The sequence below is a fragment of the Mesorhizobium sp. WSM4848 genome (assembly GCF_055811375.1).
The window spans coordinates 1-99,473 of sequence record NZ_JBVVPX010000028.1 but is presented as its reverse complement, the minus strand read 5'-3'; the positions used below and the strand labels follow the sequence as shown (position 1 = coordinate 99,473).

Sequence of the window (99,473 nt, the reverse complement as noted above, 5' to 3'; positions counted from 1 at the left end):
TTCGACAAGCAGCGGCGCGCGGACGGGACCTTCGAACGGCACTACACCTGCGACCCCAAGGACTGAATGTTGACCGAAGGGAGCTGGGGAGGATCTCAAAATGATCATGTCAGTTGTTAAGTCCCTCGCGCCTGTGACGCTCGGCACCGTGCTGATCGCAATCAGTCCGGCTTCATTGTCGGCTTCTGACGCTCAGGACCTCGCGTTCGCTCACGCTGACATGCCAATCAAACAGCTGAATGACGTCTATTTGGATTGCGAACGGGGAGGCCGCCGGTGCGCTGGGGACGGAAGACGTGATGTACTGTTCGATGCGCGAGTTCCGACTAGGCGCGCGATAGCAGTTTGCGCATAATCAACGATGCATGGCCTTCTGCACCGTGCGACGCGGCCCTGCGATCGACCACTTCGAACCATGTTTGCGGTAAAAGGCCATTGCCCGGTCGTTTCCCTCGAGCACTTCGAGTGCGATGCTCGGGATGCCGGAATGGGCGGCAAAGACAGCGTGCAATATATTAGCGGCTAGCGCGGTGCTGTACTCGCTTTGATCGATGTGGAGCCGGTCAAGCATGACGTCGCCGGCTTCATTCATCTTAGCCATCGCGTAGCCGGCAATCGAGCCGTCTGGCCGTTCTGCCACGAACGACATTTTGTTGGTGTCTGTCAGTTCCGCCGCAATCCGCTGCAGCGTGTGATCTTCATCCGAAATCCGGGCCGCGGTCTCGGCACCCATGATTGGCGAGTACGTCCTGCGCCAAGACTCTCCAATGAGCAGCGATACCGACGGCACGTCCTGCTCAGTCATGGCTCTGATTTGCGTCATCGATAACGTCCCCTGCCGGTCAATTATAGCGTTGCCGGACGGGCCGCTCAAATTCGGAGCGGCGGCCTACCGCCGCTTCATCGCATGGGGGTCACGCCGTTCCCTACACCTACCATCAGGCATGGTCCGCAGGTCGACTCCTACCGATGAGCTAACGTCCGCTCTGGAGAAGCACCGCGAATGTCTGAACATGGCGCTAATTGCTCGTTCCCATCGACGAGACGAATGGCAACATTCCACCCGTCTCGGCCATTGGCGACAGCCAGCCGGTTGAGTTTTGACTCTAATGCCGCAGAATCTTGCTCAGGAAGGCGCGGCTGCGGTCGGTCTTGGGGTGCGAGAAGAATTCATCCGGCGTGCCGCTCTCGACGATGGCGCCGGCATCCATGAACACCACGCGCTGGGCGACCTTGCGGGCAAAGCCCATTTCGTGGGTCACCACCATCATGGTCATGCCTTCCTCGGCCACCGCGACCATGACGTCGAGCACTTCCGAGATCATCTCGGGGTCGAGCGCCGAGGTCGGCTCGTCGAACAGCATGATCTTGGGGCGCATGCCGAGGCAGCGGGCGATCGCCACGCGCTGCTGCTGACCGCCGGAGAGTTGCGCCGGATAGGCGTTGACCTTGTCGGCAAGGCCGACCTTGGCGAGCAGCTCGCGCCCGGCCTTCTCGGCCTCAGTGCGCGGAATCTTGCGGACATGGATCGGCGCCAGCGCGACGTTCTCGAGCGCCGTCTTGTGCGGATAGAGGTTGAACGACTGGAAGACGAAGCCGATCTCGGTGCGCAGCTGCGTCATGTTGGTGGCGGGGTCGCCGAGGCGCTGGCCGTCGACCACCAGGTCGCCGTCGCGGATCGTCTCCAGCCCGTTGATGCAGCGGATCAAGGTGCTCTTGCCCGAGCCGCTCGGGCCGCAGACGACGACCACCTCGCGCGGCTCGACGCTCAGCGTGATATCCTTCAGCACATTGAGCGCGCCGAACCATTTGTTGACGCCGCGAAACTCGATCATGCCGGTACCATTTTTGCTGAGGTTCAACGTCACAACTGCACCTCGCCATGGGCCGCACCCATGCGCTGCTCAAGCCGGCGGGCCAGCAGGATCAGCGGATAACAGACGACGAAATAGCCGAGGCCGACGAGGAAGAAGACCAGCAGGCCGTTCGGCACGCGTTGCACCACCAGCCAGCCGACGCGGGTGAGGTCGGTGAGCCCGATAGCCGAAACGACAGAGGAATCCTTGATCAGCAGCACATATTGCCCGACCAGCGGCGGCAGCACGATGCGCATCGCCTGCGGCAGCACCACCTGGCGCATGCGCTGCCAGCGCGACAGACCGGACGCCAGCGCCGCCTCGACCTGGCCGGTCGGCACCGAGCTGATGCCGGCGACGACGATTTCGCAGATGAAGCAGGCGGCCAGATTGGTCAGCGCGATGATGCCGGCAGTGAAGGCGTCGAGCTCGATGCCGAGTTCAGGCAGGATGAAGAAGATCAGGAAGATCTGCACCAGGAACGGCGTGCCGCGGATCAGGTCGACCCAGGCGCCGATCACGCCACTGATCAGCCGGTTGCCGCCGGTCCGCAGGATGCCGAGGCCAAAGCCGATCAGCGTGCCCAGCACCAGGCTGATCAGCGACAGCACCACGGTCATGCCGAGGCCGCGCAGGGCGAGGGGATAGCTGCCGGCTATGCTTTGCAGCTGCTGCCAGATCATGTCCGTGCCCCCGCGAGGCCGAGCCAGCGCCCGGACAGTGCCGCCAGTCCCTTCAGCCCGTAATAGAGCAGCAGGTAGAAGGCGGCGATGGTGATGAAACCTTCCGCCGGCATGAAGCGGTCGGAGGCGAGCAATTGCCCGGCGCGCGTCAGCTCGGCGACCGCGATCAGCGATAGCAACGCGGAATCCTTGACCAGCACGATCGCCTGGCCGAGCAGCGGCGGGATTGTCACCTTGAAGGCCTGCGGCAGGATGACCAGGCGCATGCGCTGGATGTAGGTCATGCCGGAGGCGACGCCAGCCTCGACCTGGCCGCGCGGGATCGACAGGATGCCGGCGCGGATGATCTCGGCGACATAGGCGCCGCTGTTCAGCGACAAAGCAAGGATGCCGACGACGAGCTCAGGCAGAATGATGCCGAGCCGCGGCAGGCCGAAATAGAGGAAATAAAGCTGCGCCAGCAAGGGCGTGGCGCGCACCGCGTCGATATAGGCCTTGGCCGGCACGCGAAACAGCCAGCCGCGCTGCAGGTTCATGGCGGCGAGCACGATGCCGACGGCGAGCGCCCCGGCAAAAGAAAGGACAGACAGCCACACGGTCGTGACGAGGCCCTGCCCGAACAGGGGCAGATATTCGACAATGGTGCGGAAGCTGAAATTTTCGAGCATCGCTGGGCGGTGAATGGTGAATAGGGATTAGCGAATAGCGAGTAGCGAGTAGCGAGTAGCGATTTACTACTCACTATTCACTATTCACTATTGGCTATTCACTCCACTCAGTGATCCTTCTTCCAATCGTCGGAATTGACCCAGTAGTCGAGGTTCTTCTGCAGGCGGCCGTCGAGGCTGACCTGATCGAGGAACAGGTTCATCCAGGTCAGCAGGTCCTGCTCGTCATAGCGCGTGGCGAAGGCCAGCGGCTCCTTCGACAGCATGTCCGGCATGACGGTGAAGCTGCCGGCCGGGTAGGCGGTCGACTGGCCCTTGACCGCCGAGACGTCGTTGACGCCGCAATCGGCCTGGCCGTTGTTGACGGCGTCAAGCAGCAGCGGGCCGCCGCCCTTGTAGCTCTTGATGTCGGCGTCGGGGAAGGCCTTCTTGGCCTCCTTCTCGCCGGTGGCGCCGAGCAGCACGGCGATCTTGGTGCCCTTGGCCTTGCAATCCTCGGTGGATTTGAACTTGCCGTCGGCCTTGGTGAAGACGGTGCTGCCGGTGTACATGTAAGGCTTGGTGAAGGCGACCTTCATCGCCCGCGCCAGCGTCGGCGTCATGTCGGCGACGAGAAGATCGGCCTTGCCCGACAGCAGCGCCGGGATCAGACCGTCCCAATCGAAATCCAAAAAGGTGATCTTGACGCCCATTTCCTTGGCCATCAGTTCGGCAAGCTCGACCGAACTGCCGGTGCGTTCGCCGGCAGCGCCGACCAGCGAGAAGGGTGGTCCCTGCGTCTGCACGGCAACGCGCAACTCGCCGCGCTTGGTGATCTCGTCGAGCGTTCCGGCACTGGCCGCGACAGTGAGGCCGGCGAGCGCAAGGCCTGCGATGAAAAGCTTGGCAATATTCATTAGGCATTCCTCCTTGTTGTCGTTTGTTATTTTCACTTTGTTGTTCCACCCCTTGGGGTGCTTTTTGAGCGGCATGAAAATCCTTCAGTCCCAGTCGATCGTTTCGGATACGCGTATACCGCGCCGGGCCAGTTCATCGAGAAAGCGGCCGTCGGGCACATGCAACAGCGGGTTGAGCAGGCCGGGCTCGGTGATTTCGCCCCGCGCCAGCATCTGCGCCACGATGCTGGCGGGATAACCGACGCCGAGGCTCATGCCGAACAGGCCGGAGGCCAGATCGCGCTCGATGACCAAGTCCGATGTTACCGTCTTGCGGCGGCCGCCTTGGGTGCCGGTAAAGACATTGCGCATCACGCAAAGGTCCTTCTCGTCGGCGCCATATTGCAGTTGCGGGCCGAGCAGCCGGCCGAGAAATTCACGTGGGCTGGCGCCAACACCGGGTACCTTGTCTTCGGAAAGGAAGCCAAGCTCCTTCAGCGGCGCCCAGAACGCCGACCAACCCGGCCAGCGCAACGAATAGCGGCCGGAGCGCTGCAGCCCCTTGGCGGCGGCAAGCATGCCGGCGTAGTGCGGCGCATCGCCATTGGGGAAGGCTTCCAGCCTGCCGAGCCCCGAGACCTCGATCTCGTGGATAAAGCGATTTTCATGTTGCTGGCCGGCCGGCACATCGACCCGCTTGCCGTTCTCGACCAGCACGCTGTCGCGGTTCTGGCTCATCAGAACCATGTCAAAATTCCAGCTCACCTTGTAGCATAGCGGCTTGGCCATCGCCTTCGGTTCGGGGATACCGCCGCAATAGGAATCGATCGCGGTGATGGCGTCGAACTGACGGGCGGCGCGCGCGTAGAGCACAAGGTCGATGCCGGGGTCGAGCCCGCATTCGGTCATGATCGAAACGCCGGCCGCTTCCGCCGCCGGTTCGAGGTCGGCGATCGTCTTGCCGTAATTGGTGGTGACCAGCGGCGTGCGCGTCGCGATCGCGGCCAGCACCGCCTCGCGCATCAGCGGCTGCGGCAACAGGTCGATTGCGGCGTCGACACCCGCCAGCACGTTCGCCAACACAGGGGCGATCGCGCCTTCGGGCACCACGAAACGCACGCGGGCAACGTCGGCCAGGCCGCCAAGCCGGGCTGGCCCATTCGGCGCAGTATCGACGCAGACGACCTCTTCGACATCGGCGCTGGCGACGAGATCGGCGATCGCCGCCCGGCCTTGCAGGCCGAGGCCGCCGAGAACCGCGATCTTCATGGTATTTCCTTTCGCCCAGTTTCGTCGCGCCCAGTTTCGTCGCGCTTGGTCTCGTCCGACCAGCAGCCTTCCGGCAGGCTGACCCATTTGTTGCAGGAGGCCATGACGACGAACGTCTCGCTGCGCACGACTTCGCCCGGCTCGCCGGCGCCGGGGATCAGCTCGCTGGTAACGCGATAGAGATCGGCGACATCGCCGGCCACCGTCACGTCGACGATGATGTCGAAGCGTCCGGTGACCACCGAGGCTGAGTTCACGAAAGGCAGTTCGGCGATGCGCTGCGCCAGTTCCCGGGCGCGGCCGCGCCCCTGCGCATTGATGCCGACGATCGCCGAGATCAATTCTGGGCGCTCGGTCAGGTTGAGCAGCCCGACGATCTTGAGCAGGTTGCGGTCAAGCAGGTTGCGCAGCCGCATGCGCACCGTCGGGACGGAGACGGCCATCTTCTCGGCGAGCCGATTGACGCCAAGCTGCGCATCCTGCGACAGCAGCTTGACCAGTCGCCGGTCGGTCTGATCGAGATGTTCCCGCAAACACTCAGGCTTTCATAAATGGAAAGAATTTATCGTATTTTCTTTCTGATATGAAAACAGCTTAGGGCGTATCTTTTTAAATCGCAAGAGCGTTCGGCCGCTGTCAACAAGGCCGCATCCCGGAAGACGGGAGGGCTTTGCCAGCCGCAGCCGACCGAGGGCATGCCGACTAACGCGGTTTCTCGATCCCAGGAATGCCGCCGATCCGCTCGGCGAGAAAATCGACCAGCAGCCGGACCCTGGCAATGCCGGCGCGCTCCGGGACGATCAGCATGCTCAGCGGAATGGGAGGCGGGGCGAAGTCGGGCAGGATCACTTCCAGCCGGCCGGCGGCGAGGAGATCGTCGACAAGCCAGTGATGGGCAGGTGCGATGCCGCGACCGGCGACGAGCGCTTCGCGTGCGGCAAGCCCATGGTCGACCCGAAATCGGCCGCCAATGGGCACCGCATGGCGTTCTCCGCCCGGTCCCTGCAGGGCGAGCGTGTCGCTTCCCGCGATGTTCGACATCCGGATGCCTTCGTGGCCAGGCAGATCCTGTGGGACGGCCGGTCTGCCCCGCGCCGCCAGATAGGCGGGCGACGCCACCAGCAAACGCCGGGACTGGCCGAGCGCCCGCAGTTTCATCGAGCTGTCGGTGAGCGGACCGAGGCGAAGCGCGATGTCGACGCCCTCCCGCACAAGGTCAATGCGCTCGTCGGTGAGGCTGAGATCGACCCCGATGTCGGGGTAGCGGTCCTGAAAGGCGAAGATCAGCCGGCTGATGTGCAAGACCCCGAGCGCCGCCGTGCAGGATATCCGGATCGTGCCGGCCGAAGCGCCGCGGGTGCCCCGTGCCTCGTCGCCGGCCTGCTCAACGAGGCGCAGGATCTGGACGCTGTCGGCATAGTAACGGCTGCCTTCATCGGTCATCGTGACACGCCGGGTGGTCCTGCTGAGCAAGGGCACCCCGACGGCGTCTTCGAGCTCACGCAAATGCCGAGTGACCGTCGACTGCCCAACTCCGAGCTCGCGCGCCACCGCCGACAGGCTACCGCGCTCGGCGACGCGAACGAAGGTGCGCATGCGCTCGAGGGTCACATCAGATCTATCCATTATTCGGCATAATCTTATGCATTGCTCAGATGTAGCGGATCACCCAGGGGCTGGCTACCTTCAGCGTTCATTGTCCTTCTTCGGAGTTGATCCATGAAAGTCCTGCTTGTTTTTGCTCATCCTGAACCGCGTTCGCTCAACGGCGCATTGCGTGACGTCGCCATCAGGGAACTCGAGGCCCAGGGCCACGAGGTGCTGATATCGGACCTCTATGCCGATGGCTGGAAAGCCGAGGTGGACCGTGCCGACTTTCCGTCGTGGCCTCCCGAAGCACGCTTCCTGCCGGCTGGGGCATCCAAAAAGGCTTTTGTGACCAACACGCTAACCGAAGATGTTAAAGCAGAGATCGACAAGCTGCTGTGGGCCGACACGCTGATCCTCCAGTTCCCGCTGTGGTGGTACGCCATGCCGGCGATCCTCAAGGGCTGGGTCGACCGGGTGTACGCCTACGGCTTCGCCTATGGTGTCGGCGAGCACAGCGACAAGCGATGGGGTGACCGCTTTGGCGAGGGAACGCTCGCCGGCAAGCGCGCGATGCTGATCGTGACCGCCGGCGGCTGGGAGGAGCATTATTCCGCCCGCGGCGTCAATGGCCCGATCGACGACCTGTTATTCCCGATCAATCACGGGATCCTTTACTATCCGGGCTACCACGTGCTGCCGCCGTTCGTCGTCTACAGAGTGGATCGTTTCGGCGAGGCCGATTTCGAGCCTGTCGCGGAGCGCCTGCGCGAAAGGATGCGGACGCTCGAGACAACCCGGCCGATTCCCTATCGGCAGCAGAATGGCGGCGACTACCACATCCCGAGCATGCAGCTCCGCTCTGTACTGGGCGACCCGGGCGCCACAGGCTTTGCGCTCCACGAGGATCGCGCAATCGCGAAATCGGCGACGCCGCGTTCGACTTTGCGGGACGTGGCCTGACGCAGCATCCCGAGAAGATCGGGCAAGGCGCCCGAAACCTACGGGATGAATCAGCGACCGGCCCGGAAGATCGCGACGGCAGCAGCCGTCAGTGCGGCATTGCCTGATGCCGTAGTGCCGTCCGGAAGCGCCTTGCCGTCTTCCAGCCCGACGCGCGTCGACCAGTTGCGCTCCGCCGCCCTGCGCACGAACGGCCATACCGTGGCGTCGGCGCCGTGCAGCAGGATGGCGCGACGCAGTCCGGCCCGGTCGAGCACGGCGGCGATGCCGTCGCAGGCTTCCAGCGCCTCGTCCAACTCCTGCTCGGAAATCTCGATCAGGATGCGCAGCACCTGGCTGCCATGGTCGAGGCGGACCAGGCGCTCTGCGTCAGCGACGGAGGCGAGTCCGGCCTCGATGCCGATGCCGCGCTGCCGCAGGCTTTGCATGACCTCGGGTGCGGCTTCCTCGCTCAGATTGACCGAGGCGTAGTCAGGCAATTCGGTCCAGCCGGTGATCGCGGCAAGCGTGCGCTCGTCATTATTCTCGATCCAGGCGCCGGTCGAGACGCCGATCAGCGTTCCCGGGCAGGCGCGGCGCAGCGTCAGCACGGTCCGGTCTATCGTCGCCGGCGCAAGGCTTTCGCGGCCATTTAGCCCGCGTGCATGAACATGCAGCTCGGCCGCACCGGCGGCCACGCAGGCGGCGCCGTCACGCGCCATGGTTTCGGGATCAAGCGGCAGCTGCGGATGGAAATCGGCGCTGCGCGCGCCATTGATGCAGGTCTGGACAATCATGGAGGTGGTGGTCCGGTTGAAGTCCGGCAGTCTAGCGCATGTTCGCGGACACAGGAATCGGGTGAGTGTCAGGAGAGTTGCTGCGGTGGAGGGATGTTCGCAGACGTTGGTGCTGCCCCTCATTGCCCTGCTGCAGCCTTACCTTAAAGCTTTCAGCGTAGCGCCATCTGCGAAGCTGCCGATCTCCCCCCTTGCGGGGGAGATGTCCGGCAGGACAGAGGGGGGAAGGAACAGCCTAAGGGCGTGGCAGGTCGGAGGGACAGCACCCCCTCTGCCTTGCCAGGCATCTCCCCCGCAAGGGGGGAGATTGGATGCCGCTTCGGCTTTCGCCAACCACCAACGCTGGAGACAGGGCAGATGAGGGCAGCGCCGACATTGGCCATTACCTCGAAAACTCGCTGCGCACGATGCCGTGGCGCTGGAGCTTGTCGTAGAAGGTCTTGCGCGGAATCCCCAGTGCTTCGATCGTGCGCCTGACGTCGCCTTCGTTGCGGTTAAGCGTCTCGCGGATGATGTCGGCCTCGTAGCGCTCCAGCCGCTCCGGCAGCTTCATGGCGGCGTCCGGCTGGGCTGGGGCAGGGGATGGCGCTCCAGCGTCTTCCTCCAGTCCAAGCACAAAGCGTTCGGCGAAATGCGCGAGCTCGCGTACATTGCCCGGCCAGTCATGGTGGCTCAGATGGCGGTGCACCGCGGCCGGCACCGCCGGCAGCGGACGCCGGAAGCGGGCGGCGGCGCGCTCGGCGAAGTAGAAGAACAGCAGGGCGACGTCGTCGCGGCGCTCGCGCAGCGGCGGAATGGAGATCGTCACCACGTTGAGCCGGTAATAGAGATCCTCGCGGAACGCGCCGCGCTGGCGCGGATCGCCGAGATCGACCTTGGCAGCGGCAACGACGCGCAGGTCGACCGGCCGCATTTCGTTGGTGCCGAGCGGGGTGACCTCGCGCATTTCCAGCACGCGCAGCATCTGCACCTGTGTCGAGACCGGCATGCTTTCGATCTCGTCGAGGAACAGCGTGCCGCCGCTGGCGTGCTCGATACGGCCGATCCGCTTCTTCTGCGCCCCGGTGAAGGCGCCGGCCTCGTGGCCGAACAATTCGCTCTCGATGACCGTTTCGGGCAGCGTGCCGCAGTTCAGCGCGACGAAATTGCCCTTGGCGCGGCGACTCCAGCGATGCAAAAGGCTGGCTACCACTTCCTTGCCGGAGCCGGTCTCGCCGGTCACCAGCACATCGACATCGGTGTCGGCGATCTGGCGCAGCGTGCGGCGCAGCCTTTCCATCGCCGGCGTCTGGCCGATCAGCGGCAGGCCGTCCTGCGCCTCTCCGGCCGCCTCGCGCAAGGCGCGGTTCTCCATCACCAGGTGGCGCTTTTCCGCGGCGCGGCGCACGCTCTGCACCAGCCGGTCGGCGGCGAAGGGCTTTGTGATGAAGTCGTAGGCGCCGTCCTTGATCGCCTTGACGGCAACCGCGATGTCGCCATGCCCGGTGACGAGGATGACCGGAATGTCCAGGTCCAGCCGCAGGACGCGGTCGAAAAGCTGCAAGCCGTCAATCTCAGGCATGCGGATATCCGACACGACCACGCCGGCAAAACCGGTGTCGAGCCTGGCCAGCGCTTCGGCCGCCACCGAAAAAGCCGAGACCGAAAAGCCGGCAAGCTCGAGCGTCTGCGCGGTGGCCTTGAGGAGATCGCTGTCGTCATCGACCAAGATGACCGGCGCTGCGTCGTCGTTCGTCATGCTGCCTTGGCCACTATGCTGCTTTCAAGAGATGGATGGTGAAGCGGGTGCCGCTGCCGTCGCTCGAAACCTCGATGCGTCCGCCGTAGTCGGCGACGATATCCTTCGAGATGACGAGACCAAGACCGAGGCCTTTTTCCTTGGATGTATTGAACGGCGTGAACAGCGATTTGAGAACCCCTGGCGGAATGCCGGGTCCGTTATCGGACACGCCGACCGTCACGCCGTCCGCGGTCTCCTCGACCGAAACCCGCACATGAGCGTCGTTGCGGCCGTCCAGCGCTTCAAGCGCGTTCTGGAAGAGGTTGATCAGCACCTGTTCGAGCCGGACCCGGTTGCCCATGACCTTGAGGCTCGGCGGTGGCAGGTCGATCGCCAGTGCGTCGAGCCGGCCGGCAAAGCGGCTTCTCAACAGCACGACGGCGCCCTCGATGACGCCGCGCAATTCGACAGGCTCGGCGGCGGTGCGGCCCTTGCGGGCAAAGGCTTTCAATTCTTCGGTGATGGTGCCGATGCGCTCGGTCAGTGCTGCGATGGCGCCGAGGTTTTCCTCGGCGGGCGCGGTCTGCTTCCTGTCGAGGAAGACGCGGGCGTTGTCGGCATAGGCGCGTATGGTGGCAACCGGCTGGTTGATCTCATGGGCGACGCCGGCGGCGACCTGGCCGAGGATGGCGAGGCGGTTGGCCTGGACCAGATCCTGCTGCACCACCTGCAGCTTGGCTTCCGTGCTGCGATGGTCTGATATCTCCGCCAGTAGCCGATCGCGGGCACGGCTCAGATCCTCGGTTCGTTCGACGACGCGGCGCTCGAGTTCGGTGCGGGCCGCCTGTTCGGCGGCGATCCGCATTTGTCCCGACTGCCGGCGCCACAACAGATACGCAGCAAGGCCGAGCAACGGGACCAAGACGCCGAGCGCAAGGAGCCGCATTTCACGGGCCGCGGCGGCGATCGGCGCCTCGGCCGGGACGAGATAATCGAGCCGCCAGGGGGTCGAAGCAACCGGGGCTGAAAGCCGGAGATATTCCGCGTCGCTGCCGCCGGGCGTCACCGCGTGGACGATGGATGTGTCCGGGCTGAGCGCCTGCGGGCGCGTGATCGGCAACGGCATCAGCGGTGCATCGCCGAACTGCTGGCTGTTCTGGATGGCGGCACGATCAGACGCGGCAAGCGGCGCCGTCGTCATGAAGCGCCATGACCGGACGCTGGTGATCAGGACGATACCACGCTCGTCGCTGACATAGGCCGGGCGGTTCACCTCGTGCCAGTCGGCCTCGAGCTGATCGAACTCCGCCTTGACGACGACGACGCCCAGCGGTGCGGCAGCATCGCCGACGCGGCGCGAGATATAGAGGCCTGGGCGTTTGCTGACATTGCCGAGCGCGAAATATTCGGCGGTTCCGGATTGCATCGCCGCGGAAAAATAGTCGCGGAACCGGTAGTCGTTGCCGACAAAGCTGATCGGCTCGCGCCAGTTGCTGGAGGCGATCGCCAGCCCGTCGGTGCCGATGACATAGAGCACCGAGGCCTTGGTGCCGGAGACCAGCCCTTCAAGCTTGCGGTTCAGCACATCGATTGCAGCAGCACTTTTCTGCGCCAGCGCGTCGCGCACCTGCTGGTCTTCCGACAAAAGCAGGGGCAGGGCGCGCGGGCTTTCCAGAACGGCGCGCAATAGCGCGACCTTCAGATTGGCGTCGGTGCGGCCCTGCGCCGCCAGTCCCCTGAGCTCCGTGGTGCGGCCATAGAGGCCGGCACCGTAAAGTGCGGCGGTGGCCGTCGCAAGGGCGATGGCCGCAAACAGCAGCCAGGCACGGCGCGCTCGCCTGCCGAGTTGCTCGGGCGTCGAAGGCAAGGCAGCGGCGGGGCGTTGCAGCATCGCCCATTTGTGCATGATTTCGCACAAAGCACAATTCGGCCATGCGAACATCCGCACTTTGTGAGGGCAAAGCCAAAAGTTTGAGTTCGAGGATACTCAACAAAATCAAATCGATAGCCTCTTAAGCGCAGTCTGGCACGGCAGTTGCAAACACGACTTCAGCGGTCGCGAGGCTGCTGGGGGTCAAATGCAATCGCTCCGGGAGGTCGAGCTTTCGATCGGAGCACAATGGAGGACGTCATGCAGACAGCATTCGCTGCCGCCGCGCCGCGCGGCAAACTTCCGTTCTACCGGCATCTCTATGTGCAGGTGTTGGCGGCGATCGCCGCCGGCGTGCTGCTCGGCCACTTCTATCCCGAAACCGGCGAAGCGATGAAGCCGTTCGGCGATGCCTTCATCAAGCTGGTGAAGATGGTGATCGCGCCGGTGATCTTCCTGACGGTGGCGACCGGCATCGCCGGCGTTTCCGACCTGCAGAAGGTGGGCCGCGTCGCCGGCAAGGCGATGATCTACTTCCTGGCATTCTCGACGCTGGCGCTTGTCGTCGGCCTCGTCGTCTCGAACGTCGTCCAGCCGGGCGCCGGCATGCATATCGATCCGGCCGCGCTCGATGCCACAAAGGTGGCGACCTACACCGAAAAAGCGCACGACACCAGCATCGTCGGTTTCCTGATGAACATCATCCCCGACACGATTACCGGCGCTTTCGCAAAGGGCGACATCCTGCAGGTGCTGTTCTTTTCGGTGCTGTTCGGGCTCGCTCTTGCCGCGGTCGGCGATCGCGGCCGCCCGGTCGTCGATTTCCTGCAGGCATTGACCACGCCGATCTTCCGCCTCGTCGCCATCCTGATGAAGGCCGCGCCGATCGGCGCTTTCGGCGCCATGGCATTCACCATCGGCAAATACGGCATCGGCTCGATCGCCAACCTCGCCATGCTGATCGGCACATTCTACCTGACATCGCTGCTGTTCGTGCTGGTGGTGCTGGGCGCGGTCGCCCGCTACAACGGCTTCTCGATCCTGGCGCTGATCCGCTACGTCAAGGAAGAGTTGCTGCTGGTGCTCGGCACCTCGTCCTCGGAAGCGGCACTGCCGGGCCTGATGGCCAAGATGGAGCGCGCCGGCTGCAACCGCTCGGTGGTCGGGCTGGTCGTTCCAACCGGCTATTCCTTCAACCTCGACGGCACCAATATCTACATGACGCTGGCCGCGCTGTTCATCGCCCAGGCGACCGACACGCCGCTCACCCTCGGCGACCAGATCCTGCTGCTCGCCGTCGCCATGCTGAGCTCCAAGGGCGCCGCCGGCATCACCGGCGCCGGCTTCATCACGCTGGCCGCGACGCTCTCGGTCGTGCCCGCAGTGCCGGTCGCCGGCATGGCGCTGATCCTCGGCGTCGACCGCTTCATGTCGGAATGCCGGGCGCTGACCAACTTCATCGGCAATGCGGTGGCGACCGTGGTCGTGGCGCGCTGGGAAGGGGAACTCGACCAGACCAGGTTCGCTGCCGCGATGGCAGGCGACTTGCCGGAGGAAGCCGATCTGTCGCTGCCGGGGCTGCAGGCCGCCTGAACCGTTCAGGTCTGCATGGTTATATCCCGAAGCCGGCTTGCCGCCGGCTTCGGGATAGAAGCCGCCAATCTCTAGCATCCGCAATTATCCGCAGGCCATGCCGCTGCGTGCTGCCTCAGATGTAACAGGGTTGTGAATCTTGTTCTTGGCGCGGGGCTTGTTCCAGCCGTATTTGAAGGCCAGTATCCGCAATGCCTTCAAGGTGCCCGTCCGCTTCGATCCCGACCTGATCGCGACCGAAGGCGAGACATTTCCGTCGGGCTCGGTTGCGACCGGCCGAAAACCGTCGGAGCTTTTTCTGCCGCCGACCCACGCTCTTGACCAAGGCGGCAGCCCTCGAAGGCGAGCCCGTCGCCTGATGGGAAGCCGCAGGCTTTTCCTCAGGGAACTCGTCGGACACTTGAAGAGGCGGCATGCCCGTGAGCGGGCTTTGCCGAAACCAAAGCAAGATGCGAGGTCAAATGCGATGCAGTCTGTCCCGAGGATTCCGGTATCCATCATCATTCCGAACTACAATTACGCGCGTTTCCTCAAACGCAGCATCGACAGCGCCCTGGAACAAGACTACGCGGATGTCGAAGTCATCGTCGTCGATGATGCATCGCAGGACAATTCCACGACAATCATGAAATCATATGGGGACAGGATCCTCGCCTGCCCGCGCGCGCAAAATGGCGGGCATGCCGCGGCGTTCAACACCGGCTTTGCGGCAAGCTCGGGCAAGATCGTCCTGTTCCTCGACGCCGACGATTTTCTTTATCCGACCGCCGTTTCCAGGATCGTCGACGCCTGGGATGCGGCAACGGCCCAGGTGCAGTCCAGGCTGCATATCGTCGACGAACGACAACGCATCAAGGACGTCTTTCCGCCGCCCGAACTGCCCTTCGACAGCGGCGATGTCATGCCGAAACTGCTGCACAAAGGCCGCTATCAGACGACTGTGACCAGCGGGCTGGCCTTTGATCGCACAACCCTCGAATCGATCATGCCTATACCGGAGGCGGAGTTCCGCCAGGGCGCCGATGGCTACCTTGCAACGCTGGCGCCCATGTACGGACACGTCCAGTCCATCGACGAATGCGTCGGCGCCTACCGGATCCACGGCGCCAACCATTCGGTGTTCGGTGAAAAGCTCGCCGAGCGGGCACGCTGGCGGGTAACCCACGATTTCCGCCGCATGCAGGCGCTGTCAGACCAGGCCTCCCGGATCGGCCTGACCATCGTGCCGTCGGAGGCTGTCCGCCACGATCCGGTCCATCTGGAAGAGCGGCTGGCGTCGCTGTGCGCAGACAAGCGCCAGCACCCCGTGGCCAATGATTCCCGGCTGGCGCTCGGGGCGGCGGGCGCCGTGGCCAGCCTCGAAATGACGGCGTCCCTGCGCCGGCGCGCCGTCCTTGCCGCCTGGTTCCTGTCGGTCGGGGTGTTGCCGCGGAAAATGGCGACCGCGGTGCTGTCTTGGAAGCTTGACGCCTCGTCGAGGCCGGCATTCCTCAGCCGTCTGTCCAAGACCATCCGCCACGCCATGGGGTAGCTTGCCTTAGTATGGCCCGCCATCTATCCGGCTCTGTTCGGCCACTCACTCGACCAGAACATGCGCCTCCCGCGCGGCGCCGACAAAGGCATCTCTTGCGGCTTCGGTTGTAACATCGCCGCTCATGGCCCGGCGGCATGCGCGCAGCGCTGAGCTGTGTTGCAGACTGCCGGCGTCGCGCCACTGGCCTGTCAGCAATTCGACGGCCTGTTGTGCGTTGGAAATATGTCGGATCGCTCCCGTGATGCCGACCGAAACCGCAACCGGCTTGGAAAACCATCCTTGGTTCATGGTGGAACCTTTGATGAGTTGAACCCACCAAAACGCATATCGTGGCGCAAGGTTTCATTCGCGCCTGTCACCATGGCGTGAAGGCGGCACTCCGCCGCCAGGAGTCGGCGGGCGTCCCGTTCCAACGCAACGAATGCAATGGCCTTGCGGTGCATGCCGACCCGGGTAGGGCAGGCACGCTTCTGCCCTAATGGGCCCGGCGCAGCCTGACCACAAGGCTGCGCGCCGCGAGCACCAGCACCGTGATGATGATCAGAATCACCGAGAGGGCTGCAATCGCCGGGTCGATGTTGTCGCGCAGGCCCATCCACATCAGTCTGGGCAGCGTGATGGCGTTGACCGAGGTGATGAACAGGGTGACACCGATCTCTTCCCAGGACAGCACGAAGGACAGCAGGGCGGCAGTGACGATGCCGAATTTGATGTTGGGCACGATGATGCGGGTGGCACGTTCCCACACCGTGGCGCCGAGACCGCGCGCGGCAAGGTCGATGCGCCGGTCGAGCTGGCTGAGCGACACCAGGATCAGCACCGTCGCGAACGGCACCGTCATCACCGCATGCGCCATGGCGACACCGAGCCAGGTGTCGTAGCCGAAGAACGAAGAGACGCCGGAGATCGAGGTCAGCAGGAAGTAGAGCGTGATCGCCGAGACCACCGGCGGCACCACCATCGGCAGCAGCACGAAGCCTACGAGCGCGGCCGTGAAGCGCGGCTGGAACATCCACACGCCGAGGCTGAAGCACAATGCCAGCACGGTGGAAAAGGCGCTGCTGACGACGCCGATCCTGATCGAGAGCAGGATCGAATTGATCCAGCGCGGATCCTCGATCAGCGCCCGGTAGTGACGCAGCGACAATTCGCCGGACGGCATCGCCAGCATGCGGGTCGGTGTCAGCGACACCGGGATGACGGCGAGCAGCGGCAACAGCAGGAACAGCGCCACCAGTGCGGCGAGGATCAGCGAGACGGGGCCCGGGCGGTAGGTCGGCATCAGATCAGCTGCTTCGGTCTGACATAGCGGAACAGCAGTGCCATCAGCGCGCCGACGAACAGCACCAGCACGACGCTGATCGCCGCCCCCAGGCCCCAGTCCGGGCTCTGGAAGATGCGCAGATAGATCAGCTCGGCGACCATCACGCTGCGGCCGCCGCCGAGGATCGCCGGCGTCACGAAGAAGCCGAGCGAAAAGACGAAGACGATGAGCGCCGAGCCGATGATGCCGGAGCGGGTCATTGGCACGAACACCGACCAGAAGGTGCGCATGCGGCTGGAGCCGAGCCCGCGCGCCGCCAGCAGCACGCGGTCGTCGAGGCTGCGCATCGAAGACGCCAGCGGAAACACGGCGAAGGGAATGAGGAAATGCGTCATGCCGACGATGACGCCGAATTCGTTGCGCACCAGCGTCAGCGGTTCCGAGATGAAGCCGATCGCCTGCAGCCAGGTGTTGAACAGGCCGCGATTGGAAAGCAGCGCCACCCAGCCGAAGGCGCGCGTCAGCACCGAGATCCAGAACGGCACCAGGATGCAGAACTCGGCGATCACCCGCTGCGCCGGCGTGCCGCGCACCCAGATCACGGTGATGGCGTAGGCGGCGGCAACCGAAACGATCGTGACGATTGCAGCGATGCGCAGCGTGCGGACAAACACCGACTGCACCAGCGGGTCGCTGAGCAGCGTGCCATATTGCCCGAACCCCGGCTCGGGCAGGGTGAAGCTCCAATTGACGACGCCGAAGAATGGCCAGGCGTAGGCGGCGCCAAGGAACAGCAGCAGCGGCGCCATCAACAGCGCCGCGCCCATCCTGTCGGAGAGATATGCTTTCATCTCGGCCCCGGTTATCCCGGTCTATCAGGCGGAGATGATCTTCGTGTATTCGTCGAGTGCGGCCCCGTAGTTCTTGGCGTACCACTCCATGTCGAGCGGGATCTGCTTCTTCATGTTTTCGGGGTCGACCGGGTTGATGCGCTTCTTGTCGGCGGGGATCAGCGCGTCGGTGGCCGGATTGGCCGGACCCTGGCCGAGCTTGTCGAACATGATCAGCTGCTTTTCCGGATCCTGGGCGCTGGCGATGAACTTCATCGCCGCGTCCTTGCCGCCGGGATTGCCCTTGAGCACGGCGAGCGCGCCGGGCGAGATCAGGCCCTGGTCCCAGATGAACTTGATCTTGCCGCCGGAATCCTGCTCGATCAGCGAGGCTCGGGTCGACCAGACGATGGCCATCGAAGCCTCGCCGTCGAGCAGCACGCTCTGGCTTTCGGCGCCGCCGCCCCAATAGGCAACGACATTCTCCTTGAAGGCGGCGATCTTGTCATGCGCGCGCTTGAGGTCGAGCGGGTAGAGCGAGGCCGGCGCGATGCCGTCGGCGAGCAGTGCCGCTTCCCAGCTCGACACGCCCCATTTGTAGAGCGAGCGCTTGCCGGGGAATTTCGTCACGTCGAAAAAGTCGGCCATGCCGGTCGGTGCCTGGCTGCCGAATTTCTCGGAATCGTAGGCGATGACATAGGAGAAGAAATAGGTCGAGGCGGCGTGCTCCCAGCCGAAGCCCTCGCGCATCTTCTTCTTGTCGACGATCGAGTAATCGATCGGCTCGAGCATGCCCTGCGCGCCGAGCGTGATGGCCGAGAACGGATCGACGTCGACAAGGTCCCAGGTCGGAGCGCCGCTCTTGAATTGTGCGGCGATCGCACCCTCGGTCGGACCGGAGCCGTCCATCTTGACGGTGATGCCGGTCTCCTTGGTGAAGGCCTGGCCATAGGCCGCGTCATAGGCGGTGATGGCGTCGCCGCCCCAATTGACCAGCACCAGTTCCTTGGCTTGCGCGAAGGCGCCGGTCGAGCGCAGCAGCATCGGCGTGCCGGCCAGCACGAGTGCGGCCAGCTGCGTGAACTGCCGGCGCGAGATCTCGCCGCGCACCGCCCTGGCGGACAGTGTCTCGATGGAGTGTTTCCTGGTTTCGCTCATCTCTGAATTGTTTGTCATGTCAGTTCCCCTTTTTTGTCGTTGATATTTCCCGAAAGCCAGCCTGGCGAATTCAGCTTCGCCACGCCGATCGTCATTGTCCTCCGTCCGGAAGGAGGAAACCTTTTTCCGCCGGCCATGTCAGCCATACGGAATTTCCCTTGCTGAGTGCCGAAGCGGCGACCTCGTTCGGCACCGAGACCGTCACCTTGGCACCTTGGCGCGTGGTGAGATCGAGCCGCGTCGCAGCGCCGAGATAGGTCGAGGCGACCGCAGTCGCGGCGATGCCGTTCTCGCCGGCTGTCGCTTCGGGCGCAATCGACATGTATTCGGGCCGGATCGCCAGGATGGCGTTGCTGCCGACGGCGCTTGCATTGCCGCGCAGGGTGATGGTGCGGTCTTCGCACAGGCCTGTGGCGCCGTTGTCGGCGTTGCGCACGCCCTTCAGCGGCAGCATGTTGATCTCGCCGAGGAACTCGGCGACGAAGCGGTTGGCCGGCCGGTCGTAGACCTCGTCCGGCGCGCCGACCTGCAGCAACTTGCCGTGGTTGAAGATGGCGACGCGCGACGATAGCGCCAGCGCCTCGCTCTGATCATGGGTCACGAAGACGAAGGTGGTGCCGGTTTCCTGGTGCAGCCGCTTCATCTCGGCCTGCATCTGGCCGCGCAAGCCCTTGTCGAGCGCCGAGAACGGCTCGTCGAGCAAAAGCACACCCGGCTCGAACACCAGTGCGCGGGCCAGCGCCACGCGCTGCTGCTGGCCGCCGGACAATTGCGACGGCAGTTTCTTCTCGTGGCCCTTCAGCCCGACCCGCTCGATCATCTCGCTGACGCGTCGCTTGATCTCGGCCGCCGGCTTCTTGCGCACCTTGAGCGGGAAGGCGATGTTGGCCTCGACGCTCATATGCGGGAACAGGGCGTAGCCTTGGAAAACCATGCCGGCGGCGCGCTGCTCGGCCGGCCGCTCGGTAATGTCGACGCCGTCACTGAACAGACGGCCGTTGGTCGGCTGCACGAAACCGGCAAGGATCATCAGGAAGGTGGTCTTGCCTGAACCCGACGGTCCGAGCAGGGTCAGGAACTCACCGCGACCGATATCGAGCGTCAGATCGTCCAGTGCACGGAACGAGCCGAAGCTCTTGCCGATCCCGATTGCCTTGATCTCTGCGGCACGGCCGGGTTGCTGCATCCTGCCTTGTCCCTCAATGCTGATTGAAATCGTAGGCAGGGCGGCGGCTCACCGCAACCGAATAGTTTTCGCCTGACCGGCAAATTTGATTCATCTGTTGTCGACGTGGGAGAGGCGAGCGGGACGCTCGAGCAGCCAATCTCCCCCCTTGTGGGGGAGATGTCCGGCAGGACAGAGGGCGCTGTCCCGCCAGCCTATCAACTATTTGGAGCTGCCCATCGCTGGTTTCAGAGTTGCTGCAAAAGTTAGCGTTCCTTCGCGCCCCCCTCTGCCCTGCCGGGCATCTCCCCCACGAGGGGGGAGATCGGCGCTCCATCGTCCCGCTCAATACGGATGGATCCTGTTCTCCGACAGTTTCGACCTCAGCCACCTCCCGAACGCCTCCAGCACCGGATGCGCCGCCTTGGCATGTTCGGAAACGAGAAAATACGACCGTGGCGAACTGATTGCGATGTCGAAGGGGCGCACCAGCCGGCCTTCGCTCAGCGCCCGGCGGCTGGTCAGTTCGTCACCTATGGCGATGCCCTGGCCGGCGATGGCGGCCGAAAAGACCAGGTTCATGTCGGAAAAGAAAATGCCGCCCTCGATGTCGGGATTCTCGACCTTCGACAGCGCCAGCCAGCGCGCCCAGTCCTCAGTGTCGCCGAGATGCAGGAGATTGGCGCGCAGCACGTCGGCCGGCTTGGAAAACCCACCGATCTTGTTGAGCAGCGTCGGGCTGCACAGCGGCGTGAACGAGATCTCGCACAACAGCTCGACCGCCCGGTTCGGCCAGTTGCCGACGCCGAAGGCGATGAAGGCGTCGGCGTCGGCATTGCTGACGTCGTCCAGCCGCCGCGGTGTCAGGATGCGCAGCGCGACATCGGGGTACATCTGCCGGAATTCGCCGATGTGCGTGCACAGGAACAGCGAGGCGAAGCCCGGCGTGCAACTGACGCTGAACGAGCCGCCGACGCCGGTGCCGGCATGGCGCGTTACCGCATCGCCGAGCACCGTCAGCGCTTTGCGCACGTCGCTGGCGTAGCGTTGGCCGCGCGGCGTCAGCGCCACGCCCTTGCCGATGCGCTCGAGCAGATCGAAGCCGAGGTCGCGTTCGAGTAGCCGCAATTGATGGCTGACCGCGCTGCGGGTCAGATGCAGTTCGTCGGCGGCGCGCCAGACGCTGCCGTGGCGGGCGAAGCTGTCGAGGGCGCGCAGCGCCTGAGTCGAGGGAATTCTCAAGAGGTGAACCGAATTTGCATGAGCCGGGAAAACATATCACTTTTTGGCGAGGCGCTTCACTGCTTTCTTTGACCGATGGAGGATCCGGTGACGAACTCGGCTCAAGCGACCGCGCTTGCCTGTCTGGACGACATTCAGCCGTCGCTGTCGGCATGGACGCGGACGATCTTCGATTTCGGCGAGACTGCCTGGCGCGAATACCAGTCGGCCGCCTGGTATGTCGAGCGTCTGTTGCACGAGGGCTTTTCGGTCGAGGAAGGCTCCGGCGGGATGCCGACCGCCTTTTGCGCCCACTGGACCAACGGCGCCGGGCCGACGATCGGCATGTATGCCGAGTATGACGCGGTGCCGGGCAATTGCCAGGACGCGGCGACCGTCAAGCGACCGCGTCCTGGTCTAGGCGCTCAGGCCGGCGGCCACACCGATCCGCATTCCGGCCTCGGCATTGCCAGCCTGGGCGGGCTTTTGGCGACCAAGGCGGCGATGCAGCGCCACGGCATATCGGGCTCGCTGCGCTTCACCGGCGAGCCGGCGGAAAAAGTGCGGGGGTCGAAGCCGATCCATGCCGCAAAAGGCTACTACGATGGCCTTGCCGGCATGATCTCCTTCCATCCTTTCTACATGCTGCCGCTCTGCAACACGGCGCGCTGGGACACGCATTGCGGCGCGGCCTATGCGATGATCTATCGCTTTGTCTGCGACGAACCCGAAAATTGGGTTCGCGCAAGCGATGGCGCTCCGATCCCGCAGGCGCATACGGCGGTCAGGGCGCCCGGCGCCAACGACGCGCTTGTCATGATGTACATGGCGTCCAAGGCGCTGCGTGATTCCATGCTGCCGCATCAGGGCGGCTGGTCGATCAGCGAGGCGATCCTGACTGCAGGGCAGGCGACCGCCGACAATCTGGCAGCGGGTCTGGCCGAGATCCAGTACATGATGCGCGTGCCGACGCTTGCGATGGCCGAGCAGGTCACCGCCGTGCTCGACCGCAATGCCGAAGCCGCCGCCAAGATGAGCGGCTGCCGCCATGAGCGGCACTGGGTGTCGAAGTCGCGGCCGGGGCTAGCCAATCATGCCATGGCGGGTATTGCCTACGATGCGCTGTCGACGGTCGGGCCGCCGCGCTGGGACGAGACGGCCAAGGCGATTGCCCGCGAAATCCAGGTCAATGCCGGCGGCGCGGCGACCGACGAGCCGTTTATCGCCGAGTTGGAGCAGCTGATTGCGCCTGGGGAGGCGGAGGCGTTGCTGCGCCGCGACTTGCCGCCGTCGCAGCTGAATTCCACCTCCGACGATTACACCGACATGTCGTGGCAGACGCCGACGGCGCGGTTCTACGTCGCCCGGCCGGCGCTGCGTCGCGAGAGTGGCCACGCCTACCCGTCCTGGGCGATGAATGCGCTGGGCGGCATTTCCGCTACCATCGATCCGATGGTTGCCTGCGCGTCGAAGACGATTGCGTTGGCAGCCCTTCGCCTGCTGGAAGACAAGGCCGCCCGCGACGCGGCGATGGACGAATTCGTCGCCCGCACCGGCGGCGGCATTGGTGGCAGCAACTGGCTGGCGCCGCTCTGCGACTACGAACCGCCGATCCATTTCCGCTGGCCGGAATATGTCACCACCCCGCGCGGACGGGGCTGGTGGATACCAAGCAACCCGCAAGCCGCGTGATCACTCGAAGCCAGGAGAAATCCCATGACCGTCCATGACCGCATCGCAGCAGAACCGTTTTCATTGCAGCGCCGCAATCCGGCCGGCGGCACCAAGCCATTGACCGCCTGGGGCTTTGCCAACGAGACCGACGCCCTGACCGACGTGCTGCTCGGCTCGCCGAATTTCCTGCGCCACCTCTCGACCAGCTCGCTGTCGCGCAAGCATCTGCGCGAGGCGCCGTGCAACGTCCAGATCGCGCAGGCGCAGCACAAGGACCTGGTCGCCGCTTACGAGCATTTCGGCGTCAACATCCACTGGCACGAGCCGACGCCGGAGTTGCCGATGCAGGTCTATTCGCGCGATTCCAGTGTCATGACGCCGTATGGCGCCTTCATCACCGCGATGTCCCAATGGTGGCGGCGCGGCGAGAACTATGCGGCGATCCGCACCTATGAGAAGCTCGGCATTCCGATCTACGACATGGTCACCGCGGGCACTTTCGAGGGCGGCGACTTCAACGTCATCGAGGACGGCGTGGTGCTGATCGGCTGTGGCGGCGCCCGCACCCAGGAGGAGGGCGCGCGCCAGGTCCAGGCCTGGTTCGACAAGGAGGGCTGGGAAACCCGCATCGCCTTCATCGACGAATATTATGTCCATATCGATCTGATGGTGGTGCCGATCGCCGAGAAACTGACCGCCGTCTGCCTCGGCTGCACCGAGCCGGGCATCGTCGACTGGCTGAAGGGCAAGGGCCACGAGATCATCGACGTGCCGTTCCAGGACACGATGGCGCTCGGCTGCAACTTCATGTCGCTGGGCAAGGATCGGGTGATCGCGCCGACCTCCAGCCAGACGCTGATCGGCCAGCTCAAGGCGCGCGGTTTCGAGGTGGCGGCGGTCGACATGAGCGAGATCTCGAAGACCGGCGGCGGCATCCACTGCATGGCGCAGGCGCTGAAGCGTGTGCCGGGCTGAAATCCCGAAAAACAGCCACAGAGTTCGGCGTTGAAGTTGAATATTAAGCGTTGGTGCCGCCCCTCATCGCCCTGCCGGGCACCCGGCAGCCAGATGAGGGGCGGCGCGACGTGGCGAGATTGCCCTGTCCCTAGCGCAAGCGAACCCCGAGCTAAAACGTAATCTTCACCGAAGCGGCGCTTCGGTTGGCCGGCCCGTGAAAGACGGCCTCGATGTTGTTGCCGTCGGGATCGAGCAGGAAGGCGGCATAGTAGCCGGGGTGGTAGTGCTGCCGCTCGCCCGGCGCGCCGTTGTCCACGCCGCCGGCGTCGAGGCCGGCCTTGTGGAAGGCGTCGACCATCGCACGGTCCTTGGCCTGGAAGGCAAGGTGGTGGCGGCCCGTCAGTTGTCCGCTGGCCGCCCGGCTGTCAATGCTGGAGACGAACAGCTCGTCGGCCCAAAAGTAATCCTCGGCGCTGCCGCCGATGGGAACATCGAGCACCTTGAAAACCGCCTCGTAAAAGCGTCGGCTTGCCTTGAGATCGCTGACCACCAGCTGGACGTGGTCGATGAGACGGCCGCGATGAAGTTCCATGCCTGATAGCTCCTGATCGCCAGGTTGGAAATCTAGCCCAGGACGGCGCACGGTCAATGCAATGGACAAATCGAGTGGGCAATGGACCAATCGAGTGGGCAATGGAGCAATTGAGTGGCGCGATTTCCTGACTGGATAAAAAATGCAACCGGATTGTAGGATTCGAAATGTCGGCATCGTCCTTCGGACGCAAGCGGTGTGACGAAGCTCGAAAGAAGTCGCGCCGTGTCCAAACGATCTCGGAGAAAAATATGCGCATTTCCTATCGTTGGGTCATCGTCGCGGCTGGCGCCCTGATGACCTGTGTCGCCCTCGGGGCGATGTTCTCGCTGGCGATCTTCCTCGAACCGATGGCGCTCGACACAGATTGGTCGCGTGCCGGCATATCGAGCGCGATGACGCTGAACTTCCTGGTGATGGGCCTCGGCGGCTTCGCCTGGGGCGCCATTTACGATCGCTACGGCGCTCGCATTGTCGTGATGACAGGCGCGGTGCTGCTCGGGCTGGCGTTGGTACTGGCCAGCCGCACCGGCTCGCTGCTTGTCTTCCAGATCACCTATGGCGTGCTCGTCGGCCTCGCGGCAAGCGCCTTTTTTGCGCCGATGATCGCGCTGACCACGGCGTGGTTCGACAAAAACCGCAGTCTTGCGGTTTCGCTGGTTTCGGCCGGCATGGGCGTGGCACCAATGACTATCTCGCCCTTCGCGCGCTGGCTGATCTCAGCCTATGACTGGCGCACCGCCATGTTGGTCATCGGTATCGCGGCGTGGGCGCTGCTGGTGCCGGCCGCATTGCTGGTGCGCCAGCCGCCCAAGCTTGCTGCTGACGACGCCGCCTCCGATCTTGCCGCCGACGATACCGGCATGTCGGTTCCACAGGCGCTCCGCTCGCCGCAATTCATCGTTCTGGCACTGACCTTCTTTGCCTGCTGCGCGGCGCATTCCGGGCCAATCTTCCACATGGTGAGCTATGCGATGCTGTGCGGCATAGCGCCGATGGCGGCGGTCAGCATTTACAGCATCGAGGGCCTGGCGGGGCTGGGCGGCAGGCTTTTATACGGCGTGCTTGCCGACCGGCTGGGAGTCAAGCCGGTGCTGATTACCGGTCTGGCGATACAGTCGGTGGTCATTGCAGCCTATCTTGCGGTCAGCGAGCTTGGTCAATTCTACACGCTCGCCGTCATCTTCGGCGCCACCTATGGCGGCGTGATGCCGCTCTATGCGGTGCTGGCGCGCGAATATTTCGGCCAGCGCATCCTTGGCACGGTGTTTGGTGCTGTAACCATGCTGTCCAGCATCGGCATGGCCTTTGGCCCGCTCGCCGGCGGCATGGTGTTTGACGCCTATGCCAGCTATTCTTGGCTGTTCATCGGCTCGGCCCTGGTCGGGCTCGGCGCGGTTGCGGTGGCGATCGCCTTCCCGCGGCTGCCCCGCAGGGAGTTGCAACCGGCGTAGGATTGGCGGAGAGAGGATGCAGGGGTCGAAAGTGGACATCGCATATGTCAGCTTTTGACCCCCTCCCAGTCGCGAGGCGTTCATCGGCGGTGATAGGAGCCGGGTCAACAGGACCGATCTCCCTTAATTAACAATCGATCATGATGCAGCGCAGCGCCCAAATGTCGACTGCCGGTAGCCTGAGATTCTACGAAAAACCGTCAAAGAATGGCAAATTAAGGGCTTTTTCATGGATTGTGCGCCGCGCACTCACGCGACCATTTCAAGTGCGTTAACATTTTGTGTTTGCTGCGCAGCATTTTTTTCCTATCCTCGCCTCAGGGCTTTGCGCATTTCGATTGCGTGAAGAACTGGCGTGAGGATCCCTAAAATGCAGCAGGCAAAGCGAGTCTTGGTGACGGGGGGCGCAGGTTTTCTGGGATCGTTCTTATGCGAGCGGTTGCTTGCTGAAGGCCACGAGGTTGTATGCGTCGACAATTTCTTCACAGGAAGTCGGAGAAACGTCTCGCATTTGCTCGACAACAGGTCCTTTGAGATCATTCGCCACGACGTGACATTTCCACTCTACGTAGAAATTGATGAAATATACAACCTTGCTTGCCCGGCAAGCCCGGTTCACTATCAGTTCGATCCGGTCCAGACGACAAAGACCAACGTCCATGGGGCGATCAATATGCTGGGGCTCGCCAAGCGGGTTCGCGCAAAGATCCTTCAGGCGTCCACGTCTGAAGTCTACGGAGATCCCGAGATTCACCCGCAGACCGAGGACTATTGGGGCAGGGTAAACCCGATAGGTCCCCGTTCCTGTTACGACGAAGGCAAGCGGTGTGCCGAAACCCTGTTTTTCGACTATTGGCGGCAGCACAGGCTGCGGATCAAGGTAGCGCGCATCTTCAACACCTACGGTCCGAGGATGCGTCCGGACGACGGCCGCGTCATTTCCAACTTCATCATGCAGGCACTGCGAAACAAGCCGATAACCGTGTACGGCACCGGCGAGCAGACACGCTCATTTTGCTACGTCAATGATCTCATCGACGGTCTGGTTCGCCTGATGCACACGGCCGACGATGTTACCGGCCCGATCAATCTCGGCAACCCGGTCGAATTCACGATGCTCGAACTTGCAAATCTCGTGATCGAACTTACCGGAAGCCGATCCAAGATCAGGTTTTTACCTTTGCCCGTCGATGACCCAAGGCAGCGGCAGCCTGATATCGGGTGTGCCTTGCGCGAGCTCAATTGGGAGCCAAGAATCGCATTGCGCGACGGTCTCGCCACGACCATTGCCTATTTCGAAGACTTGGTCTCATCGCGATATGCTCGGTCCGCTGCAGCCGAATGAAAACAGTCTTGGTCACTGGCGGGGCGGGCTATATCGGCTCACACTGTTGCAAGGCATTCGCCAAATCCGGTTGGTCGGTCGTTGCCTATGACAACCTCTCGCGCGGCTGGCGGGACGCGGTCAAATGGGGACCGCTTGTCGAGGGCGATGTTTGCGACGGTGCAGGGGTGGCAGCAGCGCTGCACCGGTATCGGCCGGATGTGGTGGCGCATTTCGCCGCCTACGCCTATGTCGGCGAGTCCGTCGAGCGCCCGGAACTCTACTACCGAAACAACAGTTTTGGGACGCTGGTCTTGCTCGAGGAAATGCTGAAGGCTGGCGTCGACAAGCTGATCTTTTCGAGCACCTGCGCGTCTTACGGCGTTCCCGTTCGTTCGCCGATCGACGAAACGCATCCGCAGTCGCCGATCAATCCCTATGGGTGGTCGAAATTCATCATAGAAAGAATGGTGGACGATCTTTCCGATGCCCATGGCCTCAACGCGGTTGTGCTGCGGTATTTCAACGCGGCCGGATGTGATCCCGACGGCGAGGTCGGTGAGCGGCATGAACCGGAAACGCATGTCATTCCGCTCGCTATCGAGGCGGCGATCAGGTCGGGCCGGGTTTTTACCATTAATGGCACCGACTTCGACACAAGGGACGGAACCGCGGTACGGGACTATGTCCACGTCACCGATCTCGCCCGTGCTCACGTTCTGGCAGGGGAGAAGCTTCTGCGCGATCCGGGAGTCCATGTTTACAATCTGGGCACTGGAAACGGAACGACGGTGAACGAGTTGGTCGATGCGGTGAGCCGGGCTTCGGGAACGCGCCTCCCAGTGGCCTACGGTCCGCGCAGGGCAGGCGACCCGCCTGCGCTTGTCGCCGCGGCCGGCAAGGCGGCCCGGGAACTCGGCTGGATGCCTGAGCAATCCGGAATCGACCGGATCGCCGAAACGGCGCTGGCCTGGTATCGCCGCCGGTTGTGACGATCTTTTTCGCGGAGGAACCCTACCGCCTGGTCAGCAAGCAATCGAGTGCGGCGGCGACTGCGGCAAGCGAGAAATTTTCCTCTATCCGCTTTCGTGCCGCCCGACCCAGGCTTTCGCGCAAGTGCAGATCGTCCTTCAGGCGCTTCAGGGCATGCGCGACTTCGTCCGGGCGATCCTTTCGAACCATCAGGCCACCCGACTCTTGGCCATTTGCCAAAATGTCGGGAAGCCCCTGTGCATCGGTGGCGACGATGGGAAGACTGCAAGCCATCGCCTCCAGCGGTGCGACCGGCATGCCTTCGATGCGGGAGGTCGTGACGTAGGCATCCGCCGCCGAAAGCCAGTGCCGGATCAGCGACCGGTCCGTAGTATAATCGGAAAGCCATCTCACATTCGGCAGTCCGGCCTCGATCAAGAGCCTGGCAAATCTATCTCGATCCTGACCGGAGCCTATTATCACCAGTTCGGATGACGCGTCCCCGGAAAAGGAGGACCAGGCTTTCAAGAGCACATCGAGCCCTTTCCGGCGGATGTCGATGCGCCCGTGATTGACGGCGATAAATGTCTCGCTCGGCAAGCCGAGGCTTTTCCGCGCTTTCTGGCGCGCGATCGCTTTCCATTCCTCGACGTCGATCGGGTTGGCGATATTGGCGATGTCGAGTGCAATGCGCGGGTAGGCTTTGCTGAGCCGTTCGTGCTCAGCAGCCGATGCAACGATCAGGCCGCTGCAAGCGCGAAGCGATGCCTGGCGGGCGATCGCCTCGATCCAGGACAATGTGCGGTCGCCGCCCTGGAAGGTCGCATAGAGGGGCATGCGCATGCGGCGCGCCAGCCAGGCGAGCGCATCGAACCGGGTGTATTCATACTCCTGGGCGAGGATCACGTCGCATTGAGATTGGGCGAGGACCTTTCGGAAGGCGGACAGCGGCGTCGTGGCCCAGCGTCGCAGACTGTAAGCCGCCGCAGAGTGGCCCTGGCGCGCGCGCTTCCCCGGGACGACCCAGATAGGCGTACGAGTTCCCGCATGAAGATAGCACTCTGTCCGCGAGGCATGCTCGGATGCGCAAACAATGATCGGCCTGTGCCCGGCCAGTTGCAGGGCGGCCGCATAGCCGAACAGCCAGCCGCCGGTCATCTGCCCAACGAATTCCTCAAGCCGCAACCCTATCGGGTCGAGAAACTCCTCCATGACGTCGCCCCATGGGAAGAGGGCAACGACGAGCGAGGTTTGGCGGCCAGTCATTTGCGTACTAAGTCATTTGCCAAGAGGTCATTTGCGCCAGGAAAAGGCCGTTTCCGTACCGCGTGTTGAGGGCCGGTGTAGCGCATAGCCAACCGCCGTAATGGGCGCCGCCAACGCGTAGAGGAACTTGCGTCGGCGCTTTCCAATACGGGAAAATGCGACGTCGTGAAAGAACGCCGTCACCGGGTTGATGAATGTGGCCCGAAGTTCCGGCGGCTTGTCGAAGAGCGCAGCGAGCTCGGGATCCCGATAGCCACGCCGAACGTGGCCCCATTCCCGCATCAGTTCGCTCTCATGCGGGCAAAACGGCTTCATGATACGGAAATACGGGTAGTGCCAACCGGCCTCAGGCGTGGAGACAAGCACATATCCGCCGGGTCGCACTACCCTCAGCGCTTCCTGCGCAGCGCGGCGGTCGTCCTCGATATGTTCAAGCACGTCAAACAGCGTCGCGACATCGAAACTGTCGTCTGCGAAGGGCAGGGCACAGGCATCGCCGCAGACGAAGGTTGACCTCGCCCATGGCGGCTGGAGCCTGCCCAGTTCGGGATCGACATCGAGGGTGACGATATCCGCGTTCGGATAGAGGATGCTCGCCAATCCACTGCGGCCACCGCCAATTTCCAATATTCGCCCCTCGATTCCCGAGGGAGCAACACGGTGAATGGCTCGCATCTTCTCCCGGTAAAACAGGCCGTCGGTCAGGCCGTGTGGAAAGGGGTTGCGGGAAAGAAACTGACCAAGCGGCGCCTTGCGGATCATCAGGTTTTTTCCTCAGCCAATGCTTGCGGGGGTAAGGTTCGTCGCTTTCGCCAGCCGAAACGCAAGAGAAATTGAAGACCGGCCAGCCATCCTTCCACTTCCGCTGCCAGAATTCCGATCCTGCCGGGCGGGCCTTCGAAAAGCGTCCTGAGGAATGTCCTCAAGAAGTAAGCCGGCAACTTTTTCCAGATCCGAATGATGTTTCCGCGGTCGCCGAAATTATCATATTGCACGACAAGGGCCGCGACATGGCCCTTCATGTAGGCCCTCATCTGCCGTCTCAAACCCGGCCAGTCGCTGCGATGATGGTGAAAGACGACAACCCTGGGTTCATAGAGGCAGGCGCCTCCGGTTGCCAGCAACCGGTACCAGAATTCCGAATCCTCGGAACAGCCGGCGGCGCCGGCGCCGAGGCGCTCATCGAACACGCCGATTCGGTCGAAGACGGAGCGGCGAAAGGCCATATTGGCACCGGCGCCGATTCTCCAGACATGTGCTCCAATTGGCCGGGTCTCCTCGAAGAAGCGCCGGTCGAAGACGAGCGGCACGAAAGTGGTGCCGAACCCGCCCATGTCGAACTGGAAGCTGCGTTGTGCGACCGTATCGAGCCGGGCCGGCAATACCAGGCCCGTCAGCGCCTCGACGTCGCGCTCCGCAAAGGCGCGTGCAATCTCGGCAGTCCAGCCGGCATGAACTTCGACATCGTCATCGGTGAAGGCGATGATGGCTTGACGGCTTACGCGAATGCCGGCGGTCCGCGCGACACTCAGTCCGGGGCGCGCTTCATGAACGTAACGGACCTCCGGAAATTGCATGCACAACGACCGCGCGTTGCCGTCGCGGGAATTGTCAACGACGACCACTTCACCCGGAGCGCTGCGTTGTTTTGCAATGCTGCGAAGGCACCCGGCCAGCGCTGGGCCGCGGTCCCGGGTGCAAATCACAACCGAAATGTCTTGCGCGGATGCCGAAGACGCTGTTGCAAGCTCATCAAGGCCGTCGATCAGGTTCTTGGCCTCCAAGGCGGCAGTGAGAGAGAGCGCGGACTTTGGCCGCCCCTCATGAGTGGCCTGTATTGGGGCGCCCAGTGAGGTGCTGCGCGCGGCCATTTGTGCCGCCGAAAATTCCGCCGCGAATTGCCGCAAACGCGCCTTTGTGTACGGCAGTTCATCCGGCAGCGACGCGCGCATCCCCACCGGCAAGTCCTTCCACCAGAAGATCGATAGCGAAGGGCTGTCGCCCGCATCGGCATCGGCATCAATGGCGTCGAGATCGACATGCCTGACACGGAAGGCATCGCCGGTCATCGGTTCTGCTCCCGGATTGTCCGCACACGGGCGCTCGAACGATCGTATTCGCCTGCAAGGCCGTAGATTCCACCCAATAGCTCCGCGATGCCGAAACGGAAATCGCGGCCCCGAAGCCCGCGCGCCGCACGCGCCAGCGCCTTCAACTGGTTGAAGAACCACCAGCGAACCATGGCGCGGTGCCGTGCTCTGAGTTCCTTGTCGGTCCGGCGGCTTTTGACAAGGAAAGCCATCATTCCAAGGCCCCACGTCCAATATTGCCGCCTCAACTGCTCAATCGTCTCGCGATGCTCGTGGTAAACGGCATATTCCGGCTCATAGATCATCGGCCGGCCCGAACGCAGCACGCGATAAAAAATGTCGAGATCGCCACCACCGGGCAGCGGAGATCCGGTGTCAAGCGCCTCATCGAAACCGCCGAGTTCAACGAGCAGCGCGCGGTCGAAAGCCATGTTGCAGCCAGCGCCGAGACTACCGGATCCTACTGGGTGCAGCGGATTGTCAAAGCGGGTGTTGTGGAATTCCTTGCGGACAAAGCCGCGACCAAATCCGCCGTTTTGCTCAAAAAAGATCTGGGCTTCCGTGTCGAGGCGAAACGGCAGCACCAGGCCGGTAAAGCCGCCGACGCTGGGATTATCCCGGCACGCCTTGGCAAGGCCTGCCAGCCAGTTGCGATCGACGACCACATCGTCGTCCAGATAGGCGACCAGATCTCCCGTAGCCGCGCGAAGAGCCGCGTTGCGGGCAAAGTCGAGCCCTGCCTTCGGCTCGAAAACGTAGCGGACATCCTTGAAGTCCTCAACGGCCTCGCGCGTGGTTGAATCGACCGAAGCATTGTCGACAACAATAATTTCGACGGATTGAAACGCCGATTTCGAGCGAATGAGATCGAGCGAGGCCAGAAGCCGGGACAGGCGCTTTGCGCGATCCTTGGTGCAGATCGCGATGCTGAGGCTCGGCAACGCCGTTTCCACCGCAGGACATCTCTGCAGCAGTTCTCCTGCCATCTTTGCAACGAGAATGCGCTCAGCGAAGCGTTCGTCGGCAAGGGATGTCAGTCTTTCCACCGACAGGGCCGAGGCGGCAGGCAGCGCGATCATCTCGAACGCGATCAGCCGGTCTTGCCAACGGGCGATGACACCGACGCCATTCTCATCGGGAGCGAGCTCAATCGGGGCTAGCGGTTTTGACAGTTCGACTTCGACAAGTTTGTACCGCATCGGCTAATTCGCCCCCATGGCGGCACGTCCGTGCTGAAATTCGTGGAGCCTCGAAAAATGGCCCGGTCGCTTCAGCAGTTGATCCGGCGAACCGACCTCGATCACCCGTCCTTTGGCCATCACGATGATCTGGTCGGCCGCCTGGACAGTCGAGAGGCGGTGGGCGATGACGACCACGGTGCGATTGTGCGAATATTGCTCGAGCGCGATCTGAAAAGCTTGCTCGGTTTCGACATCCAGCGCATTCGTGGCCTCGTCCAGCAAGAGAATATCGGGGTTGCGAAGAATCGTCCGGGCAAGCGCAATCCGCTGCCGCTGGCCGCCCGACAGGCGCATTCCCTGGTCGCCGATCTGCGTTTCATAACCATCCGGAAGCGAGCGGATGAAATCGTCCGCCCTTGCAATTCGGGCCGCCTGGTGCAGATCGTTTGGAGTCGTATCGAAATCTCCATAGGCGATGTTGGCCGCTATCGTGTCGTTGAAGAGATAAACTTCCTGCGACATCAGCGATAGCCGCTTGCGCCAGGTCTGGAGTTCGAATGCAACAAGTGGCACGCCGTCGGCGACGACCTCCCCCGAACTGGGATCTTGGAAACGAAAGAGCAGCGCCATGACCGTCGACTTGCCGGCACCCGACTCTCCCACGATCGCCGTGGTCTTACCGGCCGGAATGCTGAAGGAGACATCCTGCAGTGCCAGCGGCTGATCGGGGGCATAGCGAAAGGAGACGTTGCGGAATTCGACCGCCCTGCTGAGCGCAGGCGCGGCCAGGCTTCCTTGACTAAGAAAAGGTGTGCCGGTTCTGCGCAAGAAGTCATCAACGTCGTCAATGGCGCCGGCCAGCCCGTCCAGTGCAATCTTGGATTGCAGCAATTCGCGCGTGGGACCTTGGAGTCGATACAGCAGCGACAGAAAAGCGGCCAGCGCAGCAATTCCTATGTTGGCGGATTCTGCGACGAGAATGAGTCCGCCAATCAGGACCGTGATCGAGATTTCCGAAACCGGCCCCGGGGTCGCCCAGAGTATATCGAGCCGCAAGAGACGCCGCCGCACCCGGTCGGATATCTGCAGGAACCGACGACGCTCGTAGTCTTCCTGCGTGAAGGCGCGGATCAACTGCAGCGCGTTGATGCTTTCCCACATCCTGAGGCCGAACTGCTTGTTTTCTTCAACCACGGCCTTGCCGGTCTCGTCGGCGCGACGTGTAGCCAAACGGATGGCCATGGCACCGACGAGCAGGAACAGCGTCGAGAAAAAGGTCAGTCGAACGGAGATCAACAGCATCAGCACAACAAAGACGATGAAGGTGCAAGAGCAGACCATCAATCGGTAAGCCAGGGCCAACGCCTGGCTTACCTTCCAGGTATTGTTGGCGATCGTTGTGATGATGTCCGATCGTTTGTTTTCAACCCGGTAGTCGATGCATGAACTTATCGTCTGGTCAAAAACCCTGGACCGCAATCGATGCGCAACCAGGCCGTCCACGTATCGGGTCACCCAGGTGTTGACGAAAAGGACCGCGTTCTTGAGAACGATGCTGGCGCACAGCGCTCCGACCAGGAAGGCGGTCAGCAGATGTTCGGGAACAGGCGCCAGGAGCCGGTCAAATATCGGCTGCCATCTGCCGGACTGAGCGGGTGACGCTCCGAGACTCTGCAGCAAGGGAATGAACAGGAAGAGGCCGGCACCTTCGAGAACCGCTGCAGCCAAACCAAGTCCGACGATAGCCGGCCCGGCCCATGCAGGCGCCGCCGCCAGGCGCAAGAGCCGCTGCAAGCGCTCGAACAGTGACGCGCTCACATTCACCAGATAGTCTCTTCATAAAGGCGCCGAAACTCGGCGTTCTTGTTTCGCATCCGTTTCACTCCAACCTTCATCCAGCGAGGAACCAGCCTGGCCCGGCAGTACATGTCGACCATGTTGGGCAGGCGGGAAATTGCCGTGCGCGGTTCCAGGACGAAGTATCTCTTCAGCAGGTCGCCGGCTGCGAACAGCCGCCCGCCGACCAGGGCTCTGATGGCAAGCCAATGGATCATGTCGACCAGATGCGCATCGAGATCGCTGCCGAACTGCGGATATTTTTCGCGATACTCGGCAAGGACGATTTCACATGAACGAAGCATCTGCATGACATCGCTCGACATGTTGACGTTCGTCATCCGATAGCCCACCAGGTGCTGAGGCACGACACGGTATTCGTAACTTTCCGCTATCCTGAGGCACATGAGAAGGTCCTCGCAGCCTTGTGCATTCCTGGCCCTCAGGGAAGGATCGAATTGTCCCGCCTGCTCGAATGCGGAGCGACGCATCAGCATCGAACTTCCGTTGCCGACAAAATTCATTCTGCACATCCGTTGCAGAACGCGGCCATCGGCATCGGGTCGGTATAGTGAGAATACCCGGCCGTCCTCGTCGATTTGGGCAAACCAGCAATATGCCAGGCCCGCAGAAGAGCCGCCTTCCTGCAGGGCGCGCAGTTGCAGTGCGATCTTGGATGGTGCCCAGAGATCATCCGCGTCGACAAACGCCAGGAACTCCGCGTCGGTAGAGGCCGCACCGCTGTTGCGGGCCTGCGCGACACCGGCGTTCGGCTGCTTAATCAGGCGTATGCGCCGATCTTTCGCGGCATGGGAGGTCACGATTGATTCGGACAGGTCCGTAGATCCGTCGTCGACCACGATGATGTCCAGTGCCTGGTGGCTCTGCCTGCAGATGCTGGCCAAGGTAGCACCGATGGTTCTCTCAGCATTGAACATCGGTACCACGACGCCTACCGTAGCATTGTCATCAATCATCAGGCCTTCGTTTCCGCAGTTGGGGAATGGCTTTTTTGAGTATTCTATTGGATATGCATTGCTGGCCAACAACCGGGGCGAATTCGGGGCAAGTCAGACCGATTGTTCTCCTGCCAGCCTGGCCCTAACGGGCTGCGATCGTGGCAAATCAAATCTCGAATCCGGGAAATCGAACTTGGGTCCGGGAACGGGGCGCGGATCCGCCGCGCCCCGATGCAATATTAGTTCCCCCTGAACAGGCGCGTCAACCAACGCTGTCTTGATCGCTTCGCCCCCTGTTGCCCATGTCCATGGCGTCCCCTCCAGCGTCACGCGATGCAGGTTGCCGAACCGCAACTTCGGAGCGTGCCTTGGGAGAACGTCGAGGAGCGCAAAGTGTTGCAAAGGAGGCCGCGAGGCAGCGCTTGGGATCGCAGTCGGCCCGCGCCGACCCAATCCGAACCTTCTTGAATGGAAATCGATTGCCGAAGGAGGCACCATCCAAGCAAAACCCGCCCCGGTCTCCGGAGCGGGTCTGTTGCCTGAGGCGGAACTTAACACATGTCCGCAGCCGCAAGGTCGCCTCGCGATGCTGAAGATCTGGTTAACCCGCCATATTTGATTCAAATCCAGCTGTGGATGTTCGCCTTTGGGTAAATCGAATGGGCCATCCTTCTCGAGCGGCGGGCAAAGGAGAATCCATGACAAGTGACTTTGCCGCCGCCCACCTCCATCTTGAACGAGCCTGCCACTATTTGCGCGGCGATGACGAGACGAGCAGCGCGGCTCGTGCCGCCCTGGACATCCTGATCGATGCAATCGCCGCAGCCCAGTACAAGCGTCCGCCCGCGGACGTGGTGGAATTTCCCAGAACGGCAAAGCAGCGTTAGTCGGCGAACTCTAAGCGCGGCGCATCCGCAGGATTAATGCGCCGCTTCAAGTTCTTGTTTCTATACATGTCGTTGTCTTGATACCGCTGCGCGCCTTGGGCGACATGCAGGTGCGGGCGAAACAAATGGAGCGGGATGGCCAGTTCAATTTAAACGCGTCCCGCTTCGGGTCCGCCGTACCCTCTCCAAATGGCTGATGCTCGGCAGCAGGAGCTACCGACGACGCCGGATTGACTCTTATTTGGGCCCGTGCTGATGTTGCAGTGCAACATAGAGCAGCGGTTCCGAAGGCGACAGGTAGTCCTCAGTTGGACGCCAAAAGAACCTGCAGGGGACTTGAGGGGACTTAGCTGGTGTTTATTGGGCAGTCGCAGTACTCAAGCGCGATACCGTTATGGAACGTTGGCCGCGGCAAGATCACGAAAGTCAGCGGACGGGACACCACATTTGACGGGTTGTCCGCATTTGCCCCTTTCTGGGCAATGGCGGCGATCTTCAGTATCGCCGGTGATATCTATTCCATGCTTGGCTACAAGGGGCCGCTTTTTGCCGCCCTGAGCTGGTCGGTCGTCCTGTTCAGCCTGCTACTCCTGCTGTATCCGCGGCGAACGGAGTTTTTGATCGGGCTCGTGATGGTATCGCTGCTGCTGTACGCGCTGCGCATGCCGGTCGCTTCGAACAACAAGACGATCACGGCGGTGATGAACGGGGCTATCCTGCTCAGCGCAGCGGTGCTCTATCTACGGGCCGCCGGCCGCGGCGCCGCCCTGGACCGGATGGCCCTTTATCAGCAGATCCGGATCGTCGCCCGGGCGCTGCTCGCCATCATGTATTTCTACGGCATCTTCCACAAGATCAACACCGATTTCCTCGATCCTTCCGTGAGTTGCGCGGTAGGCCTCTACGCTCCGCTGGCTCGTCCGTTCGGCCTCGAGGACGATCTGTTTGGCCGGTATCTTGCGATCTTCGCCACCTTCGTCATCGAGGCGATCGCGATCGTGTCCCTCTACTGGAAGCGCTATTTCGCCGTGGGGTTCATCCTCGCGCTTGTGTTCCATTACGTGATCCCGATCTCGGCCTATTCCTGGTACATGGACTTTTCCAGCCTGGTGTTTGCGCTGTATGTGCTGAGCATCCCCACGCCCGTCAGCGAGGCGCTCTATCGCAGCTCGCTGGAGTTTACCAATCCGCTGCGCGAGACGTTCGGCCGGGTCGGGATCTTGCTGCCGGGCGCGGCCGTGATGCTGTTCGCGGTCACTCTTGTCATTCTGCTCACCTATGCCTTTCCCGGGCGCTCCTTCGACATGATGGTCCACTCCGTCTGGATCCTCATTTGGGCGGTAGTGGGCGGCGCGGCGATGGTCGTGATGGCCAATGTGGCTCTGCAGAACCTGCCTTGCCGGACCGTTTCCTCGCCGCGCCAGCCGCTCTGGATCTATTTGGTGCCGGGCTTGTTCTTCCTCTCCTGCCTGTCACCCTATGTCGGGCTCAAGACGGAGAGTTCCATCAACATGTTCAGCAATCTGCACACGGAAGCCGGCCAGACCAACCATCTGCTCTTTCCCAAGCCACCATACCTGTTCAACTATCAGAACGAGGTGGTGAAGATCGTTGATTCCTCGGAGCCTCATCTCGTCGGGCAGTCGCGGGCGGGCAATTACCACGTCCTCCTCGATCTCAAGAAACAGCTGCGCCGGAAGCCCGAGGCTTGGGTGACTTACGTGAAGGATGGCGAGACGATTACCCGGGCCAACGCGTCGACCTTCGCTGGCGAAATGCCCAACCTCATCGAACGCAAGTTGCTTATGTTCAAGTTGGTGGATTTCTCGCGGCCGAAGGCCTGCACCCACTGAGCGCCGCTCTCACGAACGAAACTGGTAGATGTCGACTGATAGATGTCGCTGGGCAGTCGACTTAAGCCATCCATTTCGCCGGGAAATGTCCAAAGCGCGTCGCGTTAGTAAGAGTCACGCGTAGCCTTAAGTTCATGTCGTTATCGCAAACCCGCTGCGCACCCTCGGGTCAGGGCCCGAGGGCATGCTTTTGGGCGACATGAATTGAATTAGCGTTGTTCGAGATCGGCAGGGATCAGCGAGCGGCCGCGAAGCCGCAGGGTGGCCCGGCGTCCGAGCTTGAGCGCCGGATAGATCAGCCGCGCCGCCGTCCTGTTTGAGAGAATCCTGCGGTTGAGCCAGCCGAAAAGCGTCGAAGAGGAACTGAGGATCGCCAGGAGATTGATGGCTTCCTCGCCGTGGTAGACGCGGTCCTCGAAAACGAAGAGCATGCCCTCGTTCAGGTCGAAGCCCTGGCGCTGAAACATGACGACGCGCGGGTCGCCGGAGCGCGCGTCGAGCAACTCGACAGGACCGACGGCATCGCGCAGCCGGGCAAAGCGGACATAGCTCTGGCAGAAGATGCAGTCGCCGTCATAGACGATAAGCGCCGTCTTCCCAATTGGCTTCATTGCACCGTCGGATCCTGACTGTGCCCGATCGGTGCTTCTGCGGCGCTATCGATCGCGCAATTGCTGTAGAACGCGCAGCCGGAGACGACGGGCAGGTTGCTGAAGGCGTCGAAGACGGCGACGAGCACCAGCCCGACAATGCCGAGCATCAACATTTTCTTGTAGGCGGACAAGTCGTGAAGCATCTTGGTCCTTGCTGCCTGATGCGGACCTGGTCGATCCGACGTCAAAGCGCGATCGATTTCAACAGCCGGCTGGCTGCAAGAACGGCAGCCCGTGCCGGTCAAGGTTTCCTATCGCAAGCTCTTGAACTGCCATAGTCGGCACCAGCCTGTTATTGTGCAGCGCAACAATGGGTGAAGATCGGCGGAAAATCAAGCGGAATGGTGAATTTCGCCGACTTTATGTGACATTGCGTCGGCGGCAACCGGCAATCCGCAACTCCGAGCAATTCGCACTTGCCACAAAGCATGACGCGATGCACAATCGCTATCGAAACGGAAGGACCGGGCCGGCCAATAGGCCGTATCCAGGAAACGCTGAAGTTGAACCTGCCCCTACGTGAGACCTGGCTGGACACCGCCAAGGGCTTGGGAATCACCCTCGTCGTCATGGCCCACGTCCTCAACCACAGCACCTGGCGCTGGGCGCACCCGATTTACTTTGCGGCATCGCTGTTCTTCATGCCGTTCTTCTTCATCATATCCGGCTACCTTTTTGCTGTCACCGAGAGGAAGGCGCTTCTCCGCAAGCGCGTCCAGGGCCTGCTCATCCCCTATGTAATGTTTCTCGGCGCGATCATGGCGAGCGTGCTCGTTGTCGACTTTTTGCGCGGTGACACCCCGGCACCCTGGCAGATCAGGGAACTCATCACCGACGCGCTGCTGGGCGGACGGCACCTGACGCGCGAACTCGGCGTGTTCTGGTTCGTCACCTGCCTCGTCGCCACGCAACTTGTCTACAACGAGGTCGCGATCAGGACCAGCGGACCGACCCATCCCGGCATGCTGATCTTCGTCGGCGTATCCGTCGGCCTCGCCTATGCAATCCAGGCCTATTGGCAAGAGGTGCGGGCGCCGCTCGCTCTGACGAACGTGCCGCTCGCCATCGGCGCGTTCTGGTTCGGACATTTCCTGCGCGAACGCGGCATGAGCGCGCTGTGGTCGGCGGTATTTGTCGTGGCGGTTGCCGGGGTCGCGCTCGCGGCGGCGCTGACGGGGTCCGACTTTACCTTCAGCATGAAGAACGCCATCTTCGGCCCCCCGCTTCTCGGCCTGCTCGTTGCATTGGCGATCTCGACCTTTATCCTCGGTCTCATCCGCTTCATGGCGATGCCGAGCTTGCGCATCGCTCCGTTGGCGGAAATCGGCGCGGCTTCCCTGGTGATCATGTTCGTCCATCAGTTCGTTCATTTCACGCTGCGTGACTTCGGAATGTCTTCCGAGTTGGCGCTGATCGCCCTGTCGCTCGGGCTTCCCTATCTGCTCTATCGCGGACTGAGATCGTCCCGGATACTGGCTCCCTGGTTCATCGGAAGCGGAGACCTGGCGCTCAGCATCCAACTGATGAGGCGGAGCCTCGCCTTCCGGGCAGGCTGAGCTCGAACGTCGTTCGTCTGCCTCGCGGGCCCGTTTCGGGCGAGCGTGCGCGTGTCGGCATCCGAGTACGATTTCGGGCAGACATTCCTGGCCCCTGTTCCCGCGAGCGCGGCGGGCGTATTCTCCCGGTCCGACGGGTCGAAAATCATCAGGGGAGGAGATTGCGATGGCTGAGGCAACGCGCCACGACGCCTGGCAGGCCGGGGATAGCTACGACCTCTATATGGGGCGATGGAGCCGTCAGATCGCTCCACCGTTCCTGGATTGGCTCGATCCGGCGGAGGGTCTGGACTGGCTGGAGGTAGGCTGCGGAACGGGAGCGCTGTCCGCAGCCATCCTGGCCCGTTGCAATCCCAGCAGCCTGGTGTCCATAGACCCGTCGGAGGGTTTTCTCGCCAAGGCGCGGGCAAACGTGCCGGACAAGCGTGTCGCGTTTCTCGCAGGCGATGCGCAGGCCCTGGCAGTCGAATCGGGCAGCAAGGACATGGTCGTGTCGGCGCTTGTCCTCAACTTCGTCCCCGACAGGCAAAAGGCGCTCGCCGAGATGCGGCGGGTGGCCCGCCCTGGAGCGACGATTGGATTCTATGTGTGGGATTATCCTGGTGGCGGCGTGGAATTCATGCGGGCCTTCTGGACCGCTGCGACGGCACTTGACCCCGGTGCTGTCGACCTTACCGAGGACAGGCGCTTTCCGTTCTGCACTCAAGACGGATTGACCGATCTCGCGGAGAAGGCGGGCCTGGGCTCCATCGACTCCACCCGGATTGAAATGCCGGCCGTGTTCAGGGACTTTGAAGACTATTGGCATCCCTTCACCTTGGGTGCGGGGCCGGCGCCCGGCTATTGCATGAGCCTCGACCCCGCAGCTCGCCAGAGATTGATGGAGAGGCTCCGCGATAGTTTGCCGCGCGGCGAGGGCGGGTCCATTCCCCTGAAAACGAGAGCCTGGGCAGTCAAGGCGAAGGTTCGCTGACGACCGCGAGCCCACGTCGCGCCAGACCGGCGGGCCGGCGACCATAGACTGTTTGGCGCAAAGTTCGGGTTGACCGGCCTTGTGCGCGAAGCGACTATTCGTCCGGACAGCCGAGATGCAGATTGCGCGAGGAGATTACGATGGACGAGCCCGATCGGTGGCGTCACATGTCGAGCGCGCCAAGGGATGGCAGCCGAATCCTTGTCACGGTTCGGCCGTCTGAACAGGGGCCGGCGGAAGTCGACCTGGCTTACTGGTCTCGAGCCGACCAGTTCGGCAGCGAAGGCTGGCGCGCTTCCGACTCGTCGCCCGGACGCGTGGTTGAATACGCCGAGCCCGAGCTGAAATGCTGGATGCCGCTGCCGACAGCCAATCTGAGCAAGGGTTCATTGCCGAGTCCCTGGGATGAAGAAGATGTCCCGCTGCTGGATGGGTCGGGGATATGAGGCTGAGCGCGAAGGGGAGTTTCCACCGTAAAAAGGCCATTGGGATCGAGCCTAAACCCGATGTCGTGCTCACCGGCGCCAGAACGAGTTGCTTATCTCTGCTTCGATCTGCGCCAGCCTCAAGCCAATATCGTCGGTCAACTTAAGTGCATTTTTCATAGCGATGCGTGGTTTGAATGGATGCAGTCGCCGGAAAAAATCACGCCCAAGTCGCGCGATCCGCGCGCATGCGCGGATCGCGGTGGTCCGGAAATCGAACGAGCGGATCGTTGATACCCGGCAGGCCCGCTGCTTCTCGAGATAATGCGTAAGGGCAATATCGGGGCGTAACGGGCCGCCGCGCGGCTGCTCAGTTTGACCGGGATCAATATGCCAGATGGGCCATTCGGACGAACTCGGGCGTAGCATAGTGTCCTCCTGAAATAAGGGCTGCTCGTCCGGACAATCTCCACCACGGCCGTGAGAGGCGCGTTGGAGCCAGCGTGAAGGATTCGTGAAAACGCCAGGCCGATGAAAATGACGGTTGAATTAGCGGCAACTACAGGAAAGGATCGCAACCAAAGTTGCGGCTGTGGCGGATCCGATGGCGCACCCTCATCTCTGTCTGCTAGGCGGTTTCGACTTCGCCGGAGGCGGTGCGGCGGCCCCGGTTTTCAGCCGCAAGGCGCGCGCCATGATGGCTTATCTCGCGCTGCAGTCCGGACACTCCAAGTCACGCGAGAAGCTCGCCGCGCTGTTGTGGGGCGGCAACAGCGAGGCCCAGGCGCGGATGAACCTCCGGCAGGCCCTGTCCGCCATAAAGAAAGCGATGGACGCATCCGACGGCGGAAGGTTCCTGACGGACGGCCATAGCATCACCCTCGATCTCGATAATCTCGATTTCGATGTCGCGCGGTTCCAGGCGCTGGCCGCCAACTCGGCGCCTGAAGATCTCGAACAGGCGCTTGTCGTCTATCGCGGCGACCTGCTCGACGGCTTCGGCCTGAAGGAGGAGCCGTTCGAGGATTGGCTGCGGGTCGAGCGCGAGCGCCTGAGGGCGATGGCCGTCGCGGCACTGGACAAGCTCGTCGCGCATTACTGCACTACGAACGATCCTGCCTCATGCGTGCGCTCGGCAACGCGCCTGCTCGCCATGGAGCCGCTGAGGGAGGATATCCACCGCGCCCTGATGCGAGCCTACGCGGTCCAGGGCCGGCTCAATCTCGCGCTGAGGCAATATGAAAATTGCCGCGGTGCGCTGCAGCGGGACCTCAACCTGCAGCCCGAGCCGGAAACCCGACATCTCTATGAAGACCTGCGGACGCGCCGCATGACGCCGCAAGCCGCCTCCCGGATAGCCGCCTCGGCGTCGCCTTCCCAGACGCCGCCACCGTCGCCAGCCCGAACCGGCGAGCGGCCGGCGTTTGAGGCCGAGCCGAGGCGCCCCGCGACCCACTATGTCAAATCGGCCGGGATCAACATCGCCTATCAAGTGACCGGCGACGGGCCAATCGACCTGATCCATGTGCCTGGGTGGGTCTCCAACCTCGACCTTGCCTGGTCGTCGCCGAGATTGGCGCATGTGCTCCAGCGCCTCGGCGGTTTCTCGCGCCTGATCCGCATGGACAAGCGCGGCACGGGGCTGTCCGACCGCAATGTCGGTTTGCCGACGCTGGAGGAGCGGATGGAGGACGTGCGGGCGGTGCTGGACGCGGTCGGCTCGAAGCGCACGGTTCTGTTCGGCAGCTCCGAGGGCGGCCCCATGTGCATGTTGTTCGCGGCGACCTATCCCGAGCGGACAGCGGCCCTTGTGCTCAACGGAGCCTACGCCAGCGGCAGATGGTCGAAGGATTACCCTTGGGCGAAAACAGGCGAGCAGGTGGAAGAAGACCTGGCCATCGTCGAGAGAGAGTGGGGAGAGCCGGCGGACATGAGCAATGCCGCGCCCAGCCTGATGAATGACAGTTTCGAGAGGGAATGGTTCGCCGCATATCTGAGGAATTCAGCCTCTCCAGCCGACGCGATCGCGCTCTGGCGCTGGGGCACCGAAATCGATGTTCGCGCCCTTCTCCCAGCCATTCACGTCCCGACACTGATCGTGCAGACGGCGGGCGACCGCTGGGTAAAACCGGAAGAGGGGCGCTACCTGGCAACGCATATCGAAGGCGCCAAATACATCGAGCTTGCCGGCCGTGATCACGTAATCTGGGGCGAGAATTCCGATCGCCTCGTCGACGAGATCCAGACCTTCGTCACCGGCGCCTTGCCGGCAGCGCCGGGCGAAGGGATTCTGGTGTCGGTGCTGTCCCTGGAGATAGCCGGCCCCCCTTCTGGTCTCGGTGCAGATCTGATCGAGCGATACGCCGAAGAGATCCGCGGCCAACTGCTCGCTGCCGAAGGCAGACAGATCAGGCGCTCCGCAAGCGGATTTTTCGCAGTGTTCCAACGGCCGACGCGATCGATCCAGTGCGCGATCGCGATCCGTCATCGCCTGACGCAATCCGGTCTCGATGTCCGCTCGGCAGTCCATACCGGCGAATGCCAGGAGCGCGGCGATGATTTCACTGGCATCGCGATCGAGCTGTCATCGCGGCTGCTCGATCGTGCGCGGCCGGGTGAGATCATCGCGTCGCGGACGGTGCGCGATCTCGTAGTCGGCTCCGGCCTGATATTCGAAGAGCATGGCGAGCTGGAAGCGAGCGGGCTGCCCGGCAGCCTGCAGCTTTTTTCCGTCAGCAAACCCGGTGTCTGACGTTAGCCGGCAAAAATCCGGCGGGCAGGTTTCGGCAGTCGGGCAGCCGGCCGTTGCGAGGCTGGCTACCCGTTACGCCATCCGCCTTCGCTGATCTGGCCGAGTCCGTCGCTCGTCAGAACAGGAATGCAGCCGTGGCCGGGTTCGCGCCCGTACGGCCGTCTGATGAATCCATGCCTCGAATGAGCTCGAGGTCCTTTGAATCCAGCTCGAAATCGAAGACGTCGAAATTGGCGGCAATCCGATCCTGATGGATCGACTTAGGAATGACGATCAGCCCTTCCTGAAGATGCCACCGGATGATCACCTGCGCCACGGACTTGCGGTGTTTTCCGGCGATCTTTTCGAGGGTCGGGTCGCTCAACAGCCGGCCGCTGCCCAGCGGGCTCCAGCTTTCGGTCCGGATGTTGTGCGTGCTGTGAAATTCTCTGGCATGGCGCTGTTGAAACCGGGGATGGAGCTCGATCTGGTTGACTGAGGGTGTGATACCAGTCTCGCCGATGATCCGCTCCAGATGGTCCTGGTTGAAATTTGAAACGCCAATCGACTTGATCCGGCCGGATTGCCTGAGTTCGATCAGCGTCTTCCACGCCTCGACATATTTGCCCTGGCTGGGCACTGGCCAGTGGATCAGGAAGAGGTCGATCTGCTCGATGCCGAGCTTGTTCATCGTCTCGTCGAAAGCCCGCAGGGCGGCGTCACGCTGATGCGCGCCGTTGCGCAGTTTCGAGGTGATGAACAGCTCGCTCCTCGGCACGCCAGCCGTGCGGATCGCCTGCCCGACGCCTTCCTCGTTCTGGTAGCCTTCGGCGGTGTCGATCAATCTGTAGCCGGTCCGGATCCCCCAACTCACGACTTGGGCCGTAATGACTGGATCGACCTGCCAGACGCCAAGGCCGATCTGGGGAATGGCTGAGCCATCATTCAATGTGATCTGCTCAGCTTTAGTCAGGGTAATTTGTTCAGGCATGCTCAGGTCCTTCTGCATCGCTCCGCCCCGGCGCAGTGCTTATCTAGGCGCGGCGTCCGCCAATGCGAGTCGACAGGCGGAGGCAAGTCCGGCCCGGGCAGCCAGGATCGCAACGGCTAGTGAAAGGATGATGGCAAGTGAGATCCGGGCGAAGCGATGTATTCTTGCCCCTCTGGCGGGCCGTTCTCGAGCGATCTGTCATACCCTGGATGCCATTTTTCACCGGACGTCCGAAGGCAACTTTACATGGCCATATTGGAGCAGATTCGGTCTGTTGCTCCAGCTCGGCGCCCGCCCGGTCAGCCGATAAGAGGACTGGTCGAAAGCCCCGGCCAGCTTGCCGTTCATTGTTGGTACCCGGCGCGCCAACATGTTATGCTGTGGCGGCAATCACTGCAGTCCCAGGTGACTGTCTGGGGATTGAGTTAGGCAACGCTTTCGGTCGTTAAGTCCCGACCGGAAGATTGTGCTCGGCGCTGGAAATTTAAAAAGCAACCGCCCGCAACGTTGTATCTGACTGCCACAGATGCCGCGAAGCTGGCCACGTGGGAGGATATCGTGATCAAGAAACTGGCTTTCGTTTTGTCATGCGCTGCCGCCTTTTGCGTCACGTCCGCATTTGCGCAGGACAAAAATCTCGAGAAACTTGGCGGCTTCAAGACGACCGGCACACCGATGATGGAGCCGATCCCGCAGACCGGGGAAAACGCCGAAGCCCTCAAAGCCATTGCAGCGAAGGTCAAAGTCCCGGATGGCTTCAAGGTCAGTCTCTACGCCATCGTTCCCGACGCGCGTCATATGGCGATAGGACCGCAGGGCGTGGTGACCTTCGTCGGTACCCGCAAAGAGCTGGTCTATTCCATGACCGACCGCGACAAGGATCGCGTCGCCGACGACGTGAAGGTCTTTGCGCCTTCAATCAAAATGACAGTCCCGAACGGCGTTTGTTTCTCCAGAGATGGCCACCTCTATCTTGCCGAGCAGAACCGCGTATTGTGGTTCCCGGCCGCCGAGTTTTTTTATGAAGGTCCCGATGTCGCGGCTTTCGCCATCGTGAAGCAGGGCGAATTGATACCCGCATCCGACGAGAGCTACAATCACACGGCCCGAACCTGCCGCGTCGGGCCCGATAACCGCATCTATATTACCATCGGCCAGCCGTTCAATGTGCCAGCGCCAGAATTGCTCCCGGAATTCGAGAAACTCGGCATCGGCGGCATCATAAGCATGAAGCAGGACGGTACCGACCGCAAAATTTATGCGCGCGGAATGCGCAATCCCCTCGGCCTGGATTTCAACCCAAAGGACAAGACACTTTGGGTGAACGACAATCAGGTAGACGGCATGGGCGACACCATCCCCCCGGGTGAAATGAACCGCGTTAGCGGACCGGACCAGAATTTTGGCTTCCCCTGGTATGGCGGCGGCAAGACCCGTACGGTTGAGTACAAGGACGCCACAGTGCCCGAAGGCGTGATCTTCCCAGAGGTCGAGCAGGACGCGCACGCGGCCGATCTCGGGCTGTCGTTCTATACCGGCAAGCAGTTCCCCGAAAAATACCGGGGTGGCATCTTCTCGACCCAGCACGGTTCCTGGAACCGCGTGGAGCCGGTGGGCGCTCGGATCATGTTCACCTCGCTCAAGGCGGACGGCACGGCGGACAAAACTGAAGTATTCGCCGACGGCTGGCTGAACGAGAATGGCGAGTATCTCGGCCGTCCTGTCGATGTTCAGATGTTCAAAGACGGTTCGCTGCTGGTGTCCGATGATTTAGCTGGGGCCGTCTGGCGGATTTCGTATGGCGATTAAGCGACTAGCCAGGCGGCGGACTTCTTCTGCTGCCTGGCTCATTTCCCTATGGATACAGGAGTTCGGGGTGCGGGGTTTGATCGTAAGTCTGGCTGCGCTCTTTGCCTGTTCGTCTCTTGCGCAGGCTGGAGGTGATGCCGCTGCGGGTAAAAAAATCATGCTGAAGTGCCAGGTTTGCCATGGCAAGGACGGCATCGCCAAGCTGCCCGAGGCGCCGAACATAGCAGGGCAAAAGGAGGCTTATCTTGTCAAGGCGCTGATGGCCTTCAAGGCAGGCGAGCGCAAGAACGAGCAGATGACTGTCGTGACCAAGGGCTTGAGCGGTGAGGATATAGCTGATGTCGCCGCCTATTATTCATCGATCAAGATCACCGTTCAGGTTCCGCCATGAGACCAGCTCGCAGAACGTCCGCCGCCTGGCTACGCCACCGAGCGATCACGGGTTCCATCCGCCGCTGCCGTACTGACGGGTGATGATCTCGAGAAGATGACCGTTCGGGTCCTCGAAATAGACGCCGCGGCCGCCGTCGTGGCGATTGATCGCGCCCAACTGCGTCCGGCCAGGATCGGCCCAGTACGGCAGATCCCGTTCACGAATCCTGGCGAAGATCTCGTCGAACTCGGCTTCGCTGACCAGGAAGGCGTAATGCTGCGGCCTGATTTCGCCTGATGTATCCATGTAGTCGAGGTTGGCACCGTTTTCGGTCGTAACCATCTGGAAAGGTCCCCAGCGCCTCGCGGCTGGAAGGCCAAGCATGTCCGCCAGGAATTTTGCCGACGCCTCGCTGTCGCGGGCCGGCAGTATGGTGTGGTTGAAATCGATAGCCATGCCATCACTCCCTTTGATCTCTCCTCGCACGTCGTTGTTCCACGACTGAAGCGATGCTGCACCAGATGGGGTCGAAGGCCGTGATACTCAAGCCGGCGTGGCAACCTGCCCGATGACCTGCACGGGCTCAGCTTCATGAACACGGACGATGATCATTTCGCCGCTCTCCGGCACCTCGCCGGTCAAACCGGTGATGTTGACCTGATGCGTGACAAGCACGGCGGGTCCGCCGAAACGCTGCCCGCGAAGCCAGGCCAAAAGGGCAGCGGTGCGCACTTCTGCGGCCGAACTGTCGCCAAAGAACGAATTGAGCAGCTCAAGAGGCACGACGTCGCCGATCCCGAGCAGGCGAGCAGTATCCAGGCAGCGACACCACTGGCTCGAATAGACGGCTGCCGACGAGATGCCATTCGCACGGAACAGGTTTCCGATCGCGCGGGCCTGCGCACGACCTTGTTCAGACAGATTCCGCTGGGTGCTGCAATCACCGAGCCTGAAGCCAGGCGGATCGCCGGTGCCTGGGGCCGCGGCATGGCGCAGCAGCGCAATGGCTTCTCTGGATCGCAGGGCTTCCCAGAGTGGCCCGGAGGCTTGGGCTGTGCCGAAGGCAGCCGCTCCGAGCGACAGGACAAGAAATCGCCGACGTCCAATTCGCATCTTGCTTCTTACCTTATCCGATTGGCATTTCGCGCCGACCAGCACTTCATTAAGTACCGTTATAGATGTTGGTGTCGACGATTTCAGGACCGATCAGGAGCTGGAAAGTTTCCAGCCGCGAGACAGGCCCCTCGTAAGCCTCCGCGACACCCTCCACATCAGCAAGGCGGCGGCCAGGCTGTAGACGCCCATCAAGGCCAGTTGCAGCGAGTAGTCGACGCCGGCGTCGATCAGGTATCCGGTGATGCCGGGGCCCATCGCTGAGGCCAGAACCATCACGGACACCACAACCGAGCGGATCGCGCCGAGATGCGCGGTGCCGTAGATCTCCGGCCACATGGCGCCCTCCAGGGTCGAGGAGAAGCCGTAGCTGATGCCAAGCAGCGCCATGACGACGAAGATGGCGAAAGGCGCCGTCAGATAGGCAGCCGCGAAGCATGCCAGCGCCAGCGGCAGAAGGAATAGAGGCAGCAGCTGGACCGCCGAGAAGCGGTCGATAAGCCACCCGGCCAGAAGCGCAAAACCGATCGTCGTGGCGGACAGGACGGCAAAGCCGCTGGCGAAGGGTTGCAGCGGCCAGCCCCGGAGCTCGGTTAGATAGACCTGGTGAAAGAAGATGGTCGTGCCGACGAAGGCGGGAGCCAGGACCCCCAGGCAGATGGCGTAGAAGGTCGGATCGCGCAGGACTTCCGCCCGCGTCCAGTGCTTCACTGCGCGTTGCGCCCTCGGCTGGGCCTCGCTCTGCGGATTGCGTTCCTTCCAGACCATCGCACAAACCAGAGGCAAGGCCACGACCAGGATGAAGGCTGCGCAGACGAACCAGCTTCCCCGCCAGCCGACGAGGCCGGCGACGAGGACAAACAGGAAAGGCAGCAGAGCGCCGCCGACATGAAAGCCAAGCGTGACGACCGAGACGGCGCGGCCCCGGTTCGCGGCGAACCAGCGGCCTGTTGCCGTCAGAGCCGTCTGGGTCATCATGCCCTGGCCAAAAAGGCGCAACAAATAGAGCGCAAGGAGCAGCGTTGGCAGCGACCCGGCGAACCCCATCGCAATGGTCGCGCAGGCAAGCATGAGCATCGTCGCGATCGCCATGGTCACTGTCGAATACCGGTCCAGCGGCCGACCCAAGAACGGTAGGGTCGCCGCACTGAGAAGCGTTGCCAGCATGTAAAGCCCGCCGAACTCGCCATGACTCAACCCGAACGTCTCGCGGATACCGCCGTTCGACAAGGCGATGAAGAAGGTCTGCCCGAAGGACGAGACGAGGGTCAGCAAAAAGGCGCCGGTGAGCCAGCGGACATTGTTGACGACGAATGCACTGAAGGACTGCATGATCTGTCTCGATAGAGTGCGCGCTTACGGTTCGTTCTCTATCGGCCTCCGCTGCCGGAGGATATCGGCCAGTTCCGCTTTGATCAGAGGCCTGGCTTCAGTCCGAGCGGTCCAACTACCATGCCGATACCAACCAGCCAGTCCGACTTCGGTGTCCTCGCCACTCTGCTTGCGAGTGAAGTCAGTCGGACGCCGTGGCGCTCTTAAGTCAGGCAGTCACAGGCATCATGCGACGAACGGACGAGATATCAGGAGAATGTGAAGCGCTGATCCCGATGCCACTTCGGGTCATAAGCCGACATCGCTCCCGCTTTTAACCCCAACGCGCTGGGACCCTTCCCCTCTCGGATTGTATTTGCGGACACCGTCGAATGAGTAAGGCTTTTCGGCGGAAGCCGGTCATCCGGTGGATGTCGGCCGAACCGGAACAATGGTATCCTGCGGGGAGTATTCGGGGAGGCGACTGCATTGACCGAGAGCTTGGAAGCCGCAGAGGCGAGAGGTTGGTCGAATCTGCTGCTCGCGGCAGAAAGCGGCGATGCGGGGGCCGTTCGCGCGGAATTGGCGGCCGGCGCCAATATCAACGAGGCGGACGGCGGCGGCTGGTCAGCCCTTCATCTCGCAGCCCTCAATGCCCGCACTGCGGCGGTCGAGGCGTTGATCAAACACCCAGCAATCGATGTGAATTCCAGAAACAAATGGAAGAGCACGCCTTTGAGCCTTGCTTCGGCCAAGGGCCACTACGCCTCCATTTTAGCCCTCGTGAAACATCCGGAAATAGAGATCGATGCAAGAGCCGACTACTACGGCAGAACGGCCCTTATTGAAGCAGCAAAGAACGGGCATCTGGATGTCGTCAAGTTGCTTGTCGAGAATGGCGCCGACGTGAATCTGACGGACAAGACCGGAAGAAACAACGCGCTTATCGAGGCTATCAAGGGACGGCACTACGAGGTCGCGGGATACCTGCTTGATTCCCGGAAAATGAATTTTCTCAACAAGGATATGAGACTGAACGCCCTGATCTGGGCTGGAAGCTGCCATAACCCTCAACTCATCGAAAAGCTGGAAGTCTCGATTCATAGTTTCTTCGAAGGCAAGTGAAGGTCCCGCTTCCGCCGCAGTGGACCATGTCCGTGGTCTTGCGCTGGCCGAATGTCCTCGATCGCCGCAAGATCATTCAACCAAACGGTTGACTATCTGAAGGCGCACGTCTATATTCAACTACATGGTTGAATTAGAGACACCCCAGATCGACGCGGTTTTTCACGCCCTTGGCGACGCCACCCGCCGGAGGATGCTTCGCGACCTCGCCGGCGGCGAGCGAACGGTAAGCCAGCTGGCGGAACCCTTCGCCATGTCGCTGGCGGCGGCCTCCAAGCACATCAAGACGCTGGAGAATGCCGGGCTTATTCGTCGAGAGGTGAGGGGCCGCACGCATCTTTGCAGCCTCGAACCCGGACCGCTGGCCAGCGCCCATCAATGGCTGGGCTTCTACGAGCGCTTCTGGACCAGCCGTCTCGACGTTCTCGAACGTCTCCTTCGCGAGGACGACGTACGCAATGCCCGGGATGATCCCAAGAAATCGCCCAACTCAAAAGAAGGAGACGACCGATGAACCAGATGAAAACCATCGAAGCCTATGGCGAGCTGACCGAGCCGGCGACGTTCACCATCCAGCGGCTTTTGCCTGGCCCTATCGAGCGGGTCTGGGCCTATCTCACCGAGAGTGACCTGCGTCGGCAGTGGATGGCCGCGGGCCAGATGGAAATGAAGGCCGGCACCTCGTTCGAGTTCATCTGGCGTAACGACGAGCTGACCGACCCGCCCGGCCAGCGCCCTGCAGGCTTCCCCGAAGAGCATCGGATGGAGGGCCGGATCACCGAGCTCGATCCGCCTTACAATCTCGCCATCACCTGGGGAAACACCGGCGGCGTTTCCTTCTTGCTGGAGCCGAAAGGCAACGATGTGCTGCTCACCGTCGTCCATCGCCGGCTGCCGGAACGCGCAATCCAGCTCAACGTCACCGCCGGCTGGCACATGCACCTCGACATGCTGGCTGCTCGCCTCGCGGGCAAGACGCCGACATCCTTCTGGGATGGCTGGAGCCGCCTGCGGGAAGAGTACGACCGCCGCCTGCCGGCCTGACAAGAAGTCACCGCCCAGCCTCCACCGGCATCGGCCCTTGGAGGCTCGCACACCAGCAACGAACCGACGATGAAACGTGCTTGCATTTCGCAAGCCCGATGGAGGAAGTCATGCGCAAATTGATCACCGGAATGAAGGTTTCCGTCGATGGGAAGATGGAGGGACCCGAGGGTTACGCCGATTGGGTTGACGCGTGGTCGGAGGAGTATGGGCTGACCCCGCAGATCGATACCTGTCTGCTCGGGAGCGTCATGTACGCCGGCTACGAGCGCTATTGGAGCGCGATCCAGAACGAGCCGGACAAGCCGCTGCCGATGACCGGCAAATTGCCGACGCCGGCGGAGCTCGAATGGGCCCGCTTTGCCGAACAGACGCCGCATTATGTGCTGTCGAACACAATGATTTCGGCGGCCTGGCCAAAGACGCGCTTCATGCGGAGCCTCGAAGACATTGCTGCCCTCAAGCAGCAGCCGGGCAAGGATATCTATCTCATGGGCGGTGCGCGAATGACCGCGAGCCTTATCGATGCCGGGCTGGTGGATGAACTGCGGCTGATCGTCTATCCGCTGCTCGTCGGCGAAGGGAAGGCGCTGTTCGGTACGGCGAAAATTCGTCGTGGGCTCGAACTGCGGAAGGTTGAGCGGCTTTCGGACGGACGCCTCGGGCTGGTTTACGGAATCGCCTAGCGTTACCGTCAGACAACGATACCCCGGCAGGCCCAGGCGACATTCGCAAAGGACCTCGGACCGTCGGGCCGGCCAGCCTCATAGGCGTCGCGCATGGCGTCGTCAGTGCGCACCCGTTCTTCTGGATCGAGCGTGGCCACATATTTGCCAAGCGGCCCTTCGCCGGCGGCAATCGGCGCCCAGTAATCGTCGAAGTTTTGATAGTCCATGCGGATCATCAGCTGCGTTTCCGTGACGTCCCGGAGACCCTGCTCGACAAAAGTCCGTTTCATTTCGCCCGGCTCCATCATCGGCTGGGTGCAGTAGCGGGCGCGCAGCTGGCGCCCGCTGTCGCTGAGCACCGCCACCGTGTCCACCATCATGCGCATCCCCGGCATGCCGCCGAGATGGTCCCATACGGTCGCCGCGACGACGCCGCCCGGCCGCACGACGCGGCGCATCTCGGCGACTGCCTTGTCGGCTTCGGGCACGAAATGGAGCACGAGCAGCGCCAGCGCGCGGTCGAACCCGCCGTCATCAAAGGGCAGGGCGCAGGCATCCGCCTGCCGGATTTTTATCCGCGGATCGGTGTTGCGCCGGATTGCCTCCTCGACGAAAACGGCCGAATAGTCGATCGCGGCGACCTCGCGGAGATCGGCGGCCTTGACGAGGGCGAAGGTCAGGCTGCCGGTACCGCAACCGACGTCGAGGATCTTTTCGCCGTCGGCAAGACCCGCGAAGTCGATGAACAAAGGCGCGAGTCTTTGGCTCCAGCGGCCCATGAGCTGCTCGTAGCCGGCCGCATGGTGAACATTGAAACTTGACGTCATCGAAGCCTCCCTGGGCATATGCTAGACCCCGGCGTGATGGTTGCCAAGGCGGGCAGGCATTTCGTCCACGTTTTGGGGCCGCCGCTGGCGGAAAGCCGCTGTTGGCAGATGCGGGATCAGTTCGATCAGTCTTGGCTTCTTATTGGGCAGGCAGTCCGCGGCGCTTCCATTCGCTGCGCGGCACCGGATCTCCGACACGGAAGGCGAACGACATCACTTTCGTCGCGTCCGCATCGACCTCACAACGAAAGCTCAGATCGTACCACTGCCCGTTGGCGGGAAACGGCGAACTGGCGACATTCATGACCATGCCCGCCTTCAGCCGATACTCAAGCAAGCTGTCCGGGAAATAGGGGGGCGAGGCGTGCACCAACTGCTGGGCGAGTTCCGTGGCGCAGAGCTTACCGATCCGCACGGCGCGCGGCACATTTCTCATGGCGGTTGTCGCGATTGGATCACCGGTTGCAGTTTGCGAGAACAATCTCTTCGCTTCTTCAAGCTTCAAGGGCTTTCGCATTTTGGCTGCTGGCTTGGGCTTAGGCGGCTCGGATGCGCCAGGCTGCGGCGCCTGGCCTTTCCCCTCGACCGCAGCCACGCCCGGTGGCTGCGCATGATCCTGTTTATTGGGATCTTACGGCGGCGCCGGTTGTTCCGAACCATCTTCCACGCTGTTGCCGTCTAGAGACTTGCGAGGACCGGCGTCCTTCTCACCGAATTGGAAGACAGGTCTTTGAAGGCCGGCTTCACGGCTCGCCGGCATCTCGACCTTTGCTTCCGGGGGCTTTTCGGGCTTGGGCGCTTTCGCAGGAGGCGGAGGTTCGACCTTGGCTTTCTCCGATGGTTTGGGCGGCGGCACCAGCTCCACCCCGATGGCCTGCTCCTTCTGCGGCTGCGAGGGCGATACCGGCAGCGCGGATAAAAGAAGCGCGGCAGCGAGCAAATGCAGGACAACAGAGGCAGGCAAAGCCCACCTGAATACCCGGCGCTGATCCCGTATGTCGTCCTTCATCGTAACCGGTGTGTGGAATGAAATATCGGCGGCATCAAGCATCCATGCGGCCAAACCTCGAAATAGCGCGCTGCGAAATCGAACCGTCGGTGGCTGCAGAACGGCGCTCATTCAAACGCGTGGCGTCGGCCTCATGCGCGCATGGGATTGGGCCACGGCAGCAGATTCAGCAGCTCGTCGTTTCACCGGCCAGCAGGCACGCCCTGCCTGCACAGTTGTCGCCCGGCTGAAATTTTCCTGAAAGGCACTTCGCCGATCATAGGGAGACCGATAGCCCACCGTCAACGGCCAGTACATGGCCGTTGACGTAGGCGGCAGCGTCGGAGGCGAGAAACACCACGGCTCCGCCGAGTTCCTCAGGCTGGGCCCAGCGGCCCGCCGGGGTTCGTGTCTCGACCCATTTGGTGAAGGCCTCGTCGCTCATAAGTGGGGTGTTGAGCTCGGTGGCGAAATAGCCGGGGGCGATCGCGTTGACGGTGATGCCGTGACGGCCCAGCTCAGCGGCAGTGGAGCGTGTCAGCCCGTGCAGGCCCGCCTTTGCCGCCACATAGGCGTGAATGGTTGGACGGCCAAGGATCGCTGCAACCGATCCGGTGTTTATTATGCGTCCGAACTTGTTTGGCAGCATCAGGCGCACCGCGTCGCGCATCAGGCGGAAGCAAGCCGAAAGATTGACGGCAATCACATGGTCGAAATCCTCGTCCTGCCATTCGACCAACGGACTTCGATGCTGGATGCCGGCGTTGTTGACCAGAATATCGAGGCGGCCGTGGCGTTTGACGATTCCTTCAAGCGACGCCCTTGCGATCGCCGCGTCGGTGACATCGAACGGCAGCTCTTCGGCACCGATCCTTTCGGCCGCCGCGGAGAGGGCGGCCGGATCGCGGGCATTGACGATCACCGTCGCGCCGTTTTCCGCAAGTGCCTTGGCCATGGCGAAGCCGAGACCACGCGAAGCACCCGTGACCAACGCGACACGGCCGTTGAGCGAGAACAATTCCGACATTGATATCCCCTAGGAAAAGGGCGGGAGTTTCCTCCCGCCCAATAGCGCTATTTGGCGATGCAGGTATCCGCGGTCTCCGGAGTGCAAATGTCAAGGCCGGTGTAGGTCGGGTCGGCCGGTGGACCGAAGAGAATGGGACTTGTTAAGTTGTAGGATGACCGTATGATTGGACCCCATGGTCACGGCTCACCCATCTCAACGCGAAGCTTCCGGCGCAATTGTTGAGCTGCCTACGCAGTTGGCCGGTGATGCGCTGATAGACGGACGGTCGCCACTGGCAGAGCGCTACCTCATCGATTGGGGCCGCGACAGGTGCGGAAGTGCCCGCTTCATCGTGCGTCCAGGATCCGTGGAAGACGTCCAGGCGTTTGTGAGATGGTGCTCGCAGAGCGGTGTCGCCATCGTCGTGCAAGGTGGCAATACCGGACTTGCCGGTGGCGCCATTCCCGACAGTTCGGACTATGCAGTACTGTCGCTTGAGCGTCTCAATCGCATACGCTGCGTCGATCCGCTCGACTTCACGCTGCAAGCGGATGCCGGGGCCGTGCTGCAGGACGTCAAGAACGCCGCTGAAGCATCCGACATGACCTTCCCTCTCGCGCTTGGTGCGCAAGGATCGTGCACGATCGGCGGCAATGTCGCGACCAATGCCGGCGGCATCAATGTGCTGCGCTACGGCATGACGCGTGACCTGGTGCTCGGGCTTGAGACGGTCTTGCCGGACGGGACCCTGTGGAGCGGCATGAACGGGCTGCGCAAGGACAATCGCGGCTACAGCCTGAAGCAATTGATGATCGGCTCGGAAGGAACGCTCGGAATCGTCACCGGCGTCGAGGTAAGGCTCTCGCCTCGGCCGACGCAGGTCGAGACCGCCTATGTCGGACTGGGCAGTTTTCGCCAGGCGTGCGAACTTTTCCGGATGGCGAGGCATCTCTGCTCCGACCTTCTCAGCGCGTTTGAGGTCATCGGCGAGGAGTGCCTGCCGCTGGCCCATCTCATCGATCCGAACCTGCGCTCACCGTTGACGCAAGAATGTCCGGTTCATGCGATCGTCGAACTCGCCTGTGGGCCAGGGATAGACGCCGGCGGACTTCTTGAAACGATGCTGGCGCGCGCCCTTGAGACCGACCTGATCAGGGACGGCGTCGTCGCGCAAAGCCGCTCCCAGGCCGCCGCATTCTGGGCCATCCGTGAGGGGCTGGTCGAGGGGCAGGCGCGGCGTGGCTTTCATGTCCGCACCGACCTCTCGGTTCGCCTCAGCGAGGTGCCGAAGCTGATTGAGCAAGCACGCGCGTGTATCGTGCGCGAGTGGCCAGGCTGGACATCCCTGACCTATGGTCACGCGGGCGACGGGAACATCCATTTCAACGTGCTGCCTCCCATCGATTGCGAGCCCGGCGAAGCGAGGGCCGTAGGGCAGGCGATTTTGACCCGACTCTATGAGCTGGTCGGCGCGCTCGGCGGCTCGTTCAGTGCCGAGCATGGCGTGGGTCGCAGCCGCAGTCACGTGTTCTGGGCCGGCCTGTCGCAACGCGAACGGCAGCTTCATACCGCGATCAAGGCAGCCTTTGATCCGGCAGGCCTGTTCAATCCGACATGTCTCATGCCTGGTCCAGGCGATTTATAGGGGAAAGCCGCATGAAGCAGCGTTCATCCATCATCGGCAGCGTGGAGGCGCTTCCGCATCGCGTCGCTTCGCATCTGAGCCGCGAGATCGAAGGCGGCGACATCATCCCGGGAGCCCGGCTTCCCACCGAAAGCCAGCTCGCCGACAAGTTCGGCGTCAGCCGGAATGTTGTCAGGGAAGCGATCGCGCAGCTTCGCGCCGATGGCATGATCGAGGCGCGTCAGGGGGTGGGCGCATTCGTCATGGCGCCGGAACAGCGGACAGCTATCCGGATCGACCGTGAAGCACTGAAAGACCAGCGCAACATGGAGCAGCTGTTCGAGCTGCGCAGCATCCTGGAGACCGAATCCGCCACACTCGCCGCAGCGCGCTGTACATCCGATGATCTTGACGCGATCAAGGCTGCGCTGGACCGCATGGGCGGCGAGGAGCGCTGGGAGGATGGCAGCATCGAGGCCGATCTGCTTTTCCATCGGGCGATCGCCCGGGCCACCGGCAATAGCTACATCCACACCTTCATTTCCTTCGTCTGCGAGCAGATCCGCCAGTCGATCCATTATGCCCGCCTCACCAATCCGCTGCACGACCTGGTCGAGGTCAACGTCGCCGAGCACGTGCGAATCTACGACGCACTCGCCGTGCATGATTCGCAGGCTGCCGGCGAGGCGATGCGCCGGCACATTGATGGCGCGGCATCGCGCGTAGGCGTCGAACTCACCGCGAAGACCAATCGAGGCAAATGACCATGGCGCTCGGCCAGACCAAGGCAATCACCGATATCTGCCTGCTTGTCGAGGATATCGACCGTACCATCGACTTCTACACCCAGAAACTCGGCTACCGGATCAGACGCCGCGCCGAGGGCTTTGTCGATTTTCACTCCGAGCGGGTGACGCTCGCCGCATGGCAACTGGATCACATCAATCGCCACTGCGGCGTCTCGAATGTCCGCTCTCCGAAGCAGGCGCACAAGGCATGTGTCGCCATGGAACTCGAAAGCGCCGGCGAGGTCGACCGGCTCTATGCCGAGCTGTCGGATAAGGGAGTGCCGTTCGTCGGGCCGCCCGGCGACTATGTCTGGAACGCGCGCTGCGCTTACTTCCACGATCCGGACGGGACGCTGTGGGAACTCTACGCCTGGACCGGCGCGGGACCGGGCGACTATCACGACACGCAAGTGTGATCCGATCGCGACGGCCTCGCAAGAAGGGCCGCGCCGCATGCAACCAATCCAACAAAGGAGCAAGAAGATGAGTGGGAACACATCGCAGTGGAATCGCAGATCGATCCTGAAGGCAGGCGCCGCCGGCCTGGTGGCTTTCGGGCCGGGACTTCAGCTGTTTGGCGCCAGCGCCTCGGCAGCCGCCAAGCTCGTCGTCCAGTATGACTGGCTGATGTCGAACGGCCAGATCGGCGACGTCGCAGCCGTCGCCAATGGCTACTTCAAAGAGGCCGGGCTCGAAGTCGAGTTCAGCCCCGGCGGACCGAACGCCGCCACCGTGCCGCCGGTGGTGTCCGGTGCCGCCCAGCTCGGCCAATTCTCGGAATCGCCTCAACTCTATGCCGCGCGGGCGAGCGGCGTCCCGGTGAAGATCATCGCCTGCGGCTATCGCACCGGGCCTTATGCGCTGACGTCGAAACCGGCGAAGCCGATCCGTTCGGCGGCGGACCTGAAGGGGATGCGGATCGGCACGCAGCCGACCGCGCGCTTCGCCATCGACGCGATGCTCGCGAAGAACAAGATCGACCCTTCCGAGGTCACCATCGTCAATGTCGGGTTCGACAAGGCGCCGCTGGTTCGTGGCGACGTCGATGCGATCGGCGGCTGGATCACCAACACGCAGGCGCTCAGCGTCGTCGGTGACGACCGCATCGATCTTTTGTTGTCGGAGCTCGGCCTGGCGTCCTATGCCAATGTCTATTTCGCGACCGACAGCGCCATCGAATCCGATTCCGAAACCCTGGCGAAATTCATCGGCGCGGTCGCCAAGGGATGGGGCTGGGTCCACGCCAATCCCGAGCAGGCGGTCGACAAGCTCGTCGCGGCCTATCCCGAGATCGACGCAGGCTGGGAAAAGAAGACGATCCCCCTGGTGCTGAAACTGTCGTTCGACGACAACACGAAAAAGGATGGATGGGGCACGTTCGATCCTGCCTCGATCGAGAGCCAGATCGCGCTGCTTGACCAGATTGGCCAATACCCGAACGGCAGGCCGAAGGCCGAGGACGTCTATACGACTGAGATTCTCGAACTCAGTGCGGCTGAACGGCCGAAGCTCGGCGCGCCCACCTCCTGATGGCCGCGCCGGCCATCGAGACCTCCGGGCTCGACGTCGGCTATCCCGGCCGGCGCTCGCCAGTGACGGTGATCTCCGGTCTCGAACTGACAGTCGAGGCCGGGACGTTCCTGTCGATCCTCGGGCCTTCGGGCTGCGGAAAGTCGACGTTTCTGCGGGTTGTCGCCGATCTTTTGGCGCCGCTCGCGGGCACGATACGCGTGATGGGCGAAACGCCGTCGGCGGTGCGCTGCGGCCGAGGCGTGGGTTTTGTCTTCCAGGACTCGACCCTTTTGCCCTGGCGCACGGCGCGCGAGAATGTACGGCTGCCGATTCAGGTGGGCCGCCGCAGCCTGTCGCGCATGATAGACGACCGGGCCGACGAACTGCTCGAACTCGTCGGCCTGTCGGCGCTCAGTGAGCGCCTGCCGCATCAGCTCTCCGGCGGACAACGCCAAAGGCTGGCGATCGCCCGGGCGCTGATTGGCGAGCCACGCCTGCTTCTGATGGATGAGCCGTTTGGCGCGCTTGACGAGATCACCCGCGATCGCCTCAACGACGAACTGCTGAACCTTTGGCGGCGGACCGGAACGACAGTGCTGTTCGTCACGCATTCCATTGCCGAAGCCGTCTATCTCGGGCAGCGCGTGATCGTGCTTGCAGCGCACCCCGGACGGATCGTCGCCGACCACGATCTTCGTCCACTGAAGGGGCCGGACAACAGATGCTCGCGCGAGGATCCGGCGATCGTCGCGGCAATGGCCAGGATGCGCTCCGCTCTTGGAGCGGCGTCGTGAACCGGGGCCTGCTTTCGCCGTTCGCACAGACCGTGCTGCCGATCCTCGGCGCCGGTTCGCTTATTCTCGCATGGCAGGTCCTGCTGCCGCTCGCCGGCGTGCCTGCCTACATCGTTCCGACGCCGACCGCGATAGCAGGAGTGTTTGCCAGGAACGGATCGCTTCTCCTGTCGAACCTCTGGCCGACCGCCATCGAGGCGCTCTCCGGCTTCGTGCTCGGCAACCTCGCCGCAGTGCTGCTGGCGGTCGTCTTCGTGCACAGCCGTACGCTTCAGGCTGCCTATTTTCCGGTCGTGCTGTTCTTCAATACGATCCCGGTGCTTGCGCTGGCCCCGGTCGTCATCCTCATCTTCGGCCTTGGCATGCTGCCCAAGATCGTGATCGCGGCAGTGATCTGTTTCTTCCCAACGCTCATCAACATGATCCGGGGTCTGGAATCGGCGAGCGCCAGCGAGCACGAGCTCTTCCGCGTGCTCTCGGCGACGCGTTGGGAGGTGTTCTGGCGGCTGCGCCTGCCACGTGCGCTGCCAATGCTTTTCGCTTCGCTGCGGATCGCCTCGGCTACTGCGGTGATCGGCGCGATCGTTGGCGAATGGATCGGCTCCGACAAAGGTCTCGGCGCGCTGATCATCCAGGCGACCTTCAACTATCAGTCCGACCGGCTCTACGCCGCCATCGTGCTCTCATCGCTGTTGTCGATCGGGTTCTTCACTACGGTCGTTGCCGCTGAGCGGTGGTCGGTTCGATACCGTTGACCGGCTGGCTCCCAGGGATGGCCGCTTGGCGTCGCACCGCGGACTTCGCTCGGCCGCACATGCGAGGGTTGCCTCGCCTGGGCCTGCCTGTACTATGACCATGTACATGCAGGGGAGGAGCTCAAGCGTGGGGCTGGGTCAGAATTTCCGCCGTTGGGGGATGCGGGCCTTCATCGCCGTCATGGTGCTTTCGCCGCATGCTGCTTCGGCCGACACCATTACGCCTGACCGGATCGCGGCCGCCCTGTCGAAGCTCGAGGCGCTCGCCGAAGGCGTCGTCGCGGATGGTGGGGTGCCTGGTCTCGCCATCGGGGTCGTGCATGACGACAAGGTGGTTTTCCTCAAGGGTTTCGGGCATCGCGAGGCCGGTAAGCCGCAGACCGTCGACGCCGATACGGTGTTCCAGATCGCTTCCCTCTCCAAGCCGGTCTCCGCAACGATAGTGGCGGCGCTGGTCAGCGAGGGTATCGTTTCCTGGGATGCGAAAATCGTCGATCTCGATCCGGACTTCCGGCTGTCCGAGCCCTATCCGACCAGTGAACTCACGGTCCGCGACCTGTTTTCGCACCGCAGCGGACTTCCCGGCACGGCCGGAGACGACCTCGAGGACATTGGCTACGATCGCGCGGAGATCCTGCGTCGCCTGCGGTTCGTGTCGCCATCGTCGAGCTTTCGTGCCGGCTATTCCTACAGCAATTTCGGACTGACCGAAGGTGCCGTCGCGGCCGCGAAGCCGACAGGCAAGTCCTGGGAGGAAATCGCCGAGGAGAAGCTCTATCGTCCGCTTGGAATGGATTCGACCAGCTCCCGTCATGCGGACTTCATCAAGCACGCCAATCGCGCTGCGCTCCACGTCAAGATCGACGGCGTCTGGGCCGCGAAGGTAAAGCGCGATCCGGATGCGCAGGCGCCTGGGGGCGGCGTCAGCTCTACAGTACGCGATCTCTCGCAATGGGTGCGCCTCGTACTCGGCAATGGTGTCTATGCCGGCGAGACCCTCATTAAAGCCGACGCGCTGGACCAGACGCATGTTCCTCTGATGGCTCGCGGCAGGAACCCCGTCTCAGGCGGCCAGTCCTTCTACGGTCTCGGCTGGAATGTCGAATTCGGCCGGCACGGTCTGATCTGGGGTCATGCCGGCGCCTTCAGTGTTGGCGCACGCACCCTGGTGACACTTTTTCCGGAGGAGAAGCTTGGCATCGTCATTGTCGCCAACGCCTTTTCGACCGGCGTGCCGGAAGGGCTGTCCGACAGCTTCGCCGATATGGCCTTTGACGGCAAAATCGAGAAGGACTGGGTCAAGGCATGGGACGACACCTATGCGGGCCTGTTCGGCCCGGCGGTCGCCGCCGCCAAGGCCACCTATGCCGCGCCGCCGTCACCGGCAAGCCCGGCTGGGCCGGCCAGCGCCTATAAGGGCCGCTATTTCAACGACTTCATCGGCGATGCGGTTGTGTCGGGTGAGGGCGACGGCCTTGTGCTCAAGGTCGGGCCGGGCGGTGCCCGGTCCTATTCACTGGAGCATTTCGACCGCGACATGTTCCTGACCTTCCCGGACGCCGAGACGCCGGACAGGCCCTCGGGCGTAGGCTTTGACATCGGCCCCGACGGCAAGGCGTCGGCCATGACCATAGAGTTTCTCGACGATAACAATCTCGGCACGCTGCGGCGCGTGGGTGATTAGTTCCTCTGCGCCTTCGGCCGTGAGATGGTGCCAGTTATCCTCCGGCAAGCCTCGGCAGCAGAAATATCTCGGCGCCTTGCGGCAATTCCTTCGACCACGTATCGCGATAGATCGTCCCGTCGATCGCCACCGCGATTCCCTTCTCGATCAAGGGCTCGAGGCCGGGATACTGCTCAGCCAGCTTTCTGAACAGCTCCCGAATATCCTTCGCCTCGATCTCGACCTTGCTGTTGCCTCCGGCGAGCGCGCCAAGCGATCCCCAGAGCGTTACTTCGACCATCAGCCTCCCCGTTCAGCCTCGATCGCCGCGAGAATGCGCGGCGGCGACATCGGGATATGCGTCATCCGCACGCCTGCGGCGTTCGACACCGCATTGGCGATCGCCGCCAGCGGCGGCACGATCGAGGTCTCGCCGACGCCACGCACCCCATAAGGATGGTTGGGATTGGGGATCTCAAGGATCTGCGTGTCGATCATCGGCAGGTCCGAGCAGACCGGGATGCGGTAGTCGAGGAAGCCGGGGTTCTGCAGCCGCCCGTCCTTGCCGTAGATGTACTCTTCATTGAGCGCCCAGCCGATGCCTTGCGCCGCACCCCCCTGGTACTGCCCCTCGACATAGGTCGGGTGCACCGCCTTGCCGGCATCCTGCACGACTGTGTAGCGCAGGACCCTGGTGGCGCCGGTCTCGGGATCGACCTCGATATCGCAGATATGGGTGGCGAAGGAGACGCCGGCGCCGTCGGCGACGAGCTCGCTGTGGCCGGCGATCGGCCCGCCGGTCTTGCCCGACGCGGCCGCGATCTCCCTTAGGGACAGCGCCGCAAGGTTGCCGTACTTCTCGCCTTTGGCGATGGCGTGGCCCTTTTCCCAGACCACGTCCTCGACCGGGATGTCCCACGTCTGCGCGGCGCGTTCCCTGAGGACCCTGATGGCGTTGCGGGCGGCCGAGATTGTTGCCATCGAGGAGGAGAAGGTGCCGCGGCTGCCGTCCGTCATGTCGTTGTAGCCGAGGCTGGAGGTGTCGGCGACCACCGCCTTGACCTGCTCATAGGCGATGCCGAGTTCCTCCGCCGCCACCAGCGACAGCGAGGCGCGGGAACCACCGACATCGACCGTGCCGACGGCGAGCGAGACCGAGCCGTCCATGCCGATGTTGAGGTCGGTGCAGGTCTGGCCGCCGAAGTTGAACCAGAAGCCGCAAGCCATGCCGCGGCCCTGGTTCTTGCCCAGCGGCGCCTTCATGTGCGGATGGTTCTTCGCCGCTTCCAGCGTCGGGCCGATGCCGATCGGGCCGTATACCGGGCCGTAGGACGATCTGGTGCCTTCCTGGGCGGCGTTCCTGATCCGGAACTCGACCGGATCCATGCCGATCTCCTTGGCCAGCTCGTCGATCGCGCTTTCCACCGCAAACGCCGCCATCGGCGCCGACGGCGCGCGATAGGCCGCCGTCTTCGGCCGGTTGACCAGAACTTCGTAGCCAACCGTGCTGACGTTCTCGAGCCTGTAGCAGGCGAAAGCCGTCATGGCGCCGATCTCGGCCCACATGCCGGCATAGGGGCCGCAGGAATAGCGCAGCGTCGCCTCGGCCGCGGTGATCGTGCCGTCTTTGCGGGCGCCGATTCTGACGTCGATCGAGGTGGCGCTGGTCGGGCCGGAGGCGCGAAACACCTCGTCGCGGGTCATCACCAGCTTGACCGGCCGTCCGGCCTTGCGCGACAGCGCCAGCGCCACCGGCTCGGCCCAGACATGGGTCTTGCCGCCGAAACCGCCGCCGATCTCCGACGAGGTGACGCGCAGCTTCGAGGCTTCCATGCCAAGCAGTTGGGCGCAGTGCTGGCGGTAGACGAAATGGCCTTGCGTGCAGACCCAAAGGTCGGCGGTGCCGTCGGAGCTGACATTGGCCACGCAGGCATGCGGCTCGATATAGCCCTGGTGCGTCTGCTCGGTTTTGAAAGAACGTTCGACGACGAAATCGGCCTGCCCAAAACCCTGATGGACATCGCCATGGCCAAACTGGGTGCGCTTGGTGACGTTGGAAGGCTTGACGGGCTTTTCCTCGAGGCCCTCGGTAAAGATGGCGTCGCTGAGCAGGGGTGCCGTGTGCTTCATCGCCTCGTCGACATCGGTCACATGCGGCAGCACCTCATAGTCGACCTCGATCAGCTTCAGCGCCTGCCTCGTCGTGCGGGCGTCGACAGCGGCAACCGCGGCCACCGCGTGGCCGTCATAGAGCGCCTTCTTGCGCGCCATGCAATTGTCGAGGATGTCGTACATGGCGGCATCGCCGTCGGTGAGGTCGGGCAGGTCGGCCGCGGTGATCACCGCCTTCACGCCGGCGAGCTTCTCCGCCTTCGAGGTGTCGATTCTCCTGATCGCGGCGTGCGCGTGCGGGCTTCTCAGAACACGCCCGACCAACTGGCCGGCCATGTTGAAATCCGCGCCATAGCGTGCACGGCCCGTGACCTTGTCGACGCCGTCGGGGCGGAGGGGACGCGTGCCGACGGCGGTGAAATTGCGTCCGGAATAGCGCGGATCGAAGTTCATCGTCAGGCTCCCTTCATCACACTTGTTTCATTAAGATGGCCGCGTCCTGGACGGCGCGCACGATCTTGTCATAGCCGGTGCAGCGGCAGAGGTTCCCGGCGAGGCCGAAGCGGATTTCCTCCTCGGTCGGGTCGGGGTTCTTGGCCAAAAGGTCCTTCGCCGCGATCAGGAAGCCCGGCGTGCAGACGCCGCATTGCAGCGCTGCGTGCTCGAGGAACTTCTGCTGCAGCGGATGCAGCCTGTCGCCATGTGCCATGCCCTCGATGGTCTCGACGCGCCGGCCCTCGGCCTCCGCGCCAAGCACCAGGCACGAGCACACCAGCCGGTCGTCGAGGATGATGCTGCAGGCGCCGCAGTCGCCGGTGCCGCAGCCTTCCTTGGCGCCGGTCAGCCCGAGGCGGTCGCGCAGCACGTCGAGCAGCGTCTCGTCCGGCTGGCAAAGGTATTCGACATTGTCGCCGTTGATCGTCGTTGAAACTGCTACACCAGCCATCACTTGCCTCCTGCACGCGCATAGGCGGTCGTAGCGGCCCGCCTGGCCAGCACACCCGCAACTTTTCTTCTGAACTCGACGGTGCCCCGCTTGTCGTCGATGGGACGGCAGGCCCCGGAGCAGACCTTGGCGAGCCGCTCAAGTGCTGCTTCGTCCAGCTTCCTGCCGATGAGGGCCTCGGCGGCCTCTTCCACCAGCAGCACCGTCGGCGCCACGGCGCCCAGTGCCACGCGGGCCGATTTGACGACAGCTTGGTCATCGACCGTCAGGTTCACCCCGGCGCTGACCACGGCAATGTCCATCTCCGTGCGTGGAATGAAACGCAGATAGGCATCGCCGGAGCGCGGCGCGCGCCTGTCGAGCAGGATCGCCTCGATGATCTCGCCCTTGGCGAGCGACGTCTTGCCCGGCCCGGTCGGCACTGCCTCTACCGCAACGGTGCGCCTGCCTCCTGGCCCGGCTATCAATGCCATGGCGCCGGCGGCCACCAGCGCCGGCACGCTGTCGGCCGCCGGCGAGGCGTTGCAAAGGTTGCCGACGATTGTGCAGCGACCCTGCACCTGTTTCGAGCCAATCAGCTTGGCCGCTTCGACGACGCCCGGCCATTCCCTCTTCAAGGCCGCGCTCTCTCCCATCAGGGCGCAGGAGACCGCGGCACCGATGCTGAAGCCCTCCGCCGTTTCCCTGATCTCGACCAGTCCGTCGATTGCCTTGATGTCGACGATCAGGTCGGGCTCGATAAAGCCGCCTTTCATTCTCACCAGGAGGTCGCTGCCTCCGGCGAGAATGGCGGCGGTGCCGGGCGAGCCGGCCAACTGGCCAACGGCATCTTCCATTGAAAGCGGACGTATGTAGCGCATCGTCTCCCCTTGATCATCGCAATTTGTCAGCCTGTTATAGAGCCTTGGATCGGAATGGTCATTCGGTTCTGCATGAGCAGCGATTGGGCCAGGCGCCGCAAAATCGCGTCACCAATTTACCTGGCGTGCGCCAGAGCAACTCCACTTCTCGTTGAGACATAGAGCGGCGGGGCGGGCGGGCCCTTTGCCGGCGCGTTCTCAACTCAGGGCGCCGGGCTGAACTGGAGCAATTTGAAGCAATCGCCGCTTCCCGACTTCAACTGCGTCAGGAAGCGTTTTGACCGGTCGATCCATTCCTGGTGCGACCTGGCATCGGCTTCGATCTCGTTGACCGGTCCAAGGTTGACGAAGCTGCGCCCCTGGCTGAGAAGCCAGCACGCACGGCCGAGAAGTCTCCTGCTGCGCTGGCGCAAGAGGTCGGCATCATAAAAGATGTCGAGCACCTCCTGCTTGATCTTTGCCTCCTTTTCAGGATTTGCGATCGCAACCGCGATCGAGTCTCCGCCGATCGCATCCTGCAGGTCCTTGTAGTCGAGGGCGAGCTGAGTGGTGGCATATTTGATCTCGCTCTCATCCCGGACGATGTTGAACCACAGCGTGGGATTGAGTTCGTTGACGACGAACGATGCCTCGAAATCGCGCGATAGGTTCAGGATATCGAACGCCTGAACCTCAACGTCGCGCTCAACCAGAAGGACCCCGGCGACCTGCTTGCCGAGTTCCGCCCCGTGTGCGCTGATCGCGGCATTCGTTCCACCGAGTTCCGGGCTGATGTAAGGCCCGCCGTCATCCAGCAGCGCATCGAATTCGCCCAGGTATTCGACTACGGCTGCCCCGCGAGCAATGCGCGCGGCCAGTTTGGCAAGAACCAGCTGGAGCTCCGTTTCGCGTTTGCGCTGATCCTGATAATTTTGCTGAAAAAAGAAGATGAACAGAGAAACGCCAATACCGATCAGGATGACCCCAAGCTGGGAAAAGATGTTGCGATAATATTCCAGCAGCTTCTCACGATGGCGCATGTCGTGGCGCACGCTGTGCGCCACACGAGAATTGACGATCAGCGAAAGGATCAGCAGCCCGGCACCGACCAGGATGAGGCCGCCGATGAGGAAATAGCCTTGGCCTGAATCCATTCTTTTTGCCGCGTCCCTTAAGCCCAGAACGCGCAGACTAATACCATTCCGTTTCAACGCCTACATGTGCGTAGGGGCGTCAACATCCGGAAAGAGCCCTTTCGAGACCTTCGGGGGCCGTTTTCCGTTCAAAAAAACCGACATGGACACGACCAGTGCTGCTGACCCGTTGGCGACATTCAAGTTTCGGGGGCAAGGGCAGGTCGCGACCCCAATGCGGACGTCGGCGAGGCTCGACAAGCTGTTGTGATGTCGATGCGGCCGCGGAGAGTCGGATCCTGGCGTTCGCGCGGGATCTAGGTGGCTACCTCCACACGCCGGAATACTCCCTCGACGCACCATCGGCCGCTGAGCTGCCTTTTGCCATCTTGAACCGCTCCCCGAAAAAGTTAACCTTCAACGGACTAATTGCCGCCGCGAAGGCGCGCTCACCATCCTGTTCGCGCTATCCTCAAAGGTCACGAGCGTTCGGATGCCTTGGACAGGACCACTATGCCGCAGGTTTCCATAGTCATCCCCGTCCACAATCAGCCCATGCTAATCCTCGAAGCGGTGGCTTCACTTAAGGCGCAATCCCTCGCCGACTGGGAAGCCATTCTCGTTGACGATGGGTCAACCGATGAAACACCCGCCGTGCTTCAGAATCTCGCGTCCCATGACCCCAGAATTTCGCTCTGGTTGCAGACACAGCAAGGTGCTGCTTCGGCCAGAAACACAGGGGCGGCAAAAGCAAAGGCAGATTGGTTGCTCTTTCTCGACAGCGACGACTGGCTCGCTCCTAATGCCCTTGGCTCCCTATTGCGCGTTGCCGGCCAGGATGTGCATCTTGTGCACGCCTTAGGCCTTCGCGTGTGCGGGAGCCGCAGCCAGGATCGATCGCAGGTACACCTGCCCGGGGGCGACTTATTCCATCGCCTTGCATCAACGGCGACGTTTATGGTCCATGCATGCATTTTGAAAAACTCGACCTTTCACGAGCTTGGCGGTTTTGATGAAACATTGATGGGCTGCGCAGACTGGGATCTCTGGCAACGTGTCATCCGGTCTGGCGCCCGCTGCAGGGGCGTTGATGAGTTCGTGGCCTTTTATCGCCAAACAGAATCCTCGCTCAGTACCTACTACGAGCAGGAGTTTCGAGACGGTCTCATCGTCATCGCCCGGGGGCACGGCCCCGATCCCCGAGTTCCAAGACCTCATCCCATGTATGCCGAAGGCGTATCGCCTGCAGAGTTCCCCGCTGCGGCATATCGCTTTGCCAGTTGGTTGGCGGGCCTTGCAATCGCACGCAAGCACTCACTCCAGGGCGTCTTGAGAGGGATGCAAGCTCTTCCTGCCGAGCCCTTGGCAGCTTCTGATATCGGAGCGGCCTTGTTCGACGCCATTCCCATCGGATTAGGCGATTTCAGGCCCAATTGGGAAACCTGCTGGCCTACACTGAAACCTCACCTTCAAGAGTTCATAGAAAGAATTGGCACGATTGCTCACTGCGGGCCTTCTTTCGTGAACGACGTGCTGGACCATACAGAACGTCTCGCCGCTGCCGCTAATGCGTCCGACACCATCGGCGTTGTTGGAAGTGTGGCCTCGCGGGTCGTCCGAGTTCCCGGAGCCATTCCGCAGATCAATCTTGGTCCAGGCATCAGGTCTTTCATTGCCGTCGTTCGCTCCGACCGAGCCGAGATCGGACAAGTGGAAGTCCTCGTTGACCAGAATTTCTCTAGTGCACGTGTTAGGGAGATGATCATCGAGCGGTATTTACGAGAGGTGTTGTCGTCTTACTTGAAAAGATCTCCGTTTTCTATGATTTTTGGAACGACCACACATTTAATCGTTCAGAAGAAACTTATCTCATTTTTTTCAAAGTTTCTAAGAGAGCGCTCGGTGGGTCCTTTGCTCAAGAAGCAGATCTGCCAAGCCGTGATGGCGCAGAATTTCGTACTTCCGATCGTGGAGACTGGCGTGATCGCGACCCGACTGAAGGCCAGATCGCGAGCTGAACAATGACGCCGCGACCGCGCTCGCCGAACATGGGCTTATGCATCAATTGGCGTCCAGATATCCGACAATGCTCTCGTTCGTCATCATGATCCGCGGCAGCACCAGAGGGAGGTCCGTGTTCGCCACAGGTCTGGGGTAGGCCGACACGGCGCAGACCAGCCCCGACTCTTTTGCGCATTCGATGGTCAGGTCGGAATAGTCGCCATAGGGGTAGGCGAATGTGGTGCATGGGCGGCACGACAGGTCCTCGCACGTCCGGCAGCTTTTTTGGATCTCCTTCAGCTGGATGTGCCGATCCCACAATGGGAGGGAAACGTGGGTGTCCGTGTGACCGGAAATGTCCAAGCGCGACCTTCGCGAGAGCATTCGGGCTTCATCAATTGTCATGGGTCGGTGGCCGGTTCGAGGCGCCAAGTCACTGCCGACCTGGCGAGCGAGTGACTCGATTGCTTTGTACTGCACATCAAAAGAGGCCGGCTTCAGAACCTTCCAAAGCTTGAGATAAGCCTGCTCGCGCGCAGTTCGAGGCGGCTCGTGCATAGCTCGCCACCCTCGGCCCAATTGGTAGTCATCGGCCTGTTCACCCAGATCAACATGAGCATCGCGACCGGCGACGACGATGGAGGCTGGTCCTGCGGCCCTGGGATCGAAGATAACCCGTTCGAGAGCATCATTCCAGAACTCGTCGGTTTTCCCGAGCATGGACGTTACCAGAAAGAACGTAGCAGGAAGACCGAGCGTTTCCAGGACAGGCGCCGCGATTAAGGCATTGCACGCGTAGCCGTCGTCGAAAGTAATGGCTGCAGCGTCAGGTGGAAGGCTTCCTTCAATGTGCCTCGATGCGAGCTCGCGCAACGGTAGCACACGTCTCGTCTTTGCGAGGTCCCGCACCTGCTTCTCGAAATTGGTTGGCGAAACGGCGAGTTCCCAAGGGTCCAGGTCCGTTGCAGCGATGCGATGGTACATCAAGATCACCGGCTTGAAGGCGCGGCGACGCAAAACGCCGCGCAACCTTGTCTTGAGCGTCCAAGCCATTCTATTAGCCCTTTGTGGCGCAGATCCCGATGGTGACAGGAAAGTGATGATCCTGCTCGTGTAGCATTTCTGGCTTGAGCTCTTCCGCAGCAATACCTTCGAGAAAGCATACCGCAGAGCAGACGTTTCCATAGACAGCAATATGCGTCGAGTCCGCCCCAAAGACATCCGAGAACAATCGGCGAGCGGAAGCTTCCGTCAGCGACCAATACCAGGTTTCATATTCCTGATGATGATCAATGGGCGTCAGGCCTGGCACCGTTACAAGTACGGTTCCACCGCTCTTGAGGAGCCGGAAGAGCGCAGAAACGGCCTCCTGCAGATCAAAGATGAGATGCAGAGTCTGGGTCAGCACGATCGCATCGAACTTATCGTTCCATTCTGCGCCCAGGTTCGTGAGGTCGCCGACGATCGTCGCGCGGGTATTTTCAGGACGCAAGTCGACGATATCACGCTGTGTCGTTCTCGATCCTCCGAAGCGAGCCGTGTAGCCGTCGTCGACGACTTCAAGCGTTCTACCGTGGATACTTGACGCGTGTTCCGCCAGAAATCTTTCGATGTAGATACGATCAATTGGTGTTCCGCGATCATACCCGAAATCTCGACTGATCGGATCAGTCCGCTCGAAGTCGCCAAAGCGCACCCTTCCGACGCCGGGTGGGCCATATCTCATCAGCCGCCTCAATCGTTTCTTGACGATTTTCGGCAAGAGGCGATGGGCAAGCATCCTACATTTTGCGTAGCGAACTCCCCGGGCGCTCTCAGGCATCACATACTTGTCGGGTCCTGCCAAATGGTTTCACGCCTTGGCTTCGTGCTATTGGGCTGCTGCTCTGAGCGGTGAGTGGCGCACCTTGGTCATCGACCTAGCTCCCGAGGGATGCGAACTCGGCCCGACTACCTTTCGACGTGATTGCAAACCCATGTTACGGGTGTCAGTCGCGGGGCGCAAGACCTTCGTAACCTGGCGAGTGGCCCCGCGCCTCGGGAAGTGCTACGCCCTTTGGACGGCCATGGGAATGCCCACTGTATTGGCCATGCCATAGAGACCGTGGTCAGTTTGCGCTGCCAGGGACCAGAATCCAGCCGAGAGAGCGCGAAGCCTTTGTAAATGATGCATCATCGATCGACACCCCGTAGGGCTTGGGTAAGCTTGTCAGCGGCCCGTCGACAACTCGCTTGCGCAGGGGAATTCCAATAGAAGGAGCTCATCTTGAGCGGTAACTTCAAAGTCAGCATCGTTGTTTGTACGTACAACAATTCGTCTGTTCTCGATCGAACTCTGGATCGTTTGGCGCGGCAATACTGCCGCGATCGATCCTGGGAAGTGCTCGTTGTTGACAACAATTGCACAGATGACACCCAGCTTGTCGTCGAGCGCCATAAGAACGCCAAGCGGATAGGACAGCTGAGCGTCGTGAGCGAACGCCAGCAGGGGCTGACACCTGCGCGCCGCCGCGGCGTTAGGGAAACGGCCGGTGAGTGGCTGGCTTTCGTGGACGATGACTGCCTGCTCGATGAAAGCTGGCTGGCGAACGCGATAGCTTTCGCGGACACACATCCGCGGTGCGGAGCCTTCGGGGGGGTTGTAAGGCCCTACTGGGAGAACGGCGCCGAGCCACTTCCCGATGCTGTGGGCTGGACTCTGGCCTGCCAGGACCATGGGCTCGACGCATGCCGGATTTGGGGGCTGGTCGGAGCCGGGATAGTCCTGCGGCGCGCCGCCCTCGAACAGACAGGCTGGATCGAAACGCCCTTTCTCGCTGACCGCATTGGGCGAAGACTTGTGTCGGGGGGCGACACGGAGATCAGCCTTCGGATTTCAGCGTGCGGGTGGGACTTATGGTACACGCCCGATTGCGTGATTGATCACGTTATCCCCGCCCACCGGACCACGCCAAGTTACCTAAAACGGCTGGCGTTCGGTCTTGGCATCTCGCAGGTACTTGTGGACGCCTTGGTCTGGGAGAGAGGTTTTGCATCCTGCGTTGGGCAATGCGCCCGCTCCGCATTGCGTCAGACGCTTCATGCCGCACAGGCCGTGATCCGCGACCAGGTCCGCGGTCGCGACCGGCGGCCGTCCTCCATCAATCTGCATTTCGCCCTAGGGAATTGGGCCGGCATCGGGCGCCTCGCCTTCAAGCGATCCCTGGTTGGCGCAGTGAGTCGTTCTTCTCCTCCTCAGGTCTCGACCTCGAAGTCGTAGACGCAGGGGATTAGGCCTTCCGTCGGAAGCACGCTTCCATCATGTCCGCCCGGCCTAAGGACCTCGACCCGGCAGGCGTGGTGGACATGATCGAGGATGTCACCTGCAAGGTAGTCACCTGATCTCTGTCCCATCCAGAGCTCGAGGCCGTAGGTTCCCGGCAGCAAGTGCAACTGATCTATCGTGACAATCACCCGGTTCCGGCCGGCGCGCAGCCGGCAGGCATTCCCCAGCAGTGCCGTGTCTGCGTTGACGAGCTTCAGGCCCGAAAGGCTATTGATAACCACGGCAAGACTATCGACGTCGATGTCGTTTTCAGCCTCGATGTCTAGCATGCAACGGGCCGGCCCATCGGTGCAGATCTGGCCCGATGAAGAGCGATCACCACTATCGATGGAGACTCCGAGGAATCGCGCTTTGCCATTGCCGGTCCGAGGTGCCGCCGTGACGTCAATTCGATTGCTCGATCCCGCGAAGTCACCCGCCGAGGTCAGATAAGATGCCACAACCTCCCGCGTTCCGCCGATTGCCTTCACTGATCCGGATTCGAGCCAAAGGCAGCGGGAGCACAGCCGATTGACCGTATCCATGTTATGACTCACGAGGAGCACCGTTCTCCCCCCCTTCGTAACGAGGCTTTCGATCTTGGACAGGGACTTGCGTTGGAAGCGCGAGTCCCCGACCGACAAGACCTCGTCGAGAATGAGAATATCCGGATCGAGGTGGACGGCCACCGCGAAGGCCAAGCGAACGAACATACCACTCGAATAGCGTTTTACAGGTACATCGAGAAAGCGCTCTATCTCAGCGAAGGCAACAATCTCCTCAAAGCGCCTGTCCAATTCTGCTTTCGACATGCCGAGAATGGCGCCGCTCAGATAGATGTTGTCCCGTCCGGTAAGGTCCCCGTGGAAGCCGGCACCAACCTCGAGCAGGGCGCCTACGCGGCCGCGGATGCGGATTTCTCCTGCCGACGGATCTGTAATGCGCGAGAGAATCTTGAGGAGAGTTGACTTGCCCGCCCCGTTGAGGCCGATGAGGCCGACGACTTCGCCCGCCTCGATCGTCAGCGACACGTCGCGAAGTGCCCAGTATTGCGTGCCCTGCGCCCCGGACGCTTCGCCCCGGCCAAGCCACGCGCCGATATTCTCACGCAGCGATGTCGGTCGAGGGTGCAAATCGTATCGCTTGGACAGGTTCTTGATCTCGATCGCCGGATTCATGGATGTCCCGATTAGGCCAAATCGACTGCAGTCCGGGACGCTCTCTCGAAGGCGAGAAGCCCTACCAGGAACAGGCCTACGCTGATCGCTACTGACACGACCGACTGAATTGCCGTTACCCCTGGGGTATTAAGTGCGAGCGACCTCATGCTCTCGATGATCACGGCAAGGGGATTGAACCAGGGGAGCCAGCGAAGGTGAGTCGGGAGGTTAGACAACGGCACGAATACCAATGAGGCGAACATGGCGATCAGGAGCAAGTATTGCATGGCGTGGACGAGATCACGATAGCGTGCCGCAAGCGAGGCCACGCAAAGACCTGCCCCCAGCGTGAAAACGACGAGTTCGATAAATAGGACAGGAATGAGGACGATCCGCCAGGAGTGCGATGTCCACACCCCGCTGACGTGGTAAGCGACTAGAACAATTAAGAAAAGGCTCGTCTGAATGGCCAGTGCGACCAGATTCGACAGACCCACGGCCAATGGAACTGAGCTGCGAGGAAAATAGACCTTTTGGAACAGGTCGGCGTTGTTGACGAAGGTGGCCCCGACCGAGCCGAAGGTCTGAGAGAAGTAAAACCAAGGCGCGAGGCTGCAGAGATTGAAGAGAAACGGCGGGACGCCTTCTGTCGTGACACCGGCACCGCCATTTATGGCGACCGACAGGACGATTGCCATCACAATCGGCTGGATGACGAACCAAAGCGGCCCTAGCATCGTCTGAGCGTATTTGGTGACGAGGTCGCGGCGTACGAGCAGCATGACAAGATCCCGTGCTTGCCACAGTTCGCGCCAGTCGATCCACTCCCATCCTGCATGGACTCGAATGCGCGTTTCTCTCACGCCTAGGCCGCCTTACAGCGTGGCATCCGGTCACGCTCGGCGCAACGAGCCTGGTACGCTGACAGAACAGACTGTCCGATCAGCTCGAGCACGTCCGCTGTCGCAGTCAAAGCAGAATCCCAATTTTTCCCATCAATGTCGGACACGATGCCCGCGCCACCCGAGGTTGCAGCCTCCACTGGTGGTCGTCTTAGCCTAACCGCAAGCGACAATAGCCTTCTCACCTGAACGCCTCGTTCATAACCGCTGGTTGCCCGGCATTTCATCTGCTCGGCGCAGCCATGTATTCCGCTTAACGTCTCCCGGCAAGGATCCGGCCGGGGCGACGGAGCACCGATTTACATGTTGTATCTCACGCACTCTTGGAAATCTACGGTTCGGCGCCGGCGAACGGGTTGCCTTATCATGATGGACGAGTCGTCAACATGGCCCCTAGCGAGATCCAATGAAGCGACGATCGCGGTGCGCAGCTCGATGGAGATTGTGTATCCTCCGTCGCTTCGCGTCTGACCGATGTCGGCGTGATGGACGCGCGGCTTTCCTTTCTCGACACGACATGCGTCGTTGACCGATAGCGGGCGGGATGCAGATAGTTCGACCTCGGAATGACCGCTCATGGGCGCAAAGCGGACTTCGTCCCAGCGCCGCGTTTTCGGCAGCCCAGCCTTCACCCGCCCCGCTTCGCGGACTTCGTCGCCCCAAACCGCAACCCGTGCCACGCCAACATTGACGATCAGCGAAAGGATCAGCAGCCCGGCACTAATCAGGATGAGGCCGCCGATGAGGAAAGAGCCTTGCCCTGAACTGAAATCCATTCTTTTGCCGCGTCCCTGAAGCCCGAGACCGCGCAGACTAATACCATTCCGCTTCAACGCCTACGGGCATCAACGACCGGAAATGAACCCATTTTTGGAACTGGGGCGAGTTGGGGCATCGCCAATCACCCTAGGGTCAAAGCCGCAGAAAATGCGGACCGGAACTTGGGTCGCGACGTGGTCTAAATGATCCCCGGATCGAAACGGGCCGAGCCTTCATTGGTCGCGGTGATTTCTGGCAACCTCGCCACCCGGCGTGAGCCATCTTGCGTCGAACCAGCGGTCCGCCGGCCCGTCATAGGGCAGCCGCGTGATATCCCAGTGGCTGACGAAGCGCGCGTAGGCGTTCCACACCGGTGGACCGCCGCCGATGAAGACGACGCGGCCGGCAAAGCGCTGGAGCGTGTCCTCGGGATCCATGCTGGAGCGAACGACGACAAGTTTCCGATCCGCGCGAGCAAAATCCGGAACGCTCGCGATCGTCTTGGGACCGGCGAGCAAGACGTGTCCTCTGGTGAGGTCGAAAATCGTGCGACGTCGGCGACGAACTCCGGCGACCGGTTGCCTCCCCATGGGAGGCCGCCTTTTAGGCCGAGGTGCCCCGCCTGGCCGATGGCACAGACAACCCTAACGACAGTCTTCTTCATGAGTACCCCACCGATAGCCGGACTGGTCCCATTAGCGACGTTTGCAGGTCATGCGGCGCAACATGTTTCAGTAAGGCGTTGCGTGCGGCAACGCCTCAAACGCTAATATGTGCCTTCATCTCTCAATCGATCGCGCTGCTCGTTCGCCGTGCATCATCACGTGATTTGAAGGGGCCAAGGGCGCGCCTATCGCGACCCTCGACGTTCATCTTAATATACCAGCGACCGTCCATCTCTTCGACGTCGATCGTTGTCTGCGGACGCTTCGGCAATGAGATGGCACCATTTCTGTTAGCCCAACGTGAGAAAAGCATTTCGCGGCACTTCGGGCAAATGCGGCATAGCAAGGTTGCAGCGGTGTTCGGGTGACGAACGACCTCCGAAGCGCTCGCCTAATACTTTAGTTGTAATCTCTCGCGTGTTTGATATCGTGACGGCGGGAGGAGTTCAGATGGCGATGGAGTGCACACCCGCGCCCCAAATGGGCGCCTTTTCAACCATTGAACTGGACCTCTTGAGAGGTGTGGTTCGGGAAATTTTGCGGTCCGGCGAAGCGGAGCTTGACAACGAGGACGCCGAAATGATCGCGCGCGTGGTCATCGCAACCTACAAGGACGGCGCCTCCGGTCGCGAGGAATTGCTTGAAGCCGCCCGGATTGCCGCCAGGCGCTGCGCTCTCGACCATTTTTACGATCGAGCAGTGGGCTTGTTCGCATAGGATTTCGCATCTGACGCAATTCAGGGCGGAGCTTTTCGTTCGATATTTCGTTGCGCGTGTCGATTTCGTCAATCAGCGGGTTGCGACGGGCGCGGCGGCCGGAAAGTCGTCGATGCAATGGCGCAAAGCCGACTTCGTTCTAGCACCGCGCTTTCGGCGGCCAGCCTTTACCCACTACCCTTGGTGCCCTTGCCAGCCCCAAACCTCAACCCGTCCATCAGCAGCGATACCAGCCGGCGCGAGCGGTCGCGCCAGTCCTTGGTGTCGGGTGCCGAGTAGATGCCGCCCAGCGCGTGCAGGACGTCGGAAGCGCTGACATCGCTGCGGATCGAGCCGTCAGCCACCGCCGCTTCGATCAGCCGCCGCAAGGCAAGTGTCACCCTGCCCGAAACGTCGGAGAACAAGGCGGAATTTGTCGAGAGCAGGATGCGCAGGCTTGTCGCCAGCCCGCGCTTGGTGGCGATGTAGTCGACGAAGCGCTGCATCCATTGTTCGAGCGCGACGTCGGGCGGGTGGTGAAGAGCGAGCTCGTCGGCGGCCGCGCACAGGCTTTCCACTTCGCGCCGGTAGACCACCTCGACCAGATGCTCGCGCGTCGGAAAGTGCCGGTAGAGCGTGCCGATGCCGACGCCGGCCTGGCGCGCGATCTCCTCCAGCGAGGCATCGGCGCCATGCGTGGCAAAGGCCGCTGCTGCTGCCTCGACCAGCGCGTCGCGGTTGCGCTGCGCGTCGGCGCGCAGCGGTTTTGCCGCTGTCGCGTCGGGCTCGTCTTTGGCGGTTGCGGGCGGCTGCGAAGCCAAAATTTTCTCCACTGCAAATACGGGGCTTGAACCCGACGGGTCAACCCCCCACGTAACAAACGGAGGCGCCTCCGTTTTAGTGGAGCACCTTTATCATATAATCAGGGGAACCGGTATGTCACGTGTTGAAAGCCTGCAAGCTGTTACCCCTCGCCGCTGGAGATTTGCGAAGGCAGTGGAGCTGCCGATCTCCCCCCCTCGTGGGGGAGATGGCCGGCAGGCCAGAGGGGGGCGCGAAGGATCGCCGACCTTCGGTCAAACCTTCGAATGCCGGAAACCTACCTAAGGAAACGATAGGCAATCGTTCGACAGGCTGGCGGGACAGCGCCCCCCTCTGCCCTGCCGGGCATCTCCCCCACATGGGGGGAGATTGGCTCTCGCCGTCGCTTTCGCCAATCACCAAGGAGCTGCCAATCTCCCCGTGAACTAAGACCTAGCCATCAGGTGACCTTGCCGCTCCCCGGCCGGACACCAGATTGTCCCCCTCCGCGTCAAGCAACTGGAGCCAGACGCCCCATGACAAGCAAAACCCGAATTCCCATCCAACTACTAATCAACGGACATCGCCATGAACTGGAGGTCGAGCCGCGTGTCACGCTGCTCGACGCCTTGCGCGATCATCTCGGCCTGACCGGCACCAAGAAGGGCTGCGACCAAGGCCAATGCGGGGCCTGCACCGTGCATGTCGACGGCCAGCGCGTGCTGGCCTGCCTGACGCTTGCAGCCCAGGCCGAGGGCAGGGCGGTCACATCAATCGAAGGACTTGCCGAGGGCGATGGCACGCTGCACGCCGTACAGGCCGCTTTCCTCGAACAGGACGCCTTCCAGTGCGGCTACTGCACGCCGGGCCAGATCATGTCGGCAGTCGCCTGCATCCGCGAGGGCCATGCCGGCTCGGATGACGAGATCCGCGATTACATGGCCGGCAATCTCTGCCGCTGCGGCGCCTATCCGCACATTGTCGCCGCCGCGCGCCAGGCGGCACTGGAGGTTGCGTCATGAGGGATTTTTCGTATCTGCGCGCCATTTCCATCGATGCGGCACGCCAGGCGGCGGCGCTGCCCGGCGCCATGCTGCTCGCCGGTGGCACGACGCTCATCGATCTCGCCAAATGCGGCGTCACCGAACCCGAAACGGTGGTCGACATTACCCATCTCAACGGACTGGATGGGATCACGGTCGACGACCGGGGCGCCACGATCGGCGCGCTGGCAAGGATGAGCAGCGTCGCCGACCATGCCGACATCAAGAGCCGGTTCCCAGCCGTCTCGGAAGCGCTGTGGCAGGCGGCCTCGGCGCAGCTCCGCAACATGGCGACCATCGGCGGCAATCTGATGCAGCGCACGCGCTGTCCGTATTTCCGCGATCCGGCGAATTTTCCCACCTGCAACAAGCGCTCGCCGGGCAGCGGCTGCTCGGCGATCAGCGGCGTCACCCGCGGCCATGCCGTGCTCGGCACCAGCGCGGCCTGTATCGCCACCTATCCCGGCGATCTGGCGACAGCGCTGGTCGCCTTCGACGCAACAGTCCATCTCGGCGACCGCAAGGTCGCGGTCGACGACTTTTTTCTGCTGCCGGGCGCCACGCCCGACAGGGAACATGCGATCGATCCAGGCGAAGTGATCACCGCGATCAGCATTCCTGCTTCCGCTGCCGCACGGCGCTCGACCTATCTGAAGGTCCGCGACCGGCAGTCCTACGAATTCGCCGCCGCAAGTGCCGCCGTCGGCATCGAATTCGAGGCCGACGGAAGGACGATCCGTGACCTGCGCGTGGCGCTCGGCGGTGTCGCCACCAAGCCGTGGCGCGCACGCGCCGTGGAAGAGGCGCTGAAAGGCAAGCTGCTGGAGGCTGATATCGTCAAGCAAGCCAGCCTGCTCGCCATCGACGGCGCCGTCGACCACGGCGCCAACCATTACAAGATCGAACTGGCGCCGCGCGTCGTCGCCCGCGCCATCCTCAAGATGGGAGAGACGGCATGACCGTTCACGACATCAGAACCCGGCATGGTGATACGAAGAGGGGCGACGCATCGGACGGCGCCGTCTCCGCGGAGGCGGTGGGCGGGCGGCTGTCGCGCGTCGATGGCCCGGCCAAGATCACCGGTGCCGCAAAATACGCCGTCGAGCAGCAGCTCGAAGGGCTGAGCCACGCCGTGCTCGTCGAGAGCACGATTGCCGCCGGCAAGGTGCGCTCGATCGACACGGCAGCGGCCGAAGCAGCGCCGGGCGTGGTTCTGGTGCTGACGCCGGACAATGCGTTGCGCCTCAACACCGCGACGGACTGGCTGGGCACGCCGCCGCCAGACGCTCCCTATTGCCCGCTGGCGCGCGATATCACCTTCAGCGGCCAGCATGTCGCGGCGGTGGTGGCCGAGAGTTTCGAGCAGGCGGTCGCGGCCGCAGCACTTGTGAGGGTCGCCTATGACGAGACGCCGGCCATCGTCGATCTCGACGATCCAAAGGCCGGCGACGGCATTCCGATCGACACGATGACCAGGGAATGGGGCGATGCGCAAGCGGCTTTCGCCGCCGCCCCGGTGCGGATCTGCGCCGCCTACAACACGCCGCGCGAATACCAGACGCCGATGGAACCGCATGGCCTGATCGCGCACTGGCAGGGCGACCGGCTGACCGTGTGGGAGCCCAGCCAATGGCTCGACGGCATGGCGCGGACCTATGCCGAGTGGTTCGGCGTACCGTTCGAGAATGTGCGCCTGGTCTCACCCTATATCGGCGGCGGCTTCGGCTCCAAGGCGTTCGCCTATGGCTACGGCGCGGTAGCGGCGATGGCCGCGAAAATGCTGGGACGGCCGGTGAAGCTGGCGGTCACCAGGCCGCAGACCTTCACCGCCTATGGCGGACGGGCGGCGACCCGCCAGACGGTGGCGCTCGGTGCCGACGCCGAGGGAAAGATCCAGTCGATCGTGCATCGCGGCGTCAACGAGACCTCGGTCGACGGCATGTGGGTCGAGCCGCTCGGTTCGGTCACCTCGATCATGTATGCGACGCCGAACTTCTCGTCGCGGCAGAATGTCGTGCGGGTCAACACCGTGGTGCCGGGCGCATTGCGCGCGCCGGGCGAGAACCCCAGCGCCTTCGGCATCGAAAGCGCCATCGACGAACTGGCTTACGAGGTCGGCATCGATCCGCTGGAGATCCGGCTCAGGAACTACGCCGAACAGGACCCGGAGGCGAAAAAGCCGTGGTCAACACGGCAGCTGCGCGAGGCATACGCGGCCGGTGCCGAGGCCTTCGGCTGGTCGAGGCGCACGGCAGAGCCGCGCTCGATGCGCGACGGCAACCAGCTGATCGGCTGGGGTGTTGCCGCCGGCACCTATCCGGTGCGGCGCGCCTATGGCGAGGCGATGGTGCGCATTCTCGCCGACGGCTCGGTCGAGGTCGAAAGCTCGAGCATCGACATGGGGCAGGGCACCTATACGATCCTGGCGCAGACCGCCGCCGAAGTGGTGGGCGTGCCGGCTGAGAACGTCGTTGTGAAGCTGGGTGACTCCCGCTATGCCCGCGCCGGCGTCACCGGCGGTTCGCGGCTGGCCGGCGTGATGACGGGCGCGGTGCACAAGGCGGCGACTGCCGCGCTCGACCAGCTGGTCGGGCTGGCGATCAGCGATCCAAATTCGCCGTTCCATGCGCTGCAGGCCAACACGCTGGTCGTTGCCAATGGCCGCATCGCCTCGCCGCGCGGCGACGGACCTGAGGTCTCGATCGCCGAGCTGCTCGGCAGCGTCGGCCGCAGCCGGATCGAGGCGATGGGCGACACCATGCCGGCCAATTCGACGGCTGAGGATCGCTACAAGAACTACACGACCATCGCGACGGCGCTGTCGCACACCGAGGGCGACTATTCCCGCCACAGCTGGTGCGCGCATTTCATCGAGGTGCGCGTCGACGAGGACTTTGGCACGGTTCGCGTGTCGCGCGTGGTGTCGGCGCTCGATTCGGGCCGGCTCTACAATCCCAGGCTCGCCGAAAGCCAGTGGAAGGGCGGCATCATCATGGGCATCGGCCAGGCGTTGCTGGAGGAAGGCATCGTCGACCGCCGCTACGGCCGCATCGTCAACAACAATCTGGCCGACTATCTCATCGCCACCAATGCCGACATTCCCGACATCGAGGTGATCTCGGTCGGCATCCCCGACCCGCAGTCCTCGGTGCTCGGCGGCAAGGGCGTTGGCGAGCTGGGCATCGTCGGCGTGGCGCCGGCGATCGCCAATGCGGTGTTCCACGCCACCGGCAAAAGGGTGCGGGATTTGCCGATCACGCTGGAGAAGCTGATCTAGGGGCGAGACGGCGAAACTGCCGATCTCCCCCCTCGTGGGGGAGATGGCCGGCAGGCCAGAGGGGGGCGCGAAGGATCGCCAACCTTTGACTTAAGCTGGCAGCCGAGAACCGGCTTGGTGCGACTGCGATTGGCTGATAGGCCGGCGGGACAGCGCCCCCTCTGCCCTGCCGGGCATCTCCCCACTTGGGGCAGGGCTGTCCGGGGAAAGTTCTTGTGCAACTCGGACGAGTCTTTGGGCGCTGCATTGCAATCCCCGAAGGGTATGGCCCGCGTCGGTTTCGTCGTTCGACCGGTGCGCATGCGGAAAGAGATGCACCGCTCGAGGTCCAAAAGTCGAAAAATGCAATCGATGCGAGTCGTCCGCAGCCCGGTATGCAACCGAAAAACTTTCCCCGGACAGCCCTGCACTTGGGGGGAGATTGCGCTCTCATCGGCTTTCGCCAATCACCAAACCCTCACTTCCCCCCATCTTGCTTGATGAAATGGCCGAGCAGATCCATCGGCACCGGGAATACGACCGTCGACGAGCGTTCACCGGCGATGTCATGGAGAGCCTCGAAATAGCGCAGCTGCATGGCCTGCGGTGCCTCGGCCAGCATCTTGCCGGCCTCGACGAGTTTTGCCGCCGCCTGCTGTTCGCCGTCGGCATTGATGACTTTCGCACGCCGCAGCCGTTCGGCCTCGGCCTGCTTGGCGATGGCGCGGACCATGTTCTCGTTGAGGTCGACATGCTTGATCTCGACATCGGAGACCTTGATGCCCCAGGCATCGGTCCGCTGATCGAGAATCTCCTGGATATCGCTGTTGAGCTTGTCACGTTCGGCCAGCATTTCATCGAGCTCATGCTTGCCGAGCACCGAGCGCAACGTGGTCTGGGCCAGCTGGTTGGTGGCGGCCATGAAGTCCTCGACCTGGATTACCGCCCGCTCGGCGTCGACGATACGAAAATACAGCACTGCGTTGACCTTCACCGAGACGTTGTCGCGCGAGATCACGTCCTGCGGCGGCACGTCCTGGACCACCACCCGCAGGTCGACCTTCACCATCTGCTGCACGAAGGGGATGAGGATGATCAGGCCGGGGCCCTTGACTCCGGTGAAGCGGCCGAGCGTGAAGACCACGCCGCGCTGATATTCCCTCAGGATGCGAATGGCCGCGGACAGGAACATGACCACGACGAGCGCCGCCACCAGATAGGCCACATAACCGATGATCATTGCCCTGCTCCATTGCTATCCACATTGCGGCGCCGTATCGTCAGCACGAGACCCCTGACATCAGCAACCTCGACGCTGTCGCCCACTGCAATGGGTTCGTCGGCCTTCGCCCGCCAGCGCTCGCCCCGGGCGAGCACATGGCCCTCGCTGCCCTCCCAGTCGAGGACCTTGGCCGGCAGCCCTTGCATGGCCTGTGCGCCAACACGCGGAACGTGCTTGCGGGCCGCCCACAGATAGCTGCCGGTCAACAGCGCTAGGCCGAGCGTCAGGACGGCGGCGGTGCCGATGACGGCCCACGACATTTCGAAGCCGGGTCCCTCGATCCTGAGCAGCATGGCAGCGCCCAGCAGAAACGCAGCCACGCCTCCCAGCCCAAGGACCACTGTGGGGTTAAAGACTTCGACCACGAGGAAGATGATGCCAAGCAGCATCAAGGCAAGGCCGGCATAGCTGATCGGCAGGAGATTGAGCGCATAGAGCCCGAGCAGCAGGCAGATCGTGCCGATCACGCCGGGCGCAACCGCACCCGGGCTGGTGAACTCGAAGACGAGACCATAGACGCCGATCAACATCAGGATGACGGCGATGTTCGGGTCGGTGATGACGGCGAGAAGCCGGATGAGCCAGCCGGGCTCGAGTGTTTCAACCGGCAGCCCTTTGGTCGCCAACACCTCTTTCCTGCCGGCTATTTCCACCGTCCGGCCGTCAGCCAGCAGGAGCAGTTCGGTCGTGTCGCGGGCGATGAAGTCGATGACATGCTCCTGCAGCGCCGCGTTGGCCGACAGGCTGGCCGCCTCGCGCACCGCCTTTTCACCCCATTCGGCATTGCGCCCGCGCAGTTCGGCCAGGCTGCGGATCAGGGCAACCGCGTCGTTCGTCGCCTTGGCGATCATCGCATCGCCCGCCGGTGGGTTCTTCGGGTCCTTGCCGGCTTCTGGGCCGTTGTTCTTGTCGTCGCCGGGAAAGGATGGCAGCGGCCCGCCCATCTCGATCGGCGTTGCCGCGCCCAGATTGGTGCCGGGCGCCATCGCCGCCACATGGGTTGCGTAGAGGATGTAGGTTCCGGCGCTCGCCGCATGCCCGCCGGCGGGCGCGACATAGCCGATGACGGGAACCGGCGAGGCGAGGATGTCGGCGATGATCTCACGCATGCTGGTGACCAACCCGCCCGGCGTGTCCATCTGCAGGATGAAAACCTCGGCGTTCCGTTCTGCGGCCACCGCCAGCGCTTCCTCGAACTGCATGGCGCTCGCCGGACCGATGGCGCCGTCTATCTCGATGCGCAGCGCAGTCCTCTCCTGGCCGTTCGCCTCTCCGGTTGCGGAAGAAACAGCCACAGCGGCTACAAAAGCCGCGGCAATCAGGGCTACACGCGCGAGTTTCACGCTCAAAGCTCCCTATCAGGGATATGGGCTCGATTTTGCCGAAATCCATGCTGCGTCGCGGCGGTGAAGCTGATCCAGGGCAACGGGGCGTTGAAGCTGCCGATCTCCCGCAAGGGGAGATCGGAATCTGTGCATCACCCATCGGCATGAAACGGGTGGTTTGCGTGCGCTGCTTCACCCATCTGATGGCACAAGCCCATGGAGTGAGAGGAGGCAAAGCCATGACCATACACACGGTTCCAGCAGCAGCGGTCCGATCGGCGGAAGCGCGCGTCGCCGGATATGACTGGCAGGCATTGGCCGAGGAGATGTGCTTCTATGGCTGCGCGGTGATGGAAAAGTTGCTGACACCGCAAGAATGCCGGGAGATCGCCGGGCTCTATCCCGATGAAAGCCATTTCCGCAGCCATGTCCACATGGCGCGGCACGGTTTCGGCAAGGGCGAGTACCGCTACTTCCGATATCCCTTGCCAGAACTGATCGGCGGCTTGCGCACCGCGCTCTATCCGCGCCTTGCCGCCGTCGCCAACGACTGGAACGAGCGCATGGGCATCGCGCAGCGCTACCCGGACGAACACGCCGCGTTCCTCAAGCAATGCCACGACCAGGGCCAGACGCGGCCGACGCCGCTCCTGCTGCAATATGGTCCCGGCGACTTCAACTGCCTGCATCAGGATCTCTACGGCGATCTTGCCTTCCCGCTGCAGGTGGCGATCCTGCTGTCCGAACCGGATAGGGATTTCACCGGCGGCGAGTTCGTGCTGACCGAACAGCGCCCGCGCATGCAGAGCCGCGCCGAGGTGGTGCCGCTGCGCCAGGGCGATGCAGTCGCCTTCGCGGTCCACAATCGTCCGGTGCAGGGCAGCAAAGGCAGCTACCGCGTCAATCTCAGGCACGGCGTCAGCCGGCTTCGCTCCGGCCTGCGCCACACCGTCGGCATCATTTTTCACGACGCGAAGTGAAGGTGTTGTAGACTTCCTTCTCCCTCCTCCCCATACAAGCCATACAAGGGGAGAAGGGAGCGCGCTTTGGCGCCTTCGCTCAGCCTTGAAACAGCGCCAGCTCTTCCTTCGTGAGGTGGCGGGCCTTGCCCTTGGCGAGGTCGCCGAGCTGCAAGCGGCCGATCGCCACCCGCACCAGGCGAAGCACGTCCACTCCATGCGCCGCGAGCAGCCGGCGGATGTGGCGGTTGCGGCCCTCGTCGAGGGTGATTTCCAGCCAGGCGGTGCTGGTGCCGCTGCGCAGGATCCTGATCGACCGCGCCGTCAAATCTTCGCCATCGACCGTGGCGCCGGCGCGCAACCGCGTCAGCATGGCCGCGTCGGGCAAGGCGCCGATCTGCACGTGATAGATCTTGGCGACGTGCGAGGCAGGGTCGAGCAGGCGCTGGGCGAAACGCGTGTCGTTGGTCATCAAAAGCAGGCCCTCGCTGGCCTTGTCGAGGCGGCCGACCGGCGACACGAAGGGCAGGTCGAGTTCTGCCAGGCAGTCGTAGACGGTGCCGCGGTCCTGCGGGTCGTCGCGGGTGGTGACCAGGCCGCGCGGCTTGTTGATCATCAGGTAGACCTTGCGCTCGGCGACGACGCGGCTGCCGTCGACCTCGATGCGGTCGCGGCCGGGATCGACGCGCAGCGAGCCGTTGCGCACGATTTTGCCGGCGACCCGGACGCGCCCTTCGGCGACCAGAATTTCCGCCTGCTTGCGCGAGCACAGGCCAAGCTTTGACAGCGCACGGCAAAGGCTGACGCCTGGCGGATTTGCTCCGGCGCTAGGCGAGGGGCGTGGCCGGCCGGTGTTCGGCCGTGGCGCCATGGTTTTGCGTGATCGTTCCGGCAAGTCAGGTCTTTCCCGCCAGCCCATCTCCAGCCCTGGCGAGCGTTTCCAGGCCTTCGCTGAGGTGCCGCATCAAGCCCTCGCCAAGTCCGCGCAATCGATCCAGTCAGGTGAATATTGCCTAACAGAAAGCCACCAGGATGGATATGTGGTTTCTCGTATTGCGAGTATCCGGATGGGCGGCGCCTTCGTGGCGATAGGCCACTTCCGGACATCATGGCAAGGGTTGGCGGGACAGCGCCCCCATCTGTCCTGCCGGACATCTCCTCCACAAGGAGGGAGATCGGCAGCTTTGCCGACCGCGCCTCTTTTCAGGGTTTGCGATTGGCGAAACCATTGATGACGACCGATCTCCCCCCAAGTGGGGCAGGGCTGTCCGGGGAAAGTTTTTCGGTTGCATACCGGGCTGCGGACGACTCGCATCGATTGCATTTTTCGACTTTTGGACCCCGAGCGGTGCTTCTCTTTCCGCATGCGCACCGGTCGAACGACGAAACGGACGCGGGCCATACCCTTCGGGGATTGCCATGCAGCGCCCAAAGACTCGTCCCAGTTGCACAAGAACTTTCCCCGGACAGCCCTGCAAGTGGGGGAGATGTCCGGCAGGACAGAGGGGGCGCCGTAGAGCGCCAACATCGCGAGCCTCGCACGCCGCTTCCTGACCTCCGACGTGGTGCCTAGCTGATCGTCAGTTTGCCCTGGGCTCGTCCTCGACAACGAAAGATGCGGCCATCAGGTCGTCGGCATCGATCCGCAGGGAGCCTTCACCTCCTCCCATGACAGCGGCGACCTTCTGAAAAATTTTAATCTCGTGCTCGGTAATCCGGGCGCTCCGCATCCTGGCTTTGAGATCAGCGATGCGTAGCCCCAATGTGTGGGACGTTCCAATTTCACGGTTCGACATGACAGCATGCTCCTCCCCGACCCATTCTTTTTGCCTCCCCACCCGTATTCGCCCGTCGCCTACCATGTTTGCCTAAATATAAGGCACCGCGAATACAGCGCCCCGAACGCTGGTGCGAGGGGAAAGGTTCCAGCGCAACACGGTAACGAAATAATACGGGCCGCCGCCGCCGACGGGTTACCCGCGGGAAGTGGCTGGCCGTCTTTCTTCGGATGTGACGGACTCGCCGACAAGGTGAGCTCAAAAGAAGATTTGACTGGATCCTCCAGGGGAGGATACAAAACGGGCATGTCCGAAGGCATCCATCGTTCGCATCCGGCTATCGTGAAGCGTCTGAAGCGCGCGCAAGGCCACCTTGCGGCGGTGCTGTCGATGTTCGAGGCGCACCGTCCTTGCGTTGATCTGGCGCAGCAACTCCACGCCGTGGAGAGCGCCATCAGCAGTGCAAAGCGCGAACTGATCCACGATCATATCGAGCATTGCCTGACGGACACCGCGGAAGCCGGCGGCAACTCACTGGCCGAACTCAAACAACTGGCGAAATATTTGTGAGCCGTCAAATGCCTGTGCTCGGCGCGCACATCCTCGATTGGTTCGGGTTCGGGCCGCGCGATCACACCGCGCATGGTCATGGCCATCACGATCATGCCAGCGGGTCGCATAGCCACGGGGTCATCGATGCGACCATTGCGACGACCGACCGCGGCATCTGGGCGATAAAATGGTCGTTCGTCATCCTGGCAATCACCGCGGCGATGCAGATGGTCGTGGTCGCGCTGTCGGGCAGCGTGGCGCTGCTGGCCGACACCATCCACAACATCGGTGACGCCACCACCGCCATTCCACTGTGGATCGCCTTCATGCTGGCCCGGCGCAAGCCGTCGCCGACCTTCACCTACGGCCTGGGCCGGGTCGAGGACCTGGCCGGGATCATCATCGTCGGGATTATCCTGTTCAGCGCCATCGTCGCCGGTTATCAGGCCATCGACCGTTTGATCAATCCACGCGTGGTGACGCATCTGGGCTGGCTGACGGCGGCGGGCATTGTCGGCTTTCTCGGCAATGAGGCCGTCGCGGTGTTCCGCATCCGAGTCGGCCGCGAAATCAACAGCGCCGCACTCATCGCCGACGGCTACCACGCCCGCACCGACGGCCTGACCAGCCTTGCCGTGGTCCTCGGAGCGTTCGGGGTCTGGCTCGGTTTTGCGCTGGCCGACCCGATCGTCGGCCTGCTCATCACGCTTGCCATCTTCGGCATCGTCTGGCAGTCGGCGCGCTCGGTGCTGACCCGCATGCTCGACGGTATAGAGCCTGATGTCATCGACGACATCCACCATGCCGCCGCGCATGTGCCGGCAGCGCGCATTGTCGAGGCCAAGGCGCGGTGGATCGGTCACAGGCTGCACGCCGAGATTGCCATCGCCGTCGAAGAAAGCCTGCCCGTCTGCGAAGCGAAGAAGATCACGGCAGCGCTGGAGCACCAGCTGTTCGAGCACATCCCGGCGCTTGCGGCGGCGAATATCAGATTGGCGAACGCGGTTTCCGATCATGGACATGGCCACGGCGAGCACGACAGCCACTAACGGTCGCTCCGACCGGCTCGTTTCCGTTCGCTGCGTGAAAGATGTTGAGACCGCCGCGTCTTAGTCCCCATTATCCCTGGATCCATTATCTCTGGCTCGTGCAACGCTTGACCCGAGCGCCAAGCGTGGCCGGAAACCGGATTGGGAAGATGCCTCGGGCGCCGCTTATTGCAACCCTTGTCGCCGGCCTCGGACTCGCCTTCATCCTAGGGCACGTTGGCGAGTCGCTACTGGGCCGGGTGATGGCGGCAGGTGCGCGAACAGCATCTCCAGTTTCTTCCGCTGATAGCGTGAGGTCTGGCAGGCGTCGGTCTTTGAAGCAACGCCGGGTTCCGGCACCTGCAATCACGGCCGACCGACCTATATCCAACTGAAGTTGCCGATATCGAGCGGCTGTGTCGATGGGCGGAGCGCCGAAAACGTCGTTTGCAACGGCAATAGTTTGTTCGCATCACTTTCAGGGAGATAGGGAGCCATGATTTCCGGCGCACACATGATCATCTACAGCACGGATGCCGAGGCAGACCGCGCATTTTTTGCAATGTTCTACGTTTTCCAGCAGTCGATGCTGGCGAAGGCTGGTTGATCTTCGCATTGCCGCCGGCCGAGATTGCCGTTCACCCGGTCGCCGAAATCGACAGCCACGAAGTCTATCTCATGTGCGAAGACATCAATGCCACAATCCAAGAGCTGAAATCGCACGATGTTGAATGCACTTCGGTCACCGATGAAGGCTGGGGCCTGCTCACGCATGTCTCGCTTCCCAGTGGTGGCTCGCTTGGCCTCTACCAGCCGAGGCATGCTTTGGCGCACAAAGCCGGGGCTGCTTGATTGCCGGTTTTCCGTCCGGACACGTGACCAAAAGACTTTGGAGCGGGATGGAGATTCCGAAGGCAATCATCCTGCTCTTCCGGACTTTTTCAACACTGTCCACCTTCTCCAGCCGTTCATGGGCTCGTCAAAATTCAGATGCCCGCTCTCCGGCTGCACCCGCTCACTGGCTGCCGATCACCATGCGGTTGCCCTCGCTGTCGCGAAATTCCGCCACCGTGCGGCCTAGCTGCCAGGGCGCCTCCTGCGGTTCGGTGATGATCTCGACGCCGCCCGCCTTCAACGCGGCGATCGTGGCCTCGACGTCGTCGTCGACCAGCACCAGCACCGGCTCCGCGCCTGGCGTGTCGTCGGCGCGCCTCACGAAATGCAGGTTGGTCACGGCGCCGGGAAATTTCAGCTCGATCCAGCGCCAGCCGCTATCGCCCATCTTCTCGTCGGCCGCGACCTTGCAGGCGAAATGCCTGGTATAGAACGCCTTGGCGCGGTCCTGGTCGAATACCGGCAGTTCGGCAAACTGGATGTGCATGGTCGTCTCTCCTGCTCCTCGATGGCTGCTGCGTAGCCGTCCACAGGTGGAAGACGATCCGGGCGGCCGAAAAGATTCATAACCTGCGAGAATCTTTTCGGGAACGCGAAACGTCTTTTGGTTCAGACCAACCATTCAGGAGACGAACCATGGGCTACAAACTCATTCGCTACAGCGTGAAAGACACCGGGCTGGAAGAGAACCGCGCGCTGGTGGCAAAAGTGTTCGAGGCGCTGGATGAGACGGCGCCGCAGAGCGTGCGCTATCTCGTGCTCGAACTCGATGACGGCGAGTTCGTCCATGTCGTCGGCGAGGGAAACAACACATCTGCGCTGACCGGGCTTGCGGCCTTCGAGGCGTTCACGCAAAACCATGCCGAACGGCGTTCGACCCCGGTGAAGCGATCGCCTGCCAAAATCATCGGCAACTACCATGTGCTTGAGGATGGCAAAGCCGGATAGAATGGACGCCATGATCCCACAAAAATTCGACCGGCCGGCGCTGGAGGCGATGCTCTCAGGGTTGCGTCCCAAACTGCACCGCTACTGCGCCCGCATGGCCGGCTCGGTGATCGACGGCGAAGACATCGTCCAGGAGACGCTGATCAAGGCGCTGCAGGCGGTCGACGGCAGCTTGACGGTCGAGCGGCCCGAGCAATGGCTGTTTCGCATCGCGCATAATGCCGCGCAGGACCATCTGCGCCGGCGCCATCGGGAAAGGTCGCGCATGACCGAGACCGACATGACCACGATCGAGGATCCTTCCGGCAGTGCCGACAGCAGGCTCGCCGCGGCGAGCGGCCTGCGCAGCTTCATGCAACTCTCGGTTGCGCAGCGCAGCGCCGTGATCCTTGTCGACGTGCTAGGCCTTTCGCTGCACGAGACCTGCGAGGTGACCGGCGCGACGCTGGCCGCCACCAAGGCGGCGCTGCATCGCGGGCGGGCGCAGTTGCGCATATTGGCAGCCGAGCCCGAACAGGCTGCCGCGCCACGGCTCAACGCCGATGACGAGCGACGGCTGCGCCGCTATGTCGATCTGTTCAACGCGCGCGACTTCGACGCGGTCAGGGCGCTGATCGCCGAGGATGTCCAGCTCGAATTGGTCAGCCGCCTCCGCCTGCGCGGCAAGGCCGATGTGTCGACCTATTTCGGCAATTACGACCGCATCAGCGACTGGACGCTGTCGCTGGGTTTTGTCGATGGCCGGCCGGCGATCCTGATCCGCAACCCGCAGGAGCCGGACGGCGTGGTGCGCGGCTTCATGCTGGTCGAATGGCAGGACGAGCGGGTCGTCCAGATCCGCGATTTTCGTTATGCGCCCTGGTGCCTGGTCGATGCCGAGATCAGCACAGTGGAGGGGTAGGGGAGGGCCTGGAAATGGTGCGGAGGTGGCGCGCGAAGGCGTCTGTCGGGGCACCTCAATTGGCCTCCGGCCGCCTGTTATCCGCGCCGGCCACTGCGCCAGCCAGCCGGCGAGACGCCGGCGAGCTTCTTGAAGCTCCGGCTGAAGGCCGCTTCGGACTCGTAGCCGACATCACGCCCGACTGCCGAGACTTTGGCCAGCCCATCAGTGAGCAGTCGTGCGGCCAGTTGTACGCGCCATCGCGTGAGATACTGCATCGGTGGGCAGCCGACGAGACGTGTGAAGCGGGCCGCGAGGACGGACCGCGAGACGCCGGTTTCGCGTGCGAGTTCTTCAATTGTCCAGCCACGCGCCGGATTCTCGTGGACAAGCGCAACGGCCCGGCCGACGGCGGGGTCGCGCAAGCCGGCCAGCCAGCCGGTCTGCTCCGGCGGCAGTGCCTCAAGATGGCGGCGAACGACCTCAACGAACATCAGCTCGCTGAGGCGCAGGCGGATGCATTCAGCGCCAGGCCGCTGAGCGGACACCTCTGCCAGCGTCAGCTCGATCAGCCGGTCGAGCAGGTCGCTCGGTGCGCCGGCCGCGCGCCGGATGCGTATCAGCGGAGGAAGGGCCCCGAGCAGAGGATTGAACGGCCTTGCATCGCAGCCAAGAAAACCGCAGACATATCTGGTCAGGAGGGGGCCGTCGCCACCTTCGTTGACCACGAAGGGCAGTTGTCCGGCCGCCATGGCGCGAAAGAAATCGAGCGAATCTTCCAGGCTCAAACCTGACCGCACTCCGGGCGCACTGCGCATCGCGTACGAGTCCTCATGCGGGATCACAAGTATGTCGCCTTCGGCAAATTCCATCGGCGGACCGTCGCCGATGCTGACCGAGCCCGAGCCTTGGGTGATGATGTGGTAGGAAATCACATGTTGGGCGCGCGGCAGGATGAGATGGGCAAATGAATCCGCCTGCGGCACTTCCACACTCCAGGGCGAAGAGGCATCGACCCAGAAGAAAAGCGCGCCGGTGAGCTTTACCACGCGCAGCACATCCGAAAGCACATCCTTGTCCGGCGCGGCCGAAGGTGCGGCATCGGGAACGACCTCTTCCGGTGGCCGCCCAGGTGATCGCGCCAGAACGGACGCTGCGGCAAGCGATTGAGACGTTGGGTCATGGAGCGTGCCCATGGCCAAGTCTACTATGCGCCGAACAGCATATCCACCGCGCATCCCGTGGAGTCCATGCGATCAACGGAGGTCGGCCATGTCTACTTATTGCTTCTTCGACGTGCGTGAAATCACCGACCAAGCCAAGGTCAAGCAGTATCTGGCAGGGGTCTTTGCAACGGTTGAACAGTATGGAGGGCGCTATTTGGTGCTGGGCGGGAAATCCGACCTTGTCGAAGGAGACTGGCAGCCGGTCTATCCGGTCATCGTCGAATTTGCCGACGGCGAGCATGCCCAGCGCTGGTACTCATCGCCTGAATACGAGCCGCTGAAGGCGCTTCGCGTCGCCGGAACCCGATCCAACGCAGTGTTCCTTGAAGGTGCAACGCCGGGATCGGCGGAAGCGGCGGACCAGACCCACCGGGCTAAGACATCGAAAACTCCGGCTGAAATCTACGACTCGCTGTTCGTTCCAGCGCTGTTCCGACAATGGGGGCCCATCGTCGCCGCCGAGGCGCGAATAGGGAGGGGCGACCGCGTCATCGACATCGCCTGCGGTACGGGTGTGCTGGCGCTCGCGGCTCTCGACTGCGTTGGCGCGGAGGGCAAGGTGGTCGGGCTTGACCCCAATCCCGATATGCTCTGCGTTGCCCGCCGCAAAAGCACTCGCATCGAGTGGCGAGAAGGGCGCGCCGAGCAGGTTCCTTTCCCGGATGAAAGCTTCGACGCCGCAGTCAGCCAGTTCGGCCTAATGTTCTTCGACGATCGAGCCGCCGGACTGCGGGAAATGATGCGCGTGGTTAAGTCCGGCGGCCGGCTCGCTGTCGCGGTCTGCGACTCGCTCGACCAGTCGCCCGGCTATGCCGCAGTGGCGGATATGCTTGAACGGCTTTTTGGAAGCGACGTTGCCAACGCGTTCCGCGCGCCCTTTGTGCTCGGCAATGCGGAGTTGCTGCACTCGCTCCGCGCGAAGGCAGGCATAGAGCGTGCCGAGGTGAAGCGGCACCGCGGAATGGTCCGTTTTGCCTCGATCGAGACGCTGATCTCGACTGAAAGAGCCTGCATCTGGACGTTAGGCGGGCTTTTGGACAACGAGCAGTTCAAGCGGCTTCTGGAGGAGGCCGAGCGGGCACTTATGCCTTACGTGACAGCAGCCGGCGCCGTCGCTTTCGACATGCCGGCGCTCGTCATCACGGCATCCAAGGACTGACGCTGGCGACCAGTCTGCGATCAGGCGCTGCCTGATTCACCTTCCCGCGTGCAGCACAGCCTATCAAACGACACGCACGCGGCGCGTCACCTGGCCATTGCTTTCCCAGTATGTGTGTTTCTTGGCAATCAAGGGATCGTCCATTGCTGGTTGAACTTGTCCCGTGATGCTGACCGCGCGCGAGGTTACCGTGTGTTCTCCAGGAGAGGGATTTGCCCAATCCACGGACCAAATCTTCCAGGCGTGTTCGGCCTCCTCACTGCGGTCGATGGTCGCCGGTGCCCATGGCGCTTGATCGATTTGCACTTCGACCCGGTCGATCGGTGCCCCCCAGGCTGCCCCAATGATGCGGTAGTCCGAGTCCTTCCGGGTGACTTTTGCGGGCGCGGACTTTATCAGCGCTCGGCCGACTGAGTTCTCGGTCCACACGGTCTCGCCGTTGTGCTCTTCCTCGCGGATGGTGACATAGTCGCGCGCCATCAGAAGGCTCATGAAGCGGGTGTCACGCACCTCGATGCGCTCCAGCCACTTGACGTTGGCGATGCCGTACCAACCCGGAGCAATCAGCCGCAGCGGAAAACCATTGGCCGCCGGCAAGGCGGCTCCGTTCATTTCATAGCAGAGCAGGTTGTCTGGGTTCGTCGCTTCGGCAAGCGACATGGCACGCGCGAAGTTCTGCTGCATCTTGACGTCGCGGATGAGGACCTCGCCTGTGTCAGTGCCGAAAAAGACAACCTCGATGCCATTTTCCAGGACGCCGGCTTCCTCGAGGATCGGGGCGAGCGGCGTCCCTGCCCAGCGGGCATTGCCGATGCCGCCGGTGAAAAAGGGAAAACCGTGGTTGCCCGAGCATTCGACTGTGAAAACGACCTCCTGGCGCGGCCGCGCCCTGATGTCGGCGAGGCTCAATTTCAGGGGCTTCTTGACCAGCCCGCCGATCTCCATCGACCATGTCTTCTCGTCGATCGTTGGTCGGTTGAAATGCGAGATGCTGAAGAACTTGTCGTTTGGCGTTATCCAGCTATCCAGATCCTCCCAGACAAGCTGGTTCTGGATACCGACCGGATCGGGATTTTCGGTCGGCTGGTCCAGCCACGGAACAACCTCCTCGCTCGGCCGCGTTGGAAAAGCGTAAGCCCGACGCGAGGTATAGAGGGCAGCGATTGCGACAAGAGCCGCGCTTCCCTGGACAAGAAGTTCTCTGCGTTGAAGATCAGGCATGTTGTTTCCTCCCAGTTGATCCGGTAAAAGGCTGCAACGTGCCTTGGGCCGCAGCCTGAACACGGATAGGCGCAATGAACGTTTGTCCCGCCCGGAGATTATCCGGACAGGTCAGGCAATCAGCGGCGCATCTCAAGCATGTGAAGCATTGGACGAAACTCTCGCTTTGGTTTCGCCTTTTCAAGGGTGCGCCTTTGAGAGGGAAGAGTCTAGGTGTATGATGATGGTCTAATATTTCGAGATCAGGGAGGAGAGCATGACGTCTTGGGAGATTAGGGGACGCGAACTGGTCAATTGCACCTGCGAATATGGCTGCAACTGTCAATTCAATGCGCTGCCCGACAAGGGCCATTGCCATGCCGTTGCCGGCATCCAGATCCATGAGGGTCATCATGGCGAGACCGTTCTCGACGGCCTGCGCATCGCCGCGATCTTCAAATGGCCCGGCGCGATCCACGAGGGCAACGGCGAAGCCATCGCCTTCGTCGACGAGAAGGCAACCGACCAGCAGCGTAACGCGCTGCTGCGCATCATGACCGGCCAGGACACCGACCCGTTCGCGACGATGTTCGCCGTCTACGCCTCGACCGTGACAAAAATGAATGAGCCCGTTTTCACCAAGATAGATCTCGACCTCGATGTTGACGGCCGCAGGGGCCGCATCTTCGTCAAGGACTACATCGAAACCGTTGGCGAGCCGATCCGCAACAAGGTGACGGGCGCGGACTCGCGCGCTCAGATCGTGTTGCCGAACGGCTTCGAATATGCGGTCGCCGAGATCGGCAGTGCTTCAAGCACAACCAGCGGGCCGGTTCAGGTGACCACTAAGAACAGTTACGGCCAGTTCGCGCGGCTGCATCTCAACAATCACGGGGTGGTGCGGGCCTGACGCGCCACATGAACGGCGGGTCGCCACTGGAACGGCTGCTCAGACGCGACCGCGTCATCACGATTGCGGGCGTGGTGGCGCTGTGCCTGCTGGCCTGGCTTTATATCGTCGCCGGTGCCGGGCTCGGCATGAATGCGTGGGAGATGTCGAGGCTCGCGCTATTCCCCCACCTGCAAACTCCGAACGTGACATCCGATATGACCTCTGACATGTCTGGCATGGACATGTCTGGCATGGATATGTCTGGCATGGACATGAGCGCGATGGCGACGGAACCGCGGGTCTGGGGGGCCGCGAACTGGGCGCTGATGATCGCCATGTGGTGGGTCATGATGATCGCCATGATGTCACCGAGTGCGGCGCCGACCATCCTGCTCTATGCGCGCGTGCATCGCCATGCGCTGGCACAGGGCCAGATCCAGGACAAGCTCGCGCCGAACGGCGTGTTCATGGCAGGCTACCTCCTGGTCTGGCTGGGGTTCTCCGTTGCGGCGACCGCGCTGCATTGGCTGCTCGAACGTGAGGCATTCGTTTCCGCGACGATGATGAGTTCGCAAAGCCGCTGGCTTTCAGCCATCGTCCTGATCGGCGCGGGGATCTATCAGCTCTCGCCCTTCAAGAACGCCTGCCTGTCGCATTGCCGGGCACCGACGACGTTCCTTGCCCGCCACTGGCGTCCCCACCCACTTGGCGCGCTGCGTCTGGGCGCATTGCACGGGGCGTTTTGTGTCGGATGCTGCTGGACGCTGATGGCGTTGTTGTTCGTGGGTGGCGTCATGAATCTGGTGTGGGTTGCCGCGCTCGCCATTCTGGTGCTGGTGGAAAAACTGTTTCCTGCCGGCCCGTGGGTTGGCCGGGCAGTTGGCATTGCCCTGATCGCTTGGGGCGGGGCAACGCTTTTGGTCTGACGACCAGAAGATCTGGAAAATTTGCGATCGGGTGCTGCGCTCTGCGGTTGATGTCAAAAACCGGAGCACAAGGAACTGGATCCAAGACAAATTCATGAGGTCGCAGCCTTCAACGCCATTCCGGCGACTTGGCAACCAAAGTGTAATCGCGGCTCACAATTCCTTTTCGGCCAGCTCGCGAAAGGCGTCGGGAACCGATCGCGACTGCCCGAGCGCGACCGAGGCGTAGCCGACCGCCTCCCAGCCGAAGCGGTCGCGGATCTTGTCGATGGCGCGGTCGGCGGTCCAGCGTGCCGCGCCCTTGCTGGTGCCGGGGCGGCGGCTGTCGTCGTCGAGGCCGAGCGGCAGTTCCAGTTGCAGGGCCGGTTGCTTCTCCAGCTGCGACACGGCGATCGCCAGTAGCGAGATGGTCTTTTCGTGCGGATGATCGACAAGCGCCTTGCGCACCAGCGCCTCGGCGATCTCGGCCAGCATCGCGGTTGCCGAAATCGGCTGGTCGAGCGTGATCGAACGCGTGACCGAGCGGAGATCGGCAAAGCGGACGCGGACCGTCACCGTGCGGCCGGGCCGCGATTTCGCCCGCAGCCTGGTGGCGACCCTGTCGGCCAGATGCAGCAGGGTGGGCACGAAGATTTTTGCCTCGGCCGGTTTCCTGCCGAGTGCCGATTGCGCGCCGGCCGATCGCGCCCGGCGCTGCGTCTCGAGCTTGCGCGGATCGCGGTTCCAGGCCAGCGCGTTGAGTTTTTCGCCGGCCGCCGGGCCGAGCAGACGCTCCAGCGACCCACCATTGGTCTTCGCCAACTCGCCGATGGTGCGCACACCAATGCCGGCCAGCCGCTCCCTGGTGACCGGACCGACGCCCCACATGAGCTCGACCGGCAGATCGTGCAGAAACTCCAGCTCGTGGCGCGGATCGACCACCACCAGCCCGTCGGGCTTGGCCACCTGCGAGGCGATCTTGGCCAGGTGCTTGGTGCGCGCCACGCCGACCGAGATCGGCAAGCCAAGCTCAGCCCGCACGCGGCGGCGGATGGTTGTCGCGATCTCGGCCGGCGGGCCGAACAGATGGGTGCAGCCGGCGACGTCGGCAAAGGCCTCGTCGATGGAAATCCGCTCGACCACCGGCGTGAAATCGCCGAGCACCTGAATAGCCGCATCGCCGAGCCGCTGATAATCCTTGAAATGGCCGCCGACGAAAATCAGCCCGGGGCAGAGTTCACGCGCGCGCCGCCCCGGCATGCCGCCACGCACGCCAAAGGCCTTGGCCTCGTAGGACGCGGCAAGGACGACGCCGCCGCCGACGGCGATCGGCTTGCCGCGCAGGGCGGGGTCGAGCAACTGTTCGACGGAGGCATAGAAGGCGTCCAGATCAGCGTGGAGGATGTTGGCTTCCATCCGGCCCGTTCGCCTGCGGCGGTTCGAACGCCGCATTGTCTTGAGAGGGTCTTGCGTGGAACATAAAGAGAACAAATGGGTGGATTGTCAAGGAGCGCGAAGCGGCTGCTGCCCCCTTGCGGGCAGGGGAATCGCATTTGAGTAGATGGGAAATGGCTTGCCATTTGCCGGGTTGTTGATTCTTGGGATGACTCCGTAATTGTGGAGTTCTCGATGGAAACGATCCGGGCTGTGTTCGGTCATCTCGATCCGCGCGACCAGAACGCTCGACACGATTTTTGCGAGATACTGTCCATTGCGTTCGCCGCGATGCTGTGCGGCGCCAAGAATTGTTCCGACATCTGGCGCTTTGGGCAGGAAAGGGAAGCAATGCTGCGAAATGTGCTCACTCTGGCGCATGGCATCCCCTCGCACGACACCTTCTCGGCGCTGTTTCGCAAGCTTGTCCCTACGGCGTTCGCCGAGGCCTTCGCCGGCTTCATGCGCCATGTCGCGAGCGCTGCCGGCGGCGCGGGGCAGATCGCCATCGACGGCAAGTCGATGCGTGGCGCCTTCGAGAAGGGCCGCCAGTTCGCGCCGCGCATGATGGTGTCGGCCTGGGGC

The 99,473-nt window shown here is 62.5% G+C and carries 97 protein-coding genes and 1 pseudogene; 43 read left to right on the top strand and 55 right to left on the bottom strand.

Annotation, left to right across the window (positions count from 1 at the left end):
• Positions 1-355: 355 nt before the first annotated feature.
• The 8 genes from AC0L16_RS23390 to AC0L16_RS23355 form a co-directional block, all read right to left on the bottom strand.
• Complete coding sequence (locus tag AC0L16_RS23390) at positions 356-874, bottom strand: GNAT family N-acetyltransferase (protein ID WP_473623534.1); 519 nt, start codon at positions 872-874, stop codon at positions 356-358.
• A gap of 232 nt (positions 875-1,106) precedes the next feature.
• Complete coding sequence (locus AC0L16_RS23385) at positions 1,107-1,835, bottom strand: amino acid ABC transporter ATP-binding protein (RefSeq protein WP_473623539.1); 729 nt, start codon at positions 1,833-1,835, stop codon at positions 1,107-1,109.
• 29 nt (positions 1,836-1,864) lie between these two features.
• A complete protein-coding gene (locus AC0L16_RS23380) occupies positions 1,865-2,539 on the bottom strand; it encodes an amino acid ABC transporter permease (protein WP_473623532.1) in 675 nt (224 codons plus the stop codon).
• Complete coding sequence (locus AC0L16_RS23375; protein WP_473623531.1) at positions 2,536-3,207, bottom strand: amino acid ABC transporter permease; 672 nt, start codon at positions 3,205-3,207, stop codon at positions 2,536-2,538. Before AC0L16_RS23375 ends, AC0L16_RS23380 begins: the two co-directional genes overlap by 4 nt.
• Positions 3,208-3,314: 107 nt before the next feature.
• Positions 3,315-4,103 carry an ABC transporter substrate-binding protein gene (locus AC0L16_RS23370; RefSeq protein ID WP_473623530.1) on the bottom strand — a complete coding sequence of 263 codons (789 nt, stop codon included), beginning with the start codon at positions 4,101-4,103 and terminating at the stop codon, positions 3,315-3,317.
• A gap of 84 nt (positions 4,104-4,187) precedes the next feature.
• Positions 4,188-5,351 (bottom strand): saccharopine dehydrogenase family protein, encoded by a 1,164-nt coding sequence (locus tag AC0L16_RS23365; protein WP_473623529.1) that lies wholly within the window; start codon positions 5,349-5,351, stop codon positions 4,188-4,190.
• Positions 5,348-5,884 (bottom strand): Lrp/AsnC family transcriptional regulator, encoded by a 537-nt coding sequence (locus AC0L16_RS23360; RefSeq protein ID WP_051505748.1) that lies wholly within the window; start codon positions 5,882-5,884, stop codon positions 5,348-5,350. The genes AC0L16_RS23365 and AC0L16_RS23360 overlap by 4 nt, the downstream gene beginning before the upstream one ends.
• Before the next feature lie 169 nt (positions 5,885-6,053).
• Positions 6,054-6,977: a LysR family transcriptional regulator gene (locus AC0L16_RS23355; protein ID WP_473623527.1), complete on the bottom strand. Its 924-nt coding sequence runs from the start codon at positions 6,975-6,977 to the stop codon at positions 6,054-6,056.
• Positions 6,978-7,070: 93 nt separating this feature from the next.
• Here AC0L16_RS23355 and AC0L16_RS23350 point away from each other — a divergent pair, with 93 nt between their 5' ends.
• Complete coding sequence (locus AC0L16_RS23350) at positions 7,071-7,901, top strand: NAD(P)H-dependent oxidoreductase (RefSeq protein ID WP_473623526.1); 831 nt, start codon at positions 7,071-7,073, stop codon at positions 7,899-7,901.
• A gap of 50 nt (positions 7,902-7,951) precedes the next feature.
• Here AC0L16_RS23350 and AC0L16_RS23345 read toward each other — a convergent pair whose 3' ends face one another.
• From AC0L16_RS23345 to AC0L16_RS23335, 3 genes are all read right to left on the bottom strand, one after another.
• The gene (locus AC0L16_RS23345) at positions 7,952-8,677 is read right to left on the bottom strand and encodes a 3-keto-5-aminohexanoate cleavage protein (RefSeq protein ID WP_473623525.1); all 726 of its coding nucleotides are present in this window, start codon (positions 8,675-8,677) and stop codon (positions 7,952-7,954) included.
• Between the two features lie 382 nt (positions 8,678-9,059).
• Positions 9,060-10,415 carry a sigma-54-dependent transcriptional regulator gene (locus tag AC0L16_RS23340; RefSeq protein WP_473623523.1) on the bottom strand — a complete coding sequence of 452 codons (1,356 nt, stop codon included), beginning with the start codon at positions 10,413-10,415 and terminating at the stop codon, positions 9,060-9,062.
• 13 nt (positions 10,416-10,428) lie between these two features.
• Positions 10,429-12,288 carry a sensor histidine kinase gene (locus tag AC0L16_RS23335; protein WP_473623522.1) on the bottom strand — a complete coding sequence of 620 codons (1,860 nt, stop codon included), beginning with the start codon at positions 12,286-12,288 and terminating at the stop codon, positions 10,429-10,431.
• 240 nt (positions 12,289-12,528) lie between these two features.
• On the opposite strand from AC0L16_RS23335, the gene AC0L16_RS23330 reads away from it, so the two are divergent.
• Entirely contained in the window at positions 12,529-13,860 is a 1,332-nt protein-coding gene (locus AC0L16_RS23330) for a dicarboxylate/amino acid:cation symporter (RefSeq protein WP_473623521.1), read from the top strand.
• 466 nt (positions 13,861-14,326) lie between these two features.
• Positions 14,327-15,391 carry a glycosyltransferase family 2 protein gene (locus AC0L16_RS23325; RefSeq protein WP_473623520.1) on the top strand — a complete coding sequence of 355 codons (1,065 nt, stop codon included), beginning with the start codon at positions 14,327-14,329 and terminating at the stop codon, positions 15,389-15,391.
• A 45-nt stretch (positions 15,392-15,436) separates the two neighbouring features.
• Here the strand turns inward: AC0L16_RS23325 and AC0L16_RS23320 are convergent, their stop codons facing one another.
• From AC0L16_RS23320 to AC0L16_RS23295, 6 genes are all read right to left on the bottom strand, one after another.
• Positions 15,437-15,682: a DUF982 domain-containing protein gene (locus tag AC0L16_RS23320; RefSeq protein ID WP_473526936.1), complete on the bottom strand. Its 246-nt coding sequence runs from the start codon at positions 15,680-15,682 to the stop codon at positions 15,437-15,439.
• A gap of 187 nt (positions 15,683-15,869) precedes the next feature.
• The gene (locus AC0L16_RS23315; protein ID WP_473623519.1) at positions 15,870-16,676 is read right to left on the bottom strand and encodes an ABC transporter permease; all 807 of its coding nucleotides are present in this window, start codon (positions 16,674-16,676) and stop codon (positions 15,870-15,872) included.
• Positions 16,676-17,509: an ABC transporter permease gene (locus tag AC0L16_RS23310; protein WP_473623518.1), complete on the bottom strand. Its 834-nt coding sequence runs from the start codon at positions 17,507-17,509 to the stop codon at positions 16,676-16,678. Before AC0L16_RS23310 ends, AC0L16_RS23315 begins: the two co-directional genes overlap by 1 nt.
• 24 nt (positions 17,510-17,533) lie before the next feature.
• Positions 17,534-18,646, bottom strand: a complete 1,113-nt coding sequence (locus AC0L16_RS23305; protein WP_473623537.1) for an ABC transporter substrate-binding protein — start codon at positions 18,644-18,646, stop codon at positions 17,534-17,536.
• A gap of 91 nt (positions 18,647-18,737) precedes the next feature.
• Positions 18,738-19,832, bottom strand: coding sequence for an ABC transporter ATP-binding protein (locus AC0L16_RS23300; RefSeq protein WP_473623517.1), 1,095 nt, complete (start codon positions 19,830-19,832; stop codon positions 18,738-18,740).
• Positions 19,833-20,156: 324 nt separating this feature from the next.
• Positions 20,157-21,053, bottom strand: coding sequence for a LysR substrate-binding domain-containing protein (locus tag AC0L16_RS23295; RefSeq protein ID WP_473623516.1), 897 nt, complete (start codon positions 21,051-21,053; stop codon positions 20,157-20,159).
• A 75-nt stretch (positions 21,054-21,128) separates the two neighbouring features.
• Here AC0L16_RS23295 and AC0L16_RS23290 point away from each other — a divergent pair, with 75 nt between their 5' ends.
• Together AC0L16_RS23290 and AC0L16_RS23285 are read left to right on the top strand one after the other, a co-directional pair.
• Positions 21,129-22,724, top strand: a complete 1,596-nt coding sequence (locus tag AC0L16_RS23290; RefSeq protein ID WP_473623515.1) for a zinc-binding metallopeptidase family protein — start codon at positions 21,129-21,131, stop codon at positions 22,722-22,724.
• A 24-nt stretch (positions 22,725-22,748) separates the two neighbouring features.
• Entirely contained in the window at positions 22,749-23,681 is a 933-nt protein-coding gene (locus AC0L16_RS23285; RefSeq protein ID WP_473623514.1) for a dimethylarginine dimethylaminohydrolase family protein, read from the top strand.
• A gap of 151 nt (positions 23,682-23,832) precedes the next feature.
• Here AC0L16_RS23285 and AC0L16_RS23280 read toward each other — a convergent pair whose 3' ends face one another.
• Positions 23,833-24,255 (bottom strand): VOC family protein, encoded by a 423-nt coding sequence (locus tag AC0L16_RS23280; protein ID WP_473623513.1) that lies wholly within the window; start codon positions 24,253-24,255, stop codon positions 23,833-23,835.
• Positions 24,256-24,506: 251 nt separating this feature from the next.
• Here AC0L16_RS23280 and AC0L16_RS23275 point away from each other — a divergent pair, with 251 nt between their 5' ends.
• The 3 genes from AC0L16_RS23275 to galE all read left to right on the top strand — a co-directional run bounded on the left by AC0L16_RS23275 (position 24,507) and on the right by galE (position 28,025).
• The gene (locus AC0L16_RS23275; protein WP_473623512.1) at positions 24,507-25,709 is read left to right on the top strand and encodes an MFS transporter; all 1,203 of its coding nucleotides are present in this window, start codon (positions 24,507-24,509) and stop codon (positions 25,707-25,709) included.
• 370 nt (positions 25,710-26,079) lie between these two features.
• The gene (locus tag AC0L16_RS23270) at positions 26,080-27,054 is read left to right on the top strand and encodes a UDP-glucuronic acid decarboxylase family protein (RefSeq protein WP_473623510.1); all 975 of its coding nucleotides are present in this window, start codon (positions 26,080-26,082) and stop codon (positions 27,052-27,054) included.
• On the top strand, positions 27,051-28,025 hold the full coding sequence (galE, locus tag AC0L16_RS23265; protein ID WP_473623509.1) for a UDP-glucose 4-epimerase GalE: 975 nt from the start codon (positions 27,051-27,053) through the stop codon (positions 28,023-28,025). The genes AC0L16_RS23270 and galE overlap by 4 nt, the downstream gene beginning before the upstream one ends.
• Before the next feature lie 22 nt (positions 28,026-28,047).
• Here galE and AC0L16_RS23260 read toward each other — a convergent pair whose 3' ends face one another.
• The 6 genes from AC0L16_RS23260 to AC0L16_RS23235 are packed head-to-tail and all read right to left on the bottom strand — an operon-like array spanning position 28,048 to position 35,355.
• The gene (locus tag AC0L16_RS23260) at positions 28,048-29,271 is read right to left on the bottom strand and encodes a glycosyltransferase family 4 protein (RefSeq protein ID WP_473623508.1); all 1,224 of its coding nucleotides are present in this window, start codon (positions 29,269-29,271) and stop codon (positions 28,048-28,050) included.
• A gap of 27 nt (positions 29,272-29,298) precedes the next feature.
• Positions 29,299-30,033 (bottom strand): class I SAM-dependent methyltransferase, encoded by a 735-nt coding sequence (locus tag AC0L16_RS23255; protein ID WP_473623507.1) that lies wholly within the window; start codon positions 30,031-30,033, stop codon positions 29,299-29,301.
• Complete coding sequence (locus AC0L16_RS23250; protein WP_473623505.1) at positions 30,033-31,340, bottom strand: glycosyltransferase family 2 protein; 1,308 nt, start codon at positions 31,338-31,340, stop codon at positions 30,033-30,035. The genes AC0L16_RS23255 and AC0L16_RS23250 overlap by 1 nt, the downstream gene beginning before the upstream one ends.
• Positions 31,337-32,560, bottom strand: a complete 1,224-nt coding sequence (locus tag AC0L16_RS23245) for a glycosyltransferase family 2 protein (RefSeq protein WP_473623504.1) — start codon at positions 32,558-32,560, stop codon at positions 31,337-31,339. The genes AC0L16_RS23250 and AC0L16_RS23245 overlap by 4 nt, the downstream gene beginning before the upstream one ends.
• Positions 32,561-32,563: 3 nt before the next feature.
• Positions 32,564-34,366, bottom strand: coding sequence for an ABC transporter ATP-binding protein (locus AC0L16_RS23240; RefSeq protein ID WP_473623502.1), 1,803 nt, complete (start codon positions 34,364-34,366; stop codon positions 32,564-32,566).
• Entirely contained in the window at positions 34,363-35,355 is a 993-nt protein-coding gene (locus tag AC0L16_RS23235; RefSeq protein WP_473623501.1) for a glycosyltransferase family 2 protein, read from the bottom strand. The genes AC0L16_RS23240 and AC0L16_RS23235 overlap by 4 nt, the downstream gene beginning before the upstream one ends.
• A gap of 680 nt (positions 35,356-36,035) precedes the next feature.
• Here AC0L16_RS23235 and AC0L16_RS23230 point away from each other — a divergent pair.
• Both AC0L16_RS23230 and AC0L16_RS23225 read left to right on the top strand, forming a co-directional pair.
• Complete coding sequence (locus tag AC0L16_RS23230) at positions 36,036-36,224, top strand: hypothetical protein (protein ID WP_123148143.1); 189 nt, start codon at positions 36,036-36,038, stop codon at positions 36,222-36,224.
• Positions 36,225-36,577: 353 nt separating this feature from the next.
• Entirely contained in the window at positions 36,578-38,077 is a 1,500-nt protein-coding gene (locus AC0L16_RS23225) for a thiol-disulfide oxidoreductase (RefSeq protein ID WP_473623500.1), read from the top strand.
• 209 nt (positions 38,078-38,286) lie between these two features.
• Here AC0L16_RS23225 and AC0L16_RS23220 read toward each other — a convergent pair whose 3' ends face one another.
• A complete protein-coding gene (locus AC0L16_RS23220) occupies positions 38,287-38,688 on the bottom strand; it encodes a DCC1-like thiol-disulfide oxidoreductase family protein (protein ID WP_473623499.1) in 402 nt (133 codons plus the stop codon).
• On the bottom strand, positions 38,685-38,975 hold the full coding sequence (locus tag AC0L16_RS23215; protein ID WP_473623497.1) for a hypothetical protein: 291 nt from the start codon (positions 38,973-38,975) through the stop codon (positions 38,685-38,687). The genes AC0L16_RS23220 and AC0L16_RS23215 overlap by 4 nt, the downstream gene beginning before the upstream one ends.
• Before the next feature lie 258 nt (positions 38,976-39,233).
• Here AC0L16_RS23215 and AC0L16_RS23210 point away from each other — a divergent pair, with 258 nt between their 5' ends.
• The 3 genes from AC0L16_RS23210 (at position 39,234) to AC0L16_RS23200 (ending at position 41,705) form a co-directional block, all read left to right on the top strand.
• A complete protein-coding gene (locus tag AC0L16_RS23210; protein ID WP_473623496.1) occupies positions 39,234-40,286 on the top strand; it encodes an acyltransferase family protein in 1,053 nt (350 codons plus the stop codon).
• Between the two features lie 166 nt (positions 40,287-40,452).
• Positions 40,453-41,259 carry a class I SAM-dependent methyltransferase gene (locus AC0L16_RS23205; RefSeq protein WP_473623495.1) on the top strand — a complete coding sequence of 269 codons (807 nt, stop codon included), beginning with the start codon at positions 40,453-40,455 and terminating at the stop codon, positions 41,257-41,259.
• 140 nt (positions 41,260-41,399) lie between these two features.
• Positions 41,400-41,705: a hypothetical protein gene (locus tag AC0L16_RS23200; RefSeq protein ID WP_023799134.1), complete on the top strand. Its 306-nt coding sequence runs from the start codon at positions 41,400-41,402 to the stop codon at positions 41,703-41,705.
• A 69-nt stretch (positions 41,706-41,774) separates the two neighbouring features.
• Here AC0L16_RS23200 and AC0L16_RS23195 read toward each other — a convergent pair whose 3' ends face one another.
• On the bottom strand, positions 41,775-42,113 hold the full coding sequence (locus AC0L16_RS23195; RefSeq protein WP_473623494.1) for a hypothetical protein: 339 nt from the start codon (positions 42,111-42,113) through the stop codon (positions 41,775-41,777).
• Positions 42,114-42,288: 175 nt separating this feature from the next.
• Between AC0L16_RS23195 and AC0L16_RS23190 the strand changes: the two genes are divergently transcribed.
• The gene (locus AC0L16_RS23190) at positions 42,289-44,436 is read left to right on the top strand and encodes an alpha/beta fold hydrolase (protein WP_473623493.1); all 2,148 of its coding nucleotides are present in this window, start codon (positions 42,289-42,291) and stop codon (positions 44,434-44,436) included.
• 115 nt (positions 44,437-44,551) lie between these two features.
• On the opposite strand, the gene AC0L16_RS23185 is transcribed toward AC0L16_RS23190, so the two are convergent.
• On the bottom strand, positions 44,552-45,406 hold the full coding sequence (locus AC0L16_RS23185; protein ID WP_473623491.1) for an aldo/keto reductase: 855 nt from the start codon (positions 45,404-45,406) through the stop codon (positions 44,552-44,554).
• Between the two features lie 558 nt (positions 45,407-45,964).
• On the opposite strand from AC0L16_RS23185, the gene AC0L16_RS23180 reads away from it, so the two are divergent.
• Both AC0L16_RS23180 and AC0L16_RS23175 read left to right on the top strand, forming a co-directional pair.
• Positions 45,965-47,215 (top strand): PQQ-dependent sugar dehydrogenase, encoded by a 1,251-nt coding sequence (locus tag AC0L16_RS23180; RefSeq protein ID WP_473623490.1) that lies wholly within the window; start codon positions 45,965-45,967, stop codon positions 47,213-47,215.
• Positions 47,205-47,606 (top strand): c-type cytochrome, encoded by a 402-nt coding sequence (locus tag AC0L16_RS23175; protein ID WP_473623489.1) that lies wholly within the window; start codon positions 47,205-47,207, stop codon positions 47,604-47,606. Before AC0L16_RS23180 ends, AC0L16_RS23175 begins: the two co-directional genes overlap by 11 nt.
• A 45-nt stretch (positions 47,607-47,651) precedes the next feature.
• On the opposite strand, the gene AC0L16_RS23170 is transcribed toward AC0L16_RS23175, so the two are convergent.
• From AC0L16_RS23170 to AC0L16_RS23160, 3 genes are all read right to left on the bottom strand, one after another.
• On the bottom strand, positions 47,652-48,044 hold the full coding sequence (locus AC0L16_RS23170; protein WP_473623487.1) for a VOC family protein: 393 nt from the start codon (positions 48,042-48,044) through the stop codon (positions 47,652-47,654).
• 87 nt (positions 48,045-48,131) lie between these two features.
• The gene (locus AC0L16_RS23165; protein WP_473623486.1) at positions 48,132-48,746 is read right to left on the bottom strand and encodes a histidine phosphatase family protein; all 615 of its coding nucleotides are present in this window, start codon (positions 48,744-48,746) and stop codon (positions 48,132-48,134) included.
• Between the two features lie 48 nt (positions 48,747-48,794).
• Positions 48,795-50,033 carry an MFS transporter gene (locus tag AC0L16_RS23160; RefSeq protein ID WP_473623485.1) on the bottom strand — a complete coding sequence of 413 codons (1,239 nt, stop codon included), beginning with the start codon at positions 50,031-50,033 and terminating at the stop codon, positions 48,795-48,797.
• A 468-nt stretch (positions 50,034-50,501) separates the two neighbouring features.
• Between AC0L16_RS23160 and AC0L16_RS23155 the strand changes: the two genes are divergently transcribed.
• The 4 genes from AC0L16_RS23155 (at position 50,502) to AC0L16_RS23140 (ending at position 52,867) form a co-directional block, all read left to right on the top strand.
• Positions 50,502-51,137, top strand: a complete 636-nt coding sequence (locus AC0L16_RS23155; protein WP_473623483.1) for an ankyrin repeat domain-containing protein — start codon at positions 50,502-50,504, stop codon at positions 51,135-51,137.
• A gap of 124 nt (positions 51,138-51,261) precedes the next feature.
• Positions 51,262-51,651: an ArsR/SmtB family transcription factor gene (locus AC0L16_RS23150; RefSeq protein ID WP_473623481.1), complete on the top strand. Its 390-nt coding sequence runs from the start codon at positions 51,262-51,264 to the stop codon at positions 51,649-51,651.
• Positions 51,648-52,181, top strand: a complete 534-nt coding sequence (locus AC0L16_RS23145; protein WP_473623479.1) for an SRPBCC family protein — start codon at positions 51,648-51,650, stop codon at positions 52,179-52,181. The genes AC0L16_RS23150 and AC0L16_RS23145 overlap by 4 nt, the downstream gene beginning before the upstream one ends.
• Before the next feature lie 110 nt (positions 52,182-52,291).
• The gene (locus tag AC0L16_RS23140; RefSeq protein ID WP_473623477.1) at positions 52,292-52,867 is read left to right on the top strand and encodes a dihydrofolate reductase family protein; all 576 of its coding nucleotides are present in this window, start codon (positions 52,292-52,294) and stop codon (positions 52,865-52,867) included.
• A gap of 8 nt (positions 52,868-52,875) precedes the next feature.
• On the opposite strand, the gene AC0L16_RS23135 is transcribed toward AC0L16_RS23140, so the two are convergent.
• The 4 genes from AC0L16_RS23135 to AC0L16_RS23120 all read right to left on the bottom strand — a co-directional run bounded on the left by AC0L16_RS23135 (position 52,876) and on the right by AC0L16_RS23120 (position 55,691).
• Positions 52,876-53,676: a class I SAM-dependent methyltransferase gene (locus AC0L16_RS23135; protein ID WP_473623476.1), complete on the bottom strand. Its 801-nt coding sequence runs from the start codon at positions 53,674-53,676 to the stop codon at positions 52,876-52,878.
• Positions 53,677-53,815: 139 nt separating this feature from the next.
• A complete protein-coding gene (locus AC0L16_RS23130; RefSeq protein WP_473623475.1) occupies positions 53,816-54,181 on the bottom strand; it encodes a DUF930 domain-containing protein in 366 nt (121 codons plus the stop codon).
• Between the two features lie 126 nt (positions 54,182-54,307).
• Positions 54,308-54,796, bottom strand: coding sequence for a hypothetical protein (locus tag AC0L16_RS23125; protein WP_473623473.1), 489 nt, complete (start codon positions 54,794-54,796; stop codon positions 54,308-54,310).
• A gap of 145 nt (positions 54,797-54,941) precedes the next feature.
• Positions 54,942-55,691 carry a glucose 1-dehydrogenase gene (locus AC0L16_RS23120; RefSeq protein ID WP_473623472.1) on the bottom strand — a complete coding sequence of 250 codons (750 nt, stop codon included), beginning with the start codon at positions 55,689-55,691 and terminating at the stop codon, positions 54,942-54,944.
• Positions 55,692-55,866: 175 nt separating this feature from the next.
• On the opposite strand from AC0L16_RS23120, the gene AC0L16_RS23115 reads away from it, so the two are divergent.
• From AC0L16_RS23115 to AC0L16_RS23085, 7 genes are all read left to right on the top strand, one after another.
• Complete coding sequence (locus AC0L16_RS23115) at positions 55,867-57,318, top strand: FAD-binding oxidoreductase (RefSeq protein WP_473623471.1); 1,452 nt, start codon at positions 55,867-55,869, stop codon at positions 57,316-57,318.
• A gap of 11 nt (positions 57,319-57,329) precedes the next feature.
• The gene (locus AC0L16_RS23110; protein WP_473623470.1) at positions 57,330-58,061 is read left to right on the top strand and encodes a FadR/GntR family transcriptional regulator; all 732 of its coding nucleotides are present in this window, start codon (positions 57,330-57,332) and stop codon (positions 58,059-58,061) included.
• 2 nt (positions 58,062-58,063) lie between these two features.
• Positions 58,064-58,501, top strand: coding sequence for a VOC family protein (locus AC0L16_RS23105; RefSeq protein WP_473623469.1), 438 nt, complete (start codon positions 58,064-58,066; stop codon positions 58,499-58,501).
• A 67-nt stretch (positions 58,502-58,568) separates the two neighbouring features.
• Positions 58,569-59,615: an ABC transporter substrate-binding protein gene (locus AC0L16_RS23100; protein WP_473623468.1), complete on the top strand. Its 1,047-nt coding sequence runs from the start codon at positions 58,569-58,571 to the stop codon at positions 59,613-59,615.
• Positions 59,615-60,391 (top strand): ABC transporter ATP-binding protein, encoded by a 777-nt coding sequence (locus AC0L16_RS23095; protein ID WP_473623467.1) that lies wholly within the window; start codon positions 59,615-59,617, stop codon positions 60,389-60,391. The genes AC0L16_RS23100 and AC0L16_RS23095 overlap by 1 nt, the downstream gene beginning before the upstream one ends.
• A complete protein-coding gene (locus AC0L16_RS23090) occupies positions 60,388-61,146 on the top strand; it encodes an ABC transporter permease (protein ID WP_473623466.1) in 759 nt (252 codons plus the stop codon). Before AC0L16_RS23095 ends, AC0L16_RS23090 begins: the two co-directional genes overlap by 4 nt.
• A 160-nt stretch (positions 61,147-61,306) precedes the next feature.
• Positions 61,307-62,830, top strand: a complete 1,524-nt coding sequence (locus AC0L16_RS23085; protein WP_473623536.1) for a serine hydrolase — start codon at positions 61,307-61,309, stop codon at positions 62,828-62,830.
• 34 nt (positions 62,831-62,864) lie between these two features.
• Here AC0L16_RS23085 and AC0L16_RS23080 read toward each other — a convergent pair whose 3' ends face one another.
• From AC0L16_RS23080 to AC0L16_RS23060, 5 genes are all read right to left on the bottom strand, one after another.
• Positions 62,865-63,110: a MoaD/ThiS family protein gene (locus AC0L16_RS23080; protein ID WP_473623465.1), complete on the bottom strand. Its 246-nt coding sequence runs from the start codon at positions 63,108-63,110 to the stop codon at positions 62,865-62,867.
• Entirely contained in the window at positions 63,110-65,374 is a 2,265-nt protein-coding gene (locus tag AC0L16_RS23075) for a xanthine dehydrogenase family protein molybdopterin-binding subunit (protein WP_473623464.1), read from the bottom strand. The genes AC0L16_RS23080 and AC0L16_RS23075 overlap by 1 nt, the downstream gene beginning before the upstream one ends.
• Positions 65,375-65,390: 16 nt before the next feature.
• Complete coding sequence (locus AC0L16_RS23070; RefSeq protein WP_473623463.1) at positions 65,391-65,867, bottom strand: (2Fe-2S)-binding protein; 477 nt, start codon at positions 65,865-65,867, stop codon at positions 65,391-65,393.
• Positions 65,867-66,727, bottom strand: a complete 861-nt coding sequence (locus tag AC0L16_RS23065; protein ID WP_473623461.1) for an FAD binding domain-containing protein — start codon at positions 66,725-66,727, stop codon at positions 65,867-65,869. Before AC0L16_RS23065 ends, AC0L16_RS23070 begins: the two co-directional genes overlap by 1 nt.
• A 203-nt stretch (positions 66,728-66,930) precedes the next feature.
• A complete protein-coding gene (locus AC0L16_RS23060) occupies positions 66,931-67,860 on the bottom strand; it encodes a hypothetical protein (RefSeq protein ID WP_473623460.1) in 930 nt (309 codons plus the stop codon).
• A gap of 492 nt (positions 67,861-68,352) precedes the next feature.
• On the opposite strand from AC0L16_RS23060, the gene AC0L16_RS23055 reads away from it, so the two are divergent.
• Positions 68,353-69,864, top strand: coding sequence for a glycosyltransferase family 2 protein (locus AC0L16_RS23055; RefSeq protein ID WP_473623459.1), 1,512 nt, complete (start codon positions 68,353-68,355; stop codon positions 69,862-69,864).
• A 36-nt stretch (positions 69,865-69,900) separates the two neighbouring features.
• Here AC0L16_RS23055 and AC0L16_RS23050 read toward each other — a convergent pair whose 3' ends face one another.
• Positions 69,901-70,893: a polysaccharide deacetylase family protein gene (locus AC0L16_RS23050; protein WP_473623458.1), complete on the bottom strand. Its 993-nt coding sequence runs from the start codon at positions 70,891-70,893 to the stop codon at positions 69,901-69,903.
• A gap of 4 nt (positions 70,894-70,897) precedes the next feature.
• A complete protein-coding gene (locus tag AC0L16_RS23045) occupies positions 70,898-71,620 on the bottom strand; it encodes a class I SAM-dependent methyltransferase (RefSeq protein ID WP_473623457.1) in 723 nt (240 codons plus the stop codon).
• 486 nt (positions 71,621-72,106) lie between these two features.
• Here AC0L16_RS23045 and AC0L16_RS23040 point away from each other — a divergent pair, with 486 nt between their 5' ends.
• Entirely contained in the window at positions 72,107-73,099 is a 993-nt protein-coding gene (locus tag AC0L16_RS23040; RefSeq protein ID WP_473623455.1) for a glycosyltransferase, read from the top strand.
• On the opposite strand, the gene AC0L16_RS23035 is transcribed toward AC0L16_RS23040, so the two are convergent.
• From AC0L16_RS23035 to AC0L16_RS23020, 4 genes and pseudogenes are all read right to left on the bottom strand, one after another.
• Positions 73,075-74,322, bottom strand: a complete 1,248-nt coding sequence (locus tag AC0L16_RS23035; protein WP_473623453.1) for an ABC transporter ATP-binding protein — start codon at positions 74,320-74,322, stop codon at positions 73,075-73,077. The genes AC0L16_RS23040 and AC0L16_RS23035 overlap by 25 nt on opposite strands.
• An 11-nt stretch (positions 74,323-74,333) precedes the next feature.
• Positions 74,334-75,086, bottom strand: a complete 753-nt coding sequence (locus tag AC0L16_RS23030) for an ABC transporter permease (RefSeq protein WP_473623451.1) — start codon at positions 75,084-75,086, stop codon at positions 74,334-74,336.
• 419 nt (positions 75,087-75,505) lie between these two features.
• Complete coding sequence (locus AC0L16_RS23025; protein WP_473623449.1) at positions 75,506-75,982, bottom strand: hypothetical protein; 477 nt, start codon at positions 75,980-75,982, stop codon at positions 75,506-75,508.
• 216 nt (positions 75,983-76,198) lie between these two features.
• Positions 76,199-76,629 (bottom strand): annotated as a pseudogene (locus tag AC0L16_RS23020) (diacylglycerol kinase).
• Positions 76,630-77,047: 418 nt separating this feature from the next.
• Between AC0L16_RS23020 and AC0L16_RS23015 the strand changes: the two are divergent.
• The gene (locus AC0L16_RS23015) at positions 77,048-77,347 is read left to right on the top strand and encodes a hypothetical protein (protein ID WP_473623447.1); all 300 of its coding nucleotides are present in this window, start codon (positions 77,048-77,050) and stop codon (positions 77,345-77,347) included.
• A 167-nt stretch (positions 77,348-77,514) separates the two neighbouring features.
• Here the strand turns inward: AC0L16_RS23015 and AC0L16_RS23010 are convergent, their stop codons facing one another.
• Positions 77,515-78,147, bottom strand: coding sequence for a TetR/AcrR family transcriptional regulator (locus tag AC0L16_RS23010; RefSeq protein WP_473623446.1), 633 nt, complete (start codon positions 78,145-78,147; stop codon positions 77,515-77,517).
• Positions 78,148-78,663: 516 nt separating this feature from the next.
• Here AC0L16_RS23010 and AC0L16_RS23005 point away from each other — a divergent pair.
• The 3 genes from AC0L16_RS23005 to AC0L16_RS22995 are packed head-to-tail and all read left to right on the top strand — an operon-like array spanning position 78,664 to position 82,447.
• Complete coding sequence (locus AC0L16_RS23005; protein WP_473623444.1) at positions 78,664-79,149, top strand: (2Fe-2S)-binding protein; 486 nt, start codon at positions 78,664-78,666, stop codon at positions 79,147-79,149.
• The gene (locus AC0L16_RS23000; protein WP_473623443.1) at positions 79,146-80,129 is read left to right on the top strand and encodes an FAD binding domain-containing protein; all 984 of its coding nucleotides are present in this window, start codon (positions 79,146-79,148) and stop codon (positions 80,127-80,129) included. Before AC0L16_RS23005 ends, AC0L16_RS23000 begins: the two co-directional genes overlap by 4 nt.
• Positions 80,126-82,447: a xanthine dehydrogenase family protein molybdopterin-binding subunit gene (locus tag AC0L16_RS22995; RefSeq protein ID WP_473623442.1), complete on the top strand. Its 2,322-nt coding sequence runs from the start codon at positions 80,126-80,128 to the stop codon at positions 82,445-82,447. Before AC0L16_RS23000 ends, AC0L16_RS22995 begins: the two co-directional genes overlap by 4 nt.
• A 457-nt stretch (positions 82,448-82,904) precedes the next feature.
• On the opposite strand, the gene AC0L16_RS22990 is transcribed toward AC0L16_RS22995, so the two are convergent.
• Positions 82,905-83,666: a slipin family protein gene (locus AC0L16_RS22990; RefSeq protein WP_473623441.1), complete on the bottom strand. Its 762-nt coding sequence runs from the start codon at positions 83,664-83,666 to the stop codon at positions 82,905-82,907.
• Entirely contained in the window at positions 83,663-85,051 is a 1,389-nt protein-coding gene (locus AC0L16_RS22985; RefSeq protein WP_473623439.1) for an NfeD family protein, read from the bottom strand. The genes AC0L16_RS22990 and AC0L16_RS22985 overlap by 4 nt, the downstream gene beginning before the upstream one ends.
• Before the next feature lie 221 nt (positions 85,052-85,272).
• Between AC0L16_RS22985 and AC0L16_RS22980 the strand changes: the two genes are divergently transcribed.
• Entirely contained in the window at positions 85,273-86,013 is a 741-nt protein-coding gene (locus tag AC0L16_RS22980; protein ID WP_473623438.1) for a 2OG-Fe(II) oxygenase, read from the top strand.
• A 79-nt stretch (positions 86,014-86,092) separates the two neighbouring features.
• On the opposite strand, the gene AC0L16_RS22975 is transcribed toward AC0L16_RS22980, so the two are convergent.
• Together AC0L16_RS22975 and AC0L16_RS22970 are read right to left on the bottom strand one after the other, a co-directional pair.
• Positions 86,093-86,863, bottom strand: coding sequence for a pseudouridine synthase (locus AC0L16_RS22975; RefSeq protein ID WP_473623535.1), 771 nt, complete (start codon positions 86,861-86,863; stop codon positions 86,093-86,095).
• A gap of 709 nt (positions 86,864-87,572) precedes the next feature.
• Positions 87,573-87,788 (bottom strand): hypothetical protein, encoded by a 216-nt coding sequence (locus tag AC0L16_RS22970; protein ID WP_473623437.1) that lies wholly within the window; start codon positions 87,786-87,788, stop codon positions 87,573-87,575.
• 288 nt (positions 87,789-88,076) lie between these two features.
• Between AC0L16_RS22970 and AC0L16_RS22965 the strand changes: the two genes are divergently transcribed.
• The 3 genes from AC0L16_RS22965 (at position 88,077) to AC0L16_RS22955 (ending at position 90,202) form a co-directional block, all read left to right on the top strand.
• Positions 88,077-88,340: a metal-sensing transcriptional repressor gene (locus tag AC0L16_RS22965; RefSeq protein WP_027154260.1), complete on the top strand. Its 264-nt coding sequence runs from the start codon at positions 88,077-88,079 to the stop codon at positions 88,338-88,340.
• An 8-nt stretch (positions 88,341-88,348) separates the two neighbouring features.
• Entirely contained in the window at positions 88,349-89,371 is a 1,023-nt protein-coding gene (locus tag AC0L16_RS22960) for a cation diffusion facilitator family transporter (protein WP_473623435.1), read from the top strand.
• Positions 89,372-89,953: 582 nt separating this feature from the next.
• Positions 89,954-90,202, top strand: coding sequence for a VOC family protein (locus AC0L16_RS22955; RefSeq protein ID WP_473623434.1), 249 nt, complete (start codon positions 89,954-89,956; stop codon positions 90,200-90,202).
• 163 nt (positions 90,203-90,365) lie between these two features.
• Here AC0L16_RS22955 and AC0L16_RS22950 read toward each other — a convergent pair whose 3' ends face one another.
• Entirely contained in the window at positions 90,366-90,731 is a 366-nt protein-coding gene (locus tag AC0L16_RS22950) for a VOC family protein (RefSeq protein ID WP_473623433.1), read from the bottom strand.
• Positions 90,732-90,880: 149 nt separating this feature from the next.
• Between AC0L16_RS22950 and AC0L16_RS22945 the strand changes: the two genes are divergently transcribed.
• Positions 90,881-91,192 (top strand): hypothetical protein, encoded by a 312-nt coding sequence (locus AC0L16_RS22945; protein ID WP_473623431.1) that lies wholly within the window; start codon positions 90,881-90,883, stop codon positions 91,190-91,192.
• Positions 91,193-91,202: 10 nt separating this feature from the next.
• On the top strand, positions 91,203-92,093 hold the full coding sequence (locus AC0L16_RS22940) for a sigma-70 family RNA polymerase sigma factor (RefSeq protein ID WP_473623430.1): 891 nt from the start codon (positions 91,203-91,205) through the stop codon (positions 92,091-92,093).
• Between the two features lie 77 nt (positions 92,094-92,170).
• On the opposite strand, the gene AC0L16_RS22935 is transcribed toward AC0L16_RS22940, so the two are convergent.
• A complete protein-coding gene (locus AC0L16_RS22935; protein ID WP_473623428.1) occupies positions 92,171-93,268 on the bottom strand; it encodes an AraC family transcriptional regulator in 1,098 nt (365 codons plus the stop codon).
• Positions 93,269-93,344: 76 nt separating this feature from the next.
• Here AC0L16_RS22935 and AC0L16_RS22930 point away from each other — a divergent pair, with 76 nt between their 5' ends.
• The gene (locus AC0L16_RS22930; protein ID WP_473623427.1) at positions 93,345-94,457 is read left to right on the top strand and encodes a DUF1330 domain-containing protein; all 1,113 of its coding nucleotides are present in this window, start codon (positions 93,345-93,347) and stop codon (positions 94,455-94,457) included.
• 63 nt (positions 94,458-94,520) lie between these two features.
• Here the strand turns inward: AC0L16_RS22930 and AC0L16_RS22925 are convergent, their stop codons facing one another.
• A complete protein-coding gene (locus AC0L16_RS22925) occupies positions 94,521-95,678 on the bottom strand; it encodes a sulfite oxidase (RefSeq protein ID WP_473623426.1) in 1,158 nt (385 codons plus the stop codon).
• 256 nt (positions 95,679-95,934) lie between these two features.
• Between AC0L16_RS22925 and AC0L16_RS22920 the strand changes: the two genes are divergently transcribed.
• Positions 95,935-96,567, top strand: coding sequence for a DUF1326 domain-containing protein (locus AC0L16_RS22920; protein WP_473623424.1), 633 nt, complete (start codon positions 95,935-95,937; stop codon positions 96,565-96,567).
• Between the two features lie 8 nt (positions 96,568-96,575).
• Positions 96,576-97,475, top strand: coding sequence for a DUF2182 domain-containing protein (locus AC0L16_RS22915; protein ID WP_473623423.1), 900 nt, complete (start codon positions 96,576-96,578; stop codon positions 97,473-97,475).
• A 153-nt stretch (positions 97,476-97,628) separates the two neighbouring features.
• Here AC0L16_RS22915 and dinB read toward each other — a convergent pair whose 3' ends face one another.
• Entirely contained in the window at positions 97,629-98,870 is a 1,242-nt protein-coding gene (gene dinB / locus AC0L16_RS22910; RefSeq protein ID WP_473623422.1) for a DNA polymerase IV, read from the bottom strand.
• A gap of 213 nt (positions 98,871-99,083) precedes the next feature.
• On the opposite strand from dinB, the gene AC0L16_RS22905 reads away from it, so the two are divergent.
• On the top strand, positions 99,084-99,473 hold a 390-nt coding region (locus AC0L16_RS22905), incomplete at its 3' end, for an ISAs1 family transposase (RefSeq protein ID WP_473623421.1).

Bases quoted from the DNA above. Each gene is read 5' to 3' on its own strand.
- AC0L16_RS23385 (WP_473623539.1), bottom strand. From the start codon at position 1,835: ATGATCGAGTTTCGCGGCGTCAACAAATGGTTCGGCGCGCTCAATGTG.
- AC0L16_RS23380 (WP_473623532.1), bottom strand. From the start codon at position 2,539: ATGATCTGGCAGCAGCTGCAAAGCATAGCCGGCAGCTATCCCCTCGCC.
- AC0L16_RS23375 (WP_473623531.1), bottom strand. From the start codon at position 3,207: ATGCTCGAAAATTTCAGCTTCCGCACCATTGTCGAATATCTGCCCCTG.
- AC0L16_RS23370 (WP_473623530.1), bottom strand. From the start codon at position 4,103: ATGAATATTGCCAAGCTTTTCATCGCAGGCCTTGCGCTCGCCGGCCTC.
- AC0L16_RS23365 (WP_473623529.1), bottom strand. From the start codon at position 5,351: ATGAAGATCGCGGTTCTCGGCGGCCTCGGCCTGCAAGGCCGGGCGGCG.
- AC0L16_RS23355 (WP_473623527.1), bottom strand. From the start codon at position 6,977: ATGGATAGATCTGATGTGACCCTCGAGCGCATGCGCACCTTCGTTCGC.
- AC0L16_RS23350 (WP_473623526.1), top strand. From the start codon at position 7,071: ATGAAAGTCCTGCTTGTTTTTGCTCATCCTGAACCGCGTTCGCTCAAC.
- AC0L16_RS23345 (WP_473623525.1), bottom strand. From the start codon at position 8,677: ATGATTGTCCAGACCTGCATCAATGGCGCGCGCAGCGCCGATTTCCAT.
- AC0L16_RS23340 (WP_473623523.1), bottom strand. From the start codon at position 10,415: ATGACGAACGACGACGCAGCGCCGGTCATCTTGGTCGATGACGACAGC.
- AC0L16_RS23335 (WP_473623522.1), bottom strand. From the start codon at position 12,288: ATGCTGCAACGCCCCGCCGCTGCCTTGCCTTCGACGCCCGAGCAACTC.
- AC0L16_RS23330 (WP_473623521.1), top strand. From the start codon at position 12,529: ATGCAGACAGCATTCGCTGCCGCCGCGCCGCGCGGCAAACTTCCGTTC.
- AC0L16_RS23325 (WP_473623520.1), top strand. From the start codon at position 14,327: ATGCAGTCTGTCCCGAGGATTCCGGTATCCATCATCATTCCGAACTAC.
- AC0L16_RS23320 (WP_473526936.1), bottom strand. From the start codon at position 15,682: ATGAACCAAGGATGGTTTTCCAAGCCGGTTGCGGTTTCGGTCGGCATC.
- AC0L16_RS23315 (WP_473623519.1), bottom strand. From the start codon at position 16,676: ATGCCGACCTACCGCCCGGGCCCCGTCTCGCTGATCCTCGCCGCACTG.
- AC0L16_RS23310 (WP_473623518.1), bottom strand. From the start codon at position 17,509: ATGAAAGCATATCTCTCCGACAGGATGGGCGCGGCGCTGTTGATGGCG.
- AC0L16_RS23305 (WP_473623537.1), bottom strand. From the start codon at position 18,646: ATGAGCGAAACCAGGAAACACTCCATCGAGACACTGTCCGCCAGGGCG.
- AC0L16_RS23300 (WP_473623517.1), bottom strand. From the start codon at position 19,832: ATGCAGCAACCCGGCCGTGCCGCAGAGATCAAGGCAATCGGGATCGGC.
- AC0L16_RS23290 (WP_473623515.1), top strand. From the start codon at position 21,129: ATGGAGGATCCGGTGACGAACTCGGCTCAAGCGACCGCGCTTGCCTGT.
- AC0L16_RS23285 (WP_473623514.1), top strand. From the start codon at position 22,749: ATGACCGTCCATGACCGCATCGCAGCAGAACCGTTTTCATTGCAGCGC.
- AC0L16_RS23280 (WP_473623513.1), bottom strand. From the start codon at position 24,255: ATGGAACTTCATCGCGGCCGTCTCATCGACCACGTCCAGCTGGTGGTC.
- AC0L16_RS23275 (WP_473623512.1), top strand. From the start codon at position 24,507: ATGCGCATTTCCTATCGTTGGGTCATCGTCGCGGCTGGCGCCCTGATG.
- AC0L16_RS23270 (WP_473623510.1), top strand. From the start codon at position 26,080: ATGCAGCAGGCAAAGCGAGTCTTGGTGACGGGGGGCGCAGGTTTTCTG.
- galE (WP_473623509.1), top strand. From the start codon at position 27,051: ATGAAAACAGTCTTGGTCACTGGCGGGGCGGGCTATATCGGCTCACAC.
- AC0L16_RS23260 (WP_473623508.1), bottom strand. From the start codon at position 29,271: ATGACTGGCCGCCAAACCTCGCTCGTCGTTGCCCTCTTCCCATGGGGC.
- AC0L16_RS23255 (WP_473623507.1), bottom strand. From the start codon at position 30,033: ATGATCCGCAAGGCGCCGCTTGGTCAGTTTCTTTCCCGCAACCCCTTT.
- AC0L16_RS23250 (WP_473623505.1), bottom strand. From the start codon at position 31,340: ATGACCGGCGATGCCTTCCGTGTCAGGCATGTCGATCTCGACGCCATT.
- AC0L16_RS23245 (WP_473623504.1), bottom strand. From the start codon at position 32,560: ATGCGGTACAAACTTGTCGAAGTCGAACTGTCAAAACCGCTAGCCCCG.
- AC0L16_RS23235 (WP_473623501.1), bottom strand. From the start codon at position 35,355: ATGATTGATGACAATGCTACGGTAGGCGTCGTGGTACCGATGTTCAAT.
- AC0L16_RS23230 (WP_123148143.1), top strand. From the start codon at position 36,036: ATGACAAGTGACTTTGCCGCCGCCCACCTCCATCTTGAACGAGCCTGC.
- AC0L16_RS23220 (WP_473623499.1), bottom strand. From the start codon at position 38,688: ATGAAGCCAATTGGGAAGACGGCGCTTATCGTCTATGACGGCGACTGC.
- AC0L16_RS23205 (WP_473623495.1), top strand. From the start codon at position 40,453: ATGGCTGAGGCAACGCGCCACGACGCCTGGCAGGCCGGGGATAGCTAC.
- AC0L16_RS23200 (WP_023799134.1), top strand. From the start codon at position 41,400: ATGGACGAGCCCGATCGGTGGCGTCACATGTCGAGCGCGCCAAGGGAT.
- AC0L16_RS23195 (WP_473623494.1), bottom strand. From the start codon at position 42,113: ATGCTACGCCCGAGTTCGTCCGAATGGCCCATCTGGCATATTGATCCC.
- AC0L16_RS23190 (WP_473623493.1), top strand. From the start codon at position 42,289: ATGGCGCACCCTCATCTCTGTCTGCTAGGCGGTTTCGACTTCGCCGGA.
- AC0L16_RS23185 (WP_473623491.1), bottom strand. From the start codon at position 45,406: ATGCCTGAACAAATTACCCTGACTAAAGCTGAGCAGATCACATTGAAT.
- AC0L16_RS23175 (WP_473623489.1), top strand. From the start codon at position 47,205: ATGGCGATTAAGCGACTAGCCAGGCGGCGGACTTCTTCTGCTGCCTGG.
- AC0L16_RS23170 (WP_473623487.1), bottom strand. From the start codon at position 48,044: ATGGCTATCGATTTCAACCACACCATACTGCCGGCCCGCGACAGCGAG.
- AC0L16_RS23160 (WP_473623485.1), bottom strand. From the start codon at position 50,033: ATGCAGTCCTTCAGTGCATTCGTCGTCAACAATGTCCGCTGGCTCACC.
- AC0L16_RS23150 (WP_473623481.1), top strand. From the start codon at position 51,262: ATGGTTGAATTAGAGACACCCCAGATCGACGCGGTTTTTCACGCCCTT.
- AC0L16_RS23145 (WP_473623479.1), top strand. From the start codon at position 51,648: ATGAACCAGATGAAAACCATCGAAGCCTATGGCGAGCTGACCGAGCCG.
- AC0L16_RS23140 (WP_473623477.1), top strand. From the start codon at position 52,292: ATGCGCAAATTGATCACCGGAATGAAGGTTTCCGTCGATGGGAAGATG.
- AC0L16_RS23135 (WP_473623476.1), bottom strand. From the start codon at position 53,676: ATGACGTCAAGTTTCAATGTTCACCATGCGGCCGGCTACGAGCAGCTC.
- AC0L16_RS23125 (WP_473623473.1), bottom strand. From the start codon at position 54,796: ATGAGCGCCGTTCTGCAGCCACCGACGGTTCGATTTCGCAGCGCGCTA.
- AC0L16_RS23120 (WP_473623472.1), bottom strand. From the start codon at position 55,691: ATGTCGGAATTGTTCTCGCTCAACGGCCGTGTCGCGTTGGTCACGGGT.
- AC0L16_RS23115 (WP_473623471.1), top strand. From the start codon at position 55,867: ATGGTCACGGCTCACCCATCTCAACGCGAAGCTTCCGGCGCAATTGTT.
- AC0L16_RS23110 (WP_473623470.1), top strand. From the start codon at position 57,330: ATGAAGCAGCGTTCATCCATCATCGGCAGCGTGGAGGCGCTTCCGCAT.
- AC0L16_RS23105 (WP_473623469.1), top strand. From the start codon at position 58,064: ATGGCGCTCGGCCAGACCAAGGCAATCACCGATATCTGCCTGCTTGTC.
- AC0L16_RS23100 (WP_473623468.1), top strand. From the start codon at position 58,569: ATGAGTGGGAACACATCGCAGTGGAATCGCAGATCGATCCTGAAGGCA.
- AC0L16_RS23095 (WP_473623467.1), top strand. From the start codon at position 59,615: ATGGCCGCGCCGGCCATCGAGACCTCCGGGCTCGACGTCGGCTATCCC.
- AC0L16_RS23085 (WP_473623536.1), top strand. From the start codon at position 61,307: ATGCGGGCCTTCATCGCCGTCATGGTGCTTTCGCCGCATGCTGCTTCG.
- AC0L16_RS23080 (WP_473623465.1), bottom strand. From the start codon at position 63,110: ATGGTCGAAGTAACGCTCTGGGGATCGCTTGGCGCGCTCGCCGGAGGC.
- AC0L16_RS23075 (WP_473623464.1), bottom strand. From the start codon at position 65,374: ATGAACTTCGATCCGCGCTATTCCGGACGCAATTTCACCGCCGTCGGC.
- AC0L16_RS23070 (WP_473623463.1), bottom strand. From the start codon at position 65,867: ATGGCTGGTGTAGCAGTTTCAACGACGATCAACGGCGACAATGTCGAA.
- AC0L16_RS23065 (WP_473623461.1), bottom strand. From the start codon at position 66,727: ATGCGCTACATACGTCCGCTTTCAATGGAAGATGCCGTTGGCCAGTTG.
- AC0L16_RS23060 (WP_473623460.1), bottom strand. From the start codon at position 67,860: ATGGATTCAGGCCAAGGCTATTTCCTCATCGGCGGCCTCATCCTGGTC.
- AC0L16_RS23055 (WP_473623459.1), top strand. From the start codon at position 68,353: ATGCCGCAGGTTTCCATAGTCATCCCCGTCCACAATCAGCCCATGCTA.
- AC0L16_RS23050 (WP_473623458.1), bottom strand. From the start codon at position 70,893: ATGGCTTGGACGCTCAAGACAAGGTTGCGCGGCGTTTTGCGTCGCCGC.
- AC0L16_RS23045 (WP_473623457.1), bottom strand. From the start codon at position 71,620: ATGCTTGCCCATCGCCTCTTGCCGAAAATCGTCAAGAAACGATTGAGG.
- AC0L16_RS23035 (WP_473623453.1), bottom strand. From the start codon at position 74,322: ATGAATCCGGCGATCGAGATCAAGAACCTGTCCAAGCGATACGATTTG.
- AC0L16_RS23030 (WP_473623451.1), bottom strand. From the start codon at position 75,086: ATGCTGCTCGTACGCCGCGACCTCGTCACCAAATACGCTCAGACGATG.
- AC0L16_RS23025 (WP_473623449.1), bottom strand. From the start codon at position 75,982: ATGGATTTCAGTTCAGGGCAAGGCTCTTTCCTCATCGGCGGCCTCATC.
- AC0L16_RS23005 (WP_473623444.1), top strand. From the start codon at position 78,664: ATGACAAGCAAAACCCGAATTCCCATCCAACTACTAATCAACGGACAT.
- AC0L16_RS23000 (WP_473623443.1), top strand. From the start codon at position 79,146: ATGAGGGATTTTTCGTATCTGCGCGCCATTTCCATCGATGCGGCACGC.
- AC0L16_RS22995 (WP_473623442.1), top strand. From the start codon at position 80,126: ATGACCGTTCACGACATCAGAACCCGGCATGGTGATACGAAGAGGGGC.
- AC0L16_RS22990 (WP_473623441.1), bottom strand. From the start codon at position 83,666: ATGATCATCGGTTATGTGGCCTATCTGGTGGCGGCGCTCGTCGTGGTC.
- AC0L16_RS22980 (WP_473623438.1), top strand. From the start codon at position 85,273: ATGACCATACACACGGTTCCAGCAGCAGCGGTCCGATCGGCGGAAGCG.
- AC0L16_RS22975 (WP_473623535.1), bottom strand. From the start codon at position 86,863: ATGGCGCCACGGCCGAACACCGGCCGGCCACGCCCCTCGCCTAGCGCC.
- AC0L16_RS22970 (WP_473623437.1), bottom strand. From the start codon at position 87,788: ATGTCGAACCGTGAAATTGGAACGTCCCACACATTGGGGCTACGCATC.
- AC0L16_RS22965 (WP_027154260.1), top strand. From the start codon at position 88,077: ATGTCCGAAGGCATCCATCGTTCGCATCCGGCTATCGTGAAGCGTCTG.
- AC0L16_RS22960 (WP_473623435.1), top strand. From the start codon at position 88,349: ATGCCTGTGCTCGGCGCGCACATCCTCGATTGGTTCGGGTTCGGGCCG.
- AC0L16_RS22950 (WP_473623433.1), bottom strand. From the start codon at position 90,731: ATGCACATCCAGTTTGCCGAACTGCCGGTATTCGACCAGGACCGCGCC.
- AC0L16_RS22945 (WP_473623431.1), top strand. From the start codon at position 90,881: ATGGGCTACAAACTCATTCGCTACAGCGTGAAAGACACCGGGCTGGAA.
- AC0L16_RS22940 (WP_473623430.1), top strand. From the start codon at position 91,203: ATGATCCCACAAAAATTCGACCGGCCGGCGCTGGAGGCGATGCTCTCA.
- AC0L16_RS22935 (WP_473623428.1), bottom strand. From the start codon at position 93,268: ATGGGCACGCTCCATGACCCAACGTCTCAATCGCTTGCCGCAGCGTCC.
- AC0L16_RS22930 (WP_473623427.1), top strand. From the start codon at position 93,345: ATGTCTACTTATTGCTTCTTCGACGTGCGTGAAATCACCGACCAAGCC.
- AC0L16_RS22925 (WP_473623426.1), bottom strand. From the start codon at position 95,678: ATGCCTGATCTTCAACGCAGAGAACTTCTTGTCCAGGGAAGCGCGGCT.
- AC0L16_RS22920 (WP_473623424.1), top strand. From the start codon at position 95,935: ATGACGTCTTGGGAGATTAGGGGACGCGAACTGGTCAATTGCACCTGC.
- AC0L16_RS22915 (WP_473623423.1), top strand. From the start codon at position 96,576: ATGAACGGCGGGTCGCCACTGGAACGGCTGCTCAGACGCGACCGCGTC.
- dinB (WP_473623422.1), bottom strand. From the start codon at position 98,870: ATGGAAGCCAACATCCTCCACGCTGATCTGGACGCCTTCTATGCCTCC.